Annotated in this window: 107 protein-coding genes and 2 tRNA genes; 69 read left to right on the plus strand and 40 right to left on the minus strand. The window is 67.4% G+C overall.

What is annotated here, in order from left to right; translation table 11 throughout:
• Positions 1–167: 167 nt before the first annotated feature.
• Positions 168–2093 (plus strand): sensor domain-containing diguanylate cyclase, encoded by a 1926-nt coding sequence (locus NFU04_RS06935; RefSeq protein ID WP_309296787.1) that lies wholly within the window; start codon positions 168–170, stop codon positions 2091–2093.
• A gap of 116 nt (positions 2094–2209) precedes the next feature.
• Here the strand turns inward: NFU04_RS06935 and NFU04_RS06940 are convergent.
• Positions 2210–2286: transfer RNA gene (locus tag NFU04_RS06940), tRNA-Arg, on the minus strand.
• A 35-nt stretch (positions 2287–2321) separates the two neighbouring features.
• Positions 2322–4409: a putative bifunctional diguanylate cyclase/phosphodiesterase gene (locus NFU04_RS06945; protein ID WP_251308786.1), complete on the minus strand. Its 2088-nt coding sequence runs from the start codon at positions 4407–4409 to the stop codon at positions 2322–2324.
• Between the two features lie 162 nt (positions 4410–4571).
• Between NFU04_RS06945 and NFU04_RS06950 the strand changes: the two genes are divergently transcribed.
• From NFU04_RS06950 to NFU04_RS06960, 3 genes are read left to right on the plus strand one after another with little or no spacing between them, the layout of a single operon-like run.
• Positions 4572–6158 (plus strand): amidase, encoded by a 1587-nt coding sequence (locus tag NFU04_RS06950; protein ID WP_285835127.1) that lies wholly within the window; start codon positions 4572–4574, stop codon positions 6156–6158.
• Positions 6159–6191: 33 nt separating this feature from the next.
• Positions 6192–6974 carry a methyltransferase domain-containing protein gene (locus NFU04_RS06955; protein ID WP_251308787.1) on the plus strand — a complete coding sequence of 261 codons (783 nt, stop codon included), beginning with the start codon at positions 6192–6194 and terminating at the stop codon, positions 6972–6974.
• A gap of 5 nt (positions 6975–6979) precedes the next feature.
• Entirely contained in the window at positions 6980–7978 is a 999-nt protein-coding gene (locus NFU04_RS06960; protein ID WP_251308788.1) for a class I SAM-dependent methyltransferase, read from the plus strand.
• Here the strand turns inward: NFU04_RS06960 and greB are convergent, their stop codons facing one another.
• Complete coding sequence (greB, locus tag NFU04_RS06965) at positions 7979–8521, minus strand: transcription elongation factor GreB (protein ID WP_198057471.1); 543 nt, start codon at positions 8519–8521, stop codon at positions 7979–7981. It abuts the gene before it with no gap.
• A 152-nt stretch (positions 8522–8673) separates the two neighbouring features.
• On the opposite strand from greB, the gene NFU04_RS06970 reads away from it, so the two are divergent.
• The 6 genes from NFU04_RS06970 to cysN all read left to right on the plus strand — a co-directional run bounded on the left by NFU04_RS06970 (position 8674) and on the right by cysN (position 13822).
• The gene (locus tag NFU04_RS06970; RefSeq protein ID WP_251308789.1) at positions 8674–9306 is read left to right on the plus strand and encodes a tetratricopeptide repeat protein; all 633 of its coding nucleotides are present in this window, start codon (positions 8674–8676) and stop codon (positions 9304–9306) included.
• An 81-nt stretch (positions 9307–9387) separates the two neighbouring features.
• Positions 9388–10029, plus strand: a complete 642-nt coding sequence (locus NFU04_RS06975; protein WP_251308790.1) for an NUDIX domain-containing protein — start codon at positions 9388–9390, stop codon at positions 10027–10029.
• A gap of 4 nt (positions 10030–10033) precedes the next feature.
• Positions 10034–10480 carry a DUF1249 domain-containing protein gene (locus NFU04_RS06980; protein ID WP_251308791.1) on the plus strand — a complete coding sequence of 149 codons (447 nt, stop codon included), beginning with the start codon at positions 10034–10036 and terminating at the stop codon, positions 10478–10480.
• Positions 10480–11214, plus strand: a complete 735-nt coding sequence (locus NFU04_RS06985) for a metallophosphoesterase (RefSeq protein WP_251308792.1) — start codon at positions 10480–10482, stop codon at positions 11212–11214. Before NFU04_RS06980 ends, NFU04_RS06985 begins: the two co-directional genes overlap by 1 nt.
• A 220-nt stretch (positions 11215–11434) precedes the next feature.
• Positions 11435–12346: a sulfate adenylyltransferase subunit CysD gene (gene cysD, locus NFU04_RS06990; protein WP_251308793.1), complete on the plus strand. Its 912-nt coding sequence runs from the start codon at positions 11435–11437 to the stop codon at positions 12344–12346.
• A 51-nt stretch (positions 12347–12397) separates the two neighbouring features.
• The gene (gene cysN / locus NFU04_RS06995; protein ID WP_251308794.1) at positions 12398–13822 is read left to right on the plus strand and encodes a sulfate adenylyltransferase subunit CysN; all 1425 of its coding nucleotides are present in this window, start codon (positions 12398–12400) and stop codon (positions 13820–13822) included.
• A gap of 123 nt (positions 13823–13945) precedes the next feature.
• Here the strand turns inward: cysN and cmoB are convergent, their stop codons facing one another.
• The 3 genes from cmoB to cmoA are packed head-to-tail and all read right to left on the minus strand — an operon-like array spanning position 13946 to position 17113.
• Complete coding sequence (gene cmoB / locus NFU04_RS07000; RefSeq protein WP_251308795.1) at positions 13946–14932, minus strand: tRNA 5-methoxyuridine(34)/uridine 5-oxyacetic acid(34) synthase CmoB; 987 nt, start codon at positions 14930–14932, stop codon at positions 13946–13948.
• A gap of 7 nt (positions 14933–14939) precedes the next feature.
• The gene (locus NFU04_RS07005) at positions 14940–16343 is read right to left on the minus strand and encodes a phospholipase D-like domain-containing protein (RefSeq protein WP_251308796.1); all 1404 of its coding nucleotides are present in this window, start codon (positions 16341–16343) and stop codon (positions 14940–14942) included.
• 29 nt (positions 16344–16372) lie between these two features.
• The gene (gene cmoA / locus NFU04_RS07010; protein ID WP_251308797.1) at positions 16373–17113 is read right to left on the minus strand and encodes a carboxy-S-adenosyl-L-methionine synthase CmoA; all 741 of its coding nucleotides are present in this window, start codon (positions 17111–17113) and stop codon (positions 16373–16375) included.
• Between the two features lie 276 nt (positions 17114–17389).
• Between cmoA and pgi the strand changes: the two genes are divergently transcribed.
• From pgi to leuA, 8 genes are all read left to right on the plus strand, one after another.
• Positions 17390–19069 carry a glucose-6-phosphate isomerase gene (gene pgi / locus NFU04_RS07015; RefSeq protein ID WP_251308798.1) on the plus strand — a complete coding sequence of 560 codons (1680 nt, stop codon included), beginning with the start codon at positions 17390–17392 and terminating at the stop codon, positions 19067–19069.
• A gap of 43 nt (positions 19070–19112) precedes the next feature.
• Complete coding sequence (locus NFU04_RS07020; RefSeq protein WP_251308799.1) at positions 19113–19793, plus strand: YqiA/YcfP family alpha/beta fold hydrolase; 681 nt, start codon at positions 19113–19115, stop codon at positions 19791–19793.
• A gap of 14 nt (positions 19794–19807) precedes the next feature.
• The gene (gene parE, locus NFU04_RS07025) at positions 19808–21688 is read left to right on the plus strand and encodes a DNA topoisomerase IV subunit B (protein ID WP_251308800.1); all 1881 of its coding nucleotides are present in this window, start codon (positions 19808–19810) and stop codon (positions 21686–21688) included.
• Positions 21689–21838: 150 nt separating this feature from the next.
• Positions 21839–24100 carry a DNA topoisomerase IV subunit A gene (gene parC / locus NFU04_RS07030; RefSeq protein ID WP_251308801.1) on the plus strand — a complete coding sequence of 754 codons (2262 nt, stop codon included), beginning with the start codon at positions 21839–21841 and terminating at the stop codon, positions 24098–24100.
• A gap of 126 nt (positions 24101–24226) precedes the next feature.
• Positions 24227–25447 (plus strand): phosphoserine phosphatase SerB, encoded by a 1221-nt coding sequence (serB, locus tag NFU04_RS07035; RefSeq protein WP_251308802.1) that lies wholly within the window; start codon positions 24227–24229, stop codon positions 25445–25447.
• A gap of 367 nt (positions 25448–25814) precedes the next feature.
• The gene (locus tag NFU04_RS07040) at positions 25815–26075 is read left to right on the plus strand and encodes a TIGR02647 family protein (RefSeq protein WP_251308803.1); all 261 of its coding nucleotides are present in this window, start codon (positions 25815–25817) and stop codon (positions 26073–26075) included.
• A 169-nt stretch (positions 26076–26244) separates the two neighbouring features.
• Complete coding sequence (locus NFU04_RS07045; RefSeq protein WP_251308804.1) at positions 26245–27069, plus strand: ion transporter; 825 nt, start codon at positions 26245–26247, stop codon at positions 27067–27069.
• 294 nt (positions 27070–27363) lie between these two features.
• Positions 27364–29070 (plus strand): 2-isopropylmalate synthase, encoded by a 1707-nt coding sequence (leuA, locus tag NFU04_RS07050; RefSeq protein WP_251308805.1) that lies wholly within the window; start codon positions 27364–27366, stop codon positions 29068–29070.
• 222 nt (positions 29071–29292) lie between these two features.
• Here leuA and epmB read toward each other — a convergent pair whose 3' ends face one another.
• Positions 29293–30324, minus strand: coding sequence for an EF-P beta-lysylation protein EpmB (gene epmB, locus NFU04_RS07055; RefSeq protein WP_251308806.1), 1032 nt, complete (start codon positions 30322–30324; stop codon positions 29293–29295).
• Between the two features lie 94 nt (positions 30325–30418).
• Here epmB and efp point away from each other — a divergent pair, with 94 nt between their 5' ends.
• Complete coding sequence (efp, locus tag NFU04_RS07060) at positions 30419–30985, plus strand: elongation factor P (RefSeq protein ID WP_251308807.1); 567 nt, start codon at positions 30419–30421, stop codon at positions 30983–30985.
• Between the two features lie 149 nt (positions 30986–31134).
• A complete protein-coding gene (epmA, locus tag NFU04_RS07065) occupies positions 31135–32109 on the plus strand; it encodes an EF-P lysine aminoacylase EpmA (protein WP_251308808.1) in 975 nt (324 codons plus the stop codon).
• Positions 32110–32217: 108 nt separating this feature from the next.
• Here epmA and asd read toward each other — a convergent pair whose 3' ends face one another.
• The 3 genes from asd to rsgA all read right to left on the minus strand — a co-directional run bounded on the left by asd (position 32218) and on the right by rsgA (position 35176).
• Positions 32218–33069, minus strand: coding sequence for an archaetidylserine decarboxylase (gene asd, locus NFU04_RS07070; RefSeq protein ID WP_251308809.1), 852 nt, complete (start codon positions 33067–33069; stop codon positions 32218–32220).
• Between the two features lie 171 nt (positions 33070–33240).
• A complete protein-coding gene (locus NFU04_RS07075; protein ID WP_251308810.1) occupies positions 33241–34074 on the minus strand; it encodes a sulfurtransferase in 834 nt (277 codons plus the stop codon).
• A 70-nt stretch (positions 34075–34144) separates the two neighbouring features.
• Positions 34145–35176: a small ribosomal subunit biogenesis GTPase RsgA gene (gene rsgA, locus NFU04_RS07080; RefSeq protein WP_251308811.1), complete on the minus strand. Its 1032-nt coding sequence runs from the start codon at positions 35174–35176 to the stop codon at positions 34145–34147.
• Positions 35177–35279: 103 nt separating this feature from the next.
• On the opposite strand from rsgA, the gene orn reads away from it, so the two are divergent.
• Entirely contained in the window at positions 35280–35873 is a 594-nt protein-coding gene (gene orn / locus NFU04_RS07085; RefSeq protein WP_251308812.1) for an oligoribonuclease, read from the plus strand.
• Between the two features lie 4 nt (positions 35874–35877).
• Here the strand turns inward: orn and queG are convergent, their stop codons facing one another.
• Positions 35878–36987, minus strand: coding sequence for a tRNA epoxyqueuosine(34) reductase QueG (gene queG, locus NFU04_RS07090; RefSeq protein WP_251308813.1), 1110 nt, complete (start codon positions 36985–36987; stop codon positions 35878–35880).
• 92 nt (positions 36988–37079) lie between these two features.
• Between queG and NFU04_RS07095 the strand changes: the two genes are divergently transcribed.
• From NFU04_RS07095 to NFU04_RS07180, 18 genes are all read left to right on the plus strand, one after another.
• Entirely contained in the window at positions 37080–38576 is a 1497-nt protein-coding gene (locus NFU04_RS07095) for an NAD(P)H-hydrate dehydratase (protein ID WP_251308814.1), read from the plus strand.
• 3 nt (positions 38577–38579) lie between these two features.
• Positions 38580–39050: a tRNA (adenosine(37)-N6)-threonylcarbamoyltransferase complex ATPase subunit type 1 TsaE gene (gene tsaE, locus NFU04_RS07100; RefSeq protein ID WP_251308875.1), complete on the plus strand. Its 471-nt coding sequence runs from the start codon at positions 38580–38582 to the stop codon at positions 39048–39050.
• Between the two features lie 36 nt (positions 39051–39086).
• Entirely contained in the window at positions 39087–40538 is a 1452-nt protein-coding gene (locus tag NFU04_RS07105) for an N-acetylmuramoyl-L-alanine amidase (RefSeq protein WP_459382072.1), read from the plus strand.
• A 71-nt stretch (positions 40539–40609) separates the two neighbouring features.
• A complete protein-coding gene (mutL, locus tag NFU04_RS07110; protein WP_251308815.1) occupies positions 40610–42565 on the plus strand; it encodes a DNA mismatch repair endonuclease MutL in 1956 nt (651 codons plus the stop codon).
• Complete coding sequence (gene miaA / locus NFU04_RS07115; protein ID WP_251308816.1) at positions 42565–43506, plus strand: tRNA (adenosine(37)-N6)-dimethylallyltransferase MiaA; 942 nt, start codon at positions 42565–42567, stop codon at positions 43504–43506. Before mutL ends, miaA begins: the two co-directional genes overlap by 1 nt.
• Positions 43507–43622: 116 nt before the next feature.
• Positions 43623–43868, plus strand: coding sequence for an RNA chaperone Hfq (gene hfq, locus NFU04_RS07120; RefSeq protein WP_198057448.1), 246 nt, complete (start codon positions 43623–43625; stop codon positions 43866–43868).
• A gap of 14 nt (positions 43869–43882) precedes the next feature.
• Complete coding sequence (gene hflX / locus NFU04_RS07125) at positions 43883–45202, plus strand: ribosome rescue GTPase HflX (protein WP_251308817.1); 1320 nt, start codon at positions 43883–43885, stop codon at positions 45200–45202.
• Between the two features lie 78 nt (positions 45203–45280).
• On the plus strand, positions 45281–46498 hold the full coding sequence (gene hflK, locus NFU04_RS07130; protein WP_251308818.1) for an FtsH protease activity modulator HflK: 1218 nt from the start codon (positions 45281–45283) through the stop codon (positions 46496–46498).
• Positions 46499–47380 carry a protease modulator HflC gene (hflC, locus tag NFU04_RS07135; RefSeq protein WP_251308819.1) on the plus strand — a complete coding sequence of 294 codons (882 nt, stop codon included), beginning with the start codon at positions 46499–46501 and terminating at the stop codon, positions 47378–47380.
• Between the two features lie 233 nt (positions 47381–47613).
• Positions 47614–48795, plus strand: a complete 1182-nt coding sequence (locus NFU04_RS07140) for an ATP phosphoribosyltransferase regulatory subunit (protein ID WP_251308820.1) — start codon at positions 47614–47616, stop codon at positions 48793–48795.
• 92 nt (positions 48796–48887) lie between these two features.
• Positions 48888–50183, plus strand: a complete 1296-nt coding sequence (locus NFU04_RS07145; protein ID WP_251308821.1) for an adenylosuccinate synthase — start codon at positions 48888–48890, stop codon at positions 50181–50183.
• A 608-nt stretch (positions 50184–50791) separates the two neighbouring features.
• A complete protein-coding gene (locus NFU04_RS07150; protein ID WP_146803295.1) occupies positions 50792–51259 on the plus strand; it encodes an SUF system Fe-S cluster assembly regulator in 468 nt (155 codons plus the stop codon).
• 46 nt (positions 51260–51305) lie between these two features.
• Positions 51306–52748 carry a Fe-S cluster assembly protein SufB gene (sufB, locus tag NFU04_RS07155; protein ID WP_146803296.1) on the plus strand — a complete coding sequence of 481 codons (1443 nt, stop codon included), beginning with the start codon at positions 51306–51308 and terminating at the stop codon, positions 52746–52748.
• Between the two features lie 168 nt (positions 52749–52916).
• Positions 52917–53669, plus strand: coding sequence for a Fe-S cluster assembly ATPase SufC (sufC, locus tag NFU04_RS07160; protein ID WP_195860133.1), 753 nt, complete (start codon positions 52917–52919; stop codon positions 53667–53669).
• Complete coding sequence (gene sufD / locus NFU04_RS07165) at positions 53666–55012, plus strand: Fe-S cluster assembly protein SufD (protein ID WP_251308822.1); 1347 nt, start codon at positions 53666–53668, stop codon at positions 55010–55012. The genes sufC and sufD overlap by 4 nt, the downstream gene beginning before the upstream one ends.
• A 3-nt stretch (positions 55013–55015) precedes the next feature.
• Positions 55016–56269: a cysteine desulfurase gene (locus NFU04_RS07170; RefSeq protein ID WP_251308823.1), complete on the plus strand. Its 1254-nt coding sequence runs from the start codon at positions 55016–55018 to the stop codon at positions 56267–56269.
• A gap of 31 nt (positions 56270–56300) precedes the next feature.
• Positions 56301–56864 (plus strand): putative Fe-S cluster assembly protein SufT, encoded by a 564-nt coding sequence (sufT, locus tag NFU04_RS07175; protein ID WP_371832427.1) that lies wholly within the window; start codon positions 56301–56303, stop codon positions 56862–56864.
• Between the two features lie 240 nt (positions 56865–57104).
• Positions 57105–57773: a SanA/YdcF family protein gene (locus NFU04_RS07180; protein WP_251308824.1), complete on the plus strand. Its 669-nt coding sequence runs from the start codon at positions 57105–57107 to the stop codon at positions 57771–57773.
• 123 nt (positions 57774–57896) lie between these two features.
• On the opposite strand, the gene NFU04_RS07185 is transcribed toward NFU04_RS07180, so the two are convergent.
• From NFU04_RS07185 to NFU04_RS07200, 4 genes are all read right to left on the minus strand, one after another.
• Positions 57897–58337, minus strand: coding sequence for a hypothetical protein (locus tag NFU04_RS07185; protein WP_251308825.1), 441 nt, complete (start codon positions 58335–58337; stop codon positions 57897–57899).
• A 157-nt stretch (positions 58338–58494) separates the two neighbouring features.
• Positions 58495–59403, minus strand: a complete 909-nt coding sequence (rimK, locus tag NFU04_RS07190; RefSeq protein WP_251308826.1) for a 30S ribosomal protein S6--L-glutamate ligase — start codon at positions 59401–59403, stop codon at positions 58495–58497.
• Between the two features lie 18 nt (positions 59404–59421).
• Positions 59422–59859, minus strand: a complete 438-nt coding sequence (locus tag NFU04_RS07195) for an ATP-dependent zinc protease family protein (protein ID WP_251308827.1) — start codon at positions 59857–59859, stop codon at positions 59422–59424.
• A gap of 19 nt (positions 59860–59878) precedes the next feature.
• Positions 59879–60907, minus strand: coding sequence for a DUF3549 family protein (locus NFU04_RS07200; RefSeq protein ID WP_251308828.1), 1029 nt, complete (start codon positions 60905–60907; stop codon positions 59879–59881).
• A 305-nt stretch (positions 60908–61212) separates the two neighbouring features.
• Between NFU04_RS07200 and NFU04_RS07205 the strand changes: the two genes are divergently transcribed.
• From NFU04_RS07205 to NFU04_RS07225, 5 genes are all read left to right on the plus strand, one after another.
• Positions 61213–61977 (plus strand): amino acid ABC transporter substrate-binding protein, encoded by a 765-nt coding sequence (locus tag NFU04_RS07205; protein ID WP_251308829.1) that lies wholly within the window; start codon positions 61213–61215, stop codon positions 61975–61977.
• Positions 61978–61989: 12 nt separating this feature from the next.
• Entirely contained in the window at positions 61990–62664 is a 675-nt protein-coding gene (locus NFU04_RS07210) for an amino acid ABC transporter permease (protein WP_146804532.1), read from the plus strand.
• Positions 62661–63416 (plus strand): amino acid ABC transporter ATP-binding protein, encoded by a 756-nt coding sequence (locus NFU04_RS07215; protein WP_251308830.1) that lies wholly within the window; start codon positions 62661–62663, stop codon positions 63414–63416. The genes NFU04_RS07210 and NFU04_RS07215 overlap by 4 nt, the downstream gene beginning before the upstream one ends.
• Before the next feature lie 107 nt (positions 63417–63523).
• Positions 63524–63859: a YqcC family protein gene (locus tag NFU04_RS07220; RefSeq protein ID WP_251308831.1), complete on the plus strand. Its 336-nt coding sequence runs from the start codon at positions 63524–63526 to the stop codon at positions 63857–63859.
• An 82-nt stretch (positions 63860–63941) separates the two neighbouring features.
• A complete protein-coding gene (locus tag NFU04_RS07225; RefSeq protein ID WP_251308832.1) occupies positions 63942–64355 on the plus strand; it encodes a gamma-glutamylcyclotransferase family protein in 414 nt (137 codons plus the stop codon).
• A gap of 70 nt (positions 64356–64425) precedes the next feature.
• On the opposite strand, the gene NFU04_RS07230 is transcribed toward NFU04_RS07225, so the two are convergent.
• From NFU04_RS07230 to NFU04_RS07285, 12 genes are all read right to left on the minus strand, one after another.
• The gene (locus NFU04_RS07230) at positions 64426–65052 is read right to left on the minus strand and encodes an OmpW/AlkL family protein (protein ID WP_251308833.1); all 627 of its coding nucleotides are present in this window, start codon (positions 65050–65052) and stop codon (positions 64426–64428) included.
• Positions 65053–65174: 122 nt separating this feature from the next.
• Positions 65175–66494, minus strand: a complete 1320-nt coding sequence (brnQ, locus tag NFU04_RS07235; protein WP_251308834.1) for a branched-chain amino acid transport system II carrier protein — start codon at positions 66492–66494, stop codon at positions 65175–65177.
• A 165-nt stretch (positions 66495–66659) separates the two neighbouring features.
• On the minus strand, positions 66660–67283 hold the full coding sequence (locus NFU04_RS07240) for an OmpW/AlkL family protein (protein ID WP_251308835.1): 624 nt from the start codon (positions 67281–67283) through the stop codon (positions 66660–66662).
• Positions 67284–67458: 175 nt separating this feature from the next.
• On the minus strand, positions 67459–67617 hold the full coding sequence (locus tag NFU04_RS16490; RefSeq protein WP_251308836.1) for an OmpW family outer membrane protein: 159 nt from the start codon (positions 67615–67617) through the stop codon (positions 67459–67461).
• Between the two features lie 98 nt (positions 67618–67715).
• Positions 67716–69194, minus strand: a complete 1479-nt coding sequence (gene putP, locus NFU04_RS07250) for a sodium/proline symporter PutP (RefSeq protein WP_251308837.1) — start codon at positions 69192–69194, stop codon at positions 67716–67718.
• Between the two features lie 35 nt (positions 69195–69229).
• Entirely contained in the window at positions 69230–72421 is a 3192-nt protein-coding gene (putA, locus tag NFU04_RS07255) for a bifunctional proline dehydrogenase/L-glutamate gamma-semialdehyde dehydrogenase PutA (RefSeq protein ID WP_251308838.1), read from the minus strand.
• Between the two features lie 123 nt (positions 72422–72544).
• Positions 72545–73342, minus strand: a complete 798-nt coding sequence (locus tag NFU04_RS07260) for an AraC family transcriptional regulator (protein WP_251308839.1) — start codon at positions 73340–73342, stop codon at positions 72545–72547.
• 79 nt (positions 73343–73421) lie between these two features.
• The gene (locus NFU04_RS07265) at positions 73422–73784 is read right to left on the minus strand and encodes a hypothetical protein (RefSeq protein WP_251308840.1); all 363 of its coding nucleotides are present in this window, start codon (positions 73782–73784) and stop codon (positions 73422–73424) included.
• Between the two features lie 79 nt (positions 73785–73863).
• A tRNA-Gly gene (locus NFU04_RS07270) sits at positions 73864–73937 on the minus strand.
• 152 nt (positions 73938–74089) lie between these two features.
• A complete protein-coding gene (locus NFU04_RS07275) occupies positions 74090–74353 on the minus strand; it encodes a hypothetical protein (protein ID WP_251308841.1) in 264 nt (87 codons plus the stop codon).
• Between the two features lie 406 nt (positions 74354–74759).
• Entirely contained in the window at positions 74760–75167 is a 408-nt protein-coding gene (locus NFU04_RS07280) for a CBS domain-containing protein (protein ID WP_251308842.1), read from the minus strand.
• Between the two features lie 69 nt (positions 75168–75236).
• A complete protein-coding gene (locus NFU04_RS07285) occupies positions 75237–76706 on the minus strand; it encodes a dihydrolipoyl dehydrogenase (protein ID WP_251308877.1) in 1470 nt (489 codons plus the stop codon).
• Positions 76707–76900: 194 nt separating this feature from the next.
• Between NFU04_RS07285 and NFU04_RS07290 the strand changes: the two genes are divergently transcribed.
• The gene (locus NFU04_RS07290) at positions 76901–77188 is read left to right on the plus strand and encodes a hypothetical protein (protein WP_309296788.1); all 288 of its coding nucleotides are present in this window, start codon (positions 76901–76903) and stop codon (positions 77186–77188) included.
• Positions 77189–77239: 51 nt separating this feature from the next.
• Here NFU04_RS07290 and glpD read toward each other — a convergent pair whose 3' ends face one another.
• A complete protein-coding gene (gene glpD / locus NFU04_RS07295; RefSeq protein ID WP_251308843.1) occupies positions 77240–78757 on the minus strand; it encodes a glycerol-3-phosphate dehydrogenase in 1518 nt (505 codons plus the stop codon).
• Positions 78758–79230: 473 nt separating this feature from the next.
• Here glpD and glpK point away from each other — a divergent pair, with 473 nt between their 5' ends.
• The 7 genes from glpK (at position 79231) to NFU04_RS07330 (ending at position 87530) form a co-directional block, all read left to right on the plus strand.
• Positions 79231–80751, plus strand: a complete 1521-nt coding sequence (glpK, locus tag NFU04_RS07300; RefSeq protein ID WP_251308844.1) for a glycerol kinase GlpK — start codon at positions 79231–79233, stop codon at positions 80749–80751.
• Positions 80752–81284: 533 nt separating this feature from the next.
• On the plus strand, positions 81285–82373 hold the full coding sequence (locus tag NFU04_RS07305) for an ABC transporter ATP-binding protein (protein ID WP_251308845.1): 1089 nt from the start codon (positions 81285–81287) through the stop codon (positions 82371–82373).
• Position 82374: 1 nt separating this feature from the next.
• Positions 82375–83472, plus strand: coding sequence for an ABC transporter ATP-binding protein (locus tag NFU04_RS07310; RefSeq protein WP_251308846.1), 1098 nt, complete (start codon positions 82375–82377; stop codon positions 83470–83472).
• Positions 83469–84338, plus strand: coding sequence for a carbohydrate ABC transporter permease (locus tag NFU04_RS07315; protein ID WP_251308847.1), 870 nt, complete (start codon positions 83469–83471; stop codon positions 84336–84338). The genes NFU04_RS07310 and NFU04_RS07315 overlap by 4 nt, the downstream gene beginning before the upstream one ends.
• Positions 84339–84349: 11 nt before the next feature.
• On the plus strand, positions 84350–85267 hold the full coding sequence (locus NFU04_RS07320; protein WP_251308848.1) for a carbohydrate ABC transporter permease: 918 nt from the start codon (positions 84350–84352) through the stop codon (positions 85265–85267).
• A gap of 11 nt (positions 85268–85278) precedes the next feature.
• Positions 85279–85551, plus strand: coding sequence for a DUF2160 domain-containing protein (locus tag NFU04_RS07325; RefSeq protein WP_251308849.1), 273 nt, complete (start codon positions 85279–85281; stop codon positions 85549–85551).
• A 239-nt stretch (positions 85552–85790) separates the two neighbouring features.
• A complete protein-coding gene (locus NFU04_RS07330) occupies positions 85791–87530 on the plus strand; it encodes an ABC transporter substrate-binding protein (protein ID WP_251308850.1) in 1740 nt (579 codons plus the stop codon).
• A 56-nt stretch (positions 87531–87586) separates the two neighbouring features.
• On the opposite strand, the gene NFU04_RS07335 is transcribed toward NFU04_RS07330, so the two are convergent.
• Positions 87587–88054 (minus strand): DUF6314 family protein, encoded by a 468-nt coding sequence (locus NFU04_RS07335; protein WP_251308851.1) that lies wholly within the window; start codon positions 88052–88054, stop codon positions 87587–87589.
• 24 nt (positions 88055–88078) lie between these two features.
• On the opposite strand from NFU04_RS07335, the gene NFU04_RS07340 reads away from it, so the two are divergent.
• From NFU04_RS07340 to NFU04_RS07365, 6 genes are all read left to right on the plus strand, one after another.
• On the plus strand, positions 88079–88951 hold the full coding sequence (locus NFU04_RS07340; RefSeq protein WP_251308852.1) for a carboxylate/amino acid/amine transporter: 873 nt from the start codon (positions 88079–88081) through the stop codon (positions 88949–88951).
• Between the two features lie 73 nt (positions 88952–89024).
• The gene (locus tag NFU04_RS07345; RefSeq protein ID WP_251308853.1) at positions 89025–89906 is read left to right on the plus strand and encodes an NAD(+) kinase; all 882 of its coding nucleotides are present in this window, start codon (positions 89025–89027) and stop codon (positions 89904–89906) included.
• A gap of 1 nt (position 89907) precedes the next feature.
• The gene (locus NFU04_RS07350; RefSeq protein ID WP_251308854.1) at positions 89908–90897 is read left to right on the plus strand and encodes a metallophosphoesterase; all 990 of its coding nucleotides are present in this window, start codon (positions 89908–89910) and stop codon (positions 90895–90897) included.
• A gap of 572 nt (positions 90898–91469) precedes the next feature.
• Entirely contained in the window at positions 91470–92318 is an 849-nt protein-coding gene (locus NFU04_RS07355) for a rhomboid family intramembrane serine protease (protein WP_251308855.1), read from the plus strand.
• Positions 92319–92328: 10 nt separating this feature from the next.
• Positions 92329–92586, plus strand: coding sequence for a YeaC family protein (locus NFU04_RS07360; RefSeq protein ID WP_251308856.1), 258 nt, complete (start codon positions 92329–92331; stop codon positions 92584–92586).
• A gap of 29 nt (positions 92587–92615) precedes the next feature.
• Complete coding sequence (locus NFU04_RS07365) at positions 92616–93419, plus strand: DUF2797 domain-containing protein (RefSeq protein ID WP_251308878.1); 804 nt, start codon at positions 92616–92618, stop codon at positions 93417–93419.
• 83 nt (positions 93420–93502) lie between these two features.
• Here the strand turns inward: NFU04_RS07365 and NFU04_RS07370 are convergent, their stop codons facing one another.
• The 3 genes from NFU04_RS07370 to flgA all read right to left on the minus strand — a co-directional run bounded on the left by NFU04_RS07370 (position 93503) and on the right by flgA (position 94998).
• Positions 93503–93952, minus strand: coding sequence for a flagella synthesis protein FlgN (locus NFU04_RS07370; RefSeq protein ID WP_251308857.1), 450 nt, complete (start codon positions 93950–93952; stop codon positions 93503–93505).
• On the minus strand, positions 93952–94212 hold the full coding sequence (gene flgM / locus NFU04_RS07375; RefSeq protein ID WP_146803330.1) for a flagellar biosynthesis anti-sigma factor FlgM: 261 nt from the start codon (positions 94210–94212) through the stop codon (positions 93952–93954). Before flgM ends, NFU04_RS07370 begins: the two co-directional genes overlap by 1 nt.
• 99 nt (positions 94213–94311) lie before the next feature.
• Positions 94312–94998, minus strand: a complete 687-nt coding sequence (gene flgA / locus NFU04_RS07380) for a flagellar basal body P-ring formation chaperone FlgA (RefSeq protein WP_251308858.1) — start codon at positions 94996–94998, stop codon at positions 94312–94314.
• Between the two features lie 163 nt (positions 94999–95161).
• Here flgA and flgB point away from each other — a divergent pair, with 163 nt between their 5' ends.
• The 11 genes from flgB (at position 95162) to flgL (ending at position 105762) form a co-directional block, all read left to right on the plus strand.
• On the plus strand, positions 95162–95575 hold the full coding sequence (gene flgB, locus NFU04_RS07385; RefSeq protein WP_251308859.1) for a flagellar basal body rod protein FlgB: 414 nt from the start codon (positions 95162–95164) through the stop codon (positions 95573–95575).
• Between the two features lie 27 nt (positions 95576–95602).
• Complete coding sequence (flgC, locus tag NFU04_RS07390; protein WP_251308860.1) at positions 95603–96010, plus strand: flagellar basal body rod protein FlgC; 408 nt, start codon at positions 95603–95605, stop codon at positions 96008–96010.
• Between the two features lie 3 nt (positions 96011–96013).
• Positions 96014–96700: a flagellar hook assembly protein FlgD gene (gene flgD, locus NFU04_RS07395; protein ID WP_251308861.1), complete on the plus strand. Its 687-nt coding sequence runs from the start codon at positions 96014–96016 to the stop codon at positions 96698–96700.
• Between the two features lie 72 nt (positions 96701–96772).
• The gene (locus tag NFU04_RS07400; protein WP_251308862.1) at positions 96773–98197 is read left to right on the plus strand and encodes a flagellar hook protein FlgE; all 1425 of its coding nucleotides are present in this window, start codon (positions 96773–96775) and stop codon (positions 98195–98197) included.
• Between the two features lie 14 nt (positions 98198–98211).
• Positions 98212–98952, plus strand: coding sequence for a flagellar basal body rod protein FlgF (locus NFU04_RS07405; RefSeq protein ID WP_251308863.1), 741 nt, complete (start codon positions 98212–98214; stop codon positions 98950–98952).
• Between the two features lie 24 nt (positions 98953–98976).
• On the plus strand, positions 98977–99759 hold the full coding sequence (gene flgG / locus NFU04_RS07410; RefSeq protein WP_251308864.1) for a flagellar basal-body rod protein FlgG: 783 nt from the start codon (positions 98977–98979) through the stop codon (positions 99757–99759).
• A gap of 28 nt (positions 99760–99787) precedes the next feature.
• The gene (locus NFU04_RS07415) at positions 99788–100456 is read left to right on the plus strand and encodes a flagellar basal body L-ring protein FlgH (protein WP_244945914.1); all 669 of its coding nucleotides are present in this window, start codon (positions 99788–99790) and stop codon (positions 100454–100456) included.
• A 12-nt stretch (positions 100457–100468) separates the two neighbouring features.
• On the plus strand, positions 100469–101596 hold the full coding sequence (locus tag NFU04_RS07420) for a flagellar basal body P-ring protein FlgI (RefSeq protein ID WP_285835129.1): 1128 nt from the start codon (positions 100469–100471) through the stop codon (positions 101594–101596).
• Complete coding sequence (gene flgJ, locus NFU04_RS07425; RefSeq protein WP_251308865.1) at positions 101596–102591, plus strand: flagellar assembly peptidoglycan hydrolase FlgJ; 996 nt, start codon at positions 101596–101598, stop codon at positions 102589–102591. Before NFU04_RS07420 ends, flgJ begins: the two co-directional genes overlap by 1 nt.
• A gap of 277 nt (positions 102592–102868) precedes the next feature.
• On the plus strand, positions 102869–104530 hold the full coding sequence (gene flgK / locus NFU04_RS07430) for a flagellar hook-associated protein FlgK (protein ID WP_251308866.1): 1662 nt from the start codon (positions 102869–102871) through the stop codon (positions 104528–104530).
• Positions 104531–104547: 17 nt separating this feature from the next.
• Positions 104548–105762 (plus strand): flagellar hook-associated protein FlgL, encoded by a 1215-nt coding sequence (gene flgL, locus NFU04_RS07435; RefSeq protein WP_251308867.1) that lies wholly within the window; start codon positions 104548–104550, stop codon positions 105760–105762.
• A gap of 181 nt (positions 105763–105943) precedes the next feature.
• Here flgL and fliR read toward each other — a convergent pair whose 3' ends face one another.
• From fliR to NFU04_RS07475, 8 genes are all read right to left on the minus strand, one after another.
• Positions 105944–106735 (minus strand): flagellar biosynthetic protein FliR, encoded by a 792-nt coding sequence (gene fliR, locus NFU04_RS07440; protein ID WP_251308868.1) that lies wholly within the window; start codon positions 106733–106735, stop codon positions 105944–105946.
• 1 nt (position 106736) lies between these two features.
• Positions 106737–107006: a flagellar biosynthesis protein FliQ gene (gene fliQ / locus NFU04_RS07445; protein ID WP_146803344.1), complete on the minus strand. Its 270-nt coding sequence runs from the start codon at positions 107004–107006 to the stop codon at positions 106737–106739.
• Between the two features lie 22 nt (positions 107007–107028).
• A complete protein-coding gene (gene fliP / locus NFU04_RS07450; RefSeq protein ID WP_251308869.1) occupies positions 107029–107787 on the minus strand; it encodes a flagellar type III secretion system pore protein FliP in 759 nt (252 codons plus the stop codon).
• Entirely contained in the window at positions 107774–108196 is a 423-nt protein-coding gene (gene fliO, locus NFU04_RS07455) for a flagellar biosynthetic protein FliO (RefSeq protein WP_251308870.1), read from the minus strand. Before fliO ends, fliP begins: the two co-directional genes overlap by 14 nt.
• On the minus strand, positions 108193–108747 hold the full coding sequence (gene fliN, locus NFU04_RS07460) for a flagellar motor switch protein FliN (RefSeq protein WP_251308871.1): 555 nt from the start codon (positions 108745–108747) through the stop codon (positions 108193–108195). Before fliN ends, fliO begins: the two co-directional genes overlap by 4 nt.
• Complete coding sequence (gene fliM / locus NFU04_RS07465) at positions 108740–109792, minus strand: flagellar motor switch protein FliM (RefSeq protein ID WP_251308872.1); 1053 nt, start codon at positions 109790–109792, stop codon at positions 108740–108742. The genes fliN and fliM overlap by 8 nt, the downstream gene beginning before the upstream one ends.
• A 20-nt stretch (positions 109793–109812) precedes the next feature.
• Positions 109813–110298 (minus strand): flagellar basal body-associated protein FliL, encoded by a 486-nt coding sequence (fliL, locus tag NFU04_RS07470; protein ID WP_251308873.1) that lies wholly within the window; start codon positions 110296–110298, stop codon positions 109813–109815.
• Positions 110299–110406: 108 nt separating this feature from the next.
• Positions 110407–111108: flagellar hook-length control protein FliK (locus tag NFU04_RS07475; protein WP_251308874.1), on the minus strand; the 702-nt coding region annotated here is incomplete at its 5' end.

Consider the following 111108-nt stretch of genomic DNA (forward strand, 5'->3'; position numbering starts at 1 on the left):
GGGTGAAGGGCGGGGTGAGACCTCGGTGGCTAGGGTGTAGGCTGGGAAGCGATTCGTGCTAAAGGAGAGATCGCCGGCGGGCGATATAGCAACTGGACCTGGTATAAGGAAAAGGGATGCGATTGAAATGGCGTTGGGGGAGCTGCCTCGGGTCTCTAAAGGGGCGTTTGCTGCTGGGGCTGGCCGCTACCTGGCTGGTGGTGCTGCTGGGCGTGCTGACCTTCGGCTGGCTGCTGGGGCGTGACCTGGTCCAGGAGCTCAACGGCACCCATCTGCGCTATGAGGCGCGGTTGATCGCCGATGACCTCTCCGCCGAGATCGACAAGCGCCTCTCGGCACTGGCGCGTCTGGCGCCCTTGCTGGAGAGTGAGGCGCGGACTCCCGAGGCGATACGCGCCGAGCTCCACCACAATGATTCCCTGCTGGCCTGGTTCGATGGCTTGGTAGTGACTGATGACGAGGGGCAAATTATCGCCGATTGGCCGGTGGTCGCCGGTCGCGTCGGCCTGGACGCCAGCATTCGCGATTTCTTTCGACTGCCGCTTCGGCTGAGGCGCCCGCATATCAGCGAGCCTTTCGAGGGGCGTGCCAGCGGCGATTTATTGGTGGTGATCAGCCTGCCCCTCGAGGACGAGCAGGGGAACTTCCTCGGCGTGCTGGGGGGGGTGGTCAATCTCAACCAAGGGAGCCTGTTCGATCGGTTGCGGCGGATCCGCCTGGGCGATCATGGCTTCGCCGTCGTGGCCACCGCCTCGGGAACCATCCTCTATCATCCCGATGACGCCCTGATCATGCAGTCGGTGCCGCGGCCCGAGGTATCCCCCTGGGCCGGCCTGGCCCTGGATGGCTGGGAGGGTATCGCCTATGCGCCGCTCTTGAACGAGGAGATGTCGCTGCAGGCCTACCGGCAGATCTGGGCGGCCAACTGGGTGGTGGGCATCTTCCTGCCGCAGAGCGAGATGGAGTCGGCGCTGCAGGCGTTGATTCGTCGGCTGGGCTGGGGTGGGCTGATCGCCGTGCTGGTCATGCTGCCCCTGCTGGTGTGGCGGATAGGACGAGTCCTGGCGCCCCTGCAGCAGCTGGAACGACAGATCGATGCGGTGGGGCTGGGAGAGCGAGATCGAGTGAGTCTGGATACTCGCCTGAAGGAGCTCAAGCGGGTAGCGGCGACCTTCAATCGGGTCGAGCGGGAACGCTCGGCCGCCCACGCTACCCTGCAGGAGCGCCAGGCCTTCCTCGATGCGGTCCTGGGGTCGACTCCTACGGGCATCTTCGTCACTGCTCCCGACGGCCGGACCACCTATATGAATCCGGCGTTACGTGCCCTGATCGGGCAGGGTGTCGGCGAGGTGGGCCAATGGCATATCAATCTGCACCCCGAGGAGCGTCGGGACGCCCTGGACCTGTGGCATCACACCCTGAACAGTGGCGAGGAGTTCCTGCGTCAGTGCCGTTTCCGCCAGGCCGACGGCAGCGTGCTGTGGCTGGAAGTGCATGCCACGGCGGTCACGGTGGAGTCGCGACGGCTGGGGTTCGTGGGCATGGTCAAGGACATCACCGAGCGTCGCGAGATCGAGGCCCAGCAGCGCTGGGAGGCCGAGCATGATCCCCTGACCGGACTGCTCAACCGGCGTGGCTTCGAGCGCTGCCTCGAGGAAGCCTGGGACGACTGGTGCCATCAGTCCCGGCCCTCGGCGCTGATTCTCTTCGATCTGGACCACTTCAAGCCGATCAACGACGAAGGCGGCCATGCCCTGGGTGACGAACTGCTCCGCCGGCTCGCCGAGGCGCTCAAGGCCCAGGTGCGCCGCAGCGACCAGGTGGCGCGGCTGGGGGGCGACGAGTTCGCCATCCTGATGCCCGGCTGTGCCCCGGAGCAGGCTTTACCGGTGGCCGAGGGGTTGCGTCGGGCCGCCGCCGAGGTGTCGGTGGAGAAGGAAGGGCGTCGCTATGGCATTACCCTGAGCCTCGGCGTGGCGGGGTTCGAGTCCGGCGATGTCGGCGTCGATGCGGCTCTGAGGCGAGCCGATGCGGCCAGCTACCGGGCCAAGCGACTGGGCCGTGATGGCGTGCAGGTGGCGGTGCTGGACTAACTCGGCTCGGGGCAGCGGCTATCGCCGCGGGTGTCCATTGGGTGTCCGCTGGGCAACTCGGCATTCAATGGCAGGGGAAGGAGGGGCGAGAAAGCGCCCTAACATGCGGGTCGGCGTGGCGCCCCCTGAAGGATTCGAACCTTCGACCTATCCCTTAGGAGGGGATTGCTCTATCCAGCTGAGCTAAGGGGGCGAGCCGCGAGGATTATACGGATCCGCGGCGGGGAGTTAAACCCGGCAGGCGCGGCTTTCCCCCTTGAGCGGATAGCGGGGGGGCGTGTCGGGGGCCAGGTAGCGCTTGACGATCTCGCTCTCCGCCATGGGACGGCCGATATGAAAGCCCTGGGCCAGGTCGCAACCCAGCAGGCGCAGGGCCTCCAGCTGCCCCTCGTTCTCGATGCCTTCGGCCAGTACCTGCAGGCCCATGGCGTGGCCCATGCGAATGATGCCGCTGACGAATTGCCGACGATCTTCCCGGGCTTCCACGTGGCGCGTCACGGTGCGGTCGACCTTGAGGGTGTTCAGCGGCAGCTGGCTGACATAGGTGATCGAGGAGATCCCCGAGCCGAAGTCATCCAGGGCCACCTGGGCCCCCAGGTTGCGGGTCTCCTGGAGCAGGCCGCAGGCCAGGTCCAGGTCATGGAAGTGGGTCGACTCCAGAACCTCGGCCACCAGGAAGGGGCGGCTCAGGTCGTGGCGGTGACGCGATGAAGCCAGCGACTCGACGATGGCGCCGGTCTCGATCTGATCCTGGGAGAGATTGACGCCGATGGCGATCTCGTGGCCCTCGACATGGAAGCGCTTGGCCACCCGGGCCGCCTCGTCGATCAGCCAGCGGCCATAGGGCAGGCTCAGCGACGACTGGGTGATCACGTCCATGAAGTGCTGGGGACCGAGCACGCCTTTCTCCGGGTGACGCCAGCGGGCCAGGGCCTCGAAGCCGATGATGCGCTGGCGATGGATCGACAGGATCGGCTGGAAGAAGAGCTCGATCTGGCCCGCTTCGAAGGCCGTCTTGATCAGGGTGTAGGCGTCCTGTCCCGCGCCTCGCTGGTCCAGGGCATCGGCATGGGCCAGGCGGTTCTTGCCCTGCTGCTTGGCGTCGTACATGGCGGCATCGGCGGCATCCAGCAACTGGGCGGCGCTGGTCTCGTGACTCGAGGTAAAGGCGATGCCCACCGAGACCGAGACCCTGACCAGCTCGCCGTTGTCGAGCTGGTAGGGGCGGATGATATCGGCCATCACCTTCTCGGCGACCTTGGCGGCCTTGTCGGCGGTGCCCAGGCCGGTGAGGGCGATGACGAACTCGTCGCCGCCGAAGCGGGCGGTCAGGTCGTTGGCGCGCATCAGATGCTTGAGGCGGCGGCTGATCTCGATCAGCAGCTCGTCGCCGCAGGCGTGGCCGAAGCCGTCGTTGATCGGCTTGAAGTCGTCCAGGTCGAGAAACAGCACCGCCAGGCCGCTCTGGGTGTACTCCAGGCTGGCCAGCTGACTCTCCAGCAGGGTATTGAAGTGCTCGCGGTTGAACAGCCCGGTGAGGGGGTCGTAGCTGGCCATGCGCTCGAGGCGCGCCTGGTTGAGGCGGCGCTGGGTGATGTCGCGAAAAATGCCGATATAGTTGGCGATACGACCGCTCTCGTCGCGAATCGCCGAGATGGTGGTGTTTTCGATCAGCTGGCTGCCGTCCTTGCGGGTGTTCCAGATGTCGCCGCTCCAGTAGCCGCGGTTCTCCACCGCGGCAAACATGCTCTCGTAGAAGCCGGAGTCGTGCTTGCCGGAGGAGAGCAGGTTGGGCTTCTTGCCCAGGGCCTCCTCACGGCTGTAGCCGGTCAGTTCGCTGAAGGCTGGATTGGTGTCGATAATGCGCTTGTCGGCATCGGTGACCAGGATGCCGTCATGGGTATTGTTGAAGACCGCCTGAGCCAGCTCCAGGCGATTCTGGTGCGCCTCGCGCTGGCTGACATCGCGATGAATCCCGATCAGGTAGCGACGCCCATCCCCCAGGCAGAAGCGCGACAGGCTCAGCTCGTTGTGGAAGAGTTCCCCATCGCGGCGCCGGCAGGGCAGGGTCAGGGTGAAGGGACGCCCATCGCGCAGCGCGTCCATCAAGGCCTGGCGGTGCGTCGCCTCCAGCGCCTCGGAGTCCAGCAGCGGGCAGCCACTGCCCAGCAGTTCCTCCCGGGCATAGCCGGTCAGGCGCTCGAAGGCGTGATTGACATAGGCCAGCCTGCCGCCGAGGGTGTCGCCCTCGCTGATGCAGATCGCCAGGCTGGGGAAGTCGAGCAGCGTGCCGAGGTCGCCGTGGAATGGGCTCAAGAGGTCTCTCCCTGGGTGATGCAAAGGCCTGAGTCGGGGGTAAGGTGTTATCGGCGGTATGCCATTGTGGCTTTAATGTTATCGGACGTTTTTTTGATAACGACTTGAACCTTTAGTCTATTTGATCATGCTGATGGTTCGGGGGGAGGCAAGGGAAGGGCAATGAAGGATCATGAGTACCGTCGTCATGACGGCCTGGGGCTGGCGGCCCTGATACGCAGCGGCGAGGTCAGCCGCGAGGAGGTCGTCGAGGCGGCCTGTACCGCCATCGACCTGGACAACCCTCAACTGGGCGCCGTGGTGCGTCGACGCTACGAGCGCGGGCGGGCCGAGGCCGCCGAGGTGGAGCCCCGTTCGCCCTTCGCCGGGGTCCCCTTCCTGACCAAGGACCTGTTGATGGGGCTGGCGGACGAGCCGCTGAGCTTCGGCAGTGCCGCCCTGGCCGACTGGTGCCCCGCGGCGGATGCCACCCTGGTCAAGCGCTTTCGCCAGGCCGGCCTGGTGATCCTCGGCCAGAGCGGCTGCCCGGAGCTGGGGTTGATGGGCATCACCGAGCCCAAGGCCTTTCCCCATCCGGCCAATCCCTGGGGGCGCGACTATTCGCCCGGCGGCTCCAGCGGTGGTGCCGCCGCCGCGGTGGCGGCGGGTCTGGTGCCCCTGGCGGGGGCCGGCGATGGCGGCGGCTCGATCCGCATTCCCGCCAGCCAGTGCGGTCTCTTCGGCCTCAAGCCGTCCCGTGGCCGGGTGCCGTTGGGGCCCGCCCATGGCGAGGTATGGCAGGGAGCCGTGGTCGAGCATGCCCTGACCCGCAGCGTCCGCGACAGCGCCGCCCTGCTGGATGCCACCAACGGCATGGATGAGGGTGGCCCCTATCCGGTGCGCCACGAGAGCGGCTTCCTGGCGGCCCTGGAGCGTGCTCCCGAGCCGTTGACCATCGCCGTGTCCCTGGGCGAGCCACTCGGTACGCCCCTCGGCGCGACCCTGCATCCCGAGGTGCGCAAGGCGCTGGAGGTCGCGGCACGGCGCTGCGAGGCCCTGGGCCATCATGTGGAGTGGTGCGACCCGCCGGTGGATGGCGGGGCCCTGGCCCACAGCTACCTGACGCTCTATCTAGGGCACCTGAGCGCCGACCTGGCATGGGTCGCCGAGCAGACCGGCATCCGGGAGTCGCGGCTGGCGATCGAGCCGGCCACCCGCGCCATCGCGCGACTCGGCCGTCACCTCAAGGCGTGCGACTATGAGCTGGCCAAGCGCCACTGGAACACCCTGGGGCGCGCCATGGGGGCCTTTCATCGCCGCTTCGACCTGCTCCTGATGCCGGTGCTCAGCGCCCCGCCGCCGCGCCGCGGCAGCCTCTACCCGAGCCGCTGGCGGGAGGCGCTGATGCGTCTGCTGGCGCTGCCCGGCGCCTCTGCCCTGGCCCTCAAGGCGGGCGGGCTCGACGCCCTGGCCCAGGAATCGCTGCGCTACTCGCCCTTTACCCAGTTGGCCAACCTGACCGGCCAGCCGGCCATGTCGCTGCCCTTGCATATCACACCGCAGGGCCTGCCGGTGGGGGTGCAGTGCCTGGGACCCATGGGCAGCGAGCGGCGCCTGCTGCAATTCGCCGCCCAACTGGAGCGGGAGGTGAACTGGGCGGCACGCTTGCCCCTGGAGGTACGACGCGAGCCGCGCCCCGAGGTCGATTCGGCGAGGGCAGGCAGTTTTCGTCCAGAGTCCAAGGTTCGCCGCGAGCCGCACAGCGGATAGAATGGTCGCCCCTTGACCTCAGGAATTGCCCCCTTGCCCAGCGACGCGCCCCTCTCCGTTCATGGCGATCGCCACTTCGAGGGCCTGGCAGAGAAGTTCTCCGCCGCGCTCTACGGCTCGCCCCGCGGCGCCCTGCGCCTGGCGCTGCTCGATCACTGCCTGCCCCGCCAGCTCGAGCTCGACGGCCAGCCGCTGCTCGACGTGGGCGGCGGCCTGGGCCAGATGGCCGCCTGGTTCGTCGCCCGCGGCCATGAGGTGACCCTGGCCGAACCCGCCGAGGAAATGCTGGCCCGGGCCCGGGAATCCCTGGCCGGGCAGTCGGTGCGCTTCCTGCACGAACCCCTGCAGCGCCTGCCCGAGGCGGCCCCGGGGCCCTGGCCGCTGATCGTCTGTCATGCGGTACTCGAGTGGCTGGCCGACCCCGAGGCGGCCCTGGCCACCCTGGCGGGCCTGCTGGCCCCCGGCGGCCAGCTCTCGCTGATGATCTTCAACCGCGACGCCCTGCGCTTCTCCAATGTGGTCAAGGGCAACCTGGAGAAGGCCCTGGCGGATCGCCTGGAGGGCACCGGCCGGCGCCAGCGCCTGACCCCCATCTCGCCGCTGACCCACGATCAGATCGCCACCTGGGCCGAGGCCCTGGGGCTCGAGATCCGTGCCGTGGCGGGGATTCGCGTCTTCCAGGACTACCTGCGCGAGCGCCATCCCGACGAAGCACAACTGGAGCAGCTGCTGGCGCTGGAGCGGCGCTACTGCGACGTCGAGCCCCACTGGCGCCTGGGGCGTTACCTGCTCTACACCCTGCACAAACCCGAGTGACCGCCATGCCCGCCGAGACCCCCGTCTGCCAACTCCTCGAACGCCAGGAGCAGGACCACCGCCACTGGCTCTGGGTGGCCCCGCCCCGGGACGCCTGGTTGTCCCCGCCGGATAGCGCCCTGCTGAGTGGCGATGCCGCCCAGTCGGCCGACTGGCAGGCCCGGGGCGGCGTGGTTCACGCCCCCTTCGCCACGACATCCCTGGGCGAGGTGCCGGGGGCGGTGCTGTTCTGGCCCAAGAGCCATGCCCTGGGGGAGTGGTGGCTGCTGTCGCTCTGCCAGCGCCTGCCCGAGGGCACGCCGCTGTGGCTGGTGGGGGAGAACAATGGCGGCATCAAGCGGGTGCTCAAGGTGCTGGCGGCCCTGGGGCTGGGCTGTCGCAAGCGCGACAGCGCCCGCCGTTGCAGCCTCTTCGAGACCCGGGTGGGGCGGGTGGCCCTGGACCCGGCCCTGGCCTGGCAGACCCTCGAGGCCGAGGGGCTGACCCTGCACAGTCATCCGGGGGTCTTCGGCCATGGCAAGCTGGACGACGGCACCCGGCTGCTGCTGGAGACCCTGGCGCCGCGCCTGCCCGAGGGCCCCTTCCGCGCCCTGGACATGGGCTGCGGCGACGGCATCCTGGCCTGCTGGCTGGCCCGTCGCGGGGCCCGGGTCAGCGCCACCGATATCAATGCCTTCGCGGTGGAGGCGACCCGGCGCAGCCTGGCCGCCAACGACCTGGCCGGCGAGGTGGTGGCCGGGGACGTCTATTCGGGGCTGCCCGAGGGGGCGCGCTTCGAGCGCATCATCAGCAACCCGCCCTTCCATCAGGAGCGGGCCATCGACTATGGCCCGGCGGGGCGGCTGATCCGCGAGGCGCCGGAACGTCTCACGCCCGGCGGCGAGCTGTGGCTGGTGGCCAATGCCTTCCTGCCCTATCCCGACCTGCTCGAGGCGAGCTTCGGCGGCTTCGAGATCCTCGCCGACGACCGCCGCTTCCGGGTCTATCGGGCCATCAAGCGCTGACTATTTCGTGCCCGGCTCTCGGTAACGGATCTCGGTAATCAGATAGGTGGTCTCGCCGCCGGGGGCGGCCACCGTCACCTCGTCATCCTCCTCCTTGCCCAGCAGCGCCTTGGCCAGGGGCGCGTCGATGCTGATCCAGCGCTTGGCGGTATCGGTCTCGTCGTGGCCGACGATACGCAGGGTCATCTCCTCGCCGTCGTCATCCTCCAGGGTAACGAAGGCGCCGAAGTAGACCCGGGAGGTGTCCGCCGGCAGGCGGTCCACCACCTGCAGCTCGTCGAGGCGCTTGGTCAGGTAGCGAATCCGCGCGATCACCCGGTTGAGTTCCTTCTTGTTGTAGGTGTAGTCGGCGTTCTCGCTGCGATCGCCCAGTGCCGCCGCCTCGCCCACCTTGGCCGACAGGGCCGGGCGCTTGACCCGCGAGAGGTGGTCGAGGATGCCGCGCAGGCGCTCGGCGCCCTCGGCGGTGATCAGGTGGCTCTTGGGCTCCTGACGCGGGTCCTTGGCCGGATCGCGCCAGCGGGTCATATTGCGACCTTTCATGAGGTTCTCCATTGGCTGTTGCTGGGACCTTACTGCGCCGTGGGAGCCGCGCCAAGGGACGGCTACGACTTTGGTGGGCTGGGGTGTAATTCAAACGTTCGTTAGAGTGCCCGGTGGCACCACCGTCACAATAACAAGCAAGGAGCCCGATCATGTCCCAGCGTTTTGTCTTCCCCGCCCTGGCCCTGGGCATCAGCCTCGTTTTCTCGCCGCTGGCCCTCGCCCAGCAGCAGGAGGTCGCCGAGCTGCGACGGCAGTGGGAGCGGATCACCACCCAGCCTGGTGAGCAGGGCGATGCCCTGGCGGCCCTGGCCGAGCGAGCCGAGACCCTGGTGGGGCAGTACCCCGAGGCCGCCGAGTTGCTGACCTGGCAGGGCATTATCCTCGCCTCCGAGGCCCGCGAGCGCGGCGGCCTGGGCGCCCTGAGCCGGGCCCGTGGCGCCCGGGAGGCCCTGGAGCGGGCCGTCGAGCTCGACCCCCGGGGCCTCAACGGCTCCGCCTATGTGACCCTGGGGGCGCTCTACGATCGGGTGCCCGGGGGACTGATCGGCTTCGGCGATGACGACACCGCCGAGGCGATGTTCCGGCGGGCCCTGGCGATTCGTCCCCAGGGCATCGACGTCAACTTCTACTATGCCGAGTTCCTCGTCGAGTCGGGACGCCGGGACGAGGCCATGGCACACGCCCGCCGTGCCCTGGAGGGCGAGGCGCGCGCCGAGCGCCAGGCCTCCGACGAGGCACTGCGCACCCAGGCCCGGGCCCTGCTGCGCCGCCTCGAGGGCTAGGAGAGGGCTGGGGGGAGAGAGGCGGTTGGCATCGCCGCCCCATGACCGGATAATGGCCCCTTCGTTGACCCCGGAGGTGTCATGGCCGATACCGGCGACCGATCCTTGACCCTGCTCAGGCCGCGCTTCGGCAAGACGGATGTGGAGCGCCTGGAGACCACCCGCCTGCACCAGGGCTTCTTCCGCCTGGAAGAGCGCACCCTGCGCCACCGCCTCTTCCAGGGGGGCTGGAGCCCTGCCATCAAGCGCGAGGTGCATGTGCGCCGGGATGCCGTGGGGGTGCTGCCCTACGACGTGGAGCGTGATCGCGTGGTGCTGGTGGAGCAGCTGCGCGCCGGCGCCCTGGAGGACCCCCAGGGCCCCTGGAAGCTGGAGCCGATCGCCGGCCTGGTGGAGGCGGGGGAGGCCCCCGCCGAGGTGGCCCGCCGCGAGGCCCTCGAGGAGGCGGGTTGCCGCCTCGACGAGCTGATCGAGCTGCATACCTATTACCCCAGCCCCGGCGCTTGTGATGAGCGGGTCACCCTCTACCTGGGACTGACCGACAGCCGCGGCCTCGGCGGCGTGCATGGCCTGGCCAGCGAGCACGAGGATATCCAGGTTCATGTGCTACCCTTCGGCGAGGCCTGGGAACTCCTCGAGGCCGGACGACTCGACAACGCCATGTGCCTGATCGCCTTCCACTGGTTGGCACGGCAGCGGGCCGCATTGCGAGCACGGAGGTAACGCCATGGCAAGAGCCGCCTATGTATCCGATCTCAAGGGACTGCAGGCCGAGTGCAGCATCAACTACCTGCGCCTGTCGCGGCTGGTCGGAGAGCTTGGCCCCGGCGAGACCCGCGAGATCGCCCTGCGCGGTCGCGAACAGCGCTTCGGCTCCCTGTGGCTGGAACTGGTCGAGGAGGCGCCCTATACCAGCCGCCTGCGGGTCTCCCAGAGCGGCATCATGGATGCCTTCGTCGAGCCGCCGCGCATGCTGGTGCACCTCTACCACGATGTGCGCATGGCCGAGGTCACCGACTTCCAGCGCCAGCGCCACTTCCACGGGCGCTATCGCTACCCCAATGCCCGCATGCATCAGCCCGACGAGAAGCTGCAGATCAACCGCTTCCTCGGCGAATGGCTGGAGCATGCCCTGGCCCACGGTCACTCCCTGGATCTGCCGGAGCTGAATTGATGCGTCTGGTGCAAGTCACCGATTGTCACCTGCATGCCGACCCCGAGGCCCGCTCCCGGGCCGGCGTGCCCCTGCGTCAGCTGCAACGGGTGCTGGAACACGCCCGGCGGCTGCGCCCCGACCTGCTGCTGGTTACCGGCGATGTCAGCCAGGACGAGACTCCCGCCTCCTATCGCCATGCCGCCGAGGCCTTCTCCGCCATGGAGTGCCCCTGGTTCTGGTTGCCCGGCAACCACGATCATGGCGACTTCATGACCGAGGTTCGCGACTTCCATGACGAACTCGACCTGGGTGCCTGGCGGCTGCTGCTCCTCGATACCCGGGTGCTGGGGCGGCCCCATGGCGAGCTGGGGACCGAGCGCCTCGCGGACCTGGCCGGCAGCCTGACCCTGGACGAGCGCCCGACCCTGGTGGCCATGCACCATCCGCCCCTGGCCATCGGTTCCGCCTGGATGGACGCCATCGGCCTGGCCGACGGCGAGGCGTTCTGGGAGACCCTGGCGCCGCATCCTCAGGTCAAGGCGGTGCTCTGCGGGCATATCCACCAGGCCTTCGCCGGGGCGCGGCACCTGCCCGAGGGGGAGGTGGCGGTCTATGGCACCCCCGCCACCACCGATCAGTTCCTCGGCGGCTCCCCCGAGTTCGCCATCGACCAGGCCTCGCGGCCCGGCTACCGGGTGATCGACCTGGATGGCGAACGGTTGACCACCTGGGTGGAGCGGGTCGACCTCTGAGGCTTGCGCCCTTTATTCCTTTGTGGGCTAAAAAGATAGTTCTTAATTCTTTGACGTTATTGTTGCGCCCTCAGTACCCTAGCTGGCATGACGCTGCCATGGCGCGTCCGCGGGCGCTTTTCCGGTCGATCGACCGCTAGCGCTCGGCGTTGACCGGCGCCACTGGCAGCCCACCCACGGCGATGCGCCGTCCCAGGTTACAAGAGGTTGCCAAGCCGCGATGCTTTCTCCCGAGCGACAGACCCATCTCAAGCAACTCGAAGCCGAGTCGATCCATATCATCCGTGAAGTGGCCGCCGAGTTCTCCAACCCGGTGATGCTCTACTCCATCGGCAAGGACTCCTCGGTGATGCTGCATCTGGCGCGCAAGGCCTTCTATCCCGGCACGCCTCCCTTCCCCTTGATGCACATCAATACCACCTGGAAGTTCAAGGAGATGATCGAGTTCCGCGACCGCATGGCCGCGGAGGCCGATATGGAGCTGATCGAGTACATCAACGAGGAGGGGCGGGCGGCCAATATCAACCCCTTCGATCACGGCAGCGCCAAGTACACCGATACCATGAAGACCCAGGCCCTCAAGCAGGCCCTGGACAAGTACGGCTTCGACGCCGCCTTCGGCGGCGCCCGCCGCGACGAGGAGGCCAGCCGCGCCAAGGAGCGGGTCTACTCCTTCCGCGACAAGTTCCACCGCTGGGATCCCAAGAACCAGCGCCCGGAGCTGTGGAGCCTGTTCAACGGCAAGATCAACAAGGGCGAGTCGATCCGCGTCTTCCCGCTTTCCAACTGGACCGAGCTGGATATCTGGCAGTACATCTACCTGGAGCAGATTCCCATCGTGCCCCTCTACTACGCCGCGCCGCGTCCGGTGGTGGAGCGTGACGGCATGCAGATCATGGTCGACGACGAACGCCTGCCCCTGGCGCCGGGCGAGGTGCCCGAGGAGAAGTGGGTGCGCTTCCGGACCCTGGGTTGCTACCCCCTCACCGGCGCCGTCGAGTCCCAGGCCGCGACCCTGCCGGAGATCATCCAGGAGATGCTGCTGACCCGCACCTCCGAGCGCAGCGGCCGCGCCATCGACCACGACCAGGCCGGTTCTATGGAGAAGAAGAAGCGCGAAGGCTACTTCTAACGACGCGCCGGCGGTTCATCGGGTCACCAGCTTCCAGTAAAGGGTTTGAAGATGTCACATCAATCGGCACTGATCGCGGACGATATCGAACAGTATCTCCACGAGCACGAGAACAAGGATCTGCTGCGCTTTATCACCTGCGGCAGCGTGGATGACGGCAAGTCGACGCTGATCGGCCGGCTGCTCCACGACTCCAAGATGATCTACGAGGATCAGCTGGCGGCCATCACCCAGGCCTCCAAGACCAGCGGCACCACCGGCGAGGAGGTGGACCTGGCGCTGCTGGTGGATGGCCTGCAGTCGGAGCGCGAGCAGGGCATCACCATCGATGTGGCCTATCGCTTCTTCTCCACCGACAAGCGCAAGTTCATCATCGCCGACACCCCGGGGCACGAGCAGTACACCCGTAACATGGCCACCGGGGCCTCCACCGCCAGTCTCGCCATCATCCTGATCGATGCCCGTTACGGGGTGCAGACCCAGACCCGGCGCCACAGCTTTATCGCCGACCTGCTGGGCATCCAGCACCTGGTGGTGGCGATCAACAAGATGGACCTGGTGGACTTCGCCGAGCAGCGCTTCCACGAGATCGTCGCCGAGTACCAGCAGGTGGCCGAGAAGCTGAATGCCCGGGATATTCGCTTCGTGCCGATCTCGGCGCTCAAGGGCGACAACGTGGTCAACCAGAGCGAAGCGATGCCCTGGTACGACGGCCCGGCGCTGCTCGAGCTGCTCGAGGGCGTGGAGGTCTCCCGGGACCAGAACCTCACCGACCTGCGCCTGCCGGTGCAGTACGTCAATCGTCCCAACCTGGACTTCCGCGGCTACTGCGGCACCCTGGCCGCCGGCATCCTGCGCCCCGGCCAGGCCATTCAGGTGCTGCCCTCCGGCAAGCGCTCCACGGTGGCGCGCATCGTCACCCAGGATGGCGACCTGGAGGTGGCCTATCCCGGCCAGGCGATCACCGTGACCCTGGAGGACGAGATCGATATCTCCCGGGGCGACTGGATCGTCGCCGCCGATGCCGAGGTGCCCGGCTCCAACGTCTTCGAGGCGGACATCGTGTGGATGCACGAGGACGCCCTGACCCCGGGCCGCCTCTACGACTTCAAGCTGGCCACCCGGGACCTCTCCGGCCAGGTCAGCGCCATCGACTACCAGGTGGACGTCAATACCCTGGAGCACCACCAGGCGGAGCGCCTGGAGCTCAATACCATCGCCCGCTGCCAGGTGGAACTCACCGCCGAGGTGCCGGTGGACGACTATCGCCGCAGTCCGGGCACCGGCAGCTTCGTGGTGATCGATCGCCTGAGCAATGTCACCGTGGGTGCCGGCATGGTGCGCGGCCTGGGACAGGCCCGTCAGAGCCGGCCCGGCCAGGTGGACTGGGCCGCCTTCGAGCAGGATCTCAACGCCCTGGTGCGCAAGCACTTCCCGCACTGGGAAGCCAAGGATATTCGCGACCTGCTCGGCTAAGTCGCCGCCGAGCGAATCCGGCACGAAGCGACGCCCCCGACGGTGAGAGCCGGCGGGGGCGTCTGTGTGTCGGGGCTTCGACGATCGGCGTGAACCACGCCCCGGTCTACTCCCATCGGGCGGCTACGACGGGCGATTGGCGATGATGACCGCCCGGCGCGGGGCCGGGTAGCCCTCCCGGGTCTTGGTCGGGTCGTCCGGGTCGAGGAAGTCGGCCAGGGACTGGAAGGTCATCCAGTCGGTGGCGCGCTGCTCCTCGGTGGTGGTGATCGCCTCGTCCACCACCCGCACATTGTCGAAGCCGCAGCGCGCGAGCCAGTGACACAGGGCCTGCGAGGAGGGCAGGAAGTAGACATTGGGCATGGCGGCGTAGCGTTCGCCGGGCAGCAGCACCGTGGTCTCGTCGCCCTCCACCACCAGGGTCTCCAACACCAGTTCGCCCCCCGGGCGCAGGCATGCCTTGAGCTTGTGCAGGTGCTCCAGGGGCGAGGGGCGGTGGTAGAGCACGCCCATGGAGAAGACCGTATCGAACCACTGCAGGTCGTCGGGGACCGCCTCGATGCCCACCGGCAGGAAGTGGGTGCGGTGGGTGTCCCGGTCGCCGACGAAGTGGCGTACCGCCTGGAACTGGTAATAGAAGCGCGGCGAGGGGTCGATCACCAGCACGAAGGAGGCGCCGGCCCCGGCCATGCGCCAGCCGTGGTAGCCACTGCCGCCGCCCACGTCGAGCACCCGGCGCCCGGCCAGGTCGGCCAGGTGCGGGGCCAGGCGCTGCCACTTCCAGTCGGAGCGCCATTCGGTGTCGATGGTGATGCCGCCGAGCCGGTAGGGGCCCTTGCGCCAGGGGGCGAGTTTCCTCAGCAGGTTCTCGCACTGGCGGCGCTGGCTGTCGCCGAGGGCCACTTCGACGCTGACGGTGTCGGCGTCCAGGCAGGCCTCGCGGGCCTCGGGGAGCGGCGGCAGCTTGGCCACGGCCTTCTCCCAGGCCGGCAGGTCGCCGTAACGCTTGCGGTCGAGGCCCTGGGCCAGCTGTTCCGGCAGGCGAGCCAGCCAGGTCTCCAGGCCCTGATCGAGGAAGGCGCGGTAGAGATCGCGATGGGGGTTGTTCATGGGGTCCTTAAAAAGTGCACCAGCCGCTGGCCTCCATCAGCCGGTAGCGCCAGTAGCGCCAGGCCGTGGCGTCGTCCCGGGCCGGGAAGGGGCGGCTATGGGTTTCTCCGTGGCGATTATGCCAGTAGCGTAGGAAGCTTGCCCGGGCCCGGCGGATCACCGGATGGTCCGCCGGCGCCTGCAGCTGGATATTGGCCTCGAAGTTGTTGTCCTCGAGGCTGCGTCGGCTGAGGTTGGCGGAGCCCAGCAGCAGGGTGGCGTGGCTCCCGGGACGCTGATGGAGCAGCCACTTGCCATGGCCCTGGGACTCGGCGTCGCCATACCAGCGGATGGCCAGGCCCCGGCGGGCCAGCTCCCGGGCCGCCGCTCGGTTGGGCAGGCCGGGACTGGTGCGGCCGAAGTGGCGGTCGTTGGGGTCCAGCAGCAGGCGGATCGCCACGCCGCGCCGCCGGGCGGCCAGCAGGGCGTGGATCACCCGGCGGTGGGCCAGGTAGTAGGCACATACCCAGAGGCGGTCGCCGGGGCGGGCCTCGGCGAGCAGCGTCAGCAGGGTGTCGCGGATGGCGCCCTCGGTCAGCAGACGCAGTCGCGGCAGGATCGCAGGAGCGTCGGAGGGTGGGGCCGGGCAGGGCGGCAGCCAGGCGAGGCCGGAGCGCCGTGCCAGGGTCAGCTCACTATGCAGCAGGTCGAGCGCCGCGGGGCCGCTCAGGCTCAGGGCGGCGTTGCGGTAGTCGCGGCTCGCCTCGTCGGCATTGGCCGAGCCCACCACCGCCCGCCAGCCGTCGCCCTCGTCCACCACCAGGGTCTTGCGATGGTCGGCGTTGAGGTTGAGCAGCGCCAGGTAGCTGCGCAGGGAGACCCGTCCCGGCCCCAGGGGATCGGGCAGCCAGCCACCCCCGGGCGAGTTGCCCAGAGGCCGAAACAGTCCCCGCCAGAGTGCCGACCAACTCGGGTTGGGATCGCGTCCCGGGGTCAGGTCGCAACTGACGACGCGGATGCCGGCGCGACGCAGGCGTTCCAGCTGAGGCGCCTCGCGGCCGCCATAGCGGTGATTGATGGGGTCCACCAGGACCACCGCCTCCAGGGCCGGGAGGCGGGCCTTGCGCTGGATCAGCGCCTGGCAGAGGCGGTGCCCCAGGGGGCCGTTATCGAGCAGGAAGAGGTCGATCACCACCAGGCGGCGAGCCTGGGCGATCAGGCGATGCCATTCGGCGAAGATAGCCTGGCGGCGCCGGTGTCGACCCGAGGCATCCGCATAGGTCTCGTCGAGCAGCAGGCGCGGGGCATCGGCGCTCCGCCAGGGCCCCACCACATGCAGGCCCGGCGGCAGCGGCTTGCGGCTGTGCCACCAGGCGGTGGTCAGCCAGGCGCCGCCGAGGGCCAGCAGCAGGGCGAGCAGGGTCGGCGACATGGCCAGCCTCCCGGCCCCGCCGGCGCCGGCTACTCCTTGAAGGCGATCAGCGAGGCGAAGTTGAGGAACTGGAACCAGGTCAGGCTGCGGGAGAAGCCGGCCTGGGCCAGGCGCGCATGGTGCGCTTCCAGGGTGTCGGGGATCAGCACATTCTCGAGCGCCGTACGCTTCTGGCTGATCTCCAGGTCACTGTAGCCGTTGGCGCGCTTGAAGTCGTGGTAACGCTCCACCAGCCAGGCGTTCTCCTGCTCGTCGGCGGCCTTGATCTTCTCGGAGAGGATCAGCACCCCGCCGGGTTCCAGGGCCTCATGGAGGCGGCGCATCAGGGCGTCGCGATCCTCGGGCGGCAGGAACTGCAGGGTGAAGTTGAGCAGGATCATGCCCGCGGGCCGGTAGTCGAGGGTGCGAATGTCACCCTCCTCCACCGTCATGGCATGCTCGGGGCACTCGCCGCTCAGGGTCTCCCGGGCCCGGCTCACCATGGCCGGGGAGAGGTCCACCCCGGTGTAGTCGAAGGCCGCCGGCGGCAATCGCCCGGCCAGGGCCAGGCCGGCGGCCCCCAGGGAGCAGCCCAGGTCGTAGACCCGGGCGCCGTGGCGCAGGTGGCGCTCGGCGAGCACCCCCAGCATGCCGAGAATCTGGCCGTAGCCCGGCACCGAGCGGCGAATCATGTCGGGAAAACAGGCGACCACCTGCTCGTCGAAGGAGAAGCGCGCGACCCGGTCCAGGGGTGTGGAAAAGATCGCGTCACGGTAAGATGCGTCACTCATGGCATGGTGGGCCCGGGGGAAATACGGCCATTCTACTGCGTGTCGCGGGATGACACGACCCCGGCGAAATCCGATGATGGACTCCACCAGGCGTTAAGGCCCGGGACTATCCTGGGAGCAGGCAACTTCGCGAAGACGCTGTCACCCCCTCCCTGGGCGCTCGGCATTCTCGTCCTTGATAATGACGCTTCGCTGCGGCCTGCTCCCCGCGCCCCTGGCCAGCTCAGTGGCAGTGCCCCCAGGCAAGCGTACCTGCAGCCGTTCAAGGAGAGAGTTATGCCGTCAGCGTCACCCCTGTCCCGGCGTCCCGCCTGGCGGGCCCTGGTTGCCCACCGCGAGGCCCTGGGGGAGGTGCATCTCAAGACGCTGTTCGCCGAGCAGCCCGGCCGCCACCGGGCCTTTACCCGCAGCGCCGCGGGGCTGACCCTGGACCTGGCCAAGCAGCGCTGGACGCCCGAGACCCGGGAGCTGTTGCTGGCCCTGGCCCGGGAGGCCGACGTGCCCCGGGCCATCGGCCGGCTGCTGGATGGCGAGCGGGTCAATATCAGCGAGGATCGCCCGGCCCTGCATACCGCCCTGCGCCTGCCGGAATCGGCCTCCCTGGTGGTGGAGGGCGAGGACCTGGTGCCGGCGGTGCATCGCACCCTGGCGCGCATGGAAGCCATGGTGACCAGGCTGCATGCGGGCCAGTGGCGGGGCGCCACCGGCAAGCCGATCCGCGACGTGGTCAACCTGGGAGTGGGCGGCTCCGACCTGGGGCCCTTGATGGTGACCCATGCCCTGGCCGATTTCCGCGCCGAGGGGAGTCAGGCGCTGGAGGTGCACTTCGCCTCCACCATGGACGGCTCTCAATTGGCCGACTACCTGGGACGCCTCAATCCCGAGACCACCCTGTTCGTGCTCTCGTCGAAGTCCTTTACCACCATCGATACCCTCTCCAATGCCCGCACCGCCCGGGACTGGCTGTTGGCGCGGCTCGCCGGCGAGCGTGTCGGCATGCCGGCGGCGCTGGTCATGCGCCAGCACTTTATCGGCGTCTCGGCCAGTCCCGAGAAGATGCGCGATTGGGGCATCGATGACGCGCATCAGCTGGAGTTCTGGGAATGGGTCGGCGGACGCTACTCGCTATGGGGAGCCATCGGCCTGCCCATCGCCCTGGTGGTGGGCATGGATCACTTCCGGGAGCTGCTGGCCGGGGCTCACGCCATGGATCGCCACTTCCGCGAGGCGGAGCTCGCCGACAACCTGCCGGTATTGCTGGCCCTGGCGGGGATCTGGAACGTCAACTTCCTGGATATCCGTGCCCACTCCATCCTTCCCTATGATGGCCGCCTGGAGTACTTCGCCGCCTACCTCGAGCAGCTGGAGATGGAGTCCAACGGCAAGTCGGTGACCCACGACGGCCGCCAGCTGGACTACGCCACCTGCCCGGTGCTCTGGGGCCAACTGGGGCCCAATGCCCAGCACGCCTTCTATCAGCTGCTGCACCAGGGTACCCAGGCGGTGGTCTGCGACTTTATCGCGCCGCTGCGTCGCTATGACGAGGTGGCGGACGCCGCCACCCGGGCCCACCTCAAGGAGCAGCACCGCCTGACCCTGGCCAACTGCTTCGCCCAGTCCCGGGTGCTGATGCTCGGCGACGAGGCCCTGGCGGATGGCGACGCCCAGCCCAGCCACAAGCGCTACCGGGGCAACCAGCCCTCCACCACCCTGCTGCTGGAGCGCCTGACCCCGGCCACCCTGGGGGCGCTGATCGCCCTCTACGAACACAAGGTCTATGTCCAGGCGGTGATCTGGGATATCAACCCCTTCGACCAGTGGGGGGTGGAGCTGGGCAAGCGCATCGCCGGCGAGACCGAGCGGATCCTCGCCGGCCACCGCGGCCAGGAGGCCATGGACGACTCCAGCCGCGGGCTGATCGAGGCCTTCTGGGCCGCCGAGACGGAAGTACCGTGAGGCGTCTTTACTGGGTGCTGGTTATCCATCCAGGGGTTGCGGTATGCTAAGCGTGCCGCGCGGCGGTGAGCCGGCTTCGGGCCTGCTCTATCTGCATGGTTTCAATAGCGGCCTGGGCTCCCCCAAGCTGCGCCTGATGGTACGCGCCTGCGAGGCCCTGGGCCTGGCCTGCGCCGCCCCCCAGCTGCCCCATCGCCCCGAGGCGGCGCTGGCTTTGGCCGAGGAGGCGCTCCCGGCGCTGGGGCCCAGGCCGCTGCTGGTGGGCAGCTCCCTGGGAGGCTTCCTGGCCAGTTGCCTGGCCGAGCGACACGGCCAGGCGGCGGTACTGATCAACCCGGCGGTGCGGCCGGCGGCGCTGATGGCCGACTGGGTCGGCGAGGACTTCGTCAACGACCATAGCGGCGAGGCCTTTCGCCTCACGGCGGCCCACCGGGAGGCGCTGTCGGCCATGACCCCCGAGCGGCTGAGCCCCGAGCGCTACCTGCTGCTGCTGGGCACCGCCGACGAGGCCCTGGATTGCCGCGAGGCCTTCGTCGCCTACCGCGGCGCCGCCACCCTGCTGCATCCCGGCGGCGATCACGCCTTCACGGCGCTGGCCGATTACCTGCCGGCGATCTTTGCCTGGGGCGGCCATCGCCTGACCCCGCCCCAGGCGGCGAGTCTCGCCAAGGCGTTGGAGCGGGAAGCGCCGTCCGGCGATACCATGGGCATCGATAACGACTAGCGACCGGAACATTTATGACGCAATACAGTGCCAGCTCCATCGAGGTACTCTCCGGACTCGAGCCGGTGCGCAAGCGCCCCGGCATGTACACCGACACCAGTCGCCCCAACCACCTGGCCCAGGAGGTCATCGACAACAGCGTCGACGAGGCCCTGGCCGGCCATGCCCGGGAGATCAGCGTGCGTCTCGGCGAGGATGGGCGCATCGAGGTGGCCGACGACGGTCGCGGCATGCCCATCGATATCCATCCCGAGCATGGCGTCTCCGGGGTCGAGCTGATCCTCACCAAGCTGCACTCCGGCGGCAAGTTCTCCGACTCCAGCTACCGCTTCTCCGGCGGCCTGCACGGGGTCGGGGTCTCGGTGGTCAATGCGCTCTCCACGCGCCTGGAGGTAGAGGTGTGCCGGGACGGCAGCCGCCACGCCATCGCCTTCGAACGGGGCGAGAAGGTCGCCGAGCTCGCCGTGATCGGCAGCTGCGCCAAGCGCACCACCGGCACCCTGGTGCGCTTCTGGCCCGAGGCGAGCTACTTCGATAGCCCCAGGCTGGCGCTGGGGCGGTTGAAACACCTGCTGCGGGCCAAGGCGGTGCTCTGCCCGGGACTCAGGATCACCCTGGTGGAGCCCGACGGCACCGAGAGCGCCTGGCAGTACGAGGATGGCCTGCGCGACTACCTGGCCCAGTCCACCGACGGCTATGAGGTGTTGCCCCAGGCGCCCTTCGTGGGCCACTTCGCCGATGATGACCAGGCGGTGGACTGGGCGGTGCAGTGGCTGCCGGAGGGCGGCGAATCGCTCCAGGAGAGCTACGTCAACCTGATTCCCACCCCCCTGGGCGGCACCCATGTCAACGGCCTGCGCTCGGGGCTGCTCGAGGCGCTGCGCGAGTTCTGCGACTACCGCAGCCTCCTGCCCCGGGGCGTCAAGCTGACCGCCGACGACCTCTGGGAGCGGGTCGCCTTCGTGCTCTCGGTGAAGATGCTCGATCCCCAGTTCGCCGGTCAGACCAAGGAGCGCCTCTCCTCGCGCACCGTGGCGGGCTTCGTCTCCGGGGTGGTCAAGGACGCCTTCTCGCTATGGCTCAACCACCATGTCGACCAGGCCGAGGCCCTGGCGGAGCTGGTGATCAGCGCCGCCCAGCGGCGCCAGAAGAGCGCCAAGAAAGTGGCCCGCAAGAAGGTCACCTCGGGGCCGGCACTGCCCGGCAAGCTGGCGGACTGCTCCGGCCAGGACCCCGCCACCAGCGAGCTGTTCCTGGTGGAGGGCGACTCCGCCGGCGGCAGCGCCAAGCAGGCCCGGGATCGCGAGACCCAGGCGATCCTGCCGCTGCGCGGCAAGATCCTCAATACCTGGGAGGTGGATAGCCACGATATCTACGGCTCCCAGGAGGTCCACGACATCGCCGTGGCCATCGGCCTCGACCCGGGCAGTGACGACCTCTCCAAGCTGCGCTACCACAAGGTGTGCATCCTCGCCGACGCCGACTCCGACGGCCTGCATATCGCCACCCTGTTGTGCGCGCTCTTCGTGCGTCACTTCCCGGCCCTGGTGGACGCCGGCCACGTCTATGTGGCCATGCCGCCCCTCTACCGCATCGACCTGGGCAAGGAGGTCTACTACGCCCTGGACGAGAGCGAGAAGGCGGCGACCCTGCGCAAGCTGGAGGGCAAGCGCGGCACGCCCAACGTCCAGCGCTTCAAGGGCCTGGGCGAGATGAGTCCCCTGCAGCTGCGGGAGACCACCATGGCCCGGGATACCCGGCGCCTGGTGCAGCTGACCCGGGACGACGGCGACGGCACCCTGGAGATGATGGACATGTTGCTGGCCAAGAAGCGTGCCGCCGACCGCAAGAGCTGGCTCGAGGACTACGGCAACCTCGCCGATATCGAAGTCTGACCCGGCTTCGCCGGGAGCTTGAAGCCGGAAGCCGGAAGCTTGAAGAACCCCCGGCTGCCCTGGGGTGACTTCCCGCTTTCAGCTCAGCGCCGAGGTTGAAGGGGGCACCGCCCTCGACGATTCCACAAGTGTGAACAAGGCCACCGTGCTATGACCATGGATATCCAGGTGGCGGAGGGCGACGTCGAACGCCTTTCGCTGCGCGAATATACCGAGAAGGCGTACCTCGACTACTCGATGTACGTCATCCTCGACCGGGCGCTGCCGCATATCGGCGACGGCATGAAGCCGGTGCAGCGGCGCATCGTCTACGCCATGCGCGAGCTTTCGCTCTCCGCCAACGCCAAGTACAAGAAGTCGGCGCGCACCGTCGGCGACGTGCTGGGCAAGTTCCATCCTCATGGCGACAGCGCCTGCTACGAGGCGATGGTGCTGATGGCCCAGCCGTTCAGCTACCGCTACCCGCTGGTGGACGGCCAGGGCAACTGGGGCAGCCCCGACGATCCCAAGTCGTTCGCCGCCATGCGCTACACCGAGGCGCGGCTCTCCAGGTTCAGCGAGGTGCTGCTCTCGGAGCTGGGCCAGGGCACCGTCGACTGGACCCCCAACTTCGATGGCACCATGAACGAGCCGGTGGTGCTGCCGGCGCGGCTGCCCCATGTGCTGCTCAACGGCGGCACCGGCATCGCCGTGGGCATGGCCACCGATATTCCGCCCCATAACGTCTCTGAGGTGGTCGAGGCCACCTGCCATCTGTTGCGCCATCCCGAGGCCACCACCAGCGAGCTGATCGAACACCTGCCGGCGCCGGACTTTCCCAGCGCCGCCGAGATCATCACCCCCCGGGCGGACCTCAGGAAGCTCTACGAGAGCGGCCGCGGCTCGGTGAAGCTGCGCGGGCGTTACGTCCTGGAAGAGGGCCGGGTGGTGGTCACCGCCTTGCCCTACCAGGTGAGCGGCGCCAAGGTGCTCGAGCAGATCGCCGCCCAGATGCAGGCCAAGAAGCTGCCCATGGTCGCCGACCTGCGCGACGAGTCGACCCATGAGGAGCCCACCCGCCTGGTGATCGAACCGCGCTCCAATCGGGTCGATATCGAGGCGCTGATGGCGCACCTGTTCGCCACCACCGACCTGGAGAAGAATATCCGGGTCAACCTCAATGTCATCGGCCTCGACGGCCGGCCCCGGGTGATGCCGCTGCCGGAGCTGCTCGGCGAATGGCTGCGCTTCCGCCGCACCACGGTGCGCCGGCGCCTGGAGCATCGCCTGGGTAAGGTGGAGGAACGCCTGCACCTGCTCGAGGGCCTGCTGATCGCCTACCTCAATATCGACGAGGTGATCCGCATCATCCGCGAGGAGGACGAGCCCAAGCCGGCCCTGATCGAGGCCTTCGGCCTCTCGGAGCGCCAGGCCGAGGCGATCCTCGAGCTGCGCCTGCGCCACCTGGCCAAGCTCGAGGAGATGAAGATCCGCGGCGAGCAGGACGAGCTGAGCAAGGAGCGCAAGCGCCTCCAGGCGCTGCTCGGCAGCGAGGCCAAGCTCACCGACCTGATCGAGCGGGAGCTGCGCGAGGCGGCCAAGGAGCACGGCGATGCGCGGCGCTCGCCGCTGGTCGAGCGCCAGGAAGCCAAGGCGCTCTCCGAGGTGGAGCTGATGGGCGCCGACCCCATCACCGTGGTGCTCTCCGAGAAGGGCTGGATCCGCGCCGCCAAGGGGCACGAGATCGACCCCGAGGGCCTGGCCTTCAAGGCCGGCGACCGCTTCCTGCTGGCGGCCCGGGGCAAGACCAACCAGCCCCTGGTGCTGCTCGACGACACCGGTCGCGCCTATACCCTGGCCGCCCATAACCTGCCCAGCGCCCGCAGCCAGGGCGAGCCGGTCACCGGCCGGGTCAACGTGGCCGCCGGCGCCCATATGGCGGGGCTGATGCTGGCCCCGCCCGAGGCCCGCTTCCTGCTGGCCTCCGACGGCGGCTATGGTTTCGTGGCGCGCCTGGCTGACCTGACCGGCAAGAACAAGGCCGGCAAGGCGGCCCTGAGCCTGCCCAAGGGCTGTGCGGTGCTGCCGCCGCGGCCTATCCCCGAGGGCGACAAGGTGCGGGTAGCGGTGGTCTCCAACGAGGGGCGCCTGCTGGTCTTCCCCCTGGAGCAGCTACCGGAGATGGCCAAGGGCAAGGGCAACAAGATGCTCGATATTCCCGGGGCCCGGGCGGCACGCCGCGAGGAGCTGGTGCGGGATATCGCCCTGCTGGCCGAGGGCGATGCCCTGGTGATCCTCTCCGGCAAGCGTCACCTGACCCTCAAGGCGGCGGATCTCGACTACTATGCGGGCGAACGCGGCCGGCGCGGCAGCAAGCTGCCCCGGGGCTTCCAGAAGGTGGATAAACTCGAGAGCTTGAAGCCGGAAGCCTGACGTTCCCCGGCTACGCCGGGAGCTTGCAGAGCGGCGCTTCGCGCCTGGAAGCTTGAAGAAAAAGCGGCTTGGTGCCGGGAGTGGGCAAGGGGCCCCTTCCGGCTTCCCGTTAAGACTGGGGTTAACATGACACGACGAGTATTGATTCGCGCCACCGGGGCGGCGCGTCCCGGCCAACTGGCCGGCCTGGGCAAGGCGCTGGCCCGCAGCGGGGCGCGATTGCTGGATATCAACCAGAGCGTGACCTTCGGCATGCTCTCCCTGGAGGCCCTGGTGGGCCTCGACCACGAGAGCGACCTGGAGGCCCTGCTGGGGGAGGCCGGGGACGAGCTGGGCCTGGATGTCCAGGCGATCCAGGTCGGCGCCGAGGACTACCAGCGCTGGAGCAGCCATGCCAGCCAGCCGCGGCTGATCCTGACCCTGCTGGCGCCGCACCTGCCGGCGGGCATCCTCGCCGAGGTGGGGGCGCTCACCGCCGAGCACGGCCTGACCGTGGAGTTGATTCACCGCCTCTCCGGCCGCGAGCCCCTGGACGGCGGCGTGCCCGTCGAGCATGACGTTATCCAGGGCGCCTGCGTGGAGTGCTGGCTGCGCGGCGAGGAGGTCGACCTCGACGCCCTGCGCGAGAAGGCCCTGGCGCTGGGCGCCATGCATGGCGTCGATATCGCCATCCAGGAGGACTCCATCTGGCGCCGCCACCGCCGCCTGGTCTGCTTCGATATGGATTCCACCCTGATCCAGGCCGAGGTGATCGACGAGCTGGCCCGCCGCCACGGGGTCTACGACGAGGTGGCCGAGGTCACCGAGCGGGCCATGCGCGGCGAGCTGGACTTCCAGCAGAGCTTCCGAGAGCGGATGGCGAAGCTCCAGGGACTCGACGAGTCGGTGCTCGCCGAGATCGCCGAGGAGCTGCCGTTGATGGACGGCGTCGAGCGGCTGATGACCCAGCTCAAGCGCCTGGGCTACCGCACGGCGATTCTCTCCGGGGGCTTCACCTACTTCGCCCGCCATCTGCAGCAGAAGCTCGGCTTCGACGAGATCCATGCCAACGAGCTGGTGATCGAGAATGGCAAGGTCACCGGCGAGGTCAGGGAGCCGATCCTCGACGCCGACCGCAAGGCGCTGTTGCTGCGCGAGATCGCCGAGCGGGAGGGGCTGACCCTGGAGCAGACCATCGCCGTGGGCGATGGCGCCAACGACCTCAAGATGCTGGCCACCGCGGGACTCGGCATCGCCTTCCGCGCCAAGCCGCTGGTGCGCGCCCAGGCCAACCACTCCATCTCCACCCTGGGGCTGGATGCGGTGCTCTATCTAATCGGCTATCGCCAGGGGGACCTGGAGAAGTAAAGGGAGCGATCGGGGGCTGGCGGCATGCGACATCTAATCGGCTATCGCCAGGGGGACCTGGAGAAGTAATCCGTCACCAATCAGATAAGGAGTCGTGACAGCACTGGGTGATAGGCACGGGGCTACCCTGGGGACAGGCGCCCGGCGGCCGGACCCTCGCAAAGACGCTGTGAACCCCTCCCTGGGCGCTCGACTTTTTCGTCCATGAAAAAGACGCTTTGCTCCGGTCTGTCCCCAGCGCCCCTTGTTTTGGCGACCCAAATAGCCTTGCCGGCTAAGGTTCAGCGTTGCGTGGAAAACCGGGGCTGGCGGCGCGCGCGCCGCTGGCGTAGGGTCGAGGGACTTCCCCAGGTCGCCGGAGGCCGCCATGACCGCATCACGCTTCACCCCGGAACTCCTCGATGAGCTGCACCTGCTCTGTCTCTATAACCTGAGCACCACCCAGGAGGGGCTCAAGGTGCACGCCTCCAGCGCCGCCCCCGGCCTGGTGGCCGCCGCCGGCCGGCTGCATGCCAAGGGGCTGCTCAGCCAGGCCGATGGCGGCTACCTCACCTCCCTGGGTCGCGACGCCGCCACCCATGCCCAGGACCTCTTGGGTATCCTGGAGAGCGCCGGCGTCACCACCTGAGCGTTCGGCCCTGGTCATTGCCGAGAGCGTGGCCAGGGTTAGCCTCCCGTTACGACAGGCTTGCCCCACCTCTTCACGATTTCTGGCTTTGCCATCCCGGGGCGATAGGGGATAATCCACGGCACCCTGTGACCCTAGCCACTGTCCTTCTGCCGTGACCGATTCGCCCATGCCCCCCCTGAGCACCTGGCGCGACCGCTTCGAGCGGCTGCGCAGCCACAAGGTCTTCGAGACCTTCGTGATCGCCATTATCCTCCTCTCGGCGCTGCTGATCGGCGCCAAGACCTATGAGGAGACCTCACGCTTCGAGCAGGCGCTGCGGGTCTTCGATATGGGGGTGACGATCTTCTTCCTGGTGGAGATCCTGATCCGTATCGGTGCCGAGCGGCACCTGCGCGACTTCTTCCGGAAGGGCTGGAACGTCTTCGATTTCCTGATCGTCACCGCCAGCCTGATTCCCCTAGATGACTCGGAGATGGTGCTGCTGGCGCGGCTGCTGCGCATCTTCCGGGTGCTGCGCCTGGTGTCGATGATCCCGGAGCTGCGCATCCTGATGGTGGCGCTGGTCAAGTCGATCCCGCGCATGGGCTATGTGGCCCTGCTGATGTTTATCATCTTCTATATCTACGCCGCCATCGGCAGCTTCCTGTTCGCCGAGGTGGACGAGTTCCTGTGGGGCAATATCTCCATCGCCATGCTGACCCTGTTCCGTGTCGCCACCTTCGAGGACTGGACCGATGTGATGTATGCCACCCAGGAGCTGTACGCCTGGAGCTGGTTCTATTACCTGACCTTTATCTTCCTCAATGCCTTTATCTTCCTGAACATGATGATCGGCATCGTGCTGGACGTGATGCAGAAGGAGAGCCTGGCCATCGAGCTGGAGAGCGGCGAGGGGGAGGCCGCGGAACTGCACGGCCTGCGCGACGATGTGCGCGACCTCAAGGCGCAGTTGTCGCGGATGGAGGAGGCGCTTCGGCGTCGTGGTGGTTGACAGCCCGGCGCGTTCCTGATTTTCTAGAGGGCATGAACATCACATCTTGCCGCCTCAGCCTAGACCTACGACTACTAGCCGACCGCTAAGCGTGTCGGGCGATGCCATGCATCGCGAAGTCGTTTTCTAGTCTCGAGGTTGCAAGATGTCCATTACCCCCAGCTTTTCTTCCGTATGCCGTGCCCAGGCCGCGATCATCCGCATGATCGTGGCCCGAGTGCTTTCTGACGCCCCGGTCGGCCCCTGTGCCACCGGGGCGTCGCCGTTTCTGCCCCCTCGCCAGGAGATGCCCGCATGATGCTCAAGGACCCGTCCATCAAGTACCGCCCCTTCGTCGCCGTGGACCTGCCCGATCGCCAGTGGCCGAGCCGGCGCATCGAGACGCCGCCGCAGTGGTGCAGCGTCGACCTGCGCGACGGCAACCAGTCGCTGATCGATCCCATGGATGCCGAGCGCAAGCAGCGCTTCTTCGACATGCTCCTCAAGATCGGCTTCAAGGAGATCGAGGTGGGCTTCCCCTCCGCCTCCCAGACCGATTTCGACTTCGTGCGCTCGCTGATCGAGGAGGACAAGATTCCCGATGACGTCACCATCCAGGTGCTGACCCAGGCGCGTCCGCACCTGATCGAGCGCACCTTCGAGGCCCTGAAGGGGGCCAAGAACGCCATCGTTCACGTCTACAACGCCACCGATCCGGTCTTTCGCCGCGTGGTCTTCAACGTCGACAAGGCCCAGTGCACCCAGATCGCCGTGGACGCCACCACCCAGATCCGTGAGCTGATGGAGGCCGCCCCTGAGACGAACTGGACCTTCCAGTACTCCCCGGAGCTCTTTACCACCACTGAGATGGACTTCGCCAAGGAGGTGGTGGAAGCGGTGATGGTCGCCTATGGCGCCAGCGCCGAGAAGAAGATGATCGTCAACCTGCCGGCCACCGTGGAGGCGGCGACCCCCAACAACTACGCCGACCAGGTAGAGTGGTTCTGCCGCCACGTCAAGGGTCGCGAGGCGCTGATCGTCAGCGTCCACCCCCATAACGACCGGGGCACCGGGGTGGCCGCCGCCGAGCTCACCGTGATGGCCGGCGCCGACCGCGTCGAGGGCACCCTGTTCGGCAACGGCGAGCGCACCGGCAACGTCGACCTCGTCACCCTGGCCATGAACCTCTACACCCAGGGCGTGCACCCGGGCCTCGACTTCTCCAACATCACCCCGATCATGCGCGAGGTGGAGTACTGCAACCAGTTGCCGGTGCATCCCCGCCATCCCTATGTGGGCGACCTGGTGTTCACCGCCTTCTCCGGCTCCCACCAGGACGCCATCAAGAAGGGCATGGCCGAGCGCCGCGCCAACCCGGACGCCGTCTGGGAGGTGCCCTACCTGCCCATCGATCCGCTCGACGTGGGGCGCAGCTACGAGGCGGTGATCCGCGTCAACAGCCAGTCCGGCAAGGGTGGCGTCTCCTACCTGCTCGAGCAGGAGCATGGCATCGAGCTGCCGCGGCGCCTGGCCATGGAGTTCAGTCAGGTGGTGCAGGAGGTGGCCGATCGCACGGGCAAGGAGATCACCTCGCAGATGATCTACCAGGCCTTCGCCGACGAGTACCTGGCCCAGGAGGCGCCCCTGGCGCTGATCAATCACCGCCTCTCCTCCGAGCCGGATAGCCCCCGGGTGGTGCTGGAGGCGGCGGTCACCGTGGAGGGCAAGCCCCAGACCGTCCGCGGCGAGGCCAATGGTCCCCTGGCGGCCTTTATCAAGGGGCTGGCGGCGGCCGGCCATGATGTGGAGGTCATCGACTACCATGAGCACTCCCGCGGTCAGGGCGCCGATGCCGAGGCGATCGCCTATGTGGAGGTGCGCATCGACGGCGAGGCGGTATTCGGCGTGGGCACCGACGAGAGCATCACCAGCGCCTCGATGAAGGCGGTGGTCGGCGCCATCAATCGCCGGGCCTCCAGCGCCGCTCCCGCGGCCAATGTGACCGCCGCTACGTTAGCTTGAAGCTGGAAGCCTGAAGCTTGAAGACAGCAGCAACCCCATCGGGCCGTCCCGATGGGGTTGCTGCTGTCTGGCCTGCTACCATGCTGGTCTTCCAGCTTCCAGCTTCCAGCTTCCAGCTTCCAGCTTCCAGCTTCCAGCTTCCGGCTTCCGGCTTCCGGCTTCCGGCTTCCGGCTTCCGGCTTCCGGCTTCCGGCTTCCGGCTTCCGGCTTCCGGCTTCCGGCTTACAGCGGGGTCTTGCTGGCCTCGCCGGGCACTTCCCGGGCCAGGGTCGGCATCAGGAACCCCGGCAGGACCTGCCTCAGGCCCGCGACCAGTTCGCGGGCCTGGTCGTCGGGGACATCGAAGTGGGCCGCGCCGGCCACCGGGTCGAGCACATGCAGGTAGTAGGGCAGGATGCCGGCCTCGAAGAGCCGCTCGGAGAGCGCGGCCAGGGCCTCTACCGAGTCGTTGACGCCGCGCAGCAGCACGCTCTGATTGAGCAGGGTCACCCCGGCATTCTTCAGGCGGGCACAGGCCGCGATCACCGCCTCGTCGATCTCGTTGGCATGGTTGATATGCAGCACCAGTACCTTCTGCAGCCGGGTGGCGGAGAGCCAGCCGAGCAGGGCGTCATCGACCCGCTCGGGGATCACCACCGGCAAGCGGCTGTGGATCCGCAGGCGCTTGAGGTGCAGGATGGCGTCGAGGCGCTCCACCAGCCAGGCCAATTGACGATCGCTGGCGGCCAGGGGGTCGCCGCCGGAGAGGATCGCCTCGCGGATGGAGGCATCGCCGCGCAGGGTGTCGAGGCTCGCTTCCCACTGGGCCCGTGAGGGGGCGTTCTCGCCATAGGGAAAGTGGCGGCGGAAACAGTAGCGGCAGTTGATGGCGCAGCTGGGGCTGGCGATCAGCAGCACCCGGCCGGCGTACTTATGGATCAGCCCCTTGGCCGGGGTATGCTCGGCCTCCTGGAGCGGGTCGGCCAGGTAACCCGGCACCTCGAGGGTCTCCTCGCCCAGCGGCAGTACCTGGCGCAGCAGCGGGTCGTGGGGGTCGCCGGGGCGGATACGCGCCAGATAGGCCTCGGGCACCCGCACCTCGAAGAGGCCATGGCCGGCCTCGGCGCCGGGCAGCCAGGCCGGGTCCAGGTCGAGGCGCCGGCAGAGTGCCACCGGGTCGCGGATCACCCCGGCCAGCTGACGCTGCCAGGGGGCACGCTCCTGAGGGAGGGCGAGGGGGACGCTCTGCACATCGGCCGGGCTTCGGGTTATCATGCGGCACACCAATTGCGGGCGGGCGCCACGGCGCCCGTCGATACATTTCCTGCGCCGCCGCCATGGCGGGGCGCCGATCATTCAGCGAGGAATCATGGCGAACTATTCTACCAACGAATTCAAGGGCGGTCTGAAGGTAATGCTGGACGGCGACCCCTGCGCGATCCTCGAGAACGAGTACGTTAAGCCGGGCAAGGGCCAGGCCTTCAACCGGGTCAAGCTGCGTAACCTGATCAGCGGCCGGGTCTGGGAGCGTACCTTCAAGTCCGGCGAATCCCTGGAGGGCGCCGATGTCCTCGAGCTGGAGATGGAGTACCTCTACACCGACGGCGAGATGTGGCACTTCATGAAGACCGACGGCTCCTTCGAGCAGTACGCGGTGGAGAAGAAAGCCCTGGGCGATACCGAGAAGTGGCTCAAGGAGCAGGTCGCCTACACCGTGACCCTGTGGAACGACAACGCCATCAACGTCACGCCGCCCAACTTTATCGAGCTGGAAGTGGTCGAGACCGACCCGGGCCTCAAGGGCGATACCGCCCAGGGCGGCTCCAAGCCGGCGACCCTCTCCTCCGGCGCCGTGGTGCGCGTGCCGCTGTTTATCAACCAGGGCGAGGTGCTGAAAATCGATACGCGCAACGGCGAGTACGTCTCCCGCGCCTGAGCCGGGCTCAAGCCGGAAGCTTGAAGGTCGGCGCTTCGCGTCTGGACGCTGGAAGAAAGCCCGCCCCGGCTTCTTCGAGCTTCCAGCTTCTGGCTTGCTAAAAGGCCATGCCTGTCCGGCATGGCCTGCGTCGTTTAGGAGGGCAAGGCATGGCAACTGATTGGCGCCCCTCGGCGTCCCTCGAGACCCTGCGCCAGCGGGCGCGGCTGCTGGCCGAGGTACGCGGCTTCTTCGCCGCGCGCGGCGTGCTGGAGGTGGAGACCCCGGTGCTGGGCCATGGCGGCAGCACCGATGTGGGGCTGGCGTCGCTGAGCTGCGAGGCGACGACCCCCGAGGGGCGCGAGCGCCTCTGGCTGCAGACCTCGCCGGAGTTCGCCATGAAGCGTCTGCTGGCCGCCGGCGCCGGACCCATCTATCAGATCGCCCGCAGCTTCCGGGACGGTGAGGTGGGGCGCCGCCATAACCTCGAGTTCAGCATGCTGGAGTGGTATCGCCCGGGCCTGCCCCTGGAGTCCCTGATCGAGGAGACCGCGGCGCTGATTCAGGCCGTGCTGGGGCGGGATCCGGGGCCGGTGCGGCGGCGGCGCTATCGGGAGCTGTTCCGTGAGCGGTTGGCGGTCGACCCCTTTACCAGCCCGCTCGAGACGCTCAGGCGGCTGGCCGCGGCGCGGGGCGGCCTCTCCATGGACGAGGCGTCCCGGGACGACTGCCTGGACCTGCTGCTGAGCCTCGAGATCGAGCCGACCCTGGGCCGCGACGGCCTGGATGTGGTGGTGGACTACCCGGCCAGCCAGGCGGCCCTGGCTCGGCGTCACCGGGACCCGGAGGATGGCGAATGGGTGGCGGGGCGCTTCGAGGTCTATCTGCAGGGACTGGAGCTGGCCAACGGCTATGACGAGCTCACCGATGCCGCCGAGCAGGCGGCGCGCTTCGCCGAGGACAACGCCGCCCGGCGTGCCCGGGGCCTGCCCGAGGTGAGCGTGGATACCCGGCTGCTGGACGCCCTGGCGGCAGGGATGCCGGCGGGAAGCGGCGTGGCCCTGGGCCTCGATCGGTTGATTCAGCTGGCCCTCGGCAAGGCCAGCGTGGCGGAGGTCATGGCCTTCGCCACGCCACGCTGTTGACCCGATGGCTCTTTAGCCATTATCCGCCAGATGAGGGAGTTGGCTTAACCGCTCGCCCATTTTTACCGAGTTGATTATCGAGAGCGGGACCAGCCTCTTGGCTAGTGATTAGCCGTTATCCGCCAGATGAGGGAGTTGGCTTAACCGCTCGCCCATTTTTACCGAGATATCGGGGACGAGTTCTTCGAAGTCGATCTCCTTACTGAAGCACATCACCACCGTGGAACCGAGCTTGAAACGGCCCATCTCGGCGCCCTTCTCCAGGGTGATGGGTTCGTCGAAGCGAATCGTCTGGACCCGCCCGGAGAGGGGGGTGATCTGCCCGGCCCACACCGTCTCGATGGCGGCGACGATCATGGCCCCCACCAGCACCATGGCCATGGGGCCCTCCTCGGTATCGAAGAGACACACCAGGCGCTCGTTACGGGCGAAGAGGTTGGGCACATGGTCGGCGGTGGCCCGGTTGACCGAGAAGAGCCGGCCCGGCACATAGACCATCTCCCGGAGGGTGCCGGTCAGCGGCATATGCACCCGGTGGTAGTCCCGGGGCGAGAGGTAGATGGTGGCGAAGCTGCCCTGGCGGAAGGGCGCGGCGCGATGCATATCGCCGCCCAGCAGGCTGGTGATCGAGAAGGCCTGCCCCTTGGCCTGGATCAGGGTGCCATGATGGGTCTCGCCGAACTGGGAGAGGGTGCCGTCGGCTGGGGAAATCAGGCCCGACTCGATGGGCCGCGCGCCTTCCCGGAGGGGCCGGGTGAAGAAGTCGTTGAAGCAGGCATAGGCCCCGGGATCGGGCTCCCGAGCCTCGCTCATGTCCACCCGGAAGCGGCGGATAAAGGCCTTGATCAGCAGCTGCTTGAGCCAGCCGATGCGGGTCTCGGCGAGCCGCCCCACCAGCCGCGAGAGCAGGTGGTGGGGCAGGGGGTACTGGATCAGGGCGAATAACTTGGATGGCGACACGTGCGGGAGGTCTCTTCGGCAGTCATTGGGTAGATGATCGGCAGGGTGGGCTGAGCGCCCTCGCGCTTGAAGCCGGAAGCCCCCCTGGTCCCAGGGTCGCATGGATCATGCTGTCTTCCAGCTTCCAGCTTCCAGCTTCCAGCTTCCAGCTTCCAGCTTCCAGCTTCCAGCTTATGGCTTCTCTATGGGCGTATCATCGCGATTGCCCCACTCCTTCCAGGAGCCGGGGTAGGCGCGCATCGTCTCGAAGCCCAGGGCCTTGCCCACCAGCCAGGTAAAGCCGCTGCGGTGGTGGCTCTGGCAGTGGGTGACCACTTCCATGTCCGGGGTCAGGCCCAGGGCCTCCAGTTCGGTGATCAGCTCCGCATAATCGCGAATACGCAGCTGACGCGCCTTGTCCATGGCCTCGGTCCACTCCAGGTTGACCGCGCCGGGAATATGTCCGAGACGCCGGTTCTGCCCCTTCTCGCCGCGATACTCCGCCGGCGAGCGGGCATCCCAGACGGCGAAGCCCTTGTCGCCGAGGCGTTCCTGGAGGCTCTCCCGGTCGATGGCGACATCGGGGTTGAGGATCTCGGCCTCGTACTCGCTGGGCACGGGGGCCGTCGGGGTGGTCTCGCCGGGCAGGCCCTCGGCGCGCCAGGCGTGGATGCCGCCATTGAGGTAGGAGTAGCGGCGGTGGCCGATCAGCTCCAGGGTCCAGAGCAGGCGACCGGCCCAGCCACCGCCCTCGTCGTCGTAGGCCACCACATGGGTGTCCCGGGTCAGGCCCAGCTCGGAGAACAGCGCCGACAGCGCCGCCTCGTCGGGGACCTCGTTGGGCACCTCGCCGCTGCCCTTGAGCAGGCGGCGATAGTCGAGGAAGCGGGCCCCGGGCACATGGCCCTCGGCGTAGCTCTCGGGCTTGAGGGGCACATCGATAATCAGTAGCTGGGGGTCGTCCAGCACCTCGGCGAGCCGGTCAGGCTCGACGATCAGCGGCAGAAGATTGGCTTCGGAGCTCATGGCACCTTCCTTGTCTCGGTTGCTGCGAAGGATAATGGCATATTGCCGGCGTCCGGAGCGACACCGTCGCTCAACGCCCTTCGGCCTCGAGGCTCTCGAGGATGCGCCGGTAGCTGGTGAAGCGCTCGGCGCGGACCGCGCCGCGCTCCACGGCTTCGAGCAGGGCGCAGCCGGGCTCCTGCCGGTGGCGGCAGTCGCGGAAACGGCACTGCCCCAGCAGCTCGCGAAACTCCACGAAACCCTCGGTGACCTGCTGGGCATCCAGGTGGGTCAGGCCGAACTCGCGAATCCCCGGCGAGTCGATCAGCTCGCCGGCCGCGTTATCGTCGTCGTCGAAGGCGTAGAGGCGGGCGGTGGTGGTGGTGTGGGTGCCCTTGCGGGAGTCCTCGGAGAGGGCGCCGATGCGCAGGGTCTCGTCGGGCAGCAGGCGGTCGATCAGCGACGACTTGCCGACCCCGCTCTGGCCGACGAACACCGAGGTGCGTCCGGACAGCCGTGCCCGCAGGGCGTCCAGGCCGCCCTCCTCGGCGGTGGTGGTGGTCACCACCGGGTAGCCCAGCGCCTCATAGTGGCCCAGCAGGGTCATCAGCTCGCCGCCGTCCGGCGGCAGCAGGTCGGTCTTGTTGAGCACCAGCACCGGGGCGATACCGGTGGCCTCGGCGGCCACCAGGTAGCGGTCGATCAGGTTGGCGTGTGGCGCGGGCTCCACGGCGAAGACGATCAGGATCTGGTCGATATTGGCCGCCACCGGCTTGAGCTGTCCCCGGGCGTCGGGGCGCTCCAGGACGCTGTCGCGTTCGCCCCGGGCCACCACCACGCCGCTGCCGTCATTGGCGGCGCGCCAGATGACCCGATCCCCGGTGACCAGGGGCTCCAGGTTGGCGCGCAGATGGCAGCGGTGCAGGGCGCCGCCTTCGGCGGGGCGCACGTCCAGGCTGCGGCCGAAGTGGGCGATCACTCGCCCGTTGCGCTCGGGGCCATACTCGCCGGCCTCCAGCTTGTCGGCATCCTGGGCATCGCGCTTGGCGGCGCGCTGGGCGCGCTCGGCCTGAATCTTCTCGATGCGCCAGCGCTGCTGGCGAGTTAGCTTGCGTTTGCTCATGGGCCGCCTGAGGTCTGTACAATGGGGGCATTGTACGCATAGACCACCCGCTTAGACACCGGGCCGGCGCGCGATCGGCGGCCCCGAGAAGGAAACACGCACCATGGCTACGACCCCCGACGCCCCCCCGCGCAAGGATCTGCTGGTCTGGATCGACCTGGAGATGACCGGCCTCGACCCCGAGAAGGAGCGCATCATCGAGGTGGCGACCCTGATCACCGACAATGACCTCAACCTGATTGCCGAGGGGCCGGTGATCGCCGTGCACCAGCCGGAGCACCTGCTGGCCGGGATGGATGCCTGGAACCAGAAGACCCATGGCGAGTCGGGCCTGGTGGCCCGGGTGCGCCAGAGCACCATCGAGACCCGGGCGGCGGAGCGGCGCACCCTGGAGTTCCTGCGCGCCCATGTGGCCCCGGGCAGCTCCCCCATGTGCGGCAACAGCGTGCACCAGGATCGCCGCTTCCTGGAGCGCGAGATGCCCGAGCTGCTGGCCTTCTTCCACTACCGTAACCTGGATGTCTCGACCCTCAAGGAGCTCGCCAAGCGCTGGAATCCGGCGGCCCTGAAGGGCTTCGAGAAGCGCAACACCCACCAGGCCCTGGACGATATCCGCGAGTCCCTGGCGGAGCTGGCCCATTACCGCAACACCTTCCTGCAGCTGGCGCCGCCGGCGGCCGACGAGGAAGAGCAGTAAGCGCTTAGCCTTCGGTGGCGATACGCCGCCCTCGCTTGTCCCGCTGGCGGGCCAGGGCCCAGCGCACATGCTCGCGGACCAGGTCGGAGGGGTAGGCCAGGCGCGCCTCGAGGGCCGCCTCCGTCGCCTCGCTCCAGGGCGCATTGCCGAGTCCCACCGCCAGGTTGCGCAGCCAGCGCTCGTAACCGATACGGCGGATGGGGCTGCCCTCGGTCTTGCTCAGGAACTCCTCCTCGCTCCAGGCGAACAGGCGCCGCAGGTCGGTGCGGTCCAGGTCGTGGCGGGGGGCGAAATCCGCCTCGTCGCTGAGGCGGGTGAAGCGGGTAAAGGGGCAGACCAGCTGGCAGTCGTCGCAGCCATAGACCCGATTGCCCATGGCCTCGCGGAACTCCTCGGGAATGGCCCCGTGCAGCTCGATGGTGAGGTAGGAGATGCAGCGTCGCGAGTCCACCACCTTGTCGTCGACGATGGCGCTGGTGGGACAGGCGCTGCGGCAGGCGCTGCACTTGCCGCAGTGTTCGCTCTCGAAGGGCGGGTCCACTGGCAGCGGCAGGTCGGTATAGAGTTCGCCGAGGAAGAACAGCGACCCGGCCCGGGGATTGAGCAGCATGGCATTCTTGCCGAACCAGCCGAGGCCGGCCTTCTGGGCCAGGGCGCGTTCCATCACCGGGGCCGAGTCGACGAAGGCGCGGTAGCCGAAGGCCCCCACCTCGCCTTCGATGCGTTTGGCCAACTGGGCCAGGCGCTTGCGAATCAGCTTGTGGTAGTCGCGACCCAGGGCGTAGCGGGAGACATAGGCCTTCTCCGGCCGGCCGAGCAGGCGGGTGGTCTCCACCTCCGGCGGCAGGTAATCCATGCGTACGCTGATCACCCGGAGGGTTCCCGGCACCAGCTCCTCGGGGCGGGTGCGCTTAGTGCCGTGCTTGGCCATGAAGCCCATCTCGCCGTGGTGACCCGCCGCCAGCCAGCGCGCCAGGTAGCGTTCGTGGGTGGCCAGGTCGGTATCGGTGATCCCCACCTGCTGAAAGCCCAGCTCGCGGCCCCATGTCTTGATGGCGGCGGCGAGGGCAGCCGGGTCGAGGGCATCCGGGGCGAGGTCATCGTGAGCTGACATGATCGTGAAACTACCGAGAAAGCGGGGAGGGGCCGGGCGTGGCGCAGGCACACCCTACACTAGACTCAACACCTCGTCATGGGGAGGCAACAATGAATCCAGGCAGGCCGCTCTATCTGGTCGAACAGGTTCGCGAACTGGATCGGCGCACCATCGCCGCCGGTATCGAGGGCTTCGCTTTGATGCAGAAGGCGGCTCGGGCCGCCTATCGCGTGCTGCGGGCCCGCTGGCCCGAGGCGCGCCACCTTAGCGTATTGTGCGGCGCCGGCAATAACGCCGGCGATGGCTATGTGCTGGCGGCCCTGGCCGCCGCGGAGGGGCTCCGGGTGCAGCTGCTGGCGCTGCGTCCGGTGGAGCGCCTCGACGGCGATGCCGCCCGGGCCGCCGAGCTCGCCGTGGCCGGGGGGGTGACCATTACCCCCTGGACGGCCCGGGCACGGCTCGAGGGCGAGGTGATCGTCGATGCTCTGCTGGGCACCGGGCTCAGCGGCGAGGTGCGCGAGCCCTTTTTGAGCGCCATCCAGCGGATCAATGCCGCCGGGCGGCCGGTACTGGCGGTGGATATCCCCTCCGGGCTCTGTGCCGATAGCGGCGCCGTGCTGGGCGCGGCGGTAGCGGCCAGCGCTACCGTGACCTTTATCGGCGACAAGCTGGGACTGCATACCGGCGCCGGCCCGGGGCGAGTGGGTGAGCGCTATTTCAAGCGTCTCGGCGTCGATGCCGAGGCCCATGGCGACCTGGCGCCGGTGGCTCGCCTCCTGGATGAGGCGCTGATCGGCGAGGTCGTGGCGCCGCGTCCACGGGATGCTCACAAGGGCGACTGCGGTCACCTGCTGGTGATCGGCGGCGCCCCGGGCTTCGGTGGCGCGGCGCTGCTGGCCGCCGAGACGGCGGCGCGGCTCGGGGCCGGCAAGGTGAGCCTGGCCACGGCGCCGGAGCACGTCACCGCCAGCCTGGTGCGCTGTCCCGAGGTGATGGTGCATGGGGTGCGAGGCGCGCCGGAGCTGGCGCCCCTGCTGGCGGGGGCCGATGCCATCGTGGTGGGACCGGGCCTGGGGCAGGGGCCCTGGGGGCAGGGGCTGTTGCAGGCGGCCCTGGACGCGGGCAAGCCGCTGGTGGCGGATGCCGATGCCCTCAATCTGCTGGCCCGGGGGCGCATCGAGGCGCGCCCGCCGGCCTGGATCCTCACCCCCCACCTGGGGGAGGCGGCGCGGCTGCTGGGCGGCGACGCCGCCGGCGTGCAGGCCGACCGCGCCGGTAGCCTGCGCGAGATCGCCGCACGCTTCGCCGCCGTGGTGCTGCTCAAGGGGGCGGGCAGCCTGGTGGGGGAGGATGACGGGGCGCCCCTGGCGCTTTGCCCTTACGGCAACCCCGGCATGGCCAGCGGCGGCATGGGCGACGCCCTCTCCGGGATCCTGGGGGCCCTGCTGGCCCAGGGGCTGGCGCCGCGGGCCGCCGCCGAGGTGGGCATGCTGCTGCATGCCCGGGCCGCGGATCTCGCCGCCCGGGCCGAGGGCGAGCGTGGTCTGCTGGCCGGCGATCTGGCATCCTATGCGCGACGCTTGATCAACGGGGTAGGGTGGAACTAGATGATGCGGGTCAGACTGCTCGATGAAGAGGCACAGGTCGCCTTCGGCGAAGCCCTGGGACGGGCCCTGGAAGGGCGGGGACGCGTCTACCTCAGCGGCGACCTGGGGGCCGGCAAGACCACCCTGACCCGGGGCATCCTGCGTGCCCATGGCCACCGGGGCGCGGTGAAGAGCCCTACCTATACCCTGGTGGAGCCCTACGAACTGGGCGAGTGGCGCCTCTACCACTTCGATCTCTATCGCCTCGGCGACCCCGAGGAGCTGGAGTTTATCGGGGCCCGGGACCTCTTCGACGAGGATGGCCTGTGCCTGGTGGAGTGGCCCAGCCGCGGCGAGGGCTGGCTGCCCCCGGCGACCCTGGAGATTCATCTGCGCCTGGCCGAGCCGGGACGCGAGGCAAGCCTGGTCGCCGGCGATGCCCGGGGCGAGGCGGTGTTGGCGCGTCTCGCCGATGCCTGGCCCGTGACCGACTGAGGCAGCCCTTTTCCCCATGGATGACCGGAACCCCCTATGATCCCAGGAGCCTTGCCATTTCGCCGACACCTTCGCCGGCTGGTGCCCTGGCTTGCCCTGGCGCTGCTGCTGGCGCCGTCGGCGCAGGCCACCGAGGTCAACAACCTGCGCCTCTGGGCCGCCCCGGATCATGCACGGCTGGTCTTCGACCTCTCGGCGCCCGCCGAGGCCAATGTGTTTGTCCTGGAGAATCCGCGACGCCTGGTGATCGACCTGACCGATACGCGCCTGGCGGCGGATCCGGCGCGTCTCGATCTCTCCGGTAGCGCCATCGGCGGCGTGCGCAGCGGGGTGCGCGACGGCGACGACCTGCGCATCGTCCTCGACCTGGAGCGCGAGGTGGCGCCCCGGGACTTTACCCTGGCCCCCAACGATCAATACGGCCATCGCCTGGTGGTGGACCTGGAGTATCCCGGCGAGAGCGCCGTGGAGGATCCCATCGATCCCATCGAATCGATGCTCCGCGAGCAGGAGATGGCCGCCCGGGCGGGGGAGGCGCCGCCGACGGCCTCCGCCGAGTCGCCGGTGGCTCGGCAGCCGGCCCAGCCCCATCCGCGGCGCGATATCATTATCGCCGTGGATGCCGGTCATGGCGGCGAGGATCCCGGTGCCATCGGTCCCTCGGGGACCCGCGAGAAGGACGTGGTGCTGGAGATCGCCCGACGGCTGCAGCGCCTGGTGGACGAGACCCCGGGGTTCCGCGCGGTGATGATCCGCGACGGCGACTACTATGTGGGGCTGCGCCAGCGCATCCGCATCGCCCGGGAGCAGCGCGCCGACTTCTTCGTCTCGGTACACGCCGACGCCTTCAACAGCCCGCGCCCCCAGGGCAGCTCGGTCTATGCCCTCTCCCAGAGCGGCGCCACCTCCGAGGCGGCCCAGTGGCTGGCGGACAGCGAGAACCGTGCCGACCTGATCGGTGGCGTCGACGGCAACCTCTCCCTCAACGACCATGACGAGGTGCTGCGCGGGGTGCTGATGGACCTCACCCTGACCGCCACCCTCAACGACTCCCTGGCCATCGGGGGGCGGGTGCTGGATCGCCTGGGGCGGATCAACCGCCTGCACAAGTCGCGGGTGGAGCAGGCCGGCTTCGTGGTCCTCAAGTCGCCGGACATTCCCTCCCTGCTGGTGGAGACCGGCTTTATCTCCAACCCGGACGAGGAGCGTCGCCTGCGCGATCCCGGCCACCAGCTGAGCATGGCCGAGGCGATCTTCGCCGGGGTGCAGGAGCACTTCCAGCGCAACCCGCCTCCCACCAGCCTGTTGGCCTGGCAGCGGGACCAGAATCGCGGCGGTGCCGGTAACGAATACCGCATCCAGCCCGGCGATACCCTCTCGGAGATCGCCGATCGGCACCGGGTCTCCCTGGGCGCCTTGCGGCAGGCCAATGCCATCAACGGCGATGTGATCCGGGTCGGCCAGGTGCTGCGAATACCGCAATCCTAGATAGCGCGGCGAAGAGGGAAGAGATTCCTCTTCTGCCTTCCTTCTCCCCTCTGCCGCTGGTATGGAGTGATATGTCAGAACAGCGACCCATCCGCATCCTCGATCCCCGGCTGGCCAACCAGATCGCCGCCGGCGAGGTGGTGGAGCGTCCCGCTTCGGTGCTCAAGGAGCTGGTGGAGAATGCCGTGGATGCCGGCAGCCGGCGGATCGAGCTGGAGCTGGAGGCCGGCGGCGCGCGCCTGATCCGGGTGCGTGACGATGGCGGGGGGATCGCCGAGGCGGACCTGCCCCTGGCCCTGTCCCGGCACGCCACCAGCAAGATCGCCTCCCTGGAGGAACTGGAAGGCGTGGCCAGCCTCGGCTTTCGCGGCGAGGCGCTGGCCTCCATCGCCTCGGTGTCGCGGCTGGAGCTGATCTCCAATACCGCCGACGACCCTCAGGCGGGTTGGCGGGTGGTGGCCGAGGGGCGCGAGATGGAGCCCCGGGTGACCCCGGCGCCCCACCCCCGCGGCACCACGGTGGCGGTGCGCGACCTGTTCTTCAATACCCCGGCGCGGCGCAAGTTCCTGCGTACCGAGAAGACCGAGTTCGGCCACGCCGAGGAAGCCTTCCGGCGCCTGGCGCTATCCCGATACGATATCGGCTGGAGCCTGCGCCACAACCAGAAGACCCTGCATCAGTTGCGTCCCGCCGCGGATGCCGCCGGTCGCGAGCGGCGCATCGCCGCCCTGCTCGGCAAGGGCTTCCTGGAGAACGCCCTGGCCCTGGACCTGGAGGCCAATGGCCTGCGCCTGTGGGGCTGGGTGGGGCTGCCCACCTTCTCCCGGGCCCAGGCCGATCAGCAGTATTTCTTCGTCAATGGCCGGGTGGTGCGCGATCGCCTGGTCGCCCACGCCATCCGCCAGGCCTACCGGGACGTGCTCTTCCACGGTCGTCACCCGGTCTTCGTGCTCTACCTGGAGCTCGACCCCAGCGTGGTGGACGTCAATGTGCACCCCACCAAGCACGAGGTGCGCTTCCGGGACGGCCGCCTGGTGCATGATTTCCTCTTTTCCAGCCTGCATCGCGCCCTGGGCGAGGCCCGCCCCGGCCATCAGGAAGCCGAGGAGGCGGTGGAGGAGGGGGCCGAGGGGGCGACGACCGTCGCGGCCTCGGGCGTGGCCGAGGCGGCGCCCCGCTGGCAGCAGCAGCCCATGGCCCTGGGCGGTGGCGACGACCGCGAGCGCCACCCGGGGGCCGACAAGGTGCGCCAGTTTATGGCCGGCTATCGGGCGCTGCATCCCGATCACGAGGAGCGCCTGCTGACGCCGCAGTCGGCGCCGCCCGGTGGCGCGGCGGCGACCCGGGCCCGTGGCGAGGCGGGGGCGGCCGAAGACGCTTCCCCCCGCCCCATGCCGAGCACGCCGCCGCGGCCGAGCCTGCCGGAGGAGGACCCCACCCAGGCGCCGCCGCTGGGCTATGCCATCGCCCAGCTGCAGGGGGTCTATATCCTCGCCCAGGGGCGCCGCGGCCTGGTGGTGGTGGATATGCACGCTGCCCATGAGCGCATCACCTATGAGCGGCTCAAGACCCAGGTCCACGGTGGGGCCCTGGAGGTCCAGGCGCTGCTGGTGCCGGTGTCGCTGGCGGCCAGCGCCGCCGAGGTGGCCACCGCCGAGGCGGAGCGCGAGGCCTTCGCCCGCCTGGGGGTGGAGCTGGACGTGGCCGGCCCGGAGAGCCTGCTGGTGCGCCAGGTGCCGACCCTGCTGGCGGAGGCCGACGTCGAGCCGCTGATTCGCGATATGCTCGGCGACCTGGAACGCTACGGGCGCTCGGATCGTCTCGAGGCGCATATCAACGAGCTGCTGGCCACCATGGCTTGCCATGGCAGCGTGCGCGCCAACCGCAAGCTGTCGATCGCCGAGATGAACGCCCTGCTGCGGGACATGGAACGCACCGAGCGCAGCGGCCAGTGCAATCACGGCCGGCCCACCTGGTTCGAGATGTCGATGCACGAGCTCGACAAGCGCTTTTTGAGGGGACAGTGATGAGCGCCGACCGCCGCCCGCCGGCGATCCTGCTGATGGGGCCCACCGCCGCCGGCAAGACCGACCTGGCCATCGCCCTGCATGAACGCCTGGGCTGCGAGCTGATCAGCGTCGACTCGGCGTTGATCTACCGCGGCATGGATATCGGCACCGCCAAGCCCTCGGCCGCGGAGCTGGCCCGGGCGCCCCATCGGCTGGTGGATATCCGCGACCCCGCCGAGGCCTACAGCGCCGCCGAGTTTCGCGAGGATGCCCTGGCGGCGATGCACGAGATCACCGCCGCCGGCAGGATTCCGCTGCTGGTGGGGGGCACCATGATGTACTACAAGCGCCTGGTGGAGGGGGTGGCCGAGATGCCCGCCGCCGACCCGGCGCTGCGCGCCGCGCTGGAGGCGGAGGCGGAGCGCCGCGGCCTGCAGGCCCTGCACGAGGAGCTGGCGCGGGTCGATCCCGCGCTCGCCGCCGAGCTGCATCCGCACAATCGCCAGCGCCTGCTGCGGGCCCTGGAGGTCTACCGTCTCAGCGGGCGGCCGCTCAGCGCCCTCTGGGCGGAACAGCGGCGAGAAACCTTGCCCTGGCGCACGCTGTCGATAGGGGTGGCCCCCGCCGAGCGTCGCGTCCTGCACGAGCGCATCGGCCGGCGCTTCGAGGCGATGCTGGCCCAGGGCTTCCTCGACGAGGTGGCGACGCTGAAGGCGCGGGGCGACCTGCATCTGGATCTGCCCTCCATGCGCTGCGTCGGCTACCGCCAGGCCTGGGAGCATCTCGACGGCCGCTACGATCGCCAGACCCTGATCGACAAGGGCACGGCGGCCACGCGGCAGTTGGCCAAGCGGCAATTGACCTGGCTGCGCGGCTGGCCGGAACTGCACTGGCTGGAAGGGCAGCGGGGCGATGCCCTGGAGCGGGTCCTGAAACTCGTGCGCCGCTTTAGTAGTTAGCGTAAGATACGGTGTTCGGTTGGCCGCTTGCCGCGCCGTATACTCGGGCCGCCCCTGGTCGGTGGCCCACATAACATGACATCAATGCAAAATTAGAGACAGTTAGGGAGAGCAAAATGTCCAAAGGACAGTCCCTTCAAGACCCGTATCTGAACATCCTGCGCAAGGAGCGTATCCCGGTGTCCATCTTCCTGGTCAACGGTATCAAGCTGCAGGGTCAGATCGAGTCCTTCGACCAGTTCGTCATCCTGCTGCGCAACACCGTGAGCCAGATGGTCTATAAGCACGCCATCTCCACCGTGGTGCCGTCCCGTAATGTGCGCCTGCCGGCTCAGGACCCCGCGGCGGCGCAGGACTCTTGATCGCGAGGTAGTGATTGTTTTTTGAACGCCCCAACGCCGGTGAAACGGCGGTCCTCGTCCATGTCGACTTCCAGGACGAACGCGAGCGCGAAGATCCGGGTGAATTCCTGGAGCTGGTGCGCTCCGCCGGTGCCGAGCCGGCTACCCTGCTCAACGGTAGCCGGAGTCGGCCCGATCCCCGTACCTTTATCGGCAGCGGCAAGCTCGACGAGCTTCGCGAGCTGCTGGCGGTGCATCATGCCGAGCTGGTGATCTTCAACCACGGCCTGAGTCCCTCCCAGGAGCGGAACCTGGAGCGGAGCCTCAAGTGCCGGGTGCTCGATCGTACCGGCCTGATTCTCGATATCTTCGCCCAGCGGGCGCGGACCCACGAGGGCAAGCTGCAGGTGGAGCTGGCCCAGCTGGAGTACATGTCCACCCGGTTGGTGCGCGGCTGGACCCACCTGGAACGCCAGAAGGGCGGTATCGGCCTGCGCGGCCCCGGTGAGACCCAGTTGGAGACCGACCGCCGCCTGCTGCGGGCACGCATCAAGGCGATCCACAAGCGCCTCGACAAGGTGCGCAGCCAGCGCGACCAGAATCGTCGCGCCCGGGCCCGGGCGGAGATCCCCAGCGTCTCCCTGGTGGGCTATACCAACGCCGGCAAGTCGACGCTGTTCAACGCCCTGACCGAGTCCGGCGTCTACGCCGCCGACCAGCTCTTCGCCACCCTGGACCCGACCCTGCGTCGCCTCGAGATCGACGACGTGGGACCGGTGGTGCTGGCGGATACCGTGGGCTTTATTCGTCACCTGCCCCACAAGCTGGTGGAGGCCTTCCGGGCCACCCTCCAGGAGGCCGCCGAGGCGACCCTGCTGGTGCACGTGATCGATGCCGCCGACCCCGACCGCGAGCTCAACGTGGAGCAGGTGGAGGCGGTGCTCAAGGAGATCGGTGCCGACGAGATTCCCTGCCTGCGGGTGATGAACAAGATCGACCTGCTGGACAGCGCACCGCGCATCGAGCGCGATGGCGAGGGGCGCCCCGAGGCGGTATGGCTCTCGGCCCAGAGCGGCCAGGGGCTTGAGCTGCTCGGCGAGGCGCTCTCCGGTTGCCTGGCCGGCGACGTGGTGGATGCCGAGCTGACCCTGGCCCCCGCTCAGGGTCGGCTGCGCGCCGCCCTGCACGAACTGGGTGCGGTACGCCAGGAGCGTTTCGACGAGCACGGTCAGACCCGGCTCGAGATTCGCCTGCCACGGCGCGACTTTTTGCAGTTGATGGCGCGTCTCGGCGAGAATGCCGACGACTACCTGCCCCCGGCGCAGCGCGAGCCGCGCGCGGAGTGGGAGCTCTAGAAAGCGTTGTGCTGAGACGGAGGGGCGCGGGAGCGGCCCTCCGGCGGACGGATTCAATGCATAGTGTGGAGACGACGTATGGCTTGGAATGAGCCTGGTGGTGGCAAGCAGCATGACCCCTGGAGCGGGGGCGGTCGCCGCGGTGGCGGCGGCGGTGGCGGTGGTAACGGGGGCAATCAGGGCCCGCCCGACCTCGACGAGGCGCTGAAGAAGTTTCAGGACAAGCTCAATGGCATGCTCGGTGGCCGCGGCGGCAAGGGCGGCGGTCGTGGCGGCAAGGGCGGCGGCGGTCGTCGCAACACCTTCGCGCTGCCGGGCCTGCTGATTATCGTGGCCCTGGCGATCTGGGCCGCCTCGGGCTTCTATCTGGTCGATCAGTCCGAACGCGGCGTGGTGCTGCGCTTCGGCAAGTTCCAGGAAGTGGTCAGCCCCGGCCTGCACTGGAATCCGCCGCTGATCGACGACGTGCGCATGGTCAACGTGACCCGGGTGCGCTCGCTGACCCAGACCCAGTCGATGCTGACCCGCGACGAGAATATCGTCGAGGTGGAGATCTCGGCCCAGTACCTGGTCGCCAGTCCGCGGGACTTCGTGCTCAATGTGCGCAACCCCCAGCTCTCCATCGAGAACGCCCTGGACAGTGCCCTGCGCCATGTGGTCGGCGGGACCGAGATGATCGATATCCTCACCTCGGGCCGTGAGATCCTCGGCAGCTCGGTGGCCAGCCGCCTGCAGTCCTACCTGGACAGCTACGGCACCGGTATTCGCCTGCAGACCATCAACATCGAGTCCACCTCGGCGCCGGCGCCGGTGATCGATGCCTTCGATGACGTGATCCGCGCCCGGGAGGATCGCCAGCGCACCATCAACGAGGCGATCGCCTACGCCAATGCGGTGATTCCCGCCGCCCAGGGTCAGGCCCAGCGTATCCTCGAGCAGGGTCAGGGCTATCGCGAGTCGGTGGTGGCCGAGGCCCAGGGTCAGGCCAACCGCTTCCTGTCGATGCTGAGCGAGTACCAGAACGCGCCGGAGATCATGCGCGAGCGCCTCTACCTGGATGCCATCAGCGAGGTGCTGAGCGGCACCGACAAGGTCCTGCTGGATGTCAGCGACAGCGCGCCGCTGATGTACCTGCCGCTGGATCAGCTGCGCTCCGGCGCGAGCGGTCGGACGCCGTCGGGCGCCCAGCATGATCAGGACGAGCGACTCGACCCCCAGGTGCTGGAGCGCCTGCGCAGCAGCAGCCAGACATCATCCGGGAACCAGAGCAGTGGTATTCGCAGGGAGGGCCGCTAAGTGATCAATAACCGTTCCTTGCTGATCGTCGGTGGTCTCGCCGCCGCCGCCTGGCTGGCCAGCAACAGCCTCTATGTGGTCGATGAAACCGAGCGTGCGGTCAAGCTGCGCTTCGGTGAGGTGGTCGAGGAGAACATCCAGCCGGGGCTGCACTTCAAGGTGCCCATCACCCAGACGGTGCGCAAGTTCGACACCCGGGTGCTGACCCTGGACACCGACCCCAGCCGCTACCTGACCCTGGAGCAGAAGGCGGTGATCGTCGACTCCTACGTCAAGTGGCAGGTGGTCGATCCCACCCGCTACTACGAGGCCACCGCCGGTGACGAACTGATGGCGGTCCGCCTGATCCAGCCGCGGGTGGACGAGAGCCTGCGTAACGAGTTCGGTCGCCTCAACCTGCAGCAGATCATCGCCGAGCGCCGCGACGAGCTGATGGCGGGGCCCACCGAGGACCTGAACACCCTGCTCCGCGAGGAGCTGGGCGTGGCCATCCTCGACGTGCGGGTCAAGCGGATCGACCTGCCGGAGGACGTCTCCGCGGCGGTCTACGAGCGCATGCGCTCCGAGCGCGAGCGTGAGGCCCGCGAATGGCGTGCCCAGGGCCAGGAAGAGGCCGAGCGTATCCGCGCCAACGCCGATCGCCGCCGTCAGGTGCTGCTGGCCCAGGCCACCGAGCGCTCCGAGACCCTGCGCGGTGAGGGCGACGCGGAGGCCGCGGCCATCTATGCCCAGGCCTACCAGCAGGATGCGGAGTTCTTCTCCTTCTACCGCAGCCTCAATGCTTACCGTGAGACCTTCGGCGGTGACGGCAACATGATGGTGCTGGAGCCCACCAGCGACTTCTTCCGCTACCTCGGCGACCCCAGGGGCGGGGACGAGTGAGGCCCACCCCGGCGATCGCGGTCGCCGGGGTTTATCCCGGGGCCAAACGTGGTAGACTCCCGAAACCGGGCGTGGCCCGGTTTTTTTGTGGCCCGAGATCGGCGTATCCCGGGCCAGAAACCGACTCCCTACGGGGCCCGGCAGGCTGATGCCGGGCCTTCTTCCGGCCTTCTTATCGGGCGGCACGTGGCCGCGTCGCGCCCGGGCCAACGAATACTGGCAGGACAGAACACATGACCATCGCTGACCGCTGGCTGCTTCCCGACGGCATGGACGAAGTGCTGCCGCCTCAGGCGGCGCGGATGGAGGAGCTGCGTCGCGCGCTGCTCGATCTCTATCATCGCTGGGGCTATGACCAGGTGATGCCGCCGCCCGTGGAGTTCCTCGACTCCCTGTTGACCGGTACCGGCACCGACCTGGAGCTGCAGACCTTCAAGCTCACCGACCAGCTGACCGGCCGCATGATGGGCGTCAGCGCCGACGTCACTCCCCAGGTGGCGCGCATGGACGCCCACTCCCTGCATCGCCAGGGCCCGGTGCGGCTCTGCTACTGCACCAATGTGCTGCGTGCTACCGCCGACCAGCATCAGGGCGGTCGCAGTCCGGTGCAGGTGGGGCTGGAGCTGTTCGGCCATGCCGGCCTCGAGGCCGACCTGGAGGTCCTGCGTCTGGCCCTGGGATCGCTCTCCGCCGCCGGGGCGGACGAGATGCACCTGGCCCTGGGGCATATCGGCATCTATCGCAGCCTGGTACAGGCCGCCGACCTGGAGCCGGCCCGCGAGCGGGCGCTCTTCGAGGCCCTGGAGCTGAAGTCGCCGGGCGAAGTGGCGGCACGGGTCGCCGAGAGCGTCGAGGATCCGGCCCTGGCCGAGATGTTCCTGGCGCTGGTTCACCTGCATGGCGGTCCCGAGGTGCTCGAGCAGGCCCGCGAGGCCTTCGCCGAGGCCCCGGCCCCGGTGGGTGCCGCCCTGGATCAGCTGCGCGAGCTGTGTGCCGGGGTGGCCGCCGATTACCCGCAGGTGACCCTCTACTTCGACCTGGCCGAGCTGCGCGGTTATCAGTACCACACCGGCATGATGTTCGCCGCCTATGTGCCGGGCTATGGTCAGGCGCTGGCCAAGGGCGGGCGCTATGATGATACCGGGCGGGTCTTCGGGCGCGCGCGTCCGGCCACCGGCTTCTCCATGGACCTCAAGCTGCTGGCCTCCCTGGCGGTGGACGAGCCCCCCTGCGATGGCATCTGGGCCCCCGCCGAGGAGGACGCGACCCTGGCCGAGGTGGTGGCGCGGCTGCGCCAGGATGGCGAGCGGGTGATCCAGGCGCTGCCCGGTCAGCGAACCGGCCCGGCCGAGCACCGCTGCAATCGCCGGCTGGTGCGCCTGGGCGAGGATTGGCAGGTCTCCCCCCTGGCCTGAACGGAATGCGAGGCCCCCGGTATCCGTCGCGTGAGTTGCGCCGACGCCGCCGGGGTGCCATTGGCGGATTCTTCGATCAAGAGACGAGAGCAATGGGCAAGAACGTAGTCGTACTGGGCACCCAGTGGGGTGATGAAGGCAAGGGCAAGGTCGTCGACCTGCTGACCGAGTCGGCCAGCGCCGTGGTGCGCTTCCAGGGTGGCCATAATGCCGGCCACACCCTGGTCATCGACGGGGAGAAGACCGTCCTGCACCTGATTCCCTCCGGGATCCTGCGCGACGACAAGACCTGCGTGATCGGCAACGGCGTGGTGCTGTCGCCGGAGGCGCTGATCAAGGAGATCCGCGAGCTGGAGGTCAAGGGTGTGCCGGTGCGCGAGCGCCTGCGCCTGTCGCCCTCCTGTCCGCTGATCCTGCCCTATCATGTGCGCCTGGATCAGGCCCGGGAGAAGGCGCGTGGCGTGGCCAAGATCGGCACCACCGGCCGCGGCATCGGCCCGGCCTACGAGGACAAGGTGGCGCGTCGCGGCCTGCGCCTGGGCGACATGCTGCATCGCGAGCGCTTCGCCTCCAAGCTCGGCGAAGTCCTGGATTACCATAACTTCGTGCTGACCCAGTACCACGGCGAGGCCCCGGTGGACTTCCAGCAGGTGCTGGACGAGGCCATGGAGATGGTCGAGGAGCTGCGTCCGATGGTCTGCGACGCGGTCAGCCTGGTGCACGACTTCCGCAAGAAGGGCGAGAACATCCTCTTCGAGGGCGCCCAGGGCTCGCTGCTGGATATCGACCACGGCACCTACCCCTTCGTGACCAGCTCCAACACCACCGCCGGCGGCACCGCCACCGGCTCCGGCGTGGGTCCCCTCTACCTGGATTACGTGCTGGGCATCACCAAGGCCTACACCACCCGGGTCGGCTCCGGGCCTTTCCCCACCGAGCTGTTCGATGAGTTCGGCCGCCATCTGGCGGAGAAGGGTCACGAGTTCGGTGCCACCACCGGCCGTGCCCGCCGCTGTGGCTGGTTCGACGCGGTGGCCCTGCGCCATGCGGTGCAGATCAACTCCGTCTCCGGCCTCTGCCTGACCAAGCTCGACGTCCTCGATGGCCTGGAAAACATCCGCGTCTGCGTGGGCTATCGCAGCAAGGACGGCGATGTCCTGGACGCCCCGGTGGACTCCGAGGGGTACGAGGCCATCGAGCCGGTCTACGAGGACCTGCCGGGCTGGAGCGAGTCGACCCTGGGTGCCAAGCGCCTGGAAGACCTGCCGGAGAACGCCCGTGCCTATATCCGCTACCTGGAGCAGCAGGTGGGCACGCCCATCGACATCATCTCCACCGGCCCGGATCGCAACGAGACCATCGTGCTGCGTAACCCGTTCGAGGGCTGATCCGCCGGGGCCGGCTGGTCGACGAGAGGGTGCCCTGTGGGCACTCTCTCCAGACCGATATCATCTCCACCGGCCCGGACCGCAACGAGACCATCGTGCTGCGCAACCCGTTCGAGGGCTGATCCGCCGGGGCCGGCTGGTCGACGAGAGGGTGCCCTGTGGGCACTCTCTCCAGACCGATATCCTCTCCACCGAGTTGGGCCGCAACGAGACCGTCGTGCTGCGCAACCCGTTCGAGGGGTAAGGCTGACTGGTGAGGAGCGCCGGGGCAGGGCAAAGCGAAGCGTCTTTTTCAGGGACGAAAAAGTCGAGCGCCCAGGGAAGGGTTCGCAGCGTCTTCGCGTGACCTGACCCGGGGTAGCTCCGAGTTGGTTGCTGCTGGAAGATCTACTTGAAGAGGGCGCCTCCGGGCGCCCTTTTTCGTGGGCGGTCGATAGGCGTTGCCAATGAGAATAATTGGCGTTAATGATTCGAACGCCGTCGAACCGGCGTCGATCATGGCGTTTTGCGTCGCCCCTCTTCACAAGCCGAACCATAGAGGACTAAAATGGTACCCAATTCGAGCGGGGCGCCTGAGGGGTGCCCGTCACGGGGGTAGAGACAACGGCATGATGAAGCTCTCCAGGCTGACCGACTACGCCGCGGTGGTGATGGCCCAGATCGCCCGCCAACCGCAACAGCCCCATGCGGCGGCGGAGCTGGCCGAGGCGGTGAAGCTGCCGCATCCCACCGTCAGCAAGACCCTGAAGATGCTGGTCAAGGCGGGACTCCTGGAGTCCCAGCGCGGCGCCCAGGGCGGCTATCGCCTGGCGCGGCCGGCCCACGAGATCACCGCCATCGATATCATCACCGCCATCGAGGGCCCTGTGGCCATGACCGAGTGCAGTCAGAGCGATGGCGACTGCGACCTGCTCGACACCTGCGGGGTGGCCGACAACTGGCAGCGGGTCTCGCTGGCGGTGCGCACCCTGCTCGACAGCGTGACCCTGGCCCACCTGGCCCAGACCGCGCCCATCAAATTACCGGTCCGGCTGCCCATCCAGAGCATCGATCTGGGCGCCACCGCCGACACCTGAATTGCCCAAAGGGCTCGAACGCAACCGCCCGGGAGGGGGAAAGACCATGGCTAGTGAGGAAATGGAACAGCTGGTCCGTCGCGACTACAAGCAGGGCTTCGTGACCGATATCGAGAGCGATACGGTGCCGCCCGGTCTCGACGAGGGCACCATCGCCTTTATCTCCCAGAAGAAGGGCGAGCCGGAGTGGATGCTCGAGTGGCGTCTCAAGGCCTACCATCAATGGCTGAAGATGACGCCGCCCTCCTGGGCGCACCTCGATTATCCGCCCATCGACTATCAGGCGATCTCCTACTACAGCGCCCCCAAGAAGCCCGAGGATCGTCCCCAGAGCCTCGACGAGGTCGACCCCAAGCTGCTCGAGACCTACGAGAAGCTGGGCATCCCCCTGCACGAGCGGGCGGCGCTGGCCGGGGTGGCGGTGGACGCGGTCTTCGACTCGGTGTCGGTGACCACCACCTTCAAGGAGAAGCTGGCCGAGGCCGGGGTGATCTTCTGTTCCATCTCCGAGGCGATCCGCGAGCACCCGGAGCTGGTCAAGCAGTACCTGGGCACCGTGGTGCCCACCTCGGACAACTACTTCGCAGCCCTCAACTCGGCGGTCTTCACCGACGGCTCCTTCGTCTTCGTCCCGGAAGGCGTGACCTGCCCCATGGAGCTGTCCACCTACTTCCGCATCAACGCCGCCAACACCGGCCAGTTCGAGCGCACCCTGATCGTCTGCGAGAGCCGCGCCCAGGTCTCCTACCTGGAGGGCTGCACCGCGCCCCAGCGCGACGAGAACCAGCTCCACGCCGCGGTGGTCGAGCTGGTGGCCCTGGAGGACGCCTATATCAAGTACTCCACGGTGCAGAACTGGTACCCCGGCGACGAGGACGGCAAGGGCGGCATCTACAACTTCGTCACCAAGCGCGGCGACTGCCGCGGTGACCGCTCGCGGATCAGCTGGACCCAGGTCGAGACCGGCTCCGCCATCACCTGGAAGTACCCCTCCTGCGTGCTGCGCGGCAAGGACAGCATCGGCGAGTTCTACTCGGTGGCGGTGACCAACGGCCGCCAGCAGGCCGATACCGGCACCAAGATGATCCACCTGGGCGAGGGCAGCCGCTCCAGCATCATCTCCAAGGGGATCTCCGCCGGCCGCAGCAACCAGGCCTACCGGGGCCTGGTCAAGGTGGGGCCGCGGGCCAAGGGCGCGCGCAACTTCACCCAGTGCGACTCCCTGCTGATCGGCGACCAGTGCGGCGCCCACACCTTCCCCTACCAGGAGATCGGCAACGCCACCGCCACCGTGGAGCACGAGGCCACCACCTCGAAGATCGGCGAGGACCAGCTCTTCTATTGCCAGAGCCGGGGTATCTCCGAGGAGGACGCGGTGAGCATGATCGTCAACGGCTTCTGCAAGGACGTCTTCCAGGAGCTGCCGATGGAGTTCGCGGTGGAGGCCGAGGCCCTGCTTAATGTCACCCTGGAAGGCGCCGTGGGTTAAGGAGACGGCTGCGCGACGCCGGCCTCCTGTAGGAGCCCGCTTCGGCGGGCGAAAGGCTTCCCTCGCGAGGCTCGTCCCAAACCGTCGCTTATAACGCGCCTAAGGCACAAAGAGTCAACCATTTTCCCCAGTCGCCGCGGCGGCTGGCCAGATCAAAAGGTAGTCACGATGCTCGAAGTCAAGGATCTCCACGTCACGGTCGAGGGCAAGCATATCCTCAAGGGCCTCAACCTCACCGTCGCGGCGGGCCAGGTGCACGCCATCATGGGCCCCAACGGCGCCGGCAAGTCGACCCTCTCGGCGGTGATCGCCGGCAAGGAGGGCTATGAGGTGACCCAGGGCAGCATCACCTTCGACGGCCAGGACGTGCTGGAGATGGAGATCGAGGAGCGCGCACGGGCCGGCCTGCTGCTGGGCTTCCAGTACCCGGTGGAGATTCCCGGGGTGAAGAACATCTACCTGCTCAAGGCGGCCCTCAACGCCAAGCGCGAGGCCGAGGGCCTGGGCGAGATCCCGGCGCCGGAATTCATGAAGCTGATCAAGGAGAAGATCGCCTTTATGAAGATGGACGCCAGCTTCCTGCAGCGCGCCGTCAACGAGGGCTTCTCCGGCGGCGAGAAGAAGCGCAACGAGATCCTGCAGATGCTGGTGCTGCAGCCCAAGCTGGCGCTGCTCGACGAGATCGACTCCGGCCTCGACATCGATGCCATGAAGGTGGTGGCCGACGGCGTCAACTCCCTGCGCGCCGCCGATCGCGCCATCCTGATGGTCACCCACTACCAGCGCCTGCTCGACCATATCACCCCCGATGTGGTGCATGTGCTGGTGGATGGCCGCATCGTCAAGTCCGGCGATGCCGAGCTGGCCAAGGAGCTCGAGGCACGGGGCTATGACTGGGTGCTGGAGGAGTCCGCGGCATGAGTGAGGTACAAGGCTTTCTCGACCGCCTGAGCGAGCGCGCCGCGGCCCGCGGCGCCGAGCCCACCTGGATCGCCGCCCGGCGCCAGGCGGGGGCGGCCCGCTTCGAGGCACTCGGCTTCCCGGACCGCAAGGTGGAGGCCTGGAAATACACCGACGTGCGCGGCATCGCCCGGGGCGACTTCGCCCTGGCCGAGTCGGCGGACTTCTCGCCGGCCAGCGCCGCCGCCCTGACCCTGCCCATCGCGGCCCATCGCCTGAGCTTCGTCGACGGCGTCTTCGCCCCGGCCCTCTCCGACCTGGGCGAGCTGCCCGCCGGGGTCGGCGTCGAGCCGCTCTCCCAGGCCCTGGCCGCCAATCACGAGGCGGTGGGCGGCGCCCTGGGGCGCCTGGCCGGGGTCGACTTCTCGCCCTTCACGGCCCTCAACACCGCCTTCGCCGAGGAGGGCGCGGTGATTCGCCTGGCCCCCGGCGCGGTGGTGGAGCGCCCCATCGTCCTGCAGTTTCTCTCCAGCGCCGGGGCGACGCCGCGGATGAGCCATCCGCGGGTGCTGGTAATGGCCGGCGCACGCAGCCAGGCGACCCTGATCGAGCATCAGGTGGGCGAGGAGGGCGCCGCCAACTTCTCCAACCTGGTCAGCGAGGTGCTGCTGGAGCGGGGCGCCATCCTCACCCACTACAAGCTCCAGGAGCTGCCCCAGACCGATCACCACATCGCCAGCCTGCATGTGGATCAGGCCCGGGACAGCCGCTTCACCTCGTTCAACCTCAACCTGGGCGGGGCCCTGGCGCGCAACGATATCGTCAGCGACCTCAACGGCCAGGGCGCCGAGGCCAACTTCTTCGGCCTGTTCTTCGGCCAGGGGCGCCAGTTGCTGGATACCCATACCCTGGCCAACCATAACGCGCCCCTGACCTTCTCCAATGAGAACTACAAGGGCATCCTCGACGACCGCGCCCGGGGCATCTTCAACGGCAGGGTGGTCGTCAAGCGCGACAGCCAGAAGATCGAGGCCCACCAGAACAACGCCAACCTGTTGCTCTCCGACCGGGCCGAGATCGATACCAAGCCGGAGCTCGAGATCTACGCCGACGACGTCAAGTGCTCCCATGGTGCCACCACCGGTCAGCTCGACGAGGAAGCGGTCTTCGCCCTGCGTGCCCGGGGCATCGACGAAGCCACCGCCCGGGGCCTGCTGACCCTGGCCTTCGCCGGCGAGGTGATGGAGCAGGTGGCCATCGATGCCGTGGCCGAGCGGGTCGAGCTGGCCGTGGCCGGCAAGCTGCCGGAGCGTTTCAACCTGGCCGGGCTGGTGGAAGCCGCCGTGGCCCTGCACGAGGAGTAAGCCATGAGCGATCTCGCCGCGCCCGCCGAGGCGACCGTGCTGGATGTGGCCCGGGTGCGCCGCGACTTCCCGATCCTCGATCGGGAGGTCCATGGCAAGCCGCTGATCTATCTGGATAACGCCGCCACCAGCCAGACGCCGATCCAGGTCATCGACTGCCTGGATGACTACTACCGGCGGCTCAATGCCAATATCCATCGCGGCCTGCATACCCTGGCCGACGAGGCCACCGCCGCCTACGAGGGCAGCCGCGACAAGGTTCGCGACTTCCTGGGCGCCGCCGATCGCCGCGAGATCGTCTTCACCCGGGGCACCACCGAGGCCATCAACCTGGTGGCCAATGGCTGGGGGCGGTCCCACCTGCGCGCCGGCGACGAGGTGCTGGTGTCGCGCATGGAGCACCACTCCAATATCGTGCCCTGGCAGCTGCTGGCCGAGGAGCTCGGCATCGTCGTCAAGGTGATCCCGGTGGACGAACGCGGCGTGCTGGACCTCGCCGCCTACCGGGCCCTGTTCGGCGAGCGCACCAGGCTGGTGGCGGTGAACCATGTCTCCAACGCCTTCGGCACCATCAATCCGGTGCGCGAGCTGGCCGAGGAGGCCCATCGCCATGGTGCCCTGATCCTGGTGGATGGCGCCCAGGCGACCCCGCACCAGGTGGTGGACGTCCAGGCCCTCGGCGCCGACTTCTACGCCTTCTCCGGTCACAAGGTGTATGGCCCTACCGGCATCGGCGCCCTCTACGGGCGCCTCGAGCTGCTCGAGGCGATGCGTCCCTGGCAGGGCGGCGGCGAGATGATCGCCACCGTCTCCTTCGAGGCCGGTACCACCTATGCCCCGGTGCCCCACAAGTTCGAGGCCGGCACCCCGGCCATCGCCGAGGGCGTGGCCCTGGGCGCGGCCCTGGACTGGGTCACCGCCACCGGCCTCGAGGCCATCGGCGCCTGGGAAGACCAGTTGCTGCGGCGTGCTACCCAGGGGGTGTCGCGCATCGATGGATTGCGCCTGCTCGGCACCGCTCCGGACAAGGCCGGGGTGCTCTCCTTCGTGGTGGAGGGGGCCCATGCCCAGGATATCGGCCTGCTGATCGATCAACTGGGGGTAGCGATCCGCACCGGTCACCACTGCGCCCAGCCGCTGCTGGCCCAGTTCGGCGTCGATGCGACCTGTCGCGCCTCCTTCGCCGCCTACAACACCCTCGACGAGGTGGACGCCTTCGTGGCCGCCCTGGAGCGGGTGATCGGCATGGTGCGCTAAGCGAACATCAGAGGAGCGGGAGATGTCGGCGATGGAACAACTGGAGGGCTTGCACAAGGGGCAGGAGCTGCCGCTGCAGCGGGACGTGGCGGTGATCTCCATCCCCTTCGGCAAGACCATCACCCTGCCCGAGGACAGCGTCGTCTCGGTGATGCAGGCCAAGGGCAGCTCGGTGAGCGTGGCCCATGAGGGACGCCTCTACCTGGTGGAGGGCGCCAACCTGGATGCCCTGGGACTCGAGGCCCTGCCGCGACCCACCCTGCCCGAGGACGCCACGGATGACGAGATCGAGGCCTTCGTGTGGGAGCAGTTACGCACCTGCTTCGATCCGGAGATCCCCGTCGATATCGTCGAGCTGGGCCTGGTCTATGGCTGCCGTATCGAGCGGCTGATCAGCGGCGAGCGGATCGTCACCATTCGCATGACCCTGACCGCCCCGGGCTGCGGCATGGGCGACGTGATCGCCGCGGATGCCCGCAACAAGATCCTCGGCGCGCCGCAGATCAGCCAGGTGCACGTGGATATCGTCTTCGATCCGCCCTGGAGCCGTGAGATGATGAGCGACGAGGCCAAGCTGGAACTTGGCATGTTCTAAGCTCTGTCTGAAAAGTCGGCGAGCGATGGCCAGGCTAGGCCCGTTCCCGACGGGCCCACGCACTTCCCGCCTCCCTGTGGGTCGCAAGGCAAAAATCGGCGAAAAGATGGAGTTTACGCGGTGTAAATGAGTACTTTGAGCCGATTTTTAACGCCGTATGGGCGAGCGCAGACAGTTTTCGGTTAGGGCGTAGGAGCGGTGATGCGGCGAAGGGCAATAGGCGTCCTTAAGATCGGTCTGATGGCGCTGGGAGGGGGGCTCCTCCTGGCGCTTTTGCTGTTGGTGGCGGGCAATGCCTGGGTGCTGCAGCAGACGCGGCAACAGATCGAGCCCGAGCTGTCTCGGTGCCTGGCCGCCCCGGTGGGCATCGTCTTCGGCACCTCCCGCTGGACCCGCGGCGGTCGCCCCAATCCCCACTTCGCGGCACGCATGAACGCCGCCGCCCGACTGGTGCGCCTGGAGCGGGTGGAACACCTGCTGATCTCCGGCGATAACCGGACCCGCTTCTATAACGAACCCCAGGCCATGTGGCAGGCGCTGAGCGCCCGCCAGGTGCCGGCCGAGGCCATGACCATGGATTTCGCCGGCTTCAGTACCTATGACACCCTGGCGCGGGCGCGGGACGTCTTCGGCGTCGAGCAGGCCGTGCTGATCACTCAGGATTGGCACCTGCCCCGGGCCCTGTTGATCGCCGATGCCCTGGGGCTTCAGGCGTGGGGGTGCGTGGCACCGACCCGCCCGGTGGATGGGCTCTGGCGGCTACGGCTGCGCGAGTGGCTGGCGCGCCTGGGCACCCTGGGGGATCTCTATGTGTGGGGGCGGGCCCCCCATTTTCTGGGGCCCCTGGAACCCCTGCCGGTGACGCCGCAGGGAGAGGCGTCGATCGAGGAAGACGGCGTCGCTCTCTAGTCGGCAGGATTCCCTACCGGTGATGCCATTGGGTCGATAGGCGTAAGCCAGAGGAAAGGACGAGGCGCCCCAATGACGCAGGCCCGCCATGATTGGCGGGCCTGCGTCGTCTTCGGCGGCACCCTAGCGGCGCTGTTTCTGCAGCCGGTAGAGCTCGCGGATCAGCGCGCGGCAGCCCTTGAGGCAGCGTTCGATCAGTGGCTCGATGGCGTCCGGCAGGGGGTGCGTGTAGAGGGTCGCCAGGGACTGCATCAGGCCCCGCTCCTGCTCCAGCAGCTCGTTGATCAGCACCTGGCAGTCGTTGCCCACGAAGCTCTTCAAGCGACTCCATAGCCACAGGTAGTCGTCCCGCTCCACGTCGGCGTCCCGGGGCAGGATGCGCAGGTACTTGCGGGCCATCTCCCGCAGCTCCTGGAGGTCCGTGTGGCGCTGCTCATAGTGGGGCTTGAGTTTATCGCGCAGGGTCGGGCGCAGGCGCTCCTGATTGTCCTGGAAGTAGTCGAGACTATCGGCCAGCGCTTCCAGCACGCTGTCCATCGCCACCTGGCGATTATCGAGAAACATGAGCAGTCACCTCCTCCGGTGACGCAGATTGTGCGGGGGGAAACACTGTTTTTCTACCCCCCTGGGACAATATTTTGTGCTTTATGCACCTTTGGTATCGGCCACCGCCCCGCGGCCTCGAGATAGGGCAACAAATCGCTACTTTGGCGCCTGTCGCTTATCCCTTGGGCTTGGGCGGCACCTTGCGAGCCGGGGCGGCGTGCTTCTCCAGGTGCTCGATGATCAGTCTGGCGATGTCCTTGCCGGTGGCCGCCTCGATGCCTTGCAGTCCCGGCGAGGAATTGACCTCCATGATGACCGGCCCATGGTTGGAGCGTAGCAGGTCGACACCCGCGACCCGAAGCCCCATGGCCTTGGCGGCGCGAATCGCCGTGGAGCGCTCTTCCGGGGTGATGCGGATCACGCTGGCGGTACCCCCGCGATGCAGGTTGGAGCGGAACTCGCCCTCGGCGGCCTGGCGCTTCATGGAGGCCACCACCTTGTCGCCGATCACCAGGCAGCGAATATCGGCGCCCTTGGCCTCCTTGATGTACTCCTGGACCATGATATTGGTCTTCATGCCCATAAAGGCCTGAATCACCGACTCGGCGGCCTGGTTGGTCTCCGCCAGCACCACGCCGATCCCCTGGGTCCCCTCCAGCAGCTTGATCACCAGGGGGGCGCCCTTGACCATGGTGATCAGGTCGGGGATATCGTCCGGCGAATGGGCGAAGCCGGTGATCGGCAGGCCCAGCCCCTTGCGGGAGAGCAGCTGCAGGGAGCGCAGCTTGTCCCGGGAGCGGGTGATGGCCACCGAGTCATTGAGCACATAGGTGCCCATCATCTCGAACTGGCGCAGCACCGCGCAGCCGTAGAAGGTCACCGAGGCGCCGATGCGCGGGATCACCGCATCGAAGGGCTCGATCTCCTCGCCCTTGTAGTGAATCGAGGGGCGGTGCGAGGCGATATTCATGTAGCAGCGCAGGGTGTCCACCACCCGGGCCGTGTGGCCGCGTTGCTCGGCCGCTTCCACCAGGCGACGGGTGGAGTAGAGGTTGCGGTTACGCGACAGCAGGGCGATATGCATCAAGGATCTCCGTGCCCGTCAGGGCTCACCGTGGAGGAAAGTGGCGCCGGGGGCGATCAGCAGGCCACGCATGGCGCGGCGCCCCAGCAGCATGGGGTGGCGCATGTTGCCGCGATGGGTCAGGGACAGCTGCACGGGAAATTCCAGCTCGCCCAGGCGCATGGGGGTGCGGATCACATAGCGCCACTCGGCCTGGCCATTGGAGCTGGTCACCTGACGGCGATCATGGAGGTGCAGCTTGAACGGGTGCGCTGGGCTGGAGGGACCGCCGGCCCGGGTGGTAAAGCTGACCCAGACGTGGCCGTCCTCCTCGAAGGATTCGATATCCTCGGCATGCAGCGAGGAGGTGCGCGCCCCGGTATCGACCTTGCAGCAGAAACTCAGCCCCAACTGGGGCAGGGTGACCATCTCGCGGCGGCCGATCACCGCCTTGACCGCATAGGGTAGCTCTTTCATCGCCGTCTCCTTGCCGGGCTCAATGGTCGCGCCGCAGGCCACCCAGGCGGGCGGCGATGGGCGACTCGGGGGGCGCCTGACGCAGGGTCATCAGCACCGGCAGGCGCAGCCGGGGGATCAACGCCAGGTCCCTCGCCAGGGCGGTGAAGTCGGCCTGGGGGGCCTCCGCCAGTCGGGCCAGGTAGCGCGGCAGGCGTTGGCCGTCCTCCAGGGTCTCCCAGCCCCGGGCCGCCATGGCCGCCAGCAGGTCGGGGCCGCAGGCATGGGGGTCCGCCAGCAGGGCGTCGTACCAGGCCGCCACCGGCTCCGCCGGGCCACGACTCTGGGCGCGCAGGCAGTCACACAGGGTCTCCAGGTCACCGGCCTCGGCGGCCTGTTCACCGCGTTGGCGCAGGGCCAGTGCCAGCTCGGTGGGGATCACCACATGTTCTAGACACTGGCACAGGGGACGCAAGACCTCCACCGGTAGCCGGGGCAGACGCGATGCCAGCTGCCGGGCCTGGGCATCGTCGTGGCGTACCGCGAAGTCCGCCAGGCCCTGCAGTCCCAGGGACTGCCAGTGGCCGGCCTGCTCGCCGGCCAGGTAATCCTCCACCAGTTCCAGGTGCTGGCTGGCGGGGCGCTCCAGGTCGTGGCTGGCGCGGGCATGCAGCAGGGCCTGGAAGGGCAGGGAGGGCGTAAAGGCCAGGGGGTTGTCGCGCATCAGGTGATCGGCCTCGTCGCGGGCCTCGCCGAGGCGCTGCACGTTGCGCCCCAGGGTCTCCAGCAGGCGCTGGATAAAGGCGTCCCTGGGCGCCGGCGACAGCAGCCCCTGCTCGTCCAGGGGCAGGGCCAGGAACCAGATCAATGGCTCCGGGGCATCGCCCAGGGTGAAGACGCAGGCCAGCCTGGCCTGGCCCTGCCAGGGCTCGGCCCAGGGCGTCTCCAGCGCCTCGAAGCGGGCCAGCTCCGCCATCGTCAGGGGAGTCACCCGACGCCCCAGGTGGTAGAGGCGCACCTCGGCACCGCTGCGGGTGAAGAAATCGTGCAGGCTGTGAATCGGCGTCATGGTGGCTCCTCCCCGTCTGAGTGGCGCACTGTACCGCGGGTGGGGAGCCTTGTCAGCCGGGGGGCGCGAGGAAATTCACGGCACCCGATGCCGCGTGGATGATCAAGAATTGATCGCGTGGCGGGGAGCGGCGTGGCGGCTCGCGATGCGCGCCTTGTCCAGGGGTTATCCACAGGCTGATTCAGGGCTTCTGTGGGTTTTCCCCGGGGGACAGGACGGCGATCAGCCGGCGGGGCATTTTTCTGAGAGGCATAAGCTATTATAATTTTTATTACTTAAAATTATTTCCTTGTCAGGAGATTCCCATGTTGCGTTCGCTTACTCTCGCTACCCTGCTCGGCGCCGGTCTGGCCATCGGTGGCCTGGCCCAGGCCCAGGACAGTGCCGATGAACTGCGTGTCGGCATGTCCGGCGGCTACTTTCCCTTCACCTTCGTGCGTCAGGACGTCCTGCAGGGCTTCGAGGTGGATGTCATGGAGGCCGTGGCCGAGGTGCTGGACGTCGAGGTGAACTTCGTCACCGCCAACTTCTCCGGCCTGTTCGGCATGCTGGAGTCGGGGCGGATCGATACCATCGCCAACCAGATCACCATCACCGAAGAGCGGGAAGCCAAGTACCTGTTTACCGCGCCTTATGTCTATGACGGGGCCCAGGTGGTGACGCGTCGTGGCAACGACGAGGTGAGCGGCGTCGAGGACCTGCGCGGCAAGCAGGTAGCGGTCAACCTGGGCTCCAATTACGAGCAGCTGCTGCGCGAGCTGCCCTTCGCCGATGAGATCGATATTCGCACCTACGAGAGCAATATCGAGCAGGACACCGCCCTGGGACGGGTGGATGCCTTCGTGATGGATCGGGTCAGCGCCAGCCAGGTGATCCAGGAAACGCCGCTGCCGTTGCAGCTGGCCGGCCAGCCCTTCTCCGAGATTCGCAATGCCCTGCCGTTCCGCGATGACGAGGCGGGTCGCGAGTGGCGCGAGCGGGTCGACGCCGCCCTGGCGACGCTGCGCGAGCAGGGGCGCCTGGCGGAGATCTCCGAGCGCTGGTTCGGTACCGATATCACCCGTCCCTAAGCGGAGGGCCCCATGGCCATTCTTGACGTCGGCTATATGGTCGAGCTGCTGCCGATCCTGCTGCGCTATCTGCCCCTGACCCTGCAGATGGCGGCGCTCGGCATGGTATTGGCGCTGGCGTTGGCCTGTGCCCTGGCGGTGGTGCGGGTGCTGAGGATTCCCGGGCTGAACGGCGCGACCCTGCTGTTTATCTCCTTCTTCCGCGGCACGCCGCTGCTGGTGCAGCTGTTCCTCTTCTACTATGGCCTGCCGCAGATCTTCAGTGCCCTGACCCAGATCAACGGCATCACCGCCGCCATCATGGGCCTGACCCTGCACTTCGCCGCCTATATGGCGGAGTCGATCCGCGCCGCCATCGTCGGCGTCGATCGCAGCCAGACGGAGGCGGCGTTGGCCATCGGCATGACTCGGGGGCAACTGATGCGGCGCATCGTGCTGCCCCAGGCGACCCGGGTGGCGGTGCCCACCCTGATGAATTACTTCATCGACATGATCAAGGCCACCTCCCTGGCCTTTACCCTGGGGGTCACCGAGCTGATGGGGGCCACCCAGAAGGAAGCGGCGGGGAGTTTCCTCTATTTCGAGGCCTTTATCACCGTGGCGCTGCTCTACTGGGGCATCGTCGAACTCCTGGCCTGGCTGCAGCGACGGCTCGAGGCGCGACTCAACGAGGCCTATCAGCGATGATTCGAGTACAGGGACTCACCAAGCGCTTCGGCGACAGCCTGGTGCTGGACGCCATCGACCTGGAGATCCAGCAGGGCGAGATCATCGTGGTGATCGGGCCCTCGGGCACCGGCAAGTCGACCCTGCTGCGCTGCCTCAACTTCCTGGAGCGCCCGGACGCGGGGTACCTGGAAGTGGGCGAGCTGCGCCTCGATACCCAGAAGGTCAGCCGCCGGGAGATCCTGGCCCTGCGCCGCAGCACCGCCTTCGTGTTCCAGAACTATGCGCTGTTCGCCAACAAGACCGCCCTGGAGAACATCGCCGAGGGCCTGATCGTGGTCAACCGCTGGCCCAAGGCCAGGGCCCATGCCCGGGCCCGGGAGATCCTCGAACGCATCGGCCTGGCGGACAAGGCCGATGCCTACCCCGCCTCCCTCTCCGGGGGGCAGCAGCAGCGGGTGGGGATCGGTCGCGCCATGGCCGCCCAGGCCGAGGTGATCCTCTTCGACGAGCCCACCTCGGCGCTGGACCCGGAGTGGGTGGAGGAGGTGCTGGGGCTGATGAAGCAACTGGCCGCCGAGCGTCAGACCATGCTGGTGGTCAGTCACGAGATGGGCTTCGCCCGCGACGTGGCGGATCGGGTGATCTTCATGGAGGGCGGGCGCATCGTCGAGCAGGGGCCGCCGGCGCGGCTGTTCAGCGAGCCCCGGGACCCGCGCACCCGGGAGTTTTTGCGCAAGGTGTTGGCCGCCCAGCAGGCCGCCGTGCCCTAAGCCTTGTCCGAAAACTGGCTGCGCCAGCCCGCCGCGGTGGGTCGCGGGATGGCCAGGGGCCGTCCTGGCTGGGATAATTGGGGAAATAGCCCAAGCGCGGAGACAGTATGACGGTTTATCAGGAGCTCGATCACGCCCTGGAACGCCTCGAGGCGACCCTCAAGGCCGCCGACCTCTGGTCGGCGAGCCGCCCCCCCGCCTCGGCCTTCGACAGCCAGCAGCCGTTCTGCCTCGATACCATGGAGCTGCCCCAGTGGCTGCGTTATGTGTTTATCGCCCGGCTCTCCGCGGTGGTCGAGGCCGAAGGGTCCTTGCCACCCAACTGCGAGGTGGCCCCCGCCGCCGAGGTCTATCTCAAGCAGTCCGGCGTCAGGGCCAGCAACCTGCTGCTAGTGGTCAAGGCCATCGAGGAGGTGGACCGGGTGATCAACGAGGCCGACTGAATGCCCTACTACTTCGCCTACGGCAGCAATATGAACGTCGCCCGGGTGGCGGCGCGGATCGACGCGACGCGCCCTGGCCGGGGTGCTGCGGGACTACCGGCTGACCTTCGACAAGGCGTCCCGCGTGCCGGGCATCGCCCATGCCAATGTGGTGGTGACACCGGGTAGCCGCGTGGAGGGGGCGCTGTTCGAGCTGATGTCCCCGGCCCAGATCGAGGCCATGGATCCCTTCGAGGGACATCCCCACGAGTATCTGCGGCGGCGCCTGCCGATCCATACCGCGGAGGGGGCCCGGGACGCCTGGGTCTATCTGGCGGCCCCGGGGACCACCGCCGAGCGCCTGCGACCGGCGCGCGAGTATCTGGAGCACCTGCTGGCCGGTGAGCCCTTCCTGAGCCCGGGCTACCATGCCGAGCTGGCGCGGGTGGAAGCGGTGGCCGATCTGGATGAGTCGACCCTGGCCCAACTGGGGCTATCCCGGCATAGCCCCCGGTAATTCACCGCTCGGCGCATGACAACGACTCGGGCCCGCCATCTTGGCGGGCCCGAGTCGTTCCGGCGGGAGCTCAGTAGCGGAAGCCGATGCCGCCCATCACCACCCAGGGATCGATAGTGACGGTGCCGATATCGGCGCCATTCAGGGTGGCATCGGCATCGATATCCAGGTACCAGGCCGCGGCGTTGAGCGCCCAGTGCTCGTCGATCAGCAGGTCCACCCCCAGCTGGCCGGCGGCGCCCCAGGAGTCATCCAGGTCCAGGTCGCCCAGGGCGCTGGATTCCTCGGAGAAGTGGGTGTAGTTGATGCCGGCGCCCACATAGGGCTGGACCCGTGCCTCGGTGCCGCCCAGCGGGTAGTACTGCAGGGTCAGGGTGGGCGGCAGGTGCTGGGTGGAGGCCAGGGTGGCGCCGTTGAGGTCGATGTCATGCTCGAAGGGCAGCGCCGCCAGCAGCTCTACCCCCAGCTTGTCGTGGAAACGGTAGCCCAGGGTAAAGGCGAAGCCGTTCTCGTCCTGCACGTCGGCGGCGACGGTGCCACCCGCCAGGCTGCCGTTATCGTTCTCGGGCGCCACCTTGGCGATGCCCAGGCGGGTGTAGAGATCCCCGGCGCCATAGGCCAGGGCCTGGGTGCTGGTCAGCAGGGTGGCGGCGGCCAGGCCGCCGGCGAGCAGGGAAACCATAGAGGACTTGCGCATGACTGAACTCCTGTATCGGGAAACGCCTAGGACGCCAGGCTACCCGCCCGGGCGACGGCGAATCTTGACCCAAGACAAGGCCGTCACCCGGGGGTATTGATCCAGCGCAAGTTCCTGAAAGTTCAGGTTTCCAGGGGGCGTTGACGGCGGCTGGCGGCGAGCCCCAGCAAGGTGCCGGCCAGCGCCGGCAGCAGCCAGCCGAAGCTGGTCTCGCCGAGCGGCAGGTACTGCTGCAGGGTGCGGGCGGTATCCGCCACACCGGCCAGCTCGGTGGCCACCAGGCCATCCAGCAGGCTGGCGGCGAGGGTCAGGCTCAGGGCGCAGGTGAAGACCCGCGGCGCGTCGCCTAGCCAGGGACGAATCAGCGACAGCAGGATCAGCACGATGGCCGGCGGGTAGAGCATTACCAGCACCGGGATGGAGACGCGGATCAGCGTCTCCAGGCCCTGGTTGGCCACCAGGATGGCGAAGGCGCCCATGGCGATGACCAACAGGCGATAGGGAAGTCGCGGCCAGAGCCCATGAAAGTACTCGCCGCAGGCGGTCAGCAGGCCCACGGCGGTGGTCAGGCAGGCCAGGGTGATGACCGTCGCCAGCAGCACCGGGCCCCAGGGGCCGAACAGCGCCGCCACATAGGTGGGAATCAGCTCGCCGCTGCCGGCCTGGGCGGCGAGCTCGTGGCTGGTGGCCCCCATATAGGTCAGCGGCAGGTAGACGGCGGCCAGGCAGATCGCGGCGATGATGCCCGCCCACAGGGTATAGCGGGCGATCAGGCGCGGCTCGCGGATGCCGCGGTCGCGGATGGCGGTCACGATCAGGATGCCGAAGACCAGGGAAGCGAGGGTATCCATGGTCAGGTAGCCGTTGCGAAAGCCCTCGGCGAAGGGCGCGGCCCGCCAGCCGGCCTGCGTCTCGCCCAGGGGACCCTGGGGGGCGACCAGGGTCGCCAGGGCGATCAGCCCCAGCAGCAGGATCAGCAGCGGCGTGATCCATTTACCGATGATGTCCATCAGCCGCCCCGGCATCAGCGCCAGTAGCGTGGCCAGGCCGAAGAACAGCAGCGAGTGCAGGGCCAGGCCGGTGCCATCGGAGAGCGAGACGAAGGGGCGCATGCCCATCTCGAAGGCCACGGTGCCGGTGCGCGGCAGGGCGAAGAGGGGGCCGATGGCCAGGTAGATGCCCAGGCCGAAGACGAGGGCGGCCAGGCGGGGGAGCGGGGCGGTCAGGGTCTCGAGGCCGCCGCCGACCCTGGCCACGGCGAGGATGCCGAGCAGCGGCAGGCCCACGGCGGTGGCCAGAAAGCCCAGGGCCGCGGGCCAGAAGGCGGTGCCGGCGCCGACGCCTACCTGGGGCGGAAAGACGATATTGCCGGCCCCGAGGAAGAGCGCGAAGGTCATAAAACCTAGCGCCAGCAGCTCGAGGCCGGTGAGGCGTGTTTTCACGGGAGAGGTACCTACTGCGTGGGGAACATTCGATGTTCGGGTGATTTGACGGTCGATATTATCTCGCAATAGGTGATTGCTAGCAAAAAATGCAGGTGGTTGTTCGGCATAAACCAGGACGCCGGCCCGGGGCCGGCGTCAATGCAAGAGGGGGACAGCGTCGCTTTAGAAGCGCAGCGTGACCCCGCCGCCGATGGTCAGCGGATCGAGCTTGGCTTCGCCCAGCTCCTCTCCCAGGTAGGAGACATCGCTGCCCACCTCGGCATAGTTCAGCGAGCCATTGAGCAGCAGGTTGTCGGTGATGGCCAGGTCGACGCCGATCTGGCCCACGGCGCCATAGGAGTCGTCCATGTCGACGCCGGCCGGCTCGTCCGAGAAGCTGGTGTAGTTGAGCCCGGCGCCCACATAGGGCTGGACCCGGGAATCGAGGCCCCCCAGGGGGTAGTAGTTGACCATCAGGTTGACCGGCAGGCGCTGGAAGCTGCCCGCCACATCCACCGGGGCGCCGAGATAGGCGTCATGCTTGATGTGCTCGCTGCCGGCGAGTTCGACGCCGAACTTGTCGTGGAAGAGGTAGCCCAGGCCATAGGTAAAGCCTCGGCCATCATGGATATCCAGTTCGGTCTGGAAACTGCCCGGGTCGACCAGGTCGATATCGGAGTGGGAGTCGGTCTTGGCGAAACCGCCGCGAACGAAGAAGTCGCCGGCCTCATAGGCGAGGGCGGTCTGGGCGGCGAGGGTCAGGGTGGCGGCGCTGAGCGCGCTGGCGAGCCACTTGGCGTTGCGCATGGGGTTCCTCCTTGGAAGGTCGGCCAGTCTGGCCACGAGCATTAGGGGGCCCAAGGGTAAAGGGAGATCGCCGACGCCTCGAGACGCGGAAGTCGATGCCGGGAGTAAGAAAAAGCCTACGCCGCATCCGGCGGCGTAGGTTGGCAGGGGGAGCGTCGGTCGACGGCGGGATCGATCAGAAGCGCAGCGTGACACCGCCGCCGATGGTCAGCGGGTCGACCTTGGCTTCGCCCAGGGACTGGCCATCGCTGGTGCTGATTCGTGTATCCACGTCGGCGTAATTGACGGCGCCATTGAGCATCAGGTTATCGGTGATGGCCAGGTCGATGCCCACTTGTCCCGCGCCACCATTTGGCGGGCATTGGAGCCGGCACAACGACAACGGGCCGCCCGAGGGCGGCCCGTTGCGTCGACGGAGTCTGAGGGCGGGCATCAGCCCCGCTTGATGGCATCGAACTCGTCGGTGATCTCCTTGGAGGGCTCGGCGGTGACCAGGCTCGCCACCACGATGGCGATATAGGCGAAGATGACGCCCGGGACGATCTCGTAGAGATCGAAGATACCACCGGAGAGCTCGGCCCAGAGGACCACGGTCACGCCGCCGACGACGATGCCCGCCAGGGCGCCCCACTGGTTCATGCGCCGCCAGAACAGCGACATGATCAGGGCCGGGCCGAAGGCGGCGCCGAAGCCGGCCCAGGCGTAAGCGACCAGATCGAGGACGGTGGAGTCGGGGTTCAGGGCCAGCAGGTAGGCGAGCACGGCGATGGCGACCACGGCGAAGCGCCCCACCCAGACCAGCTCGTTCTGGGAGGCGTCCTTGCGGAACAGCGCCTTGTAGAAGTCATCGGTCAGCGCCGAAGAGGAGACCAGCAGCTGGGAGTCGGCGGTGGACATGATCGCCGCCAGGATGGCCGCCAGCAGGATGCCGGCCATCACCGGATGGAAGATCAGGTTGACCATCACCATGAAGACGGTCTCGCCATCGCCCAGCTCCCGGGAGACGAAGCCCACCCCCAGCAGGCCCACGGCCATGGAGCTGATCAGGGCGATCGCGGTCCAGCTCACGGCGATGGTGCGAGCGGTGGGGATATCGTCCTCGCTGCGGATGGCGGCGAAGCGTGCCAGGATATGCGGTTGACCGAAGTAGCCCAGGCCCCAGGCCAGGGAGCTGACGATACCGATCACCGACAGGGTCTGGCCGGTGGAGGCGTCCCGGAACCAGGCGAGCATGTACTCGCTCTGCTCGGCCAGGGCCGCGCCGGCGCCACTGGTGCCCCCCAGGTCGGCGAAGGCGATGATCGGCACGATGGCCAGCGCCGCCGCCATCATCAGGCCCTGAATCAGGTCGGTCCAGGAGACCGCCAGGAAGCCGCCGATAAAGGTGTAGGCGATGATGGTCAGGGTGCCCACGGTCACGGCGATGCGGTAGTCGAGGCCGAACACGGTCTCGAACAGACGCCCGCCGGCCACCAGGCCGGAGCTGGTGTAGAAGAGGAAGAACACCAGGATAAAGATCGCCGAGATCACCCGCAGCAGTTGGCTCCTGTCACGGAAGCGGTTGGCGAAGAAGTCCGGCAGGGTCAGGGAGTCGCTGGCCCGGAAGGAGTAGATGCGCAGCGGCTTGGCCACGATCAGCCAGTTGAGCCAGGTGCCGATCAGCAGGCCGATGGCGATCCAGCTGGCCGAGATGCCGCTGACATAGGCCGCTCCCGGCAGGCCCAGCAGCAGCCAGCCCGACATGTCCGAGGCCCCGGCGGAGATCGCCGAGGTCCAGGGGCCCAGGGAGCGGCCCCCGAGGATGTAGTCGGAGAGGTTGCTGGTACGCCGGTAGGCGACGATGCCGATCCCCAGCATCGCCAGCAGGTAGACGGCGAAGGTAAAGCCGATGGTGAGATTGCTCTGAACCATGTCGAGATCCTTCTATGGGTTATTGTTGGTCGTGATCACTCATCCCCCAGCGCCAGCAGGGAGGCATTGCCGCCGAGGGCGGCGGTATTGATGGTCACCGTCTTCTCGGTGGCGAAGCGCAGCAGGTAGTGCGGGCCGCCGGCCTTGGGGCCGGTGCCGGAGAGTCCCTGGCCGCCGAAGGGTTGAACCCCGACCACGGCGCCGATGATATTACGGTTTACATAGACGTTGCCTACACGGATTTTCTGCGCTATTGCCTCGGCAAAGGATTCGTTACGGCTATGCACGCCGAAGGTCAGCCCATAGCCGCGGCCATTGATCGATTCGATCACCCGATCCAGCTCGCTGGCCTGGTAGCGCACGATATGCAGGATGGGGCCGAACTGCTCGCGCTCCAGGGCCTCGATGCCGTCGATCTGGAAGGCCGCCGGGGCCACGAAGGTACCGTGGGCGGTGTGGGCCGGGTCGAGGTGGGTCTCGGCCAGCAGCCGGCCCTCGCCCTTGAGCCTGTCGATATGCGCCAGCAGTCCCCGGCGGGCCTCCTCGTCGATCACCGGGCCCACGTCGGTGCCCAGGTCACGGGGGTCGCCCACGCGCAGCTCGGCCATGGCGCCTTCGAGGATCTCGATGACCCGGTCGGCCACGTCGTCCTGGAGGTAGAGCACGCGCAGCGCCGAGCAGCGCTGGCCGGCACTCTGGAAGGCGGACTGAATGACATCGGCCACCACCTGCTCGGGCAGCGCCGTGGAGTCGACGATCATGGCGTTCATGCCGCCGGTCTCGGCGACCAGGGTCGGCAGCGGGGCGCCTTCCCGGGCCGCCAGGGAGCGGTTGATGATCTGGGCGGTGTCGGTACCGCCGGTGAAGACCACCCCGGTGATGCGCGGGTCGCCGCTGAGCACGCTACCCACGGTGGGGCCATCGCCGGGCAAGAGCTGGACCACGTCGCGGGGCATGCCGGCCTCATGCAGTAGCTCGATGACCCGGTGGGCGACGATGGAGGTCTGCTCGGCGGGCTTGGCCAGCACGGTGTTGCCGGCCACGGCGGCGGCTACCACCTGGCCGCAGAAGATCGCCACCGGGAAGTTCCAGGGGCTGATGGCGGCGAAGACGCCCTTGCCGCCCAGCATCAGCTCGTTGGACTCGCCGGTGGGCCCGGGCAGGGCGGTGGGCGCGGCGAACAGCTCCTCGGCACGCATGGCGTAGTAGCGGCAGAAGTCCACCGCCTCCTTGATCTCGTCGACGCCGTCGGTAAGCAGCTTGCCACCCTCCCGGGAGCACAGCGTCATCAGCTCCGCCATGTGCTCCTCTATCAGGTCGCCCAGGCGGCGAATGATGGCCGCCCGCTCGGCCACCGGGGTGGCCTCCCAGCGGGGGAAGGCGGCCCAGGCGGCATCCACGGCCTGGGCGGCCTGCTCCTTGGTGGTCCACTGCACGCTGCCGACCCGCTGGTTGCGGTCGTAGGGGCTGGTCACCTCATGGGTCTGGGCGGCATCGTCGGCCACCGCCACGGCCAGCAGCGGCTTGGCCCGATAGGCCTTGTCCATGAAGCCCGCCATCTTGTCCATGAGCGGCTGGTAGTGGCTGCGAATATTCAAGTTCACTCCCCGCGAGTTCTTGCGTTGTGGTCCATAGATATCCCGCGGCAGCGGGATGCGATGATTGGCGTAACGCTCGTGCTGGTTCAGGGTCTCCACCGGGTGGACGCAGAGCGACTCCACCGGCACCTTGGGATCCACCAGCTGATGCACGAATGAGGAGTTGGCGCCGTTCTCGAGCAGGCGGCGGACCAGGTAGGGGAGCAGGTCCTTGTGGGCGCCCACCGGGGCATAGATGCGGCAGTAGGTGCCCTGGGGGGCGCGGCTCAGGGCGGCGTCATAGAGGGCCTCGCCCATGCCGTGCAGGCGCTGGAACTCGAGCTGGCGCCCGGCGGCGTTGGCCAGTTCGAGGATGGCGCTGATGGTATGGGCGTTATGGGTGGCGAACTGCGGGAAGATGCGTCCGCGGGTGTTGTCCGACAGCAGGTAGTTGGCGCATACCAGATAGGCCACGTCGGTGCTGGCCTTGCGGGTGAAGACCGGATAGCCATCGACGCCGAGCTGCTGGGACTCCTTGATCTCGCTGTCCCAGTAGGCACCCTTGACCAGGCGCACCGGGATCTCGTCGCCCTGTCGATCGGCCAGGCGGGTCAGGTACTGCAGGGTCGGCAAGGCACGCTTGGAGTAGGCCTGGACCACCAGGCCGAAGTGCCCCCAGCCCTTGGCGGCATCGCTCTCGTAGATGGCGCGGAACACCTCGAGTGACAGCTCCAGGCGATCCACTTCCTCGGCATCGATGGTAATTGCCACCTCACGCTCCCGGGCCAGGGCGACCAGCTCGCGAACCGTGGCGGTCAGCTCCTCGAGGACCTGGCTGCGGCGGCCGAACTCGTAACGCGGGTGCAGCGCCGAGAGCTTGATGGAGACCGAGGGAGCCGGCGTCTTGGCGGGCAGCGCCTTGCTGGTCTTGCCGACCCGCTCGATGGCTCGGGCATAGTCGTCGAAGTAACGCTTGGCATCCTGGCGGGTGCGGGCGGCCTCGCCGAGCATGTCGTAGGAGTAGGTGTAGCCCTTGTCGAACAGCGGCTTGGAGCGCTTCAGCGCCTCGTCGATATCGCGGCCGAGGACGAACTGCTTGCCCATCACCTTCATCGCCTCGCGCATGGCGCGGCGGATCACCGGCTCGCCCATGCGATTGACCAGCTTGTTGATGAAACCGCTGGGCTTGCCGTCCTTGGGCTTGTCCATGGTGACGACCCGGCCGGTCATCAGCAGGCCCCAGGTGGAGGCATTGACCAGCCAGGAGTCGCTCTGGCCCACATAGGACTGCCAGTCCGCCGGGCCCAGCTTGTCTTCGATCAGGGCGTCGGCGGTCTCCTTGTCGGGGATGCGCAGCATGGCCTCGGCCAGGCACATCAGCATCAGCCCCTCGTGGGTATCCAGGCTGTACTGCTGCAGCAGTTCGTCGATGGTGTCCACGGCGGTATCCATCTCGCGCACTTCCCGCACCAGCTCGGCGGTCTTGGCGGCGATGCGCTGGAAGTCGGCTTCATCGGCGGAGAGGAAGGTCACCAGCTCGCCCACGAAGCTGTCCTCGTCGACGATGTAGTGGTCGCTGATGCGCTGGAAGAGGGTATCGAGGTCCTGTTGCCAGGTGGAAGCGTCGAGCAGGGTCTTGGCTGTGAGCATGTCACTCTCCCGGAAGCCTTTTTTGGATAGCCTGACTGTAGGGTGGGAGAGTCGTCAGCGTCTTGCCAATTTCTCGGCAGGATTTGTCAAAAAGCCGGGCTCTGTTGCCAACGGCGGCGAAAATTACGACTTTGGTCGACTGTTGGCGAGCTGTTGCGACGCCGTGCGGCGCAGTTGCCCCGGGGGGTGACCATAGCGGCGACGGAAGGCATGGGAGAGGGCACTCTGGTTGGCGAAGCCGGTCAGGGCGGCGACCTCGGAGAGCGGCAGGCGGCTCGAGGTCAGTAGTCGATGCGCCGCCTCCAGGCGGCGGCGCAGCAGGTACTGATAGGGCGTCAGGCCGGTCTGGCGGCGGAAGCGCTCGCTGAAGTGGGCCTCGCTCAGGCAGGCCTCCTGGGCCAGGTCGGCCACCGTCAGGCGACTGGCCAGGTGGCGGTCGATAAAGCGCTCCAGGGCGGCCAGGTCCAGGGGGCGGCCAGGCTGGGGACGTTCCTCGGGGAGCAGGCGGGCGTGCAGGCAACCCAGTAGCGTGGCGGTGAGCAGGTCGTCCTGAAGCCGCGGCACCGGGGCCCGGGCCTGTTCCAGCTCCAGGGTCACGAAGGCCAGGTAGCGGCGCAGGGGCTCGTCCAGGGCGAAGAAGCGCGGGGCGTCGAAGAGTCGAGCCAGTTCATGGTAGTGGCCGGTCAGGGGGGCGGCATGCTGGGGCAGGTCGAGGATCAGCTGGCGGTTAGCGCCGATGCCCTCGTAATAGTGCACATGGCTCGCCGGAACGATGCAGCCGGAGAGAGGCGCGATGGAGCCACCCAGGCCTTCGATCTCGAACTCCGCATGCCCGGTCAGCCCGATCACGATCTGATGGAAGTCGTGATCATGGTGGCGGGTGGTGTTGTCGAGGGGAATCAAGCGAATGGCACTGGGCATGGTGCGACCTCGAGCCTTGGCGAACGGCGCAGGCGACTAGTGTATCAGTCTTTGGGCGCTCGGGACGTTACCAGGGACCTTACCGGGGCCGTCGCCGTGCCCGATGGCGAACCAACTGGTCGCGCAGCTCGGTCAGCTCGTCACAGCCTTCTCGGCTGAACAGCTTGCCGCCCCGGGCCGCCTGCCAGGGGCGGCCATGCTCGTCCATCAGGCGCTGGGCCCGGCGGCGGATGCCTTCGAGGATATCATCGTGGCGGATCGGATAGTTGACGAGGGTCTGCCACTCGGCCTCCTGCGCCGTGCCCTCCAGGGCGCGATCGAAGAGCGCCAGCAGGTCCTCGGCCTCGGTGCGATAGCGGGGGGTCCGGGAGAGCATGAGAATCGCCACCATGCCACCGAGAATCAGCAGGCAGACGGCAAAGATCAGCAGGAATAGTGCCATGAAGCCGCTCCAGGAACTCGTGTCGCTGGGAGCGCGGGGCCGGAAGAGGCGGGCAAGATAAGTTGACACGAGAAGAGAGTGGAGCGGGTGAAGGGAATCGAACCCTCGTCTTAAGCTTGGGAAGCTTCTGCTCTACCATTGAGCTACACCCGCGAAGCGGAATGATAGTAAAACCAAATGCTTAGGCTTTGCAAGCGGCGATGGGTATTTCTCGTGATTCTGCTGCTAAGTGGCTGATCTAACGGGGCTCGGTGGTCGGCATGGCAAACGCCGCCGAAGACGGCGGCGTTTGCCGGGGGGGCGCGTCAGGCCGTCAGGTGGGCGGCTCGGTGTGCCTGGGGGCCGAGTAGGGGGAAACGCTGGGAGAGGCTGACCTGGCCCTGGCGGGCGACGGTGACCTGGACGCCACGACCGCAGCAGCGGCACTGCACATAGGTGTCGAGACGCAGGCGCCGGGCGCTGAAATCGCCACTGATGCGCGACAGGCTGGGCGCCGTTTCCTGGGCGCCGCAGGCGCAGTCGATGATCCAGTGGCGGGTTTCGGTCCGATAGACGTGAATCGCTGACATGATAAGCCTCCTGCAAGACGCGGTACTCCATGTACCCTTGCCATCAAGGGTGGCAGGTCGAGGGGAGGCGCGATGTCAGCCATTGCCGACAGGGGCTGTCATATCTCGATGAAAGTCGCCGTGGAACAAGGGGTTGCCGGAGCATCGGAGCGAGTGTTGAAAGCCCGGACAGAAAATTTTCCAGGGGGCGGAGAATTTTCGCTGCCCCGTGGTCACACTGCAGGTGAGCACAATGAATTCAGTCGATGGCAGTCGCACTGAGTTCCATTGAGGCTTGCGTTTCGATCCCGCTTGCCGCCCGTGCCTTGGCCCGGGCGGCTTTTCTTTGCTCGAGCGGCGCCGGCCTGCAGGACGGCAAACGAACTCACCCCGGCGGGAGCCGGGGTGAGGGGGCAGGGGGAGGCGTTCAGCGTTTGCGCATTCGCAGGATGGCGTGGATCACGTCGCGTCGGGTGACGATACCCACCAGGCGCTCCTGCTCCACTACCGGGTAGACCTTGGGCTTGGTGCCCAGCATCTCCTGGGCCAGGTCGGTGATGCTCTTGTTGGGCGTCACCGAGAGCACCTCGTGGCGCATCAGTTCCTTGACCAGGGGAGGTTCGTCATTGAGGTAGGTGCTCTCCAGCAGCTTGCCCAGCACGTCCTGTTCGGAAATAAAGCCAATCAGGTGATCGCGGTCGTCGACGACCGGCGCCCCAGGCAGGCGGTGGAGTGCCAGCCCCTCGACAAGGTTGGACACCGAGGCGTTGCCGCGGACCCGATAGCAGTCGCGGGACATGATCTCACGTACGGTGGTAGGCGCCTTGTTGGGCATGGCGAGTCTCCTTTGCTGCGATCGCGCCGGCCCCGACCGCGGGCCGACCTGAGCGAGCGATACCAGCGGTCAGTCTCCCGGGCCGCACTCCATGCAGCGCTCGACGAGGCGCTCCCCCAGTTGGAGGTTGGCATTCAGGTCGCGCAGTGCGGTGCGCAGCCCCTCCTCGATCACCGGATGATAGAAGGGCATGGCCAGCATCTGCGCCACCGTCAGCCGCTGTTGCAGGGCCCAGGCCAGCAGGTGAGCCAGGTGCTCGGCACGTGGTCCGAACAGCTCGGCGCCGAGGAAGAGGCCGCTGCCGTGTTCGGCATAGACCCGCAGCAGGCCGCGATTGACTCCCATGACCCGTGCGCGTCCCTGATCCTCGAAGGAGGCCTCCCCCGTGGCCAGGCAGTCGCAGCCGCCGTGGCGTCGCTCGAGTTCAGCATAGCCGAGGCCGACGCTGGCCATCTGTGGGTCGCTAAACACTATGGCCAACGGTGCGCGGCGCTGGGCGGCGCGCAGCTCCGGGTAGCGGCCGGCATTGTCGCCGGCGATGCGCCCCTCGTCGCTGGCCTCGTGCAGCAGCGGCAGCTGCTGGTTGGCGTCGCCGGCGATAAAGATATGCCCGGGGCCGCCATCGGCGTTGCGGCACTGCAGGGTATGCGGGCTGAAGTCGGGAATGCCACGCTCGTCCAGCGACAGGCCGGCCGCCTCGATACCCAGCCGGTCCACATTGGGGCGACGCCCGGTGGCCGCCAGCAGATAGTCGAAGCGTTCGGTAAGGCGCTTGCCACTGCCACGTTCGACAAAGGTGATGACCACCGCCTCGTCATCCCGTTCGATGCTCTCCACCCTGGCGTCCGGGTCGACATAGAACTCCCGGTTGAAGGTGCGGTCGGCGTAGTCGCGCAGGTCGGGGTCCTGGAGCGAGCCCAGGGCGCCGCCGACGCCGAACAGGCGGACCCGCACCCCCAGGCGGTGCAGGGCTTGTCCCAGCTCCAGGCCGATGACGCCGGGGCCGAAGATGGCCACCGACCCGGGCAGATCGTCCCATGCGAAGAGATCGTCGTTGACCACCAGGCGATCGCCGGCGGCATGGAAGAAGTCCGGATAGTGGGGGCGCGAGCCGGTGGCGATGACGATACGCTTGGCATGCACTCGGGTATGCTCATCGACGATCAGGGTATGGGGGTCGACGAAGCGGGCATGGCCGCGCAGGCGATCGGCCTCGGGCAGTCGCTCCACTGAGTCGACCACGAAGCCGACGAAGCGATCCCGCTCGCGCTTGACCCGGGCCATGACCGCCTCGCCGTCGATGCGTACCCGGCCCTCCACATGCACGCCGAAGGGATCGCCGTGCCGGGCCTGATGGGCCGCTTCGGCGGCGGCGATCAGCAGCTTGGAGGGCATGCAGCCGACCCGGGCGCAGGTGGTGCCATAGGGACCGGATTCGATCATCACCACCCGGCCGCCATGTTGCTTGGCGGTACGATAGGCCCCCAGGCCGGCGGTTCCGGCACCGATGATGGCGATATCGACCTGGCGTTCTTGCATCATGCACTCCTTCTTCCGTTAAAAAGGACGGCCCTGGAACCTCGTCGCGCGCGACCCTTCCAATCTAGAGAGGCTTCGGCGCGGGTGCCATGGCGGTAGTGGCAGGAGTATCCGTGGCGCACGATGCTAGTGAAAGTTGATTGGTTTGAATTATTTGATAGTCATGGTTAATCAAAAGTGGGAGGCAAGGCACCATGGATGCACGCGAATACCTGGCCAGGAAGGGAGTGGCGATCGGCAAGGATGAGGACAAGCCCAATACCCTGGAGGAACTGGCCTGGTCCCGGGCCCGTCAGTCGGGGCAACGCCCGCCCCGGGCCGGAACGCCCCATGATTGGGAAGACTGGGCGCGCTATCACGACGAGTTGGCCGGCGAGGCCGAGCAGCTCGGCCAGAAGATCGATCCCGAGGCCCACCTGCACTACGAGGTCGAGGGCCATGTCGAGGCACCGCTGATAGCCCCCCGGCGGCCCAAGAAGTAGCTTGCCCCGCGTCGCGTCTCCGACGGCATCCACGGGCAGGGCCGTGCCTCGTCAGGAGGTGGCTTCTCCGAACCGGGTGCCCGGGGTCAGGCGTTCGGCCAGATAATCCTCCAGCCGCTGGCGCTCGGCATCGCTCAGGCGCAGCCCCAGCTTGGTGCGCCGCCAGAGGATGTCGTCGGCGCCCCGAGCCCATTCCTGCTCCACCAGATAATCCACCTCTCGGCGGCTCAGGCCGGCGCCGAAGTCCTCGCCGAGGTCGGTGTCCTCCCGGCAGTCGTGAAGGAACTCCAGGCAGAGGCTGCCGTAGCTGGCAGCGAAGCGTCGCGCCCGAGCCTTACCCAGGAAGGGGTAGTCCGCCAGCAGGCGTGCCACGAAGGCCGCCTGGCTGCCGATATCGCCCCCGGGGAGGGGCGCCTCGGCGGTCCAGGCCGGGCCCATGTCGGGCAGGTAGGGGGCCAGTTGGGCCAGGGCGCTCTCGGCCAGCTTGCGGTAGGTGGTGATCTTGCCACCGAACACCGACAGCAGAGGCGGCCCCTGGGTGTCCAGGTCGAGGGTATAGTCGCGGGTCATGGCGGAAGGGTCGGTGGACTCGTCGTCGCACAGCGGGCGCACCCCGGAATAGGAGGAGACCACGTCGTCGCGGCTCAGCTGGGTACGGAAATGCTCGTTGACCACGGCGAGGATATAGCCGGTCTCCTCGTCGCTGATCGCCACCTCGGCCGGATCGCCCCGGTAGCGGCGGTCGGTGGTGCCGATCAGGCTGAAGTCCTGCTGATAGGGCAGGACGAAGACGATGCGACCGTCCTGGTTCTGCAGGATATAGGCCCGCTCGTCGTCGTGGATTCGCGGCACGATCAGGTGGCTGCCCTGGATCATGCGGATGCCGTATCGGGAGCGCCGTTGGGTCCGTTCACGAATGAACTCCTCCACCCAGGGGCCCGCCGCATTGATCAGCGCCCTGGCTCGGCGGGTCTGGCGGCGGCCGCTGCCGACCTCTTCCAGCTCGATCTCCCAGATGTCATCCACCTGGCGGGCCGCCACACAGCGGGTACCGACCAGGATCTCCGCCCCTTGCTGCTTGGCCTGAAGCGCATTGAGCACCACCAGTCGGGCATCGTCGACCCAGCAGTCGGAGTATTCGAAGCCCTGGGTGATCTCGGGCTTGAGGGGGCCCTGGCCGGCGAAGCTCAGGCGTCGGGAGCCGGGCAGGCTGTCGCGCTTGCCCAGGTGGTCATAGAGGAACAGGCCGGTGCGGATCATCCAGGCCGGGCGAAGATGAGGGCGGTGAGGCAGGATAAAGCGCAGCGGCCAGATGATATGCGGCGCCTTCTTGAGCAGCACCTCGCGCTCCTTGAGGGCCTCGCGCACCAGACGAAACTCGCGATGCTCCAGATAGCGCAGGCCGCCGTGAATCAGCTTGCTGCTGGCCGAGGAGGTGGCGCTGGCCAGGTCGCGCTGCTCGCACAGGGCGACCCTGAGGCCGCGACCGGCGGCGTCATTGGCGATGCCGGTGCCGTTGATGCCACCACCGATAACGAAGAGATCGAGAAGGGGAGTCTGCGAGGCCATGGTGTGCTTCCGTTGTCGTTATGGGTCCGCAATAAAAGCGTGGATGTTTGAAAGCGAAAATAGAAGAAGATGAGGCGAACATCAAGGCTTCGCTTGGACCGATGGGGGCTTTGCTGCGGAGAAAGCTCGGGAAAATAATTCAATATGTTGATTAAATTGAAAAAATTTTTGATTTTTAGGCGGGGCGAGAATCCAGGGTTCATCGAGTTAGACGAATGTCTTAGCCCGACTCGAGGGCTGCCTGTTGTGTCTCGATGCCTGGGTGGCTAGATTCGTGATCGAAATCAAACGTCGGTGGTGGAGTGGTGTTCGAATTCATCCGTGATGGATATTCGACAGCCCTCTGTTGCAGGGGCTGGCCCAGCCCGGGAGCCATGAGGCGTGCCGCCTGGCGGATGTCCGAGCCCGGCCGGACAGGCCCGTCCTTATGTCTCACAATGACAATAGCCGTTGGAGTCAGGAGTCCGAACGCCATGCATAAACCCTATATCCTCGCCTTCGATCAGGGCACCACCAGTTGTCGCGCGATTCTCTTCGACCGCGATGCCCGTATCATCGGCAGCGCCCAGAAGGAGTTCACTCAGCACTACCCCACGCCGGGCTGGGTCGAGCACGATGCCATGGAGATCTGGGGCAGCCAGATGGGGGTCGCCCGGGAGGTGCTCGAGACCAACGGCATCAAGCCCTCCGAGGTGGCGGCCATCGGTATCACCAACCAACGCGAGACCACCGTGGTCTGGGATCGCCACACCGGCCGGCCGATCTACAACGCCATCGTCTGGCAGGATCGCCGCACCGCGGAATTCTGCGACGAGCTCAAGGCCCAGGGACTGGAGGCCTATATCCGCGACACCACCGGCCTGGTGGTCGATGCCTATTTCTCCGGCACCAAGGTGCGCTGGATCCTCGATAACGTGGAAGGAGCCAGGGAGCGGGCGGCCCGGGGCGACCTGCTGTTCGGCACCATGGACAGCTGGCTGGTGTGGAACCTGACCCGCGGCGAGCGTCACGTGACCGATTACAGCAATGCCTCCCGCACCCTGCTCTACAACATCCGCGAGCTGGCGTGGGATAGACGCATGCTGGATGAGCTGGGCATTCCCTCCGGCATGTTGCCCGAGGTGCGCTCCTCCAGCGAAGTCTATGGCACCACCGCTGCCGAGATGTTCGGCGGTGCGCGGATTCCCATCGCCGGTATCGCCGGCGACCAGCAGGCGGCCCTGTTCGGTCAGGCCTGCTTCGAGCAAGGCATGGTCAAGAACACCTATGGCACCGGCTGCTTCCTGCTGATGAATACCGGCGAGACCCCGGTGCCGTCGAAGTCCGGCCTGCTGACCACCATCGCCTGGGGCATCGATGGCCGGGTCGAGTACGCCCTGGAGGGGTCGATCTTTATCGCCGGGGCCGCGGTGCAGTGGCTGCGCGATGAGCTCAAGCTGATCGACTCCGCCGAGGACTCCGAGTACTACGCCGGCAAGGTGGACGATGCCGGGGGCGTCTATGTGGTGCCGGCCTTCGCCGGCCTGGGAGCGCCCTACTGGGACATGTACGCCCGGGGTGCGATGTTTGGTCTGACTCGGGGCACCCGCAAGGAGCATATTACCCGCGCCACCCTGGATGCCCTGGCCTACCAGACCAAGGACGTGATCGATGCCATGCAGGCCGATTCCGGGATCACCCTCAAGTCGCTGCGGGTGGACGGGGGCGCTGTGGCCAACAACATCATGATGCAGTTCCAGGCCGATATGCTGGGGGTGGACGTGGAGCGCCCGCGCATCGCCGAGACCACCGCCCTGGGGGCCGCTTACCTGGCGGGCATCGCCGTGGGGATCTGGACCCGGCAGGAAGTGGCCGCCAAGGGGGAGCTGGACCATCGCTTCTCCCCGCAGATGGCCCCCGAGCTGCGCGATCGCAAGTATCGCGGCTGGAAGAAGGCGGTGAAGCGCACCATGGACTGGGAGCGCGAGGATGCCGAAGAGGCGGCCGCCGATTGAGGGGGCTCCACCCCGACAGTCTCTCTCCTAGCCCCTTGCCCCGACGCGTTCGGGGCTTTTTTCCCCTTCTCCCCCGTCGATAGGGAGCCTGCCGTGCCATGGCGAGCGCCTCGCTCGATGCCGTTCGCATTCCATGTTTGAAAGCGAACATCTGGCATGGCGCGACGCCTATCGGGGCCCGGGGCCGTCTTGGCGGCTCTTTCTGGGTGTGTTTAGGTATAAATAATTGAAATATTTCGACTTATTCGATTCCGGGAGGCCGGGCAGCAGTCGACCGGCTTCTTCGACTAAGGTCTAGCGATATTTGAGCGTTCATTCTATTGCCGATGATCCGCTGCTGGGCTAGCCTGGTTATCGTAAACGAACATTTCTTTTTCGTTTGTACGATTCGAAGGGGCGGGCATTACTCCCAGGCCCGACACGAAACCGCCCCGGTCGGGGCCGGGCGCCACACGCCGAAGCGATCCTCGCCCCGACCCTGATATCGCGACGCAGGCCGACGACAACGACAACAACTCTCCAGCGAGCACATCATGTCTCTGAAACTCGAAGGCGTTGACCATGTGGTCAATGGCAATACCCATATCGAGGGCATTGACCTGGAGCTGGCCCCTGGCTCCTTCAATGTCCTGCTGGGGCGAACCCTGGCCGGCAAGACGACCCTGATGCGCCTGATGGCCGGCCTCGACCGCCCCACCCGCGGACGCATCCTGATGAATGGCGAAGACGTCACCGGCGTATCGGTACGTCGGCGCAACGTCTCCATGGTCTATCAGCAGTTCATAAATTACCCCACCCTGACGGTCTTCGACAATATCGCCTCGCCGCTGCGCCTGGCGCGGGTGGCCAAGGCCGAGATCACCCGCCGGGTCCATGAGGTGGCGGAAATGCTGCATATCGATCACCTGCTGAGTCGCTATCCCCAGGAGCTCTCCGGGGGCCAGCAGCAGCGCACCGCCATGGGGCGGGCCCTGGTCAAGGAGGCGGACCTGATCCTCTTCGACGAGCCCCTGGTCAACCTGGATTACAAGCTTCGCGAGGAGTTTCGCCAGGAGCTGCGGGAGCTGTTCAAGGCGCGCAACTGCATCGCCGTCTATGCCACCACCGAGCCCAACGAGGCCCTGGCCCTGGGCGGCAGGACGGCGGTGCTCCACGAGGGTCGCCTGCTGCAATATGGGCGCACCGAGGACGTCTACCACCGGCCGCGGGACCTGCTCACCGCCGAGATGTTCTCCGAGCCCCCCATCAATGTGGTGCCGGGGCTGGTCTCCGGCCGCGAGGTCACCTTCGACCGCAGCATGCATTTTCCCCTCAACGAGGACCTGGGCTCCCTCGCTCCCGGGCAGTACCACTTCGGGGTGCGGCCCTCGCATATCGGCCTGACGCCCCAGGCCGACGATGACCTGGAGCTCGAGGTGCGGGTCGAGCTGGCCGAGATCAGCGGCTCCGAGACCTTCCTGCACGTGGGCAACGAGCTTTTCTCCCTGGTGCTCCACCTGGCGGGGGTGCACGAGTTCCGGGTCGATCAGCCCCTCAAGGTCTACCTGCCGACCCACCGGGTCTATGCCTTCGACCGGGATGGCGCTGTGGTGCATATCCCGTCGCACCTGGGAGGACAGTGAGATGGCGCAGATTACCCTCAACGCCCTGGCCCATACCTACAGTCCCGATCCCGCCGGGCCCGAGGACTACGCCATTCGCCAGATGAGCCATGTATGGCAGCAGGGCGGGGCCTATGCCCTGCTGGGGCCCTCCGGCTGCGGCAAGTCGACCCTGCTCAATATCATCTCGGGGCTGCTGGAGCCTTCGGACGGCGAGGTGATCTTCGATGATCGCATCGTCAATGCGCTGCCTCCGGAGGAGCGCAATATCGCCCAGGTTTTCCAGTTTCCGGTGATCTACGACACCATGACGGTGTTCGACAACCTGGCCTTCCCGCTGCGCAATATCAAGACGCCGGAGGCGCAGATCAAGGGCAAGGTAGAGGAGGTGGCCGATATCCTCGACCTGACCCCGCTGCTGTCGCGCAAGGCCAAGAACCTCACCGCCGACGAGAAGCAGAAGGTCTCCATGGGGCGTGGCCTGGTACGCGATGACGTCTCCGCCATCCTCTTCGACGAGCCACTGACGGTGATCGATCCCCAGCTCAAGTGGAAGCTGCGCCGCAAGCTCAAGGAGATCCATCAGCGCTTCAATATCACCATGATCTACGTCACCCATGACCAACTGGAGGCGTCCACCTTCGCCGACAAGATCGCGGTGATGTACGAGGGCCAGGTGGTGCAGTTCGGCACGCCCCGGGAGCTCTTCGAGACCCCGGCGCATACCTTCGTGGGCTATTTCATCGGCAGTCCCGGCATGAACTTCCTGGAGGTCAGCCTGACGCCCCGGGGGCTCGCCTTCGGTACCCTGCCCATCCCGGTGGCGCCGGCCCTGCTGGAGGCGGCGCGTCGCAGCGGTTCGAGCAATATCAAGCTGGGCATTCGTCCCGAATTTATCGAGGTGAGCGAGGCGCCCGGCGAGGAGACCCTGGCGGTCGAAGTGGAGGATATTCAGGACCTGGGGACCTACGCCATTCTCTCCTTCCGGCTCGGCAGTGCCGCCTTCAAGGCACGCCTCGACGAGGGCGTCACGCTGCAGGGCCCGCGGGCCCATGTGCGCTTTCCCGTGGACGCCACGCATCTCTATATCGATGAATACCGGGTGGAGGTGGCCCAATGAACAAGGTACAGAACAACAAGGCCTGGTTCCTGGTCTTGCCCATGCTGCTGCTGGTGGCCTTCTCCGCCATCATCCCCCTGATGACCGTGGTCAACTACTCGGTACAGGACGTCTTCGATCCCAATACCCGCTTCTTTACCGGGACCGAGTGGTTCGTGGCGATGCTCAATGATCCGGCGCTTCAGGGCGCCCTGCTGCGGCAATTCGCCTTCTCCTTCACCATCCTGGCGATCCAGATTCCCCTGGGCATCGGTATCGCCCTGCTGATGCCCAAGCAGGGCTGGCGGGCCTCCCTGGTGCTGATCCTGGTGACCCTGCCGCTGCTGATTCCCTGGAACGTGGTGGGCAGTATCTGGCAGATCTTCACCCGCGGCGATATCGGCCTGATGGGCTGGGGGCTGCGCGAGCTGGGCTACGGCTACAACATCACCCGTAACCCGGTGGATGCCTGGGCCACCATTATCCTGATGGATGTCTGGCACTGGACGCCGTTGATCGCGCTGCTCTGCTACAGCGGGCTGCGCTCGATTCCCGAGGCCTACTACCAGGCGGCGCGTATTGACCGCGCCTCGCGCTGGGCGGTGTTCCGCTATATCCAGCTGCCCAAGCTGACCAATGTGCTGGTGATCGGCGTGCTGCTGCGTTTCATGCACTCCTTCATGATCTATGCCGAGCCCTTCGTGCTGACCGGCGGCGGGCCGGGCAGTTCCACCACCTTCCTCAGCCAGTCCCTGGCGATCATGGCCATCGCCCAGTTCGATGTCGGACCGTCGGCGGCCTTCTCGCTGATCTACTTCCTGATCATCCTGCTGGTCTGCTGGGTGTTCTACACCGCCATCATGAACCTGCAAAAAGACAAGCACTGACGGGGGCCACCATGAATCCGAGTACCGATACGCTGACCAGCCCCGACCGCCAGGCGGAGCGTCGCGCCGACTCCGAGGCGGCCGAGACGGTGGTGCCCACCCGCGTCGAACGCCGCACCCGGGGCTCGTCGAAGGGGCGTTCCCGGCTGCTGCTGGGGCTCTATCTGCTGTTTATCCTGCTGCCGATCTATTGGCTGTTGAACATGTCGTTCCAGACCAATACCGAGATTCTCGGCACCCTGTCGTTCTGGCCGCAGGACCTGACCTTCGACAACTATGCCAATATCTTCACCGACCCCACCTGGTACATGGGCTATGTGAACTCCATCGGTTATGTACTGATGAACATGCTGATCAGCATCGTGGTGGCATTGCCCGCCGCCTATGCCTTCAGCCGCTACCGTTTCATCGGCGACAAGCACCTGTTCTTCTGGCTGCTGACCAACCTGATGGCGCCGCCGGCGGTCTTCCTGCTGCCCTATTTCCAGCTCTACTATTCGGTGGGGCTCTTCGATACCCATGTCGCCGTGGCCCTGGCCCACTGCCTGTTCAATATTCCCCTGGCGGTATGGATCCTCGAAGGCTTTATGAGCAGCGTGCCCAAGGAGGTGGACGAGACCGCCTATATCGATGGCTACAGCTTCCCCGGCTTCTTCGTGAAGATCTTTATTCCGATGATCCGCTCGGGGATCGGCGTCACCCTGTTCTTCCTGTTCATGTTCTCCTGGGTGGAGCTGCTGCTGGCGCGGACCCTGACCGCCACCAATGCCCAGCCGATCGCCTCCATCATGACCCGCACCTCCACCGCCTCGGGCATCGACTGGGGCACCCTGGCCGCGGCCGGGGTGCTGACCATCATTCCCGGCATCGTGGTGGTCTACTTCGTGCGCAACCATATCGCCAAGGGCTTCGCCCTGGGCCGTACCTGAGGAGTCATGTCATGTCCTGGATGGTCTGGACCCTACCCACGGCGGTGTTCTTTTCCACCATCGCCGCCATGCTGGCCGGCATGACGGCCTGGGAAGTGATCTCGCCCTCGGTGGAGCGCAAGGGCTTCCTGCCCATTGTCACCACCCGCGGCGACCGCCTCTTTATTGGCCTGCTGTCCGCCGCCTATATCCATCTGGCGGTGATCGGCTTCACTTCCCTGAGCATCTGGCTCGCCCTGGCCGCCTCCGTGGTCTGGCTATTGATCCTGATGCGCTGGGGCTAGGGTTTGTACGAAAAGTCGGCGAGCGATGGCCAGACAAGGCAAAAATCGGCGAAAAGACGGAGTTTACGCGGTGTAAATGAGTACTTTGAGCCGATTTTTAACGCCGTATGGCCGAGCGCAGACAGTTTTCGCACAGAGCCTAGTCGAGGAAAGCAGCACGCAAGTGTAACAATGCCCGCGGCAGGGACGCCGCTACCACCCCAAACCAGGATGGTTTCCATAAGCGAAATGAGGTCGATATGAAGAACAAGAGACTGGGCCTGGCGATCGTCGCCTCTGGGCTGCTGATCGCCTCGGGCGGGGCGCACGCCATCGATGAACAGCGCCGCGCCGTGATCGAGCGCTGGGTGGACGAGGTCTTTCAGGACTCCACCCTGACCCGCGAGCAGCAGATCGCCGAGCTGGAGTGGTTCGCCCGGGTCGCCGAGCCGTTTCGCGGCATGAGCATCAATACCGTGGCGGAGGGACTGACCACCCACGCCTACGAGCGGGATGTCCTCGCCGAGGCCTTCAGCGAGATCACCGGCATCGAGGTGACCCACAACATCATCGGCGAAGGCGATGTGGTGGATAACATGCAGACCCAGATGCAGTCGGGGCGCAATATCTACGACGCCTACGTGAACGACTCCGACGCCATCGGTACCCATATTCGCTATGGCACCACCATCAACCTCTCCGAGGCCATGGCCAACGAGTGGGCCGACTTCACCCTGCCCAGCCTGGACCTGGACGATTTCATCGGCATCCAGTACACCACGGGCCCCGATGGCAGCCTCTACCAGCTGCCGACCCAGCAGTTCGCCAACCTCTACTGGTTCCGCTACGACTGGTTCCAGCGCGAGGATCTCCAGGCCCGGTTCCGTGAGCGTTACGGCTATGAGCTGGGCGTGCCCACCAACTGGACCGCCTACGAGGATATCGCCGAGTTCTTCTCCGAACACGTGGAGGAGATCGATGGCGTGCGGGTCTATGGCCATATGGATTATGGGCGGCGAGACCCCTCCCTGGGCTGGCGCTTCCACGACTCCTGGCTCTCCATGGCGGGCATGGGCAGCCCCGGGGTGCCCTTCGGCAACCCGGTGGATGACTGGGGCATTCGCGTCGACGAGCAGAGCCGGCCGGTCGGGGCCAGCGTCAGCCGTGGTGGCGCCACCAACTCGCCGGCGTCGGTCTTCGCGGTGACCAAGATGGTCGACTGGTTGCGCGATTATGCGCCCCCCGAGGCCCAGGGCATGACCTTCGGTGAGGCCGGGCCGGTGCCGGCCCAGGGCAATATTGCCCAGCAGATATTCTGGTACACCGCCTTCACCGCGGACATGACCGACCCGAGCCTGCCGGTGACCGATGACGAGGGCAATCCCCTCTGGCGCATGGCGCCGTCACCGGTGGGGCCCTACTGGGAAGAGGGCATGAAGGTGGGGTATCAGGACGTGGGGTCCTGGACCTTCTTCGACTCGACCCCGGAGGATCGGCGCACCGCCGCCTGGCTCTTCGCCCAGTTCACCGTGTCCAAGACGGTCTCCCTGGAGAAGCTGCTCGATGGCCTGACGCCGATTCGCCGCTCCGATATCTTCTCCGACACCCTGACCGAGATGGCGCCGCGCCTGGGTGGCCTGGTGGAGTTCTATCGCAGCGCCAACGAGTCCAACTGGACCCCCACCGGCACCAACGTGCCCGACTATCCGCGCATGGCGCCCCTGTGGTGGCAGAACCTGGCCCCGGCGGTCAGCGGTGAGGTGACGCCCCAGCAGGCCCTGGATAACCTGGCCGCCGACCTGGATAACCTGATGGGACGCCTGGCCCGGGCCAACGTCTTCGAGACCTATGCGCCGCTGCTCAACGACGAGCGGGACCCCGAGTTCTGGCTCAATGAGCCCGGCGCCCCCAAGCCGCGCCTGGAAGACGAGCGGCCGCCGGGGCAGACGGTGCCCTATGATCAGATGATGGAGGAGTGGATGGCCGCCGGCAGCCGCTAGTCAGCCTCGGTTACCTGCGCCACACGGCCCCGGGCATGCCCGGGGCCGCGTCGTATTCAACGCCGGTAGCGGTAGCTCAGGGACTCGTCCTTGCGTGGCCCCTGGATGGTCCAGCTCAGGTCGAAACCCTCGTCCACCAGCTCCAGGCGGGCCCGGTAGCGATCCTCGCCGCACAGGTGTGCCTCGGCACTGACCAGGGACGCCGAGTCTGCGGCGATCAGGTCGAAGAGCCAGACCGCCCGGTCGGCGCCGCGGCGCTCATGGAAGAGGGCGATACGGGTGTCGCCGATCTCCCAGCGGTAGCAGTTGCTGAAGGGCACCGGCGTCGACCGCCCCTCGAGCAGAAAGGTGCCGCTCTCGAAAAAGCGGATCGTCTTGCCTGGTGCCTCCGTGCTCACCTCGACGCGGACGTCCCCCCTGGCGCGGCCCGCCCAGCCGCTGCGGGACGCGGGACCCGGGCGTGAGACGAAAGCGAGGCGGCGAATACTGGTCAGGCGCTCGGTGAGGCGTATAATCGCGGTCAACTTTTCTTTCCTTAGGGGTTTACCATGGGCTATCTGATCGGAGTCACCGGCCTCTGGGCCTTCTCCTTCTCGCTGATCGGCGTCTACCTGTCCGGTCAGGTGGACAGCTACTTCGCGGTGCTGGTGCGCATCGTCCTGGCGACCCTGCTGTTCCTGCCCTTCCTGAGGCCGCGTCGGCTGCCGAGAGGCCAGAAGCTGGCGCTGATGGGCATCGGCGCCATCCAGCTGGGGCTGATGTATATCTTCTTCTACCAGTCCTTCCTGCTCTTGTCGGTGCCGGAGGTGCTGCTCTTCACCATCTTCACGCCGCTCTACGTGACCCTGCTCGACGATGCCCTGGCCCGGCGCTTCTCGCCATTCTACCTGGTCACCGCGGCCATCGCCGTCCTGGGGGCGGCGGTGATCCGCTATGACGACGTGGATAGCGGCTTCTGGCTGGGGTTCCTGGTGGTGCAGGGGGCCAACCTGTGCTTCGCCTTCGGCCAGGTGGCCTACCGCCATCTGGCGCCGCGGCTGCCCGATGACCTGCCCCGGCATGGCGCCTTCGGTTGGTTCTATCTGGGGGCCCTGGCGCTGGTGGTGCTCGCCTTCTTGCTGTTCGGCAATATCGAGCGACTGCCCACCACCTCCCTGCACTGGGGCGTGCTGGCCTGGCTGGGGCTGGTGGCCTCGGGGCTCGGCTACTTCCTGTGGAACCAGGGGGCGACGCGGGTGGATGCCGGCGCCCTGGCGATCATGAACAATGCCCTGATCCCGGCGGGACTGCTGGTCAACCTGCTGATCTGGAACCGCGAGGCGGACCTGTCGCGGCTGGCCCTGGGGGGCGCCATCATCGTGGCCTCCCTGCTGGTCAACGAATGGTGGGTGCGTCGCCGGAGCCTCGCGGCGCGGGCCTGAATCACCAAGCCAAGTTTGCTCGGGGTCTGCCGGAACCGCATAATGAGCGGCCTCGAAGGGAGACGCCGAGCCTATGACAGCCTTCAAGACCATCGGCCTGATCGGCCGCCTGGGCAGCGCCAAGGTCGTGGAGACCCTCAAGCGCCTGATCCGCTTTCTCCATGAGGGCGGCTACCATGTGATCCTCGAGGATCGCACCGCCACCGTGCTGCTCGATCACGGCCAGCAGGAGGCCAGCCGCAGCCTGCTGGGCGAGATCTGCGACCTGGTGATCGTGGTGGGGGGCGACGGCAGCCTGCTCGGCGCGGCCCGGGCCTTCTGCCGCAGCGGCACGCCGGTGCTGGGGGTCAATCGCGGGCGCCTGGGCTTTCTCACCGATATCTCCCCCGACGACCTGGAGGAGAAGGTCGGCCAGGTGCTGGGCGGGGACTACGCGATCGAGGAGCGCTTCCTGCTCGACGCCGAGGTCTATCGCAACGACACCCTGGTGGGCGGCGCCGATGCCCTCAATGACGTGGTGGTGCATCCCGGCAAGGCGGTGCGCATGATCGAGTTCGAGCTGTTTATCGACGACCAGTTCGTCTACAGCCAGCGCAGCGATGGCTTGATCATCGCCACCCCCACCGGCTCCACCGCCTATGCCCTCTCCGGGGGCGGGCCCATCGTCCACCCGCGTATCGACGCCATCACCCTGGTGCCGATGTTTCCGCATACGCTCTCCAGTCGGCCCATCGTCATCGATGCCGCCTCGGAAATTCGCATCCATATCGGCGAGACCAACGAGGCCTACCCCCATGTCAGCTGCGACGGCCAGACCCGGGTGGTCTCCAAGCCCGACGACGTCCTCTACGTGCGCCGCAAGCCCCAGCGGCTGAAGCTGGTGCATCCGCCGGGCCATAATTTCTACGAGGTATGCCGCAGCAAGCTCGGCTGGGGCAGCCGTCTGGGGAGCTGAGATGAATCGCGTCGAAGGCTATGACCTGATCGGTGACGTGCACGGCTGTGGCGCCACCCTGGGGGCCCTGCTCGAGAAGCTGGGCTACCACCAGCGTGGCGGCGTCTACCGCCATCCCCGGCGCAGGGTGATCTTCCTCGGCGACCTGATCGACCGGGGGCCGCGTATTCGCCTGGCGGTGCGCATCGCCCGACGCATGGTGGAGGAGGGCGAGGCGCTGATCGTGATGGGCAATCACGAATACAACGCCCTGGCCTACTGTCACCCCGGCGCCGAGGGGCAGGGCTGGCTGCGGCCCCATAGCCCCCGCCATAACCGCATCATCAAGGAGACCCTGGAGCAGTACCACGATCACCCGGCGGAGTGGGACGATACCCTGGCCTGGTTTATGCAGATCCCGCTGGTGCTGGAGCTCGAGGGGCTGCGGGTGGTGCATGCCTGCTGGGATCATGCCCTGGTGGCGGCGCTCCGGGCGCGGCTGCCCGAGGCGCGCATGGACGATGCCTTCCTGCGCGAGTCGGTGCACCCCGGCAGCGAGGCCTTTCGCATCCTCGATCGCCTGACCCGAGGCAGTCACCTGCGCCTGCCGGAAAACGTGCGCATCCACTCCGGGGACGGCTTTACCCGCCAGAGCTTCCGCACCCACTTCTGGGCCCGCCACCCACGCACCTACGGAGACGTGGTCTTCCAGCCCGACAACCTGCCCGGTGACCTGGAGTGGCGGCCCCTGAGTCACAGCGAGCGGGCCAGCCTCAGCTATTACGGGCCCGAGGAGCCGCCGCTGTTTATCGGCCATTACTGGTGCGAGGGCATCCCGGCCCTGCCGGCCCCGAATATCGCCTGCCTCGACTACAGCGCGGTCAAGTTCGGTCGCCTGGTGGCCTACCGCTGGAGCGGCGAGGCACGGCTCAATGCCGACCGCTTCGTCTGGGTGGAGGTGCCCCGGGACGAGCAGGCCCGGCCGCGGCCCTGGGAGATCGATTGCGATTGATACAAAGGGTTACAAAATTCCCGGGAACGGCACCGAACCAAGTCACCATCCGGCCATCTCAGTAGGTGTTCCCTTGAATGATCCCTTGCTCTTGTCCGGCGGCCCCCTCCGCCGGACTTTTTCTTTTGCGTGGCAGTAATGTGCCTTAGCAAAGCAGGCCGCTGCGGCCCGCTGATCCCGTTTCCGGTCGAGGCTACTCCATTAGTTTCTTAGGCCCGGCTATGGCATCACCGTTTGAATTGCTTAGGGGCGCTGGGGACAGGCCGGAGCAAAGCGTCTTTTTCAGGGGTGAGGAGCACTGCTCCGAACGGGTAGGCCATGGATGGCCTACCCCGGCCCTGCAAGCGGAGCAGGATGGCGTAGCGCCGCAGGAAAAAGTCGAGCGTCCATGGACGGATTCACAGCGTCTTTGCGAGGGGCCGGCCTCCCGGGTGCCTGCCCCCAGGGTAGCCCCGGGCCCCAGCATAGGAAGACGCCGGCCGGGATGGCCTGGTGGCCGCGGCGGCCTGCTTACCGACGCTGGCAACGCCGATGGTAAACTAGCCGGGAACCCTTCGAGGACCGCATGCCCCATGTACAAGGCGTTGACCCTGCCCCGCGATGTGGATACCCGCCCGCTGCGTCAGGCCCTCTGGGCCCACCGCATCGGCCACCGCTTCACCGAGGACGAGGAGGGCTACACCCTGTGGCTGGCCGATCCCGACCAGTATCAACAGCTGCTGCAACTCATCGAGCGCTGGCGGCGCGGCGAGCCGCTGATGCCCCAGGGGCGGGCTCCGCGCGCCGCGGCCCAGGCCCCCGCCTGGTTGGTGCCTTTCCGCCTGGCACCGGTCACCGCCAGCCTGCTGGCCGCCTGCCTGGCGGTCTTCGGACTCATGGCCCTGTTCGGCGATCTGGTCATCGCCTGGCTTGCCATCGTGCCCCTGGCGGTGGCCCGGGGCAGCCTGGTGGTGGGCGACATGAGCGATGTCCTCCTCGGCCAGCCCTGGCGGCTGTTTACCCCGGCGCTGCTGCACTTCGGCTGGATGCACCTGATCTTCAATATGCTCTGGCTCTGGTACTTCGGCCGCCAGATCGAGGCGCTGCGGGGCCGGGGGCGCATGCTGCTGATCGTGCTGTTGAGCGGGGTGGGCGGCAACCTGGCCCAGTACGCCACCGGCACGGTGCTCTTCGGCGGCATGTCCGGGGTCGACTTCGCTCTGCTCGGCTATGTGTGGCTGATGTCGCGGCGCGCCCCCGGCAGCGGCTTCTTCGTGCCCCAGATGCTGGTGGTCTTTATGCTCGGCTGGATGGTCTTCACCATGACCGACATGGCCGCGGCGGTGGGCTTCGGCAACGTGGCCAACGAGGCCCATCTGGGCGGGCTGGTCGTGGGCCTGATCCTGGGCTGGTATGATTCGGCCCGGGCCCGCCAATCCTGAGGAAGTGACCATGAGCGAGATGACCTTCGAAAAGATGATTCGCCAGATGACCCCGGCGATCTATGCCAGCCTCAAGCAGGCGGTGGAACTGCGCAAGTGGCCCGATGGGCGCCGCCTCAGCGAGGCGCAGCTGGAGCTCTGCCTGGAGGCGGTGCTCAAGTACGAGGTGGAGCACGCGGTGCCGGAAGCGTCGCGGGTCGGTTACCTGGAGCGCGCCGGTTGCGCCTCCCAGCAGGATGGCGAGGACGAGATCAAGTGGGTGAACTGACCACGCTGGCCAGCGGCTGCCTGAGCAAGATGGCCATCGAACCGGGGGCGGGGGGCGAGCCGGCCCGCTATGCGCTGCGCGCCGGCGACTGGCGCATCGACCTCAATGAGCGCCTCGGTCGGCCGCTGCGGCTGACCTGGAGCGGCGCCATCGCCTGCACCCACTGTGGCCGGGCCACCAGGAAGAGCTTCGCCCAGGGCTACTGCTATCCCTGCTTCAAGAAGCTCGCCCAGTGCGACACCTGCATCGTCAAGCCGGAGACCTGTCACTTCTTCGCCGGCACCTGCCGCGAGCCGGCCTGGGCCGAGCGCCACTGCTTCCAGCCCCATGTGGTCTATCTGGCCAACTCCTCCGGACTCAAGGTGGGCATCACCCGGGGGACCCAGGTGCCGACCCGCTGGCTCGACCAGGGCGCCATCCAGGCCTTGCCGATCCTCGAGGTGGCGACCCGCCAACAGTCCGGTTTCGTGGAGATGCTGTTCAAGGAGGAGGTGGCCGATCGCACCAACTGGCGGGCCATGCTCAAGGGGGAGGTCGAGCCCCTGGACCTGGTCGCCGAGCGGGAGCGGTTGCTGGCGCGGCTGGATAGCGGCCTGGCGGCGCTGCGCGAGCGCTTCGGCGACGAGGCGATCCGCGTGCTGGAGGCCGCCCCGGTCGCGCTCGACTACCCGGTGCTGGAATTCCCGCGCAAGATCGTCTCCCACAACTTCGACAAGAAGCCGGTGGTGGAGGGCACCCTGATGGGGCTCAAGGGGCAGTACCTGATCCTCGACAGCGGGGTGATCAACCTGCGCAAGTTTACCGGCTACGAGGTCACCCTCGAGGCGGCCTGAGCCACTCGAAAAAAACCGAAAAACCCCCGACGCCCGGCCCCTCGACTCGAGGGACCGGGCGTCATGGTATCCGGCACGGGAGATCAGGCCTGAGAGCTGACCCGGCTGGCACGTTTGCGGGCCTGGCCGTCGGGGCCATAGAGGGGCTTGCCGGCGGCGTCGCGCAGGAAGTCGAGCATCTGCTGATTCTGGCGCATGCGCTCGAGGATCAGCTCGCCATTGGTGGCATTGAGCTCGCGAACCCGCTCGGCCAGGGCCATCAGCGCCTGCCAGGCGTCCGGGCAGCCGGCATCGAGGGCGGCCTGGCGGGCGCCCTCGCGCCCCTCCGGGTAGCCCAGCCTGGCCTGGGCCTGGCGGCGCTGCGTCTCCAGGGTGTCGAGCTCCCCGAACAGGCGCTGCTTGGTCTCGGCCAGGCCAGCCAGCTCGTCGCCATCCACCTGGGCCCGGGCGAGGGCGGCGGTCTCCTGGCGCAGGGCGTCGAGCAGGGCATCGAGGCGTCGTTGCTGGCGGGAAAGGTGCGCGGCGAGGCTCATCAGAGCTCCTTGAGGCTCTCGATCAGGCCGTCGGCGATGCGCTCGGCGCGAATCTCCAGGCGCCCCTCGCTGATCGCCTGGCGAATCTCGTTGACCCGTACGTTATCGATATCCTGACGGCTGTCCTGGGCCTGCTGGCTGAGGTGCGCCACCGCCGCCGGCGTGGGCTGGCCGCTCGCGCTCTTGGGGGCCGCCTTCTCCTGACGCTGGGATTCCAGCTGGGTGGGCCGCTGGGGGGGATGGGAGTTGTCGATCTTCACGCCTAATGCCTCTCGCCGGGGTGCCTGCTTCTATTATCGGCGCACGCGCCGCTGACTTTAACCCCGCCCTCAAGAAAATTCCCGCCTCGGGCGACGCCACTAAAAGATAACGGCCAGGCGAGCGTCGCCGATCACCTCGGCCTCGATGATCTCGCGGTTGGCCAGGCGTACCCGCACCCGCTCGCCGCGGCCCCCGGCCTCCAGGGCCTCGCCCTCGCGGGTGACGCGAAAGCCCTGGCCCCGCGCCTCGACCACCACCCGCTGGCGACGTTCCACCAGGGGCTCGGTGCGCAGCATCGCCTCCAGCAGGTGGCTGCCTTCTCTCAGGGGGCGAGTCAACTGCTGGCCCAGGGCCGCCTCGATCTCGCGCACTGCCCGGCGTGGCAGGCGCCCCAGGTCGCCGCGCGCCAGGCGCAGGTCGTCGCGCTCGAGGGTGTCGCCGGCGGCCAGGTCCCGCGCCGCCACCGGGTACTCGCCGAAGACGCTGAGCTCGGCCTGCAGGTAGCGTACCCGGCGGCCTTCTTCGCCGCAGCGTACGCCCACCGAGACCCGCCCCGGGGCAAGCTCCCGCTGACCGGGGAGGAAGGGCTCCGGCGCCTGGCAGGCGGGGAACCGGCCCGCCGGCGGATGCACCTCGATCATCACCTCGTCGCCGAGTGCCCGGCTCTGCTCGTACAGGAAGGCATGGACCGCCTCGAGCAGGGGGGCATCGTCGCCGCGGGCCACCGCCGGCAGGGCCAGGAGCAGCGCCAGGGGCAAGAGCAGCACGCGCGTCAGCAGAGACATAGGGCGTCGCCAGGAAGGAGTGTGGACTACGATTCTATGCTGCCTGGCGGGGCCATAGCAGATGAATTGACCGTGAATTCCGCGGCTGTTTATCCCTTTGCCCTGACAATGGCCTGGCTATCCTTCACCCTCGTCTTTTTCTATCGGCTACGGGGACGTGCCCATGATCGATCGGCTGTCTGAGTCGCTGCGCCTCCATCAGGAGGCCCTGAACCTGCGCAGTCAGCGCCATGAGGTGCTGGCCAGCAATATCGCCAACGCCGATACCCCCAACTACAAGGCGCGGGATATCGACTTCGCCGGCGAGCTCTCCCGGGTGATGAGCCAGGGGCGGGCCAGCGGCGGCCTCGCACTGGCCACCACCTCGGCGCGGCATCTGCCGAGCCAGGGCATGGCCAGCGGCGGCTTCCATGACCTCCTCTACCGGGTGCCGGACCAGCCCAGCCTGGACGGCAACACCGTGGACATGGACCGCGAGCGTACCCAGTTTGCCGATAACGCGGTGCGGTATCAGGCCGCCCTGACCCTGATCAACAGCCGTATCCAGGGCCTCAAGAACGCCATGCAGCCCGAGTGATCGTCCCTCGGCTAAAGGAGCAGCCAGATGTCGATGTTTTCCGTCTTCGATATTTCCGGGTCGGCGATGAGCGCCCAGGCCCAGCGCATGAACGTGACCGCCAGCAACCTGGCCAACGCCGATAGCGTCGCCGGGCCCGATGGCGAGGCCTATCGCGCCAAGCAGGTGATGTTCGAGACCCAGGCGCAGGGCCGCCACGGAGTCGGCGGGGTGCGTGTCTCCCAGGTGGTGGAAGACCCCAGCCCCATGCGCATGGAGTATCGCCCCGAGCATCCCCTGGCCGATGATCAGGGCTATGTGACCCTGCCCAACGTCGAGCCGGCCCACGAGATGGTCAATATGATCTCCGCCTCGCGCTCCTATCAGGCCAATGTCGAGGTCATGAGTACCAGCAAGCAGCTGATGCTCAAGACCCTGACCCTGGGCGAGGGCTAAGCCATGACCTCGCCGATCGGCAATAACGTCCTCAACAGCGTCAATGGCGGCGGCAACGCCGGCCTGGGGCCGCGCCAGTCCCAGGAGCTCCGCGAGAGTTTCATGACCCTGTTGATCACCCAGCTGCAGAATCAGGATCCGCTCAATCCCATGGAGAACGCGGAGATGACCTCGCAGCTGGCGCAGATCAATACCGTCAGCGGTATCGAGCAGCTCAACGAGACCCTCGACGGCATCACCTCCCAGATCGATGCGGGGCAGCAGCTGCAGGCCAGTGCCCTGATCGGCAAGGGGGTGATGGTGCCGGGGAACCGGGTGCTGCTGCAGACCGATGACGAGGGCAATGCCCATACCACCCCCTTCGGCGTGGAACTGGCGGCGCCTGCGGATAATGTCACGGCGACCATCGTCGATGACAGCGGCCAGGTGATCAATCGCTACGAGCTGGGGGCGGTGGACGCCGGCGTCCACTCCTTCAGCTGGGATGGTGAGACCAGCGACGGCGAGATCGCCGCGCCGGGCGCCTATCGGGTGCGTATCGAGGCCACCCAGGGCGAGGATTCCGTGAGCGTCGACGCCCTGCACTACGCCGTGGTGGGCGGGGTGACGCCGAGCGACAACGGCGTGCGGCTCGACCTGGGCGGCGTCTATGGCCAGGTGGGCCTGGATGACATCAAGCAGATCCTGTAGCGCCAGAACCTCATAACGACGTCCGGCCAGGGCGCGACACCCGCATTATTCATCGACGCAGAGGAAGTTGAGATGGGCTTTTCCCAGGCATTGAGTGGTTTGAACTCCGCCGCCGCCAAGCTGGACGTGGTGGGCAACAATATCGCCAACTCCCAGACCGTGGGCTTCAAGAGCTCCGGCGCCCAGTTCGCCGACGTCTACGCCGGCTCCGTGGGGCTGGGCACCCGGGTCAGCGCGGTGCTGCAGAACTTCAAGGATGGCAATATCGAGAGCACCAACCGCAACCTGGACCTGGCCATCGCCGGCCAGGGCTTCTACCGCTTCCAGCAGGGCGGTGGCGAGGTGCTCTACTCCCGCAACGGCCAGCTCTCCCTGAATGCCGACGGCGACCTGATCAATGCCCAGGGCGCCAAGCTGATGGGCTATGGCCTGGAAGATGCCAACGACCCCTTCTCGGCGGTCGCCGCCGGGGGCGAGCCGGTGGTCCTGAACGTGCCCTCCGACGATATGCCGGCCAATGCCACCGATAATCTGAATATCAAGCTCAATCTGGATGCCGGCGAGGCGGTCATTCCTGCCTGGGTGGATGGCAATGGGGATGCGTATTCATTCAATGCCGCTGGTCGACTCGAAGATGAGAGTGGAACCGTCGTGACCTTTGTGGATGGTGGTACGACCTATGAAATCGGTCGTGATGCCAATGGCGACCCGGTAGCGATCGATCAGGGAACCGGAACCGAATCTCCGGCAACGGCCTTGGCGGCTCCCTATGATTCGGTTGCCTCCACGTTCGATCCGAGTGATTCGACGACCTATAGCTACTCCACCTCGGCCAGCGTCTTCGATTCCCAGGGCAATGCCCGCAACCTGACCCTCTTCTATACCAAGACCGCCGGCAACGAATGGCGCGTCGATGCGCGCCTTAGCGGTGGACCGGCCGGCGCCCCTGAGATCCTCGCTGAAGAAGTTACCAGCTTGGGTTTCAATACCAACGGTGCTCTGGTGAGCGGTGGTCAGGTGAATATGAACCTCAATCTGGGTGCCGAGTTCGATGCCCTGGATATCGCCTTTAACCAGACCGGCTCTACCCAGTTCGCCAATACCTCCACGGTGAATGACCTCGATCAGGATGGTTATACCTCCGGCACCCTGGTGGGCATCGCCATCCAGGAGGATGGCACCGTGATGCGCAACTACTCCAACGAGCAGTCGGTGGCCGCCGGGCAGATCGTGCTGGCCAACTTCCGCAACCCCGAGGGCCTGAGTGCCGAGGGGGATAACGGCTGGACCGCCACCCAGGCCTCCGGCCAGGAGCTGCTCGGCACGCCGGGGGCCGGGGTGCTGGGCGCCATCCAGTCCGGGGCCATCGAGACCTCCAACGTGGACATGGCCCGGGAGCTGGTGGAGATGATCGTCACCCAGCGCGCCTACCAGGCCAACTCCCAGACCATCAAGACCCAGGATGAGGTCCTGCAGACCGCCATCAACCTGCGCTGATGGGAGCCTGAGCCATGGATCGTATCCTCTATACCGCCATGAGCGGCGCCAAGCAGAGCATGGACCAGCAGGCGGTGGTCAGCCACAACCTGGCCAATGCCGGCACCAGCGGCTTCCGCGCCCAGCTGCACGCCATGCGCGCGGTGCCGGTGCAGGGCGATGGCCTGCTGCCGACCCGAGTGTCGGTGGCCGCCACCACCCCGGGGGCCGACTTCTCGCCGGGGCCCATGAGCACCACCGGGCGTGACCTGGACGTGGCCATCGAGGGCGATGGCTGGCTGGCGGTGCAGGCCCCGGACGGCAGCGAGGCCTATACCCGCCGCGGCGATATCCAGGTGGACGGCGACGGCGTGCTGCGCATCGCCGGCCACCCGGTGATCGGCGATGGCGGCCCCATGGTGGTGCCCCTCGGTGCCCGGCTCTCGATGGGCGCCGACGGCACCGTCAGCGCCATCGGCGAGGGCCAGCAGGCGGATGCCCTGGTGGACGTGGGGCGCATCAAGCTGGTCGACCCCGGCGAGGCGGCCCTGGTGCGCGGCGACGACGGCCTCTTTCGCGCCCCCGCCGGGGCACTGCCCCAGGACGAGGCCGTGCGCCTGGCCAGCGGCACCCTGGAAGGCAGCAACGTCAGCGCCATCGAGTCGATGGTCTCGATGATCGACGTGGCGCGGCGCTACGAGATGCAGATGAAGGTGATCTCCAGCGCCGACGAGAATGCCCAGCGTGCTAACAGCCTGCTCTCCCTGCAGGGCTAACCGGATACTAAGGACGACACAACGATGATTTCTTCACTGTGGACCGCCAAGACCGGCCTGGAGTCGCAGCAGGTCCAGATGGACGTGATCTCCAACAACCTGGCCAACGTCGGCACCAACGGCTTCAAGCGTTCCCGGGCGGTGTTCGAGGACCTGCTCTACCAGAACCTGCGTCAGCCCGGCGCCAACAACGATATCCAGAACCGCCTGCCCTCCGGCATGCAGGTGGGCACCGGGGTGCGCCCGGTGGCCACCGAGCGCCTGCACTCCCAGGGTGGGCTCGAGGCCACCGGCAACTCCCGGGACCTGGCCATCGAGGGTAACGGCTTCTTCCAGGTGCTGATGCCGGACGGCACCACCGGCTATACCCGGGACGGCAGCTTCCAGCTCGACCAGAACGGCCAGATGGTCACCGCCAACGGCTACCCCGTGGAGCCGGCGATCATCATTCCCCAGAACGCCCTGTCGATCTCCATCGGCGAGGACGGCATCGTCAGCGTGCGGGTGCCCGGCGACTCCCAGAGCCAGGAGGTGGGGCAGCTCTCGCTCTCCACCTTCGTCAATCCCACCGGCCTGGAGAGCATCGGCGGCAACCTCTACCGGGAGACCACCGCCTCCGGCCCGCGCAACGAGAGCCTGCCGGGCATGAACGGCACCGGCACCCTGATGCAGGGCTATGTGGAGACCTCCAACGTCAACGTGGTGGAGGAGATGGTCAGCATGATCCAGACCCAGCGGGCCTACGAGATCAACAGCAAGGCGGTGCAGACCAGCGACGAGATGCTGGCCCGCCTGGCCCAGCTCTAAAGGATGCCTTGACGCCATGGGAGCCACGATGCGACACCTCGGCCCGGTCCTGCTCGCCCTGACGCTGCTGGCACTGGCCGGCTGTGCCCAGATCCCCCACGCCTCGGTGGTGGGGGAGCAGGAGCAGATCAGCATTCCCGACCGCCCGGCGCCGGTGGCCAACGGTTCCATCTATCAGGAGCGTCGCGGTTATCAGCCGCTGTTCGAGGATCGTCGCCCGCGCATGGTGGGGGATATCCTCACCATCGTGCTGGACGAAGAGGTCAGCGCCAGCAAGAACGCCCGCACCAATGCCGACCGCAACGGCTCGGCGAGCCTCGAGCTCGATACCCTGCCCGACGCCCTGGAGACCCTCGCCGAGTACGGCTTCGACCTCTCCGGGGCCAGCGACTTCGATGGCGGCGGTGGCTCCCAGGCCAACAACTCCTTTACCGGCACCATCACGGTGTCGGTGCTGGAGGTGATGAACAACGGCAACCTGCGGGTGCGCGGCGAGAAGCAGATCGCCATCAACCAGGGCACCGAATTCATCCGCTTCTCCGGGGTGGTCAACCCGCGCACCATCACCGCCCAGAACAGCGTGCCCTCCACCCAGGTGGCCGATGCCCGCATCGAGTACGTGGGCGATGGCTATATCAACGAGGCCCAGCACATGGGCTGGCTGCAGCGCTTCTTCCTGAATATTTCACCCTTCTGACGGGCCGCCCCTATGATGACCCCGACCCGACCGCTACCTCGACTCGCCACCCGCCTGCTGATTCTGGGGCTGTTGTGGCTGCTGGCCCTGCCGGCCCAGGCCGAACGCATCCGCGAGCTGGCCAACTTCGCCGGGGTACGCGACAACGTCCTGGTGGGCTATGGCCTGGTGGTGGGCCTGGACGGTACCGGCGACCAGACCATGCAGGCGCCCTTCACCGGCCAGAGCCTGACCAATATGCTCTCCCAGCTCGGCGTCACCGTGCCGGCGGGGACCAATATGCAGCTGCGCAACGTGGCGGCGGTAATGGTCACCGCCGACCTGCCGCCCTTTTCGCGGCCCGGGCAGCGCCTCGACGTGGTGGTCTCCTCGGTGGGCAACGCCCGCAGCCTGCGCGGCGGCACCCTGCTGATGACCCCCCTCAAGGGCGCCGACGGCGATACCTACGCCATCGCCCAGGGCAATCTGCTGGTGGGCGGCGCCGGCGCCGAGGCGGGGGGGAGCTCGGTGCAGGTCAATCATCAGGCCAGCGGGCGGATCGCCGGTGGCGCCATGGTGGAGCGCGAGGTGCCCCTCAACCTGGGCGCCAACGGCGGCCTGCTGGAGCTGGAGCTCAAGGAAGCCGACTTCGGCACCGCCCAGCGGGTGGTCGCGGCCATCAATCGCGAATTCGGTCGGGTGGTGGCCTCGGCCCGGGACGGTCGGGTGATCGCCCTGGATGGTCCCCTCGACGATAATGCCCGGGTCGGCTTCATGGCTCGGATCGAGAGCCTGGACGTGACCCCCACCGAGGCCCCGGCGCGGGTGGTGGTCAACTCGCGCACCGGCTCGGTGGTGCTCAATGGCGCCGTGCGCCTGCATCGCGCCGCCGTGGCCCACGGCAACCTCTCCATCACCATCGATACCCAGTTCCAGGTCAGCCAGCCGGCGCCCTTCGGCGAGGGCACCACGGTGGTGGTGCCGGACAGCGAGATCCGCGTGCAGGAACAGGACGCCTACCTGCGGGTGGTGGAGGGCGCCGACCTCACCGAGGTGGTCAATGCCCTCAACGCCCTGGGTGCCACGCCCCAGGACCTGATGTCGATCCTCGAGGCCCTGAAGGCCGCCGGTTCCCTGCGCGCCGAACTGGAGATCCTGTGATGAGCGCCAACGACCTCTCCGGCCAGTTCGCCCTGGATGTGCAGGGCATCCAGCGCCTGCGCCACACCGCCCGCCAGGACGAGCGGGCCGGCCTCGAGGGGGCCGCCCAGCAGTTCGAGGCGCTGTTCCTGCAGCGCATGCTCAAGAGCATGCGCGCCGCCATCCCCGACAGCGATCTGATGAACAGTCAGCAGACCCGCTTCTATACCGAGCTGCATGACCAGCAACTCGCCCAGCACCTGAGCGCCCGGGGCGGCGGCATGGGCCTGGCCGAGGCGCTGGTGCGTCAGCTGGAGGGCCACCTGGGATCGGTAGCGCCGAACGAGCGGGAAAGCGAGCTGATCGCCGGCATTCCGCGGGGCACGCCGCGCCCCCTGATGTCGATGGGCGAGCAGGCCCCCGCCGACTTTATGCAGGCCCTGGCGGCCCGCCCGGCGGGCGGCGCTGAGCCGGTGCCCAGCGAGCCCCCGGTGGAGGCCCCCGCCGGGCGGGCCGCTGGTGGCGAGCGGGCCGAGCATGTGCAGGCCTTCGTCGAGCGCCTGGCCGAGCCGGCCCGGCGCGCCAGCGAGGCCAGCGGGGTGCCCGCCGAGTTGATCCTGGCCCAGGCGGCCCTGGAGACCGGCTGGGGACGGCGCGGCATTCCCACCCGGGACGGCGGCGAGAGCCATAACCTCTTCGGCATCAAGGCCGGTCGGCACTGGCGGGGCGAGACCACCGAGATCGTCACCCACGAGTATCTCGATGGCCAGCGCACCCGCATCAGCGACCGCTTCCGGGTCTATGACTCCTACGCCGAGGCCTTTACCGACTATGCGCGGCTGATCGGCGACAACCCCCGCTACGCCGGGGTCACGGCGGCGGGCAATGCCCGCCAGGCCGCCCACGCCCTGCAGGCCGGCGGCTATGCCACCGACCCCCAGTATGCCGACAAGCTGATCAGCATCATGGACAGCCTGGGGCCGCTGCCGGAGGGGCCGCGGCTGGCCAGCCGCTAAGCCGGCCCGGACCTAGCCAGGCCGGACCTACAGTTTGGTTCTTCGCACTCTGGCGCGAACCCTATTGTGGGAGCGCGGATTCCGCGCGATATCGCCCGCAGGGCGATCCTGGCGAGCCCCGAGGCGCCTGGCGGCGCCAATTGTTCGGCATAGCCAAACTCCCACAATAGCAAGCCGAGGCTCTGCCATGTCGTGGATTCACGCTGATCTGCGATAAGCCTAAAGTAAGTCGCGGCACGGCCGATAAGAAAACCAACATCTTCAAGGGAAGCGAAGGATGAGCCTGTTCTCCATCGGCGTCAGCGGCCTCAATGCCGCCCAGAACGCCCTGGCCACCACCGGCAACAACATCACCAATGTCTACACCCCGGGCTACAACCGGGAGCTGACCATCCTCAGCGAGGGGCGCGGCGGCAACGGCGGCGTCCAGGTGCAGGACATCCAGCGCCAGTTCAACCAGTACGTGGCGGGGCAGCTCAATGCCGCCACCAGCAAGTCGTCGGCACTCAATACCTACCAGAGCCAGATCAGCCAGATCGACAGCCTGCTGGCCGATCGCGACGCCGGCCTGGCGCCGCTGATGCAGAACTTCTTCTCGTCGCTGGAGGACCTGGCCGGGGCCCCCTCCGACCCGGCGGCCCGCCAGGGGGTGATCGGCAGTGCCAATACCCTGAGCGCCCAGTTCCGCTCCTTCGACGGCTACCTGGCGGACATGCAGGACGGCGTCAATGGGCTGATCCGCGACGAGATCACCCAGATCAACAACGCCACCGAGGAGCTGGCCTACCTCAATCGCGAGATCGCCCTGGCCCGGGCACGCAGCGGCGAGGCGCCCAATAGCCTGCTCAATCAGCGCGACCACCTGGTCCACGAGATGAGCGAACGCCTCGACCTGCGCCTCACTATCCAGGACGGCAAGAGCTATAACGTCAGCCTGCCCAATGGCCAGCCGCTGGTGGCGGGGACCCAGGCCTTCAAGCTGGAGGCGGTCAGCGACGCCAGCGACCCCGAGCGCACCATCATCGGCTATCGCGATCCGGCGGGTAACCTGACCAAGCTCGAGGAAGACGTCATCCAGGGCGGTACCCTGGGCGGCATCATGACCTTCCGCACCGAGAGCCTGGACCGGGTGCAGAATCAGCTCGGCCAGATGGCCGTCTCCCTGGCCGAGGCCTTCAATGTCCAGCACCGCCAGGGGATCGACCTCAACGGCGATGCCGGCGGCGATATGTTCGGTCTCGGCCAGCCCCAGGCCTTTAACCACGAGAGCAATGGCGGCACCGCCTCCCTGGATGTGGCCTTCGGCACCTACAAGGATCCGGTGGGTGGGCCCGGCGACCTGACCCACCTGGCCGCCACCGGTTATGACGTGGTCTACGACGGCGGCAATTATGTGGTGACCCGCCAGGATACCGGGGAGACCCTGGATCCCGCCGATGTCAATTACGACGGTGCCGCGACGCCGCCCACCCTTGCCTTCGGCGGGCTGGAGATCACCATCCAGAACGGTCCCCCCGGTGCCGGCGATCGCTTCAATGTGCAGCCCCTCAAGGGCGCCGCCGGCGGCATGGACAACCTGATCGGCGATACCTCGAAGATCGCCGCCGGGACAGAGGACCTCAGCGGCGACAACCGCAATGCCCTGGCGATGCAGGAACTGCAGGACAAGCAACTGGTGGGCGGCGGCGCGACCTTTAGCCAGGCCTATGGCGCCCTGGTCAGCGACGTGGGCAACCGCACCAATATCGTCAAGGTCAATGCCGAGGCCCAGCAGGGGCTGACAGATCAGCTCAGCGCGGTGCAGCAGTCCGAGTCCGGGGTCAACCTGGACGAGGAGGCCGCCAACCTGATGCGCTATCAGCAGTACTACATGGCCAACGCCAAGGTGATCGAGACCGGCACCACCATCATCGATACCCTGCTCAACCTGCGTAGCTAAGGCGGCGAGGAATTTTCATGCGTATCAGTACCCAGACCCTGTTCCAGCAGAACGTCAACAGCCTCAACCGTCAGCAGGGCGCCTTCCTGGAGATCGGCCAGCAGATCGCCAGCGGCAAGCGGGTCAACAAGCCCTCCGACGACCCCCAGGCGGCGTCCCGCGCCGTGGGGGTCGATCAGGCCAAGGCGGTGACCCAGCAGTACATGGACGCCCGGGTCAGCGCCCGCAATGCCCTGGCCCAGAGCGAGAGCGTGCTCAACAGCGCCAACGACGGCATCACCCGCGCCAAGACCCTGCTGCTGCAGGCCTCCAGCGATACCCTGAGCGACGTGGATCGCAACTCCGTGGCCAGCGAACTCAAGGGGCTCTACGAGTCCCTGCTGGGCCAGGCCAACAGCACCGATGGCAACGGCCGTTATTTGTTCGGCGGCTACCGGGACGACGCGCCGCCCTTCGCCAAGGATGCCGGCGGCGCCGTGCAGTACGAGGGCGACAGCCGCAATCGCGAGCAGCAGATCGATGCCGCGCGCAAGATGCCGGTCACCGATACCGGCGCCGATATCTTCCAGAGCGTGCATGCCAGCGCCGGCCTCTTGGCCAAGGCGGACGGCGGCAACGCCGGCAATGTCACCTACGGCTCGCCCCTGACCACGGACCTCACCGACCCCGCCTATGGTCAGCAGCACCGCATCGTCTTTAGCGACGATGGTGCCGGCGGCTTCGACTACGAGATCTTCGATGCCGGAGGCGCCAGCGTGCAGACGGGGGCTTATAGCGAAGGAACCCGTATCGAAGTCGCCGGGATGGCGGTGGAGCTCGAGGGGACGCCCGCGGATGGTGACGAGCTGACCCTGGGCCGCGCCACCGAGATGGAGCCGGACCTGTTCCGCACCCTGGAGAACGCCATCGCCGTGCTGGAGACGCCCGCCGACACCCCCGCCGAGAAGGCGGCATTGCGCAATACCCTCAATACCAGCCTGCGCGAGCTGGACAACGCCCAGGACAATATCCTCACCGTGCGGGCCTCGGTGGGGGCGCGGCTCAACGAGCTGGACGTGGTGGACAGCGTGGCCGGCAACCGCATGCTCAACTACGAGCAGACCCTCTCCGATCTGGTCGACCTCGACTATGTGGAGGCCGCCGCCGACTACAGCCTGCGCCAGGTGGGGCTGATGGCGGCCCAGAAGGCCTTCGTCGATATTCAGGGCGTCTCCCTCTTCGACCAGCTGTAGGTCGGATAAGCCGAAGGCGCATCCGACGCTCCGGGCACATCGGATATGGCAGGAGCGCCCTCGAATCGTCTCGGGGGCGCTTTTTCTATTGCAGCGTATGGAGCCTTGGTCGCCGTCGAATGGCTCTCGCCATCGGCGCGTTTATACCGACCGGCAGGGGCGGCCCTTTTTTGATAAGGCGTCAGGCCAGCGGCGCCAGGGCCTCGAGCAGCCGATAGATAAAGTCGATGCCCTGGGCGAAGAGTCGCGACAGGAAGCGCCCCAGGTCGGTCATCAGGATCATCAGCAGGAAGAGCCCCACGGTCAGCGAGGTGGGGAAGCCGATATTGAAGACGGTGAGCTGGGGCGCCGAGCGGTTGAGGATGCCCAGCGACAGGCTGATCACCAGCAGGGCGCCCATCACCGGCAGGGCCAGCAGCATGCCCGAGATCAGGATGGTGCCGCCATAGCGGGCCAGCATCTCGAAGGCCCCAGGGTTGAGGCCCTGGAGGCCGATGGGCAGCAGGCTGAAGCTGCGCACCAGGATCTCCAGCACCACCAGGTGGCCGTCGAAGGCCAGGAACATCAGCAGGGTGATCATGTAGAGCACCCGGGAGAGCACCATGGTATTGGTGCCGCTGGAGGGATCGAAGAAGGTGGCGAAGGCCAGGCCCATGGAGAGACCGATAAACTCGCCGGTGGCCTGCACCACCGCCAGGGTCACCTGCATCACCAGGCCGATGGCGATGCCGATGATCAGCTGCTCCACCACGATGCCCAGGCTCGCCCAGGAGATCAGCGGTACCTGGGGCAGGGGCGGCAGCAGCGGGGCGGCGGCCACCGTCACCAGCACGGCGAAGGCGATCTTCACCGGGTTGGGGACGCTGGAGTGGCCCCACAGGGGGGCGGCCAGCATAAAGCCGGTGATGCGCATCAAGGGCCACAGGAAGGCGACCAGCCAGGCCTGTAGCTGGGCGAAGGTGACCTCGACCATCTCAGGAGATCATCGTCGGAATATTGCCGAAGAGGTCGCGGGTGAAGTCGGTGATGCGCTTGAGCAGCCAGGGGCCGGAGATCACCAGCACGGCGAAGACCCCGAGGATCTTGGGGATAAAGGAGAGAGTCATCTCGTTGATCTGGGTGGCGGCCTGGAAGAGGCTGACCAGCAGGCCGGTGCTCAGCGCGGTCAGCAGCAAAGGCCCCGCCAGCCACAGGGTCACCTGCATGCCCTGGTAGGCCAGGCTCATCACCATTTCGGGGGTCATGGGTCGCTCCTTGCCCGGGGGCCTAGATATAGAAACTTTCCGCCAGCGAGCCGATGATCAGCTGCCAGCCGTCCACCAGCACGAAGAGCATCAGCTTGAAGGGCAGCGAGATGGTCGCCGGCGGCACCATCATCATGCCCAGCGACATCAGCACGCTGGCCACCACCAGGTCGATGATCAGGAAGGGAATAAAGATGGTGAAGCCGATCTGGAAGGCGGTCTTCAGCTCGCTGGTGACGAAGGAGGGCACCAGCACCTGCAGGGGCACGTCCTCGGGCCCCTGGAAGGGGCCTGCCCCGGCCAGGTCGGCGAACATCGCCAGGTCCGGTTCCCGGGTCTGGCCGAGCATGAATTCCCGGAAGGGCTCGGCGGCGATGGCCAGGAAGGCATCGAAGTTGATCTCGCCGGCGCTCAGCGGGGCCCAGGCCAGCTCATGGACCTGGCCGAACACCGGGGACATCACGAAGAAGGTCAGAAACAGCGCCAGGCCCAGCAGGATCTGGTTGGGGGGCGTGGACTGGGTGCCCATGGCGATGCGCAGCAGGCTCAGCACGATGATGATGCGGGTGAAGCAGGTCATCATCAGCAGCAGCGCCGGCAGGAAGGCCATGCTGCTGAGCAGCAGCAGGGTCTGCAGGGACATCGACCACTGCTGACCGCCATCCTCCAGGGGGCGGCTGGTGATCCCGGGCAGTTCCTGGGCCAGGCCCAGGCCGGGCCAGGCCAGCAGCAGGGCCAGCAAGGGCCACAGGCGCAGCAGGCGCGACCTAGCGATCCCCATGACGCCCTCCCCGGCCACCCAGGTTGTGCTTCAGGGCCGCGGCGAAGCGCTCGCCGAAGCCACCCTGGTCGGCCTCATCCAGGCCCCGGGCCAGGGCCTTATCGGCGCTGGCCTCCCGGGCCGGCAGGCGATGCAGCGGGGTCACGCCGCCGGCGCTCACGCCCAGCACCAGCCAGGTGTCATCCACCTCCACCACCACCACCCGCTCCTTGCCGCCCAGGGGGGCGCTGGCCACTACCCGGAGGCCGAGTGCCTGGCCGCGACGCCCCGGCCCCAGCCGGGTCAACAGCAAGCGGGAGAGGAAGATCAGCCCCAGCACCAGGGCCAGGGCGGCGGCGGTCTTGCCGAGGGTGGCCAGGCCCACCAGGGCCTCGCCCCCGGCGAGGGCGGTATCGCTGGCGTCGCTCATCGGTTCAGTTTCTGGACGCGCTCGGAGGGGGTGATGATCTCGGTGATACGGATGCCGTACTTGTCATCCACCACCACCACCTCACCCTGGGCGATCAGGTAGCCGTTGATCAGGATATCCATGGGCTCGCCGGCCAGGCCATCCAGTTCGATCACCGAGCCCTGGGCCAGCTCCAGCAGCTGCTTGATGGTGATGCGGGTGCGGCCCAGCTCCACGGTGAGCTTGACCGGGATATCCATGATCATCTCGAGGTCCCGCGGGGCACCGGCGGGGCCGCCGTCGCCCAGGGGGCGGAAGACCTGCTCGCCGGCGGCCTGGGCCCGGGGCGCCTGATCCTCGCCGGCGCCCTGTTCGGCCAGGGCGTCGGCCCAGGGATCGGCCTCCTCGGCGTCGCTCTTGCCCTCGGCGGCCTGCTGCTCGGCCATCGCCTCGGCCCAGGGATCGACCTCTTCGGCAGGCGTCTTGCCCTCGGCGGCCTGCTGCTCGGCCATGGCGTCGGCCCAGGCGTCCTCGGTGGGTTTCTGATCGTCGGGCTTGTTGGGATCAGTCATGCTTGGCTTCCTTGGCTTTCGACACGGCGCCCTTGACGAAGTCGGTCTTGGTGGGCACGTGCTGGGAGAGGTGGTCGATCATGCGTTTCACGCGCAGCGCGCGCTGGCCGTTCTGGCTGCCGTAGTCGCACTCCATTACCGGCACGCCATCCACATGGGCGGTGACCGTGTCGGGGAGTTCCAGGGGCAGGACATCCCCTTCCTGAAGGGAGAGCACCTCGGCGATCTGCGAGGGCAGGGTGGTGAACTCGGCCACCAGTTCCACCTCGGACTGGCGCAGCTCCCCGGCCATGCGCTGGGTCCACTGCTTGTGGTCGCCGCCCTCCTGGGAGTCGCTCATGGGGTTGGCCAGCAGGTCCCGCAGCGGCTCGATCATCGAGAAGGGCATGCAGATCTGGAAATCGCTGGCCAGGTTGCCCACTTCCAGATGGAAGTTGGTGTTGACCACGATCTCGTTGGGCGAGTTGGTGATATTGGCGAACTTGGCCTGCATCTCCGAGCGCAGGAAGCTGATCTCCAGGGGATAGACCGACTTCCAGGCCTCCTGGTAGCTGTCCAGGGCCAGGTTGAGGATGCGCCGGATGATGCGCTGTTCGGTATGCGTGAACTCGCGCCCCTCGGACTTGGTGACGAATCGCCCGTCACCGCCGAAGAGGTTGTCGACCACCATGAAGACCAGGGTCGGAGGAAAGACCACCAGGGCCGAGCCGCGCAGCGGCTTCATGCCGATCAGGTTGATATTGGTGGGCACCGGCACATTGCGCGAGAAATCGCTGTAGCTCTGGTAGCGCACCGCTCCCACGGTAATATCGGCGCTGCGGCGCATCAGGTTGAACAGCCCCATGCGGAACTGGCGGGCGAAGCGCTCGTTGATGATATCCAGCGCCTGCAGTCGCTCGCGGATCACCCGATGCTGGGTGGCCGGGTCGTAGGGGCGAATGCGCGAGGACTCCCCGCTGTTCTCCCCGGGGCCGTCCTCCTCGCCGCTGACGCCCTTGAGGAGGGCATCGATTTCTTCCTGCGAGAGCAGATCGTCTTGAGACATGGTGCGGAAGCGCCTGTGGGTTATTGCACGATAAACTCGGTGAAGAGCACCTCTTGCACCGCCAGTTCCGGCTGGGGCTGGGTCAGGGGCTCGTCGAAGAGGCGCAGCACCTCCTCGGCCAGGGCCCGGCGACCCCCGGGGGCGATCAGGTCCTCGTCGAACTGCTCGGAGAACAGCAGCAGCAGGCGGCTGCGTACCAGCGGCAGGTGCTCCTCGAGGATGCGCTGGGTGGTTTCGTCGCCCACCTTGAGGGTCAGGCCCACATAGAGCAGGCGATCGCTGTAGCGCTCGCTCTGCAGGTTGACGGTGAAGGGATCGACCCGCACGAAGATCGGGCTGGGGGCCACCGCCGGGGCCGCCTCGGCCGCGCTGGCCTGGGCGGTGCCGCGCTGTTCCAGCAGCAGATAGACATTCACCGCCGCCACCGCCGCTACCAGGATCACCAGTAGGGCAATCAGCCAGGCCGTCTTGCGGGAGCCGCCGGCCTTTGCCGTCGCGTTCGCCATGGGTACTCCTTGTCTACAGAGGGCCCGAGTATGCCCTAGCCGGCTCGGGCCCGATGAATCGAACAGGGCGGGGGAAGCGCCCTATCTCCGGGGTTTGTCGCCCTTGCCTCAGGCGAAGAGATCGACGCCGCCGCGCAGGCTGGCGGCCAGGCTGGCCGCCTGACGACCGCTGTCACCGCTCGGTGCCGGGGCCTCATCCGCCTGGGGCTCGCCGCCCCCTGCGCCGGACTCGCCCCGGGCGAGGAAGCCGTCGTGACGTTCGCCGCGCTGTTCACCCACCGAGGTGTCGGCCAGCTGGATGCCCTGCTCGGCCAGGGCCTCGCGGAGCTGCGGCAGGGCCTGTTCCACCGCCTGGCGCACCTGGGCATGGGCGGAGAGGAACTGCGCCTGGGCGCCCTGGTCGCCGAGCTTGAGGCTCACCGACAGCGGCCCCAGCTCGGCGGGGTGCAGGTGCAGCTCCACCTGGCCACCACGCTGTGCCAGGCCGATCAGCTGCTGGCCGAGCTGCTGCTCCCAGGCCTGGGTCGCCAGCGGGGCGCTCAGGCTGGCGGTGGCGGCCAGGCCCTGGGGGAGGCCCTGAGAGAGCCCTTGTGAAAGCCCTTGTGAAAGCCCCGCCTGGGATGTCGCGGCGCCGCCCTGACTCGCCCCCGGGAGCCCCGCCTCGATACCGATCGTGCGGCTTAGGCCGGGGTCCAGGGCCGGCTCAGCGCTGGGCAGCGGGGCCTGGGTGGCCAGGGCAGGGGCGAGGGGGGCGGGACGCTCGCCGCCGGCCTGGAGGGCCGACAGGGAGGCGGCCCGGTCCGGGGCCGC

The sequence above is a fragment of the Halomonas sp. NCCP-2165 genome, from assembly GCF_023708045.1.
In the GTDB taxonomy this organism is placed as follows: Bacteria; Pseudomonadota; Gammaproteobacteria; order Pseudomonadales; family Halomonadaceae; genus Bisbaumannia; species Bisbaumannia pacifica.

What these genes read in the sequence shown, in the direction of transcription:
- miaA (WP_251308816.1), top strand. Translation starts at nt 42,565, where the DNA reads ATGAGCGCCGACCGCCGCCCGCCGGCGATCCTGCTGATGGGGCCCACC.
- fliO (WP_251308870.1), bottom strand. Translation starts at nt 108,196, where the DNA reads ATGAGCGACGCCAGCGATACCGCCCTCGCCGGGGGCGAGGCCCTGGTG.
- cysD (WP_251308793.1), top strand. Translation starts at nt 11,435, where the DNA reads ATGCTTTCTCCCGAGCGACAGACCCATCTCAAGCAACTCGAAGCCGAG.
- flgB (WP_251308859.1), top strand. Translation starts at nt 95,162, where the DNA reads ATGATCGATCGGCTGTCTGAGTCGCTGCGCCTCCATCAGGAGGCCCTG.
- NFU04_RS07195 (WP_251308827.1), bottom strand. Translation starts at nt 59,859, where the DNA reads ATGAAAGAGCTACCCTATGCGGTCAAGGCGGTGATCGGCCGCCGCGAG.
- NFU04_RS06975 (WP_251308790.1), top strand. Translation starts at nt 9,388, where the DNA reads ATGGCCGATACCGGCGACCGATCCTTGACCCTGCTCAGGCCGCGCTTC.
- NFU04_RS07420 (WP_285835129.1), top strand. Translation starts at nt 100,469, where the DNA reads ATGATGACCCCGACCCGACCGCTACCTCGACTCGCCACCCGCCTGCTG.
- NFU04_RS07220 (WP_251308831.1), top strand. Translation starts at nt 63,524, where the DNA reads ATGACGGTTTATCAGGAGCTCGATCACGCCCTGGAACGCCTCGAGGCG.
- NFU04_RS07360 (WP_251308856.1), top strand. Translation starts at nt 92,329, where the DNA reads ATGAGCGAGATGACCTTCGAAAAGATGATTCGCCAGATGACCCCGGCG.
- sufT (WP_371832427.1), top strand. Translation starts at nt 56,301, where the DNA reads ATGGAACAACTGGAGGGCTTGCACAAGGGGCAGGAGCTGCCGCTGCAG.
- NFU04_RS07415 (WP_244945914.1), top strand. Translation starts at nt 99,788, where the DNA reads ATGCGACACCTCGGCCCGGTCCTGCTCGCCCTGACGCTGCTGGCACTG.
- NFU04_RS07275 (WP_251308841.1), bottom strand. Translation starts at nt 74,353, where the DNA reads ATGTCAGCGATTCACGTCTATCGGACCGAAACCCGCCACTGGATCATC.
- NFU04_RS06960 (WP_251308788.1), top strand. Translation starts at nt 6,980, where the DNA reads ATGCCCGCCGAGACCCCCGTCTGCCAACTCCTCGAACGCCAGGAGCAG.
- NFU04_RS07020 (WP_251308799.1), top strand. Translation starts at nt 19,113, where the DNA reads ATGCTAAGCGTGCCGCGCGGCGGTGAGCCGGCTTCGGGCCTGCTCTAT.
- fliM (WP_251308872.1), bottom strand. Translation starts at nt 109,792, where the DNA reads ATGTCTCAAGACGATCTGCTCTCGCAGGAAGAAATCGATGCCCTCCTC.
- NFU04_RS07265 (WP_251308840.1), bottom strand. Translation starts at nt 73,784, where the DNA reads ATGGCACTATTCCTGCTGATCTTTGCCGTCTGCCTGCTGATTCTCGGT.
- NFU04_RS07140 (WP_251308820.1), top strand. Translation starts at nt 47,614, where the DNA reads ATGACCATCGCTGACCGCTGGCTGCTTCCCGACGGCATGGACGAAGTG.
- NFU04_RS07215 (WP_251308830.1), top strand. Translation starts at nt 62,661, where the DNA reads ATGATTCGAGTACAGGGACTCACCAAGCGCTTCGGCGACAGCCTGGTG.
- pgi (WP_251308798.1), top strand. Translation starts at nt 17,390, where the DNA reads ATGCCGTCAGCGTCACCCCTGTCCCGGCGTCCCGCCTGGCGGGCCCTG.
- cmoB (WP_251308795.1), bottom strand. Translation starts at nt 14,932, where the DNA reads ATGAACAACCCCCATCGCGATCTCTACCGCGCCTTCCTCGATCAGGGC.
- NFU04_RS07105 (WP_459382072.1), top strand. Translation starts at nt 39,087, where the DNA reads ATGATCCCAGGAGCCTTGCCATTTCGCCGACACCTTCGCCGGCTGGTG.
- flgD (WP_251308861.1), top strand. Translation starts at nt 96,014, where the DNA reads ATGACCTCGCCGATCGGCAATAACGTCCTCAACAGCGTCAATGGCGGC.
- cmoA (WP_251308797.1), bottom strand. Translation starts at nt 17,113, where the DNA reads ATGAGTGACGCATCTTACCGTGACGCGATCTTTTCCACACCCCTGGAC.
- NFU04_RS06985 (WP_251308792.1), top strand. Translation starts at nt 10,480, where the DNA reads ATGCGTCTGGTGCAAGTCACCGATTGTCACCTGCATGCCGACCCCGAG.
- orn (WP_251308812.1), top strand. Translation starts at nt 35,280, where the DNA reads ATGGCTACGACCCCCGACGCCCCCCCGCGCAAGGATCTGCTGGTCTGG.
- parC (WP_251308801.1), top strand. Translation starts at nt 21,839, where the DNA reads ATGACCATGGATATCCAGGTGGCGGAGGGCGACGTCGAACGCCTTTCG.
- NFU04_RS07310 (WP_251308846.1), top strand. Translation starts at nt 82,375, where the DNA reads ATGGCGCAGATTACCCTCAACGCCCTGGCCCATACCTACAGTCCCGAT.
- fliN (WP_251308871.1), bottom strand. Translation starts at nt 108,747, where the DNA reads ATGACTGATCCCAACAAGCCCGACGATCAGAAACCCACCGAGGACGCC.
- flgC (WP_251308860.1), top strand. Translation starts at nt 95,603, where the DNA reads ATGTCGATGTTTTCCGTCTTCGATATTTCCGGGTCGGCGATGAGCGCC.
- flgJ (WP_251308865.1), top strand. Translation starts at nt 101,596, where the DNA reads ATGAGCGCCAACGACCTCTCCGGCCAGTTCGCCCTGGATGTGCAGGGC.
- NFU04_RS07205 (WP_251308829.1), top strand. Translation starts at nt 61,213, where the DNA reads ATGTTGCGTTCGCTTACTCTCGCTACCCTGCTCGGCGCCGGTCTGGCC.
- NFU04_RS06950 (WP_285835127.1), top strand. Translation starts at nt 4,572, where the DNA reads ATGAAGGATCATGAGTACCGTCGTCATGACGGCCTGGGGCTGGCGGCC.
- greB (WP_198057471.1), bottom strand. Translation starts at nt 8,521, where the DNA reads ATGAAAGGTCGCAATATGACCCGCTGGCGCGATCCGGCCAAGGACCCG.
- cysN (WP_251308794.1), top strand. Translation starts at nt 12,398, where the DNA reads ATGTCACATCAATCGGCACTGATCGCGGACGATATCGAACAGTATCTC.
- flgA (WP_251308858.1), bottom strand. Translation starts at nt 94,998, where the DNA reads ATGTCTCTGCTGACGCGCGTGCTGCTCTTGCCCCTGGCGCTGCTCCTG.
- mutL (WP_251308815.1), top strand. Translation starts at nt 40,610, where the DNA reads ATGTCAGAACAGCGACCCATCCGCATCCTCGATCCCCGGCTGGCCAAC.
- NFU04_RS07355 (WP_251308855.1), top strand. Translation starts at nt 91,470, where the DNA reads ATGTACAAGGCGTTGACCCTGCCCCGCGATGTGGATACCCGCCCGCTG.
- NFU04_RS07040 (WP_251308803.1), top strand. Translation starts at nt 25,815, where the DNA reads ATGACCGCATCACGCTTCACCCCGGAACTCCTCGATGAGCTGCACCTG.
- queG (WP_251308813.1), bottom strand. Translation starts at nt 36,987, where the DNA reads ATGTCAGCTCACGATGACCTCGCCCCGGATGCCCTCGACCCGGCTGCC.
- NFU04_RS07325 (WP_251308849.1), top strand. Translation starts at nt 85,279, where the DNA reads ATGTCCTGGATGGTCTGGACCCTACCCACGGCGGTGTTCTTTTCCACC.
- fliP (WP_251308869.1), bottom strand. Translation starts at nt 107,787, where the DNA reads ATGGGGATCGCTAGGTCGCGCCTGCTGCGCCTGTGGCCCTTGCTGGCC.
- NFU04_RS07095 (WP_251308814.1), top strand. Translation starts at nt 37,080, where the DNA reads ATGAATCCAGGCAGGCCGCTCTATCTGGTCGAACAGGTTCGCGAACTG.
- NFU04_RS07345 (WP_251308853.1), top strand. Translation starts at nt 89,025, where the DNA reads ATGACAGCCTTCAAGACCATCGGCCTGATCGGCCGCCTGGGCAGCGCC.
- sufC (WP_195860133.1), top strand. Translation starts at nt 52,917, where the DNA reads ATGCTCGAAGTCAAGGATCTCCACGTCACGGTCGAGGGCAAGCATATC.
- NFU04_RS07290 (WP_309296788.1), top strand. Translation starts at nt 76,901, where the DNA reads ATGGATGCACGCGAATACCTGGCCAGGAAGGGAGTGGCGATCGGCAAG.
- NFU04_RS07320 (WP_251308848.1), top strand. Translation starts at nt 84,350, where the DNA reads ATGAATCCGAGTACCGATACGCTGACCAGCCCCGACCGCCAGGCGGAG.
- sufD (WP_251308822.1), top strand. Translation starts at nt 53,666, where the DNA reads ATGAGTGAGGTACAAGGCTTTCTCGACCGCCTGAGCGAGCGCGCCGCG.
- NFU04_RS07075 (WP_251308810.1), bottom strand. Translation starts at nt 34,074, where the DNA reads ATGAGCTCCGAAGCCAATCTTCTGCCGCTGATCGTCGAGCCTGACCGG.
- NFU04_RS07260 (WP_251308839.1), bottom strand. Translation starts at nt 73,342, where the DNA reads ATGCCCAGTGCCATTCGCTTGATTCCCCTCGACAACACCACCCGCCAC.
- NFU04_RS07145 (WP_251308821.1), top strand. Translation starts at nt 48,888, where the DNA reads ATGGGCAAGAACGTAGTCGTACTGGGCACCCAGTGGGGTGATGAAGGC.
- glpK (WP_251308844.1), top strand. Translation starts at nt 79,231, where the DNA reads ATGCATAAACCCTATATCCTCGCCTTCGATCAGGGCACCACCAGTTGT.
- fliR (WP_251308868.1), bottom strand. Translation starts at nt 106,735, where the DNA reads ATGGTCGAGGTCACCTTCGCCCAGCTACAGGCCTGGCTGGTCGCCTTC.
- NFU04_RS07365 (WP_251308878.1), top strand. Translation starts at nt 92,616, where the DNA reads ATGGCCATCGAACCGGGGGCGGGGGGCGAGCCGGCCCGCTATGCGCTG.
- NFU04_RS07315 (WP_251308847.1), top strand. Translation starts at nt 83,469, where the DNA reads ATGAACAAGGTACAGAACAACAAGGCCTGGTTCCTGGTCTTGCCCATG.
- rsgA (WP_251308811.1), bottom strand. Translation starts at nt 35,176, where the DNA reads ATGAGCAAACGCAAGCTAACTCGCCAGCAGCGCTGGCGCATCGAGAAG.
- hfq (WP_198057448.1), top strand. Translation starts at nt 43,623, where the DNA reads ATGTCCAAAGGACAGTCCCTTCAAGACCCGTATCTGAACATCCTGCGC.
- NFU04_RS07330 (WP_251308850.1), top strand. Translation starts at nt 85,791, where the DNA reads ATGAAGAACAAGAGACTGGGCCTGGCGATCGTCGCCTCTGGGCTGCTG.
- NFU04_RS07230 (WP_251308833.1), bottom strand. Translation starts at nt 65,052, where the DNA reads ATGCGCAAGTCCTCTATGGTTTCCCTGCTCGCCGGCGGCCTGGCCGCC.
- fliQ (WP_146803344.1), bottom strand. Translation starts at nt 107,006, where the DNA reads ATGACCCCCGAAATGGTGATGAGCCTGGCCTACCAGGGCATGCAGGTG.
- putP (WP_251308837.1), bottom strand. Translation starts at nt 69,194, where the DNA reads ATGGTTCAGAGCAATCTCACCATCGGCTTTACCTTCGCCGTCTACCTG.
- NFU04_RS07405 (WP_251308863.1), top strand. Translation starts at nt 98,212, where the DNA reads ATGGATCGTATCCTCTATACCGCCATGAGCGGCGCCAAGCAGAGCATG.
- epmB (WP_251308806.1), bottom strand. Translation starts at nt 30,324, where the DNA reads ATGATAACCCGAAGCCCGGCCGATGTGCAGAGCGTCCCCCTCGCCCTC.
- sufB (WP_146803296.1), top strand. Translation starts at nt 51,306, where the DNA reads ATGGCTAGTGAGGAAATGGAACAGCTGGTCCGTCGCGACTACAAGCAG.
- parE (WP_251308800.1), top strand. Translation starts at nt 19,808, where the DNA reads ATGACGCAATACAGTGCCAGCTCCATCGAGGTACTCTCCGGACTCGAG.
- NFU04_RS06970 (WP_251308789.1), top strand. Translation starts at nt 8,674, where the DNA reads ATGTCCCAGCGTTTTGTCTTCCCCGCCCTGGCCCTGGGCATCAGCCTC.
- NFU04_RS07185 (WP_251308825.1), bottom strand. Translation starts at nt 58,337, where the DNA reads ATGTTTCTCGATAATCGCCAGGTGGCGATGGACAGCGTGCTGGAAGCG.
- flgG (WP_251308864.1), top strand. Translation starts at nt 98,977, where the DNA reads ATGATTTCTTCACTGTGGACCGCCAAGACCGGCCTGGAGTCGCAGCAG.
- flgK (WP_251308866.1), top strand. Translation starts at nt 102,869, where the DNA reads ATGAGCCTGTTCTCCATCGGCGTCAGCGGCCTCAATGCCGCCCAGAAC.
- fliL (WP_251308873.1), bottom strand. Translation starts at nt 110,298, where the DNA reads ATGGCGAACGCGACGGCAAAGGCCGGCGGCTCCCGCAAGACGGCCTGG.
- NFU04_RS07370 (WP_251308857.1), bottom strand. Translation starts at nt 93,952, where the DNA reads ATGAGCCTCGCCGCGCACCTTTCCCGCCAGCAACGACGCCTCGATGCC.
- flgL (WP_251308867.1), top strand. Translation starts at nt 104,548, where the DNA reads ATGCGTATCAGTACCCAGACCCTGTTCCAGCAGAACGTCAACAGCCTC.
- epmA (WP_251308808.1), top strand. Translation starts at nt 31,135, where the DNA reads ATGGCAACTGATTGGCGCCCCTCGGCGTCCCTCGAGACCCTGCGCCAG.
- NFU04_RS07340 (WP_251308852.1), top strand. Translation starts at nt 88,079, where the DNA reads ATGGGCTATCTGATCGGAGTCACCGGCCTCTGGGCCTTCTCCTTCTCG.
- NFU04_RS07045 (WP_251308804.1), top strand. Translation starts at nt 26,245, where the DNA reads ATGCCCCCCCTGAGCACCTGGCGCGACCGCTTCGAGCGGCTGCGCAGC.
- tsaE (WP_251308875.1), top strand. Translation starts at nt 38,580, where the DNA reads ATGCGGGTCAGACTGCTCGATGAAGAGGCACAGGTCGCCTTCGGCGAA.
- serB (WP_251308802.1), top strand. Translation starts at nt 24,227, where the DNA reads ATGACACGACGAGTATTGATTCGCGCCACCGGGGCGGCGCGTCCCGGC.
- NFU04_RS07400 (WP_251308862.1), top strand. Translation starts at nt 96,773, where the DNA reads ATGGGCTTTTCCCAGGCATTGAGTGGTTTGAACTCCGCCGCCGCCAAG.
- leuA (WP_251308805.1), top strand. Translation starts at nt 27,364, where the DNA reads ATGATGCTCAAGGACCCGTCCATCAAGTACCGCCCCTTCGTCGCCGTG.
- NFU04_RS06980 (WP_251308791.1), top strand. Translation starts at nt 10,034, where the DNA reads ATGGCAAGAGCCGCCTATGTATCCGATCTCAAGGGACTGCAGGCCGAG.
- NFU04_RS07200 (WP_251308828.1), bottom strand. Translation starts at nt 60,907, where the DNA reads ATGACGCCGATTCACAGCCTGCACGATTTCTTCACCCGCAGCGGTGCC.
- rimK (WP_251308826.1), bottom strand. Translation starts at nt 59,403, where the DNA reads ATGCATATCGCCCTGCTGTCGCGTAACCGCAACCTCTACTCCACCCGT.
- putA (WP_251308838.1), bottom strand. Translation starts at nt 72,421, where the DNA reads ATGCTCACAGCCAAGACCCTGCTCGACGCTTCCACCTGGCAACAGGAC.
- NFU04_RS07170 (WP_251308823.1), top strand. Translation starts at nt 55,016, where the DNA reads ATGAGCGATCTCGCCGCGCCCGCCGAGGCGACCGTGCTGGATGTGGCC.
- NFU04_RS07285 (WP_251308877.1), bottom strand. Translation starts at nt 76,706, where the DNA reads ATGCAAGAACGCCAGGTCGATATCGCCATCATCGGTGCCGGAACCGCC.
- NFU04_RS07150 (WP_146803295.1), top strand. Translation starts at nt 50,792, where the DNA reads ATGATGAAGCTCTCCAGGCTGACCGACTACGCCGCGGTGGTGATGGCC.
- glpD (WP_251308843.1), bottom strand. Translation starts at nt 78,757, where the DNA reads ATGGCCTCGCAGACTCCCCTTCTCGATCTCTTCGTTATCGGTGGTGGC.
- NFU04_RS07210 (WP_146804532.1), top strand. Translation starts at nt 61,990, where the DNA reads ATGGCCATTCTTGACGTCGGCTATATGGTCGAGCTGCTGCCGATCCTG.
- NFU04_RS07180 (WP_251308824.1), top strand. Translation starts at nt 57,105, where the DNA reads ATGGCGCTGGGAGGGGGGCTCCTCCTGGCGCTTTTGCTGTTGGTGGCG.
- hflK (WP_251308818.1), top strand. Translation starts at nt 45,281, where the DNA reads ATGGCTTGGAATGAGCCTGGTGGTGGCAAGCAGCATGACCCCTGGAGC.
- NFU04_RS07305 (WP_251308845.1), top strand. Translation starts at nt 81,285, where the DNA reads ATGTCTCTGAAACTCGAAGGCGTTGACCATGTGGTCAATGGCAATACC.
- NFU04_RS07350 (WP_251308854.1), top strand. Translation starts at nt 89,908, where the DNA reads ATGAATCGCGTCGAAGGCTATGACCTGATCGGTGACGTGCACGGCTGT.
- NFU04_RS07280 (WP_251308842.1), bottom strand. Translation starts at nt 75,167, where the DNA reads ATGCCCAACAAGGCGCCTACCACCGTACGTGAGATCATGTCCCGCGAC.
- NFU04_RS07240 (WP_251308835.1), bottom strand. Translation starts at nt 67,283, where the DNA reads ATGCGCAACGCCAAGTGGCTCGCCAGCGCGCTCAGCGCCGCCACCCTG.
- efp (WP_251308807.1), top strand. Translation starts at nt 30,419, where the DNA reads ATGGCGAACTATTCTACCAACGAATTCAAGGGCGGTCTGAAGGTAATG.
- NFU04_RS07005 (WP_251308796.1), bottom strand. Translation starts at nt 16,343, where the DNA reads ATGTCGCCGACCCTGCTCGCCCTGCTGCTGGCCCTCGGCGGCGCCTGG.